Source organism: Comamonas kerstersii, from assembly GCF_002056725.1.
Classification (GTDB): Bacteria; Pseudomonadota; Gammaproteobacteria; order Burkholderiales; family Burkholderiaceae_C; genus Comamonas; species Comamonas kerstersii.
Genome location: NZ_CP020121.1, coordinates 1390001 through 1503297, shown reverse-complemented (window position 1 = coordinate 1503297; position 113297 = coordinate 1390001). Strand labels below are relative to the sequence as shown.

109 protein-coding genes, 3 tRNA genes, 3 rRNA genes and 3 pseudogenes (2 of these 118 running past the window's edge) are annotated in these 113297 nt (G+C 60.7%); 50 read left to right on the top strand and 68 right to left on the bottom strand.

What is annotated here, in order from left to right; translation table 11 throughout:
* Positions 1 to 36: the 5' portion of a molybdopterin-containing oxidoreductase family protein gene (locus B5M06_RS07045; protein WP_240184015.1), read on the bottom strand. 1998 nt of this gene lie to the left of the window's left edge; only the first 36 of its 2034 coding nucleotides appear in the window; its start codon is at positions 34 to 36; its stop codon lies off the left edge, out of view.
* A gap of 196 nt (positions 37 to 232) precedes the next feature.
* Between B5M06_RS07045 and B5M06_RS07040 the strand changes: the two genes are divergently transcribed.
* Complete coding sequence (locus tag B5M06_RS07040) at positions 233 to 487, top strand: acyl-CoA-binding protein (protein ID WP_054065043.1); 255 nt, start codon at positions 233 to 235, stop codon at positions 485 to 487.
* 81 nt (positions 488 to 568) lie between these two features.
* On the opposite strand, the gene B5M06_RS07035 is transcribed toward B5M06_RS07040, so the two are convergent.
* The 19 genes from B5M06_RS07035 to B5M06_RS06945 all read right to left on the bottom strand — a co-directional run bounded on the left by B5M06_RS07035 (position 569) and on the right by B5M06_RS06945 (position 11492).
* Positions 569 to 645, bottom strand: a tRNA-Met gene (locus B5M06_RS07035).
* Positions 646 to 667: 22 nt separating this feature from the next.
* Entirely contained in the window at positions 668 to 1057 is a 390-nt protein-coding gene (gene rplQ, locus B5M06_RS07030) for a 50S ribosomal protein L17 (protein WP_054065042.1), read from the bottom strand.
* A 128-nt stretch (positions 1058 to 1185) separates the two neighbouring features.
* Positions 1186 to 2184 (bottom strand): DNA-directed RNA polymerase subunit alpha, encoded by a 999-nt coding sequence (locus B5M06_RS07025; protein WP_054065041.1) that lies wholly within the window; start codon positions 2182 to 2184, stop codon positions 1186 to 1188.
* A gap of 116 nt (positions 2185 to 2300) precedes the next feature.
* Positions 2301 to 2924 carry a 30S ribosomal protein S4 gene (gene rpsD, locus B5M06_RS07020; protein ID WP_054065040.1) on the bottom strand — a complete coding sequence of 208 codons (624 nt, stop codon included), beginning with the start codon at positions 2922 to 2924 and terminating at the stop codon, positions 2301 to 2303.
* Between the two features lie 90 nt (positions 2925 to 3014).
* Positions 3015 to 3416: a 30S ribosomal protein S11 gene (rpsK, locus tag B5M06_RS07015; RefSeq protein ID WP_042417426.1), complete on the bottom strand. Its 402-nt coding sequence runs from the start codon at positions 3414 to 3416 to the stop codon at positions 3015 to 3017.
* Positions 3417 to 3433: 17 nt separating this feature from the next.
* Complete coding sequence (rpsM, locus tag B5M06_RS07010; protein ID WP_054065039.1) at positions 3434 to 3799, bottom strand: 30S ribosomal protein S13; 366 nt, start codon at positions 3797 to 3799, stop codon at positions 3434 to 3436.
* A gap of 22 nt (positions 3800 to 3821) precedes the next feature.
* Complete coding sequence (rpmJ, locus tag B5M06_RS07005) at positions 3822 to 3935, bottom strand: 50S ribosomal protein L36 (RefSeq protein WP_003050535.1); 114 nt, start codon at positions 3933 to 3935, stop codon at positions 3822 to 3824.
* A gap of 140 nt (positions 3936 to 4075) precedes the next feature.
* Positions 4076 to 5389 carry a preprotein translocase subunit SecY gene (gene secY / locus B5M06_RS07000; RefSeq protein WP_054065038.1) on the bottom strand — a complete coding sequence of 438 codons (1314 nt, stop codon included), beginning with the start codon at positions 5387 to 5389 and terminating at the stop codon, positions 4076 to 4078.
* Positions 5390 to 5409: 20 nt separating this feature from the next.
* Positions 5410 to 5841 carry a 50S ribosomal protein L15 gene (rplO, locus tag B5M06_RS06995; RefSeq protein ID WP_054065053.1) on the bottom strand — a complete coding sequence of 144 codons (432 nt, stop codon included), beginning with the start codon at positions 5839 to 5841 and terminating at the stop codon, positions 5410 to 5412.
* A gap of 11 nt (positions 5842 to 5852) precedes the next feature.
* The gene (rpmD, locus tag B5M06_RS06990) at positions 5853 to 6035 is read right to left on the bottom strand and encodes a 50S ribosomal protein L30 (RefSeq protein WP_054065037.1); all 183 of its coding nucleotides are present in this window, start codon (positions 6033 to 6035) and stop codon (positions 5853 to 5855) included.
* A gap of 14 nt (positions 6036 to 6049) precedes the next feature.
* A complete protein-coding gene (gene rpsE / locus B5M06_RS06985) occupies positions 6050 to 6568 on the bottom strand; it encodes a 30S ribosomal protein S5 (protein WP_054065036.1) in 519 nt (172 codons plus the stop codon).
* 14 nt (positions 6569 to 6582) lie between these two features.
* The gene (gene rplR, locus B5M06_RS06980) at positions 6583 to 6948 is read right to left on the bottom strand and encodes a 50S ribosomal protein L18 (RefSeq protein WP_054065035.1); all 366 of its coding nucleotides are present in this window, start codon (positions 6946 to 6948) and stop codon (positions 6583 to 6585) included.
* An 11-nt stretch (positions 6949 to 6959) separates the two neighbouring features.
* Positions 6960 to 7493 (bottom strand): 50S ribosomal protein L6, encoded by a 534-nt coding sequence (rplF, locus tag B5M06_RS06975; protein WP_054065034.1) that lies wholly within the window; start codon positions 7491 to 7493, stop codon positions 6960 to 6962.
* A 25-nt stretch (positions 7494 to 7518) separates the two neighbouring features.
* On the bottom strand, positions 7519 to 7914 hold the full coding sequence (rpsH, locus tag B5M06_RS06970; RefSeq protein ID WP_054065033.1) for a 30S ribosomal protein S8: 396 nt from the start codon (positions 7912 to 7914) through the stop codon (positions 7519 to 7521).
* Between the two features lie 20 nt (positions 7915 to 7934).
* Positions 7935 to 8240, bottom strand: a complete 306-nt coding sequence (rpsN, locus tag B5M06_RS06965) for a 30S ribosomal protein S14 (protein ID WP_054065032.1) — start codon at positions 8238 to 8240, stop codon at positions 7935 to 7937.
* Positions 8241 to 8248: 8 nt separating this feature from the next.
* Entirely contained in the window at positions 8249 to 8788 is a 540-nt protein-coding gene (gene rplE / locus B5M06_RS06960) for a 50S ribosomal protein L5 (RefSeq protein WP_054065031.1), read from the bottom strand.
* Between the two features lie 10 nt (positions 8789 to 8798).
* The gene (rplX, locus tag B5M06_RS06955; RefSeq protein WP_054065030.1) at positions 8799 to 9119 is read right to left on the bottom strand and encodes a 50S ribosomal protein L24; all 321 of its coding nucleotides are present in this window, start codon (positions 9117 to 9119) and stop codon (positions 8799 to 8801) included.
* Positions 9120 to 9129: 10 nt separating this feature from the next.
* A complete protein-coding gene (rplN, locus tag B5M06_RS06950; RefSeq protein WP_054065029.1) occupies positions 9130 to 9498 on the bottom strand; it encodes a 50S ribosomal protein L14 in 369 nt (122 codons plus the stop codon).
* Positions 9499 to 9890: 392 nt separating this feature from the next.
* Positions 9891 to 11492 carry a glycerol-3-phosphate dehydrogenase/oxidase gene (locus B5M06_RS06945; RefSeq protein WP_054065028.1) on the bottom strand — a complete coding sequence of 534 codons (1602 nt, stop codon included), beginning with the start codon at positions 11490 to 11492 and terminating at the stop codon, positions 9891 to 9893.
* 198 nt (positions 11493 to 11690) lie between these two features.
* On the opposite strand from B5M06_RS06945, the gene B5M06_RS06940 reads away from it, so the two are divergent.
* The 4 genes from B5M06_RS06940 to proC all read left to right on the top strand — a co-directional run bounded on the left by B5M06_RS06940 (position 11691) and on the right by proC (position 15381).
* Positions 11691 to 12461 (top strand): DeoR/GlpR family DNA-binding transcription regulator, encoded by a 771-nt coding sequence (locus tag B5M06_RS06940; protein WP_114070862.1) that lies wholly within the window; start codon positions 11691 to 11693, stop codon positions 12459 to 12461.
* Complete coding sequence (locus B5M06_RS06935) at positions 12458 to 12919, top strand: GNAT family N-acetyltransferase (protein ID WP_054065027.1); 462 nt, start codon at positions 12458 to 12460, stop codon at positions 12917 to 12919. Before B5M06_RS06940 ends, B5M06_RS06935 begins: the two co-directional genes overlap by 4 nt.
* 16 nt (positions 12920 to 12935) lie before the next feature.
* Positions 12936 to 14432 carry a glycerol kinase GlpK gene (glpK, locus tag B5M06_RS06930; protein WP_054065026.1) on the top strand — a complete coding sequence of 499 codons (1497 nt, stop codon included), beginning with the start codon at positions 12936 to 12938 and terminating at the stop codon, positions 14430 to 14432.
* 124 nt (positions 14433 to 14556) lie between these two features.
* Positions 14557 to 15381 (top strand): pyrroline-5-carboxylate reductase, encoded by an 825-nt coding sequence (gene proC / locus B5M06_RS06925; RefSeq protein ID WP_054065025.1) that lies wholly within the window; start codon positions 14557 to 14559, stop codon positions 15379 to 15381.
* Between the two features lie 66 nt (positions 15382 to 15447).
* Here the strand turns inward: proC and B5M06_RS06920 are convergent, their stop codons facing one another.
* The 6 genes from B5M06_RS06920 to recG form a co-directional block, all read right to left on the bottom strand.
* Entirely contained in the window at positions 15448 to 16074 is a 627-nt protein-coding gene (locus tag B5M06_RS06920) for a DUF1269 domain-containing protein (protein WP_054065024.1), read from the bottom strand.
* A 190-nt stretch (positions 16075 to 16264) separates the two neighbouring features.
* Positions 16265 to 17149 (bottom strand): 4-hydroxybenzoate octaprenyltransferase, encoded by an 885-nt coding sequence (ubiA, locus tag B5M06_RS06915; protein ID WP_054065023.1) that lies wholly within the window; start codon positions 17147 to 17149, stop codon positions 16265 to 16267.
* A gap of 35 nt (positions 17150 to 17184) precedes the next feature.
* The gene (locus B5M06_RS06910) at positions 17185 to 18000 is read right to left on the bottom strand and encodes a phosphatase PAP2 family protein (protein ID WP_240184014.1); all 816 of its coding nucleotides are present in this window, start codon (positions 17998 to 18000) and stop codon (positions 17185 to 17187) included.
* 4 nt (positions 18001 to 18004) lie between these two features.
* The gene (locus tag B5M06_RS06905) at positions 18005 to 18547 is read right to left on the bottom strand and encodes a Dps family protein (RefSeq protein ID WP_054065051.1); all 543 of its coding nucleotides are present in this window, start codon (positions 18545 to 18547) and stop codon (positions 18005 to 18007) included.
* 128 nt (positions 18548 to 18675) lie between these two features.
* Entirely contained in the window at positions 18676 to 19638 is a 963-nt protein-coding gene (locus B5M06_RS06900) for a LysR substrate-binding domain-containing protein (RefSeq protein ID WP_054065021.1), read from the bottom strand.
* A gap of 109 nt (positions 19639 to 19747) precedes the next feature.
* A complete protein-coding gene (gene recG, locus B5M06_RS06895; RefSeq protein ID WP_054065020.1) occupies positions 19748 to 21871 on the bottom strand; it encodes an ATP-dependent DNA helicase RecG in 2124 nt (707 codons plus the stop codon).
* Positions 21872 to 22090: 219 nt separating this feature from the next.
* Between recG and queA the strand changes: the two genes are divergently transcribed.
* Both queA and B5M06_RS06885 read left to right on the top strand, forming a co-directional pair.
* Entirely contained in the window at positions 22091 to 23182 is a 1092-nt protein-coding gene (gene queA / locus B5M06_RS06890; protein ID WP_054065019.1) for a tRNA preQ1(34) S-adenosylmethionine ribosyltransferase-isomerase QueA, read from the top strand.
* 90 nt (positions 23183 to 23272) lie between these two features.
* Complete coding sequence (locus B5M06_RS06885; RefSeq protein ID WP_054065018.1) at positions 23273 to 25054, top strand: bifunctional metallophosphatase/5'-nucleotidase; 1782 nt, start codon at positions 23273 to 23275, stop codon at positions 25052 to 25054.
* 81 nt (positions 25055 to 25135) lie between these two features.
* On the opposite strand, the gene B5M06_RS06880 is transcribed toward B5M06_RS06885, so the two are convergent.
* From B5M06_RS06880 to B5M06_RS06860, 5 genes are all read right to left on the bottom strand, one after another.
* The gene (locus B5M06_RS06880) at positions 25136 to 26782 is read right to left on the bottom strand and encodes an enterochelin esterase domain-containing protein (protein WP_080025196.1); all 1647 of its coding nucleotides are present in this window, start codon (positions 26780 to 26782) and stop codon (positions 25136 to 25138) included.
* A 108-nt stretch (positions 26783 to 26890) separates the two neighbouring features.
* Positions 26891 to 27649, bottom strand: coding sequence for an iron ABC transporter ATP-binding protein (locus tag B5M06_RS06875; RefSeq protein ID WP_080025195.1), 759 nt, complete (start codon positions 27647 to 27649; stop codon positions 26891 to 26893).
* A complete protein-coding gene (locus tag B5M06_RS06870; protein WP_054065011.1) occupies positions 27646 to 28638 on the bottom strand; it encodes an iron chelate uptake ABC transporter family permease subunit in 993 nt (330 codons plus the stop codon). The genes B5M06_RS06875 and B5M06_RS06870 overlap by 4 nt, the downstream gene beginning before the upstream one ends.
* A gap of 3 nt (positions 28639 to 28641) precedes the next feature.
* Positions 28642 to 29640 carry an ABC transporter permease gene (locus B5M06_RS06865; RefSeq protein ID WP_054065010.1) on the bottom strand — a complete coding sequence of 333 codons (999 nt, stop codon included), beginning with the start codon at positions 29638 to 29640 and terminating at the stop codon, positions 28642 to 28644.
* Positions 29624 to 30553 carry a siderophore ABC transporter substrate-binding protein gene (locus B5M06_RS06860; protein ID WP_080025345.1) on the bottom strand — a complete coding sequence of 310 codons (930 nt, stop codon included), beginning with the start codon at positions 30551 to 30553 and terminating at the stop codon, positions 29624 to 29626. Before B5M06_RS06860 ends, B5M06_RS06865 begins: the two co-directional genes overlap by 17 nt.
* Positions 30554 to 30775: 222 nt before the next feature.
* On the opposite strand from B5M06_RS06860, the gene B5M06_RS06855 reads away from it, so the two are divergent.
* A complete protein-coding gene (locus B5M06_RS06855) occupies positions 30776 to 31636 on the top strand; it encodes a Wzz/FepE/Etk N-terminal domain-containing protein (protein WP_054065008.1) in 861 nt (286 codons plus the stop codon).
* A gap of 47 nt (positions 31637 to 31683) precedes the next feature.
* Here B5M06_RS06855 and B5M06_RS06850 read toward each other — a convergent pair whose 3' ends face one another.
* The 6 genes from B5M06_RS06850 to trpE form a co-directional block, all read right to left on the bottom strand.
* A complete protein-coding gene (locus B5M06_RS06850) occupies positions 31684 to 32403 on the bottom strand; it encodes a uracil-DNA glycosylase (protein ID WP_054065007.1) in 720 nt (239 codons plus the stop codon).
* A gap of 242 nt (positions 32404 to 32645) precedes the next feature.
* Positions 32646 to 33446, bottom strand: a complete 801-nt coding sequence (gene trpC, locus B5M06_RS06845; protein ID WP_054065006.1) for an indole-3-glycerol phosphate synthase TrpC — start codon at positions 33444 to 33446, stop codon at positions 32646 to 32648.
* Between the two features lie 68 nt (positions 33447 to 33514).
* A complete protein-coding gene (gene trpD / locus B5M06_RS06840) occupies positions 33515 to 34549 on the bottom strand; it encodes an anthranilate phosphoribosyltransferase (protein WP_054065005.1) in 1035 nt (344 codons plus the stop codon).
* A gap of 147 nt (positions 34550 to 34696) precedes the next feature.
* Positions 34697 to 35278 (bottom strand): aminodeoxychorismate/anthranilate synthase component II, encoded by a 582-nt coding sequence (locus B5M06_RS06835; protein WP_054065004.1) that lies wholly within the window; start codon positions 35276 to 35278, stop codon positions 34697 to 34699.
* Complete coding sequence (locus B5M06_RS06830) at positions 35275 to 35625, bottom strand: chorismate mutase (protein ID WP_054065003.1); 351 nt, start codon at positions 35623 to 35625, stop codon at positions 35275 to 35277. The genes B5M06_RS06835 and B5M06_RS06830 overlap by 4 nt, the downstream gene beginning before the upstream one ends.
* Positions 35622 to 37121 (bottom strand): anthranilate synthase component I, encoded by a 1500-nt coding sequence (gene trpE, locus B5M06_RS06825; protein WP_054065002.1) that lies wholly within the window; start codon positions 37119 to 37121, stop codon positions 35622 to 35624. The genes B5M06_RS06830 and trpE overlap by 4 nt, the downstream gene beginning before the upstream one ends.
* A gap of 417 nt (positions 37122 to 37538) precedes the next feature.
* Between trpE and B5M06_RS06815 the strand changes: the two genes are divergently transcribed.
* On the top strand, positions 37539 to 38153 hold the full coding sequence (locus B5M06_RS06815) for a chalcone isomerase family protein (RefSeq protein WP_080025342.1): 615 nt from the start codon (positions 37539 to 37541) through the stop codon (positions 38151 to 38153).
* A 77-nt stretch (positions 38154 to 38230) separates the two neighbouring features.
* Here the strand turns inward: B5M06_RS06815 and speE are convergent, their stop codons facing one another.
* The 3 genes from speE to rpe form a co-directional block, all read right to left on the bottom strand.
* A complete protein-coding gene (speE, locus tag B5M06_RS06810) occupies positions 38231 to 39466 on the bottom strand; it encodes a polyamine aminopropyltransferase (RefSeq protein WP_054065000.1) in 1236 nt (411 codons plus the stop codon).
* Between the two features lie 157 nt (positions 39467 to 39623).
* Complete coding sequence (locus B5M06_RS06805; protein WP_054064999.1) at positions 39624 to 40346, bottom strand: phosphoglycolate phosphatase; 723 nt, start codon at positions 40344 to 40346, stop codon at positions 39624 to 39626.
* Between the two features lie 124 nt (positions 40347 to 40470).
* Positions 40471 to 41154, bottom strand: coding sequence for a ribulose-phosphate 3-epimerase (gene rpe, locus B5M06_RS06800; protein ID WP_054064998.1), 684 nt, complete (start codon positions 41152 to 41154; stop codon positions 40471 to 40473).
* Positions 41155 to 41184: 30 nt separating this feature from the next.
* On the opposite strand from rpe, the gene apaG reads away from it, so the two are divergent.
* The 9 genes from apaG (at position 41185) to B5M06_RS06755 (ending at position 51025) form a co-directional block, all read left to right on the top strand.
* Entirely contained in the window at positions 41185 to 41601 is a 417-nt protein-coding gene (gene apaG, locus B5M06_RS06795) for a Co2+/Mg2+ efflux protein ApaG (RefSeq protein ID WP_054064997.1), read from the top strand.
* The gene (locus B5M06_RS06790) at positions 41602 to 43566 is read left to right on the top strand and encodes a site-specific recombinase (RefSeq protein WP_054064996.1); all 1965 of its coding nucleotides are present in this window, start codon (positions 41602 to 41604) and stop codon (positions 43564 to 43566) included.
* 178 nt (positions 43567 to 43744) lie between these two features.
* Positions 43745 to 44998: a cation:proton antiporter domain-containing protein gene (locus B5M06_RS06785; RefSeq protein WP_054064995.1), complete on the top strand. Its 1254-nt coding sequence runs from the start codon at positions 43745 to 43747 to the stop codon at positions 44996 to 44998.
* A gap of 4 nt (positions 44999 to 45002) precedes the next feature.
* Positions 45003 to 46127 (top strand): YbdK family carboxylate-amine ligase, encoded by a 1125-nt coding sequence (locus tag B5M06_RS06780; protein ID WP_054064994.1) that lies wholly within the window; start codon positions 45003 to 45005, stop codon positions 46125 to 46127.
* Between the two features lie 102 nt (positions 46128 to 46229).
* Positions 46230 to 47198 carry a thiamine-phosphate kinase gene (thiL, locus tag B5M06_RS06775; protein ID WP_054064993.1) on the top strand — a complete coding sequence of 323 codons (969 nt, stop codon included), beginning with the start codon at positions 46230 to 46232 and terminating at the stop codon, positions 47196 to 47198.
* Positions 47199 to 47230: 32 nt separating this feature from the next.
* A complete protein-coding gene (locus B5M06_RS06770; protein WP_054064992.1) occupies positions 47231 to 47785 on the top strand; it encodes a phosphatidylglycerophosphatase A family protein in 555 nt (184 codons plus the stop codon).
* A gap of 3 nt (positions 47786 to 47788) precedes the next feature.
* Positions 47789 to 48286 (top strand): CinA family protein, encoded by a 498-nt coding sequence (locus B5M06_RS06765; protein ID WP_054064991.1) that lies wholly within the window; start codon positions 47789 to 47791, stop codon positions 48284 to 48286.
* Between the two features lie 364 nt (positions 48287 to 48650).
* Positions 48651 to 49772, top strand: coding sequence for a nuclear transport factor 2 family protein (locus tag B5M06_RS06760; protein ID WP_240184013.1), 1122 nt, complete (start codon positions 48651 to 48653; stop codon positions 49770 to 49772).
* A complete protein-coding gene (locus B5M06_RS06755; RefSeq protein WP_054064989.1) occupies positions 49772 to 51025 on the top strand; it encodes a L,D-transpeptidase family protein in 1254 nt (417 codons plus the stop codon). The genes B5M06_RS06760 and B5M06_RS06755 overlap by 1 nt, the downstream gene beginning before the upstream one ends.
* A gap of 70 nt (positions 51026 to 51095) precedes the next feature.
* Here B5M06_RS06755 and B5M06_RS06750 read toward each other — a convergent pair whose 3' ends face one another.
* Positions 51096 to 52574, bottom strand: a complete 1479-nt coding sequence (locus tag B5M06_RS06750) for a SulP family inorganic anion transporter (protein WP_054064988.1) — start codon at positions 52572 to 52574, stop codon at positions 51096 to 51098.
* A 323-nt stretch (positions 52575 to 52897) separates the two neighbouring features.
* Positions 52898 to 53722, bottom strand: coding sequence for a YecA/YgfB family protein (locus tag B5M06_RS06745; protein ID WP_054065014.1), 825 nt, complete (start codon positions 53720 to 53722; stop codon positions 52898 to 52900).
* A gap of 190 nt (positions 53723 to 53912) precedes the next feature.
* On the opposite strand from B5M06_RS06745, the gene B5M06_RS06740 reads away from it, so the two are divergent.
* The 3 genes from B5M06_RS06740 to B5M06_RS06730 all read left to right on the top strand — a co-directional run bounded on the left by B5M06_RS06740 (position 53913) and on the right by B5M06_RS06730 (position 56773).
* Positions 53913 to 55628, top strand: a complete 1716-nt coding sequence (locus B5M06_RS06740) for an FMN-binding glutamate synthase family protein (RefSeq protein ID WP_054064987.1) — start codon at positions 53913 to 53915, stop codon at positions 55626 to 55628.
* A gap of 86 nt (positions 55629 to 55714) precedes the next feature.
* Complete coding sequence (locus B5M06_RS06735) at positions 55715 to 56506, top strand: BUD32 family EKC/KEOPS complex subunit (RefSeq protein ID WP_420809976.1); 792 nt, start codon at positions 55715 to 55717, stop codon at positions 56504 to 56506.
* A gap of 190 nt (positions 56507 to 56696) precedes the next feature.
* Positions 56697 to 56773, top strand: a tRNA-Met gene (locus tag B5M06_RS06730).
* Between the two features lie 56 nt (positions 56774 to 56829).
* Here the strand turns inward: B5M06_RS06730 and B5M06_RS06725 are convergent.
* Complete coding sequence (locus tag B5M06_RS06725) at positions 56830 to 57852, bottom strand: serine/threonine protein kinase (RefSeq protein ID WP_054064986.1); 1023 nt, start codon at positions 57850 to 57852, stop codon at positions 56830 to 56832.
* Between the two features lie 97 nt (positions 57853 to 57949).
* Positions 57950 to 59284: a dicarboxylate/amino acid:cation symporter gene (locus B5M06_RS06720; RefSeq protein WP_054064985.1), complete on the bottom strand. Its 1335-nt coding sequence runs from the start codon at positions 59282 to 59284 to the stop codon at positions 57950 to 57952.
* A gap of 215 nt (positions 59285 to 59499) precedes the next feature.
* Between B5M06_RS06720 and B5M06_RS06715 the strand changes: the two genes are divergently transcribed.
* A complete protein-coding gene (locus B5M06_RS06715; RefSeq protein ID WP_054064984.1) occupies positions 59500 to 62145 on the top strand; it encodes a hybrid sensor histidine kinase/response regulator in 2646 nt (881 codons plus the stop codon).
* Between the two features lie 412 nt (positions 62146 to 62557).
* Positions 62558 to 63676, top strand: coding sequence for an acyltransferase family protein (locus tag B5M06_RS06710; protein WP_054064983.1), 1119 nt, complete (start codon positions 62558 to 62560; stop codon positions 63674 to 63676).
* A 57-nt stretch (positions 63677 to 63733) separates the two neighbouring features.
* Here the strand turns inward: B5M06_RS06710 and B5M06_RS06705 are convergent, their stop codons facing one another.
* The gene (locus B5M06_RS06705; protein ID WP_054065012.1) at positions 63734 to 64396 is read right to left on the bottom strand and encodes a response regulator; all 663 of its coding nucleotides are present in this window, start codon (positions 64394 to 64396) and stop codon (positions 63734 to 63736) included.
* 20 nt (positions 64397 to 64416) lie between these two features.
* Here B5M06_RS06705 and B5M06_RS16975 point away from each other — a divergent pair, with 20 nt between their 5' ends.
* On the top strand, positions 64417 to 64707 hold the full coding sequence (locus B5M06_RS16975) for a hypothetical protein (protein ID WP_130932693.1): 291 nt from the start codon (positions 64417 to 64419) through the stop codon (positions 64705 to 64707).
* A 266-nt stretch (positions 64708 to 64973) separates the two neighbouring features.
* On the opposite strand, the pseudogene B5M06_RS06700 reads toward B5M06_RS16975, so the two are convergent.
* Both B5M06_RS06700 and sugE read right to left on the bottom strand, forming a co-directional pair.
* A pseudogene (locus tag B5M06_RS06700) lies at positions 64974 to 65795 on the bottom strand (IS5 family transposase); the annotation flags it as partial.
* A 139-nt stretch (positions 65796 to 65934) separates the two neighbouring features.
* A complete protein-coding gene (gene sugE, locus B5M06_RS06695) occupies positions 65935 to 66258 on the bottom strand; it encodes a quaternary ammonium compound efflux SMR transporter SugE (protein ID WP_054065364.1) in 324 nt (107 codons plus the stop codon).
* 291 nt (positions 66259 to 66549) lie between these two features.
* On the opposite strand from sugE, the gene B5M06_RS06690 reads away from it, so the two are divergent.
* Positions 66550 to 67182 carry a hemerythrin domain-containing protein gene (locus B5M06_RS06690; RefSeq protein WP_080025339.1) on the top strand — a complete coding sequence of 211 codons (633 nt, stop codon included), beginning with the start codon at positions 66550 to 66552 and terminating at the stop codon, positions 67180 to 67182.
* 75 nt (positions 67183 to 67257) lie between these two features.
* Here B5M06_RS06690 and B5M06_RS06685 read toward each other — a convergent pair whose 3' ends face one another.
* The 16 genes from B5M06_RS06685 to B5M06_RS06610 form a co-directional block, all read right to left on the bottom strand.
* Positions 67258 to 68364 carry a 3-deoxy-7-phosphoheptulonate synthase gene (locus B5M06_RS06685; RefSeq protein ID WP_054065361.1) on the bottom strand — a complete coding sequence of 369 codons (1107 nt, stop codon included), beginning with the start codon at positions 68362 to 68364 and terminating at the stop codon, positions 67258 to 67260.
* A gap of 107 nt (positions 68365 to 68471) precedes the next feature.
* Complete coding sequence (locus B5M06_RS06680; RefSeq protein ID WP_054065360.1) at positions 68472 to 68966, bottom strand: putative toxin-antitoxin system toxin component, PIN family; 495 nt, start codon at positions 68964 to 68966, stop codon at positions 68472 to 68474.
* 3 nt (positions 68967 to 68969) lie between these two features.
* On the bottom strand, positions 68970 to 70253 hold the full coding sequence (locus tag B5M06_RS06675) for a THUMP domain-containing class I SAM-dependent RNA methyltransferase (protein WP_054065359.1): 1284 nt from the start codon (positions 70251 to 70253) through the stop codon (positions 68970 to 68972).
* A gap of 249 nt (positions 70254 to 70502) precedes the next feature.
* Positions 70503 to 70901, bottom strand: a complete 399-nt coding sequence (rbsD, locus tag B5M06_RS06670) for a D-ribose pyranase (protein WP_054065358.1) — start codon at positions 70899 to 70901, stop codon at positions 70503 to 70505.
* A complete protein-coding gene (gene rbsK, locus B5M06_RS06665; protein WP_054065357.1) occupies positions 70898 to 71809 on the bottom strand; it encodes a ribokinase in 912 nt (303 codons plus the stop codon). Before rbsK ends, rbsD begins: the two co-directional genes overlap by 4 nt.
* A gap of 12 nt (positions 71810 to 71821) precedes the next feature.
* Positions 71822 to 72805: an ABC transporter permease gene (locus B5M06_RS06660; RefSeq protein WP_054065356.1), complete on the bottom strand. Its 984-nt coding sequence runs from the start codon at positions 72803 to 72805 to the stop codon at positions 71822 to 71824.
* Positions 72806 to 72822: 17 nt separating this feature from the next.
* Positions 72823 to 74394 (bottom strand): sugar ABC transporter ATP-binding protein, encoded by a 1572-nt coding sequence (locus B5M06_RS06655; RefSeq protein ID WP_054065355.1) that lies wholly within the window; start codon positions 74392 to 74394, stop codon positions 72823 to 72825.
* A gap of 9 nt (positions 74395 to 74403) precedes the next feature.
* A complete protein-coding gene (locus tag B5M06_RS06650) occupies positions 74404 to 75348 on the bottom strand; it encodes a sugar ABC transporter substrate-binding protein (RefSeq protein ID WP_054065354.1) in 945 nt (314 codons plus the stop codon).
* Positions 75349 to 75522: 174 nt separating this feature from the next.
* Positions 75523 to 77112, bottom strand: a complete 1590-nt coding sequence (locus tag B5M06_RS06645) for an RNA polymerase factor sigma-54 (protein WP_054065353.1) — start codon at positions 77110 to 77112, stop codon at positions 75523 to 75525.
* A 60-nt stretch (positions 77113 to 77172) separates the two neighbouring features.
* Entirely contained in the window at positions 77173 to 77943 is a 771-nt protein-coding gene (gene lptB, locus B5M06_RS06640; RefSeq protein WP_054065352.1) for an LPS export ABC transporter ATP-binding protein, read from the bottom strand.
* On the bottom strand, positions 77943 to 78578 hold the full coding sequence (lptA, locus tag B5M06_RS06635) for a lipopolysaccharide transport periplasmic protein LptA (RefSeq protein ID WP_054065362.1): 636 nt from the start codon (positions 78576 to 78578) through the stop codon (positions 77943 to 77945). Before lptA ends, lptB begins: the two co-directional genes overlap by 1 nt.
* Before the next feature lie 101 nt (positions 78579 to 78679).
* Entirely contained in the window at positions 78680 to 79324 is a 645-nt protein-coding gene (locus B5M06_RS06630; RefSeq protein WP_054065351.1) for a thiol:disulfide interchange protein DsbA/DsbL, read from the bottom strand.
* A gap of 55 nt (positions 79325 to 79379) precedes the next feature.
* Positions 79380 to 80018: an SPOR domain-containing protein gene (locus tag B5M06_RS06625; protein WP_054065350.1), complete on the bottom strand. Its 639-nt coding sequence runs from the start codon at positions 80016 to 80018 to the stop codon at positions 79380 to 79382.
* Between the two features lie 42 nt (positions 80019 to 80060).
* A complete protein-coding gene (gene argS, locus B5M06_RS06620; protein WP_054065349.1) occupies positions 80061 to 81767 on the bottom strand; it encodes an arginine--tRNA ligase in 1707 nt (568 codons plus the stop codon).
* 53 nt (positions 81768 to 81820) lie between these two features.
* A complete protein-coding gene (locus B5M06_RS06615; protein WP_054065348.1) occupies positions 81821 to 82267 on the bottom strand; it encodes a DUF2214 family protein in 447 nt (148 codons plus the stop codon).
* Positions 82264 to 83193: a LysR family transcriptional regulator gene (locus B5M06_RS06610; RefSeq protein ID WP_054065347.1), complete on the bottom strand. Its 930-nt coding sequence runs from the start codon at positions 83191 to 83193 to the stop codon at positions 82264 to 82266. The genes B5M06_RS06615 and B5M06_RS06610 overlap by 4 nt, the downstream gene beginning before the upstream one ends.
* A gap of 259 nt (positions 83194 to 83452) precedes the next feature.
* Between B5M06_RS06610 and B5M06_RS06605 the strand changes: the two genes are divergently transcribed.
* The 5 genes from B5M06_RS06605 to B5M06_RS06585 all read left to right on the top strand — a co-directional run bounded on the left by B5M06_RS06605 (position 83453) and on the right by B5M06_RS06585 (position 89275).
* Positions 83453 to 85648 (top strand): malate synthase G, encoded by a 2196-nt coding sequence (locus B5M06_RS06605; RefSeq protein ID WP_054065346.1) that lies wholly within the window; start codon positions 83453 to 83455, stop codon positions 85646 to 85648.
* A gap of 183 nt (positions 85649 to 85831) precedes the next feature.
* Complete coding sequence (locus B5M06_RS06600; RefSeq protein WP_054065345.1) at positions 85832 to 87421, top strand: methyl-accepting chemotaxis protein; 1590 nt, start codon at positions 85832 to 85834, stop codon at positions 87419 to 87421.
* Positions 87422 to 87535: 114 nt separating this feature from the next.
* Positions 87536 to 88225 (top strand): CsgG/HfaB family protein, encoded by a 690-nt coding sequence (locus B5M06_RS06595; RefSeq protein WP_054065365.1) that lies wholly within the window; start codon positions 87536 to 87538, stop codon positions 88223 to 88225.
* Positions 88226 to 88236: 11 nt separating this feature from the next.
* Positions 88237 to 88602 (top strand): DUF4810 domain-containing protein, encoded by a 366-nt coding sequence (locus tag B5M06_RS06590; RefSeq protein WP_054065373.1) that lies wholly within the window; start codon positions 88237 to 88239, stop codon positions 88600 to 88602.
* A gap of 1 nt (position 88603) precedes the next feature.
* The gene (locus tag B5M06_RS06585) at positions 88604 to 89275 is read left to right on the top strand and encodes a DUF799 domain-containing protein (protein ID WP_054065366.1); all 672 of its coding nucleotides are present in this window, start codon (positions 88604 to 88606) and stop codon (positions 89273 to 89275) included.
* Between the two features lie 140 nt (positions 89276 to 89415).
* Here the strand turns inward: B5M06_RS06585 and B5M06_RS06580 are convergent, their stop codons facing one another.
* Positions 89416 to 90312 (bottom strand): LysR family transcriptional regulator, encoded by an 897-nt coding sequence (locus B5M06_RS06580; protein WP_042417616.1) that lies wholly within the window; start codon positions 90310 to 90312, stop codon positions 89416 to 89418.
* Between the two features lie 80 nt (positions 90313 to 90392).
* On the opposite strand from B5M06_RS06580, the gene B5M06_RS06575 reads away from it, so the two are divergent.
* The 20 genes and pseudogenes from B5M06_RS06575 to B5M06_RS06485 all read left to right on the top strand — a co-directional run bounded on the left by B5M06_RS06575 (position 90393) and on the right by B5M06_RS06485 (position 111118).
* Positions 90393 to 91793: an acyclic terpene utilization AtuA family protein gene (locus B5M06_RS06575; RefSeq protein ID WP_054065367.1), complete on the top strand. Its 1401-nt coding sequence runs from the start codon at positions 90393 to 90395 to the stop codon at positions 91791 to 91793.
* Positions 91786 to 92151 carry an AtuA-related protein gene (locus B5M06_RS06570; protein WP_054065368.1) on the top strand — a complete coding sequence of 122 codons (366 nt, stop codon included), beginning with the start codon at positions 91786 to 91788 and terminating at the stop codon, positions 92149 to 92151. Before B5M06_RS06575 ends, B5M06_RS06570 begins: the two co-directional genes overlap by 8 nt.
* Before the next feature lie 29 nt (positions 92152 to 92180).
* Positions 92181 to 93152, top strand: a complete 972-nt coding sequence (locus tag B5M06_RS06565; RefSeq protein WP_054065369.1) for a Bug family tripartite tricarboxylate transporter substrate binding protein — start codon at positions 92181 to 92183, stop codon at positions 93150 to 93152.
* A 697-nt stretch (positions 93153 to 93849) separates the two neighbouring features.
* Positions 93850 to 94686 (top strand): ChaN family lipoprotein, encoded by an 837-nt coding sequence (locus B5M06_RS06560; RefSeq protein WP_054065370.1) that lies wholly within the window; start codon positions 93850 to 93852, stop codon positions 94684 to 94686.
* Between the two features lie 52 nt (positions 94687 to 94738).
* Complete coding sequence (locus tag B5M06_RS06555) at positions 94739 to 95323, top strand: hypothetical protein (protein ID WP_054065371.1); 585 nt, start codon at positions 94739 to 94741, stop codon at positions 95321 to 95323.
* A gap of 104 nt (positions 95324 to 95427) precedes the next feature.
* Positions 95428 to 95691 carry a cysteine-rich CWC family protein gene (locus B5M06_RS06550; RefSeq protein ID WP_077344455.1) on the top strand — a complete coding sequence of 88 codons (264 nt, stop codon included), beginning with the start codon at positions 95428 to 95430 and terminating at the stop codon, positions 95689 to 95691.
* Positions 95692 to 95699: 8 nt separating this feature from the next.
* Positions 95700 to 97160 carry a DHA2 family efflux MFS transporter permease subunit gene (locus tag B5M06_RS06545; RefSeq protein WP_054065372.1) on the top strand — a complete coding sequence of 487 codons (1461 nt, stop codon included), beginning with the start codon at positions 95700 to 95702 and terminating at the stop codon, positions 97158 to 97160.
* Between the two features lie 88 nt (positions 97161 to 97248).
* Positions 97249 to 97428 (top strand): annotated as a pseudogene (locus B5M06_RS17400) (hypothetical protein); the annotation flags it as partial.
* Between the two features lie 184 nt (positions 97429 to 97612).
* Positions 97613 to 97918, top strand: coding sequence for a helicase-related protein (locus tag B5M06_RS17395; protein ID WP_054065733.1), 306 nt, complete (start codon positions 97613 to 97615; stop codon positions 97916 to 97918).
* Positions 97919 to 98281: 363 nt separating this feature from the next.
* Positions 98282 to 101464: a TonB-dependent receptor domain-containing protein gene (locus B5M06_RS06535; protein WP_080025193.1), complete on the top strand. Its 3183-nt coding sequence runs from the start codon at positions 98282 to 98284 to the stop codon at positions 101462 to 101464.
* Positions 101465 to 101538: 74 nt separating this feature from the next.
* Positions 101539 to 102453: a transferrin-binding protein-like solute binding protein gene (locus B5M06_RS06530; protein ID WP_162777384.1), complete on the top strand. Its 915-nt coding sequence runs from the start codon at positions 101539 to 101541 to the stop codon at positions 102451 to 102453.
* 182 nt (positions 102454 to 102635) lie between these two features.
* Complete coding sequence (locus B5M06_RS06525) at positions 102636 to 104099, top strand: surface lipoprotein assembly modifier (protein WP_162781726.1); 1464 nt, start codon at positions 102636 to 102638, stop codon at positions 104097 to 104099.
* A gap of 80 nt (positions 104100 to 104179) precedes the next feature.
* On the top strand, positions 104180 to 104527 hold the full coding sequence (locus tag B5M06_RS06520; RefSeq protein WP_077344441.1) for a TehB family protein: 348 nt from the start codon (positions 104180 to 104182) through the stop codon (positions 104525 to 104527).
* Between the two features lie 69 nt (positions 104528 to 104596).
* On the top strand, positions 104597 to 105613 hold the full coding sequence (locus B5M06_RS06515; protein WP_205245346.1) for an ABC transporter substrate-binding protein: 1017 nt from the start codon (positions 104597 to 104599) through the stop codon (positions 105611 to 105613).
* A 30-nt stretch (positions 105614 to 105643) separates the two neighbouring features.
* Entirely contained in the window at positions 105644 to 106456 is an 813-nt protein-coding gene (locus B5M06_RS06510) for an ABC transporter permease (RefSeq protein ID WP_054065726.1), read from the top strand.
* A gap of 47 nt (positions 106457 to 106503) precedes the next feature.
* Complete coding sequence (locus tag B5M06_RS06505; protein WP_077344439.1) at positions 106504 to 107376, top strand: ABC transporter ATP-binding protein; 873 nt, start codon at positions 106504 to 106506, stop codon at positions 107374 to 107376.
* Positions 107373 to 108662, top strand: a complete 1290-nt coding sequence (locus B5M06_RS06500) for an NnrS family protein (protein ID WP_054065728.1) — start codon at positions 107373 to 107375, stop codon at positions 108660 to 108662. The genes B5M06_RS06505 and B5M06_RS06500 overlap by 4 nt, the downstream gene beginning before the upstream one ends.
* Positions 108663 to 108801: 139 nt before the next feature.
* Positions 108802 to 109572: a Crp/Fnr family transcriptional regulator gene (locus B5M06_RS06495; protein WP_054065729.1), complete on the top strand. Its 771-nt coding sequence runs from the start codon at positions 108802 to 108804 to the stop codon at positions 109570 to 109572.
* Positions 109554 to 110142 (top strand): annotated as a pseudogene (locus tag B5M06_RS06490) (IS5 family transposase); the annotation flags it as partial. The gene B5M06_RS06495 and the pseudogene B5M06_RS06490, both read left to right, overlap by 19 nt.
* A 190-nt stretch (positions 110143 to 110332) precedes the next feature.
* Positions 110333 to 111118: a class II glutamine amidotransferase gene (locus B5M06_RS06485; RefSeq protein WP_054065056.1), complete on the top strand. Its 786-nt coding sequence runs from the start codon at positions 110333 to 110335 to the stop codon at positions 111116 to 111118.
* Positions 111119 to 111280: 162 nt separating this feature from the next.
* Here the strand turns inward: B5M06_RS06485 and B5M06_RS06480 are convergent.
* The 4 genes from B5M06_RS06480 to B5M06_RS06465 all read right to left on the bottom strand — a co-directional run.
* Positions 111281 to 111355, bottom strand: a tRNA-Val gene (locus B5M06_RS06480).
* 9 nt (positions 111356 to 111364) lie between these two features.
* Positions 111365 to 111477 (bottom strand): 5S ribosomal RNA (rrf, locus tag B5M06_RS06475).
* A gap of 109 nt (positions 111478 to 111586) precedes the next feature.
* Positions 111587 to 111699: ribosomal RNA gene (rrf, locus tag B5M06_RS06470) — 5S ribosomal RNA — on the bottom strand.
* Positions 111700 to 111823: 124 nt separating this feature from the next.
* Positions 111824 to 113297: ribosomal RNA gene (locus B5M06_RS06465) — 23S ribosomal RNA — on the bottom strand (it continues 1408 nt past the right edge of the window).

Here is a 113297-nt window from a genome sequence, read left to right as displayed (position 1 = left end):
ATGCGGGCAAGCGCCCAGAACAGTCTTTTCGTGCATTGCAAACCGTCTCATCGCAGGCATTGGAGGCTTGCATTTAAACATGTACGAAATGGGCCTGGTGCGTTCAGCTTGCTCACTCAAGGGCTGTACACCATCGCAACCCGTACACAGGCCGCCGCGTTAGAACGCTCGTGCTTTTCTGGACTTTTTTGGCTACACTGCCAGCGCACTTAACTATAAGGAGACTTGGTCTATGTCCGACCTGAATGCAACGTTCGAAGAAGCCGTCAAGAATTCCACTACGCTGAGCGAGCGCCCCGACAACGCCACACTGCTGAAAATCTACGCCCTGTACAAGCAGGCCACAGAAGGTGACAACGAAGCCAAGAAACCCAGCTTTACCGACATGGTTGGCCGCGCCAAGTGGGATGCCTGGGAAAAGCTCAAGGGCCAGTCGCAGGATGAAGCCAAGCAGCAGTACATCGACCTGATCAATTCCCTGCGCTGAAACCCTGCATCTTTTGCCGCGTGAGACGGGCGGCAAAAACAAAAAACCCTGCTGAATTTGCATTCAGCAGGGTTTTTAATTTGGTTGCGAGGGCTGGATTTGAACCAACGACCTTTGGGTTATGAGCCCAACGAGCTACCAGACTGCTCCACCTCGCGGTATTCCAAAATTATAGCAGACTTATTCTGCAGCAGGAGCTTCAGCAGCAACTTCTGTGCGCTCAACCAGCTCAACGTAAGCCATAGGAGCGTTGTCACCCACGCGGAAACCCATCTTCAGGATACGTGTGTAACCACCGGGGCGCTTTGCAAAGCGGGGGCCCAGCACGTTGAACAGCTTGGTCACGCTGTCGCGGTCACGCAGACGGTCGAATGCCAGGCGGCGGTTAGCCACGGTGTCCACCTTGGCCAGAGTGATCATGGGCTCGACCACGCGGCGCAGTTCCTTCGCCTTGGGCAGAGTGGTCTTGATGGCTTCGTGCTCGATCAGAGCGTTCATCAGGTTCTGCAGCAGAGCCTTGCGGTGTGCAGAAGTACGGTTCAGTTTACGCAGGCCATTTCCGTGACGCATGGTGCTTTCCTTTTCAAATAGTTTGGTCGGGTGGCCGTATCAGGTACCGCCCGGTGCACTGGTGTAAAAACCAACTGGCTCTTTGCCCGTTGTGCAAAGAGCCAGAGATTATAGTCTGAAAGTGCGAATTAACGCTTTTCCAGACCTGCTGGTGGCCAGTTCTCGAGCTTCATGCCCAGAGTCAGACCGCGGGAAGCCAGCACTTCCTTGATTTCGTTGAGCGACTTGCGACCCAGGTTAGGTGTCTTGAGCAGCTCGTTCTCGGTGCGCTGAATCAGATCACCGATGTAGTAGATGTTTTCTGCCTTCAGGCAGTTTGCAGAACGGACGGTCAGTTCCAGCTCGTCCACAGGACGCAGCAGGATAGGATCGAAGGTCTGGGCGCTCGAACGGCTGCCGCCAGCCTGCAGGATGCCACCTTCGGCGAATTCGCCATCCAGTTGTGCGAATACAGCCAGTTGTTCCACCAAGATCTTGGCAGATGCGCGCACTGCATCTTCTGCACCGATAGCACCGTTGGTTTCGATTTCGACAACCAGCTTGTCCAGGTCGGTACGCTGCTCCACACGAGCAGATTCGACGGTATAGCTCACGCGACGAACGGGCGAGAACGATGCGTCCAGAACGATGCGGCCAATCGACTTGGTCGACTCATCGCTGTAGCGACGCAGGTTACCGGGCACATAGCCACGGCCCTTTTCCACCTTGATCTGCATATCCAGCTTGCCGCCTTGCGACAGGTTGGCGATCACGTGGTCAGGATTGATGATCTCAACGTCATGGGGAGTCTGGATGTCACGCGCAGTCACTACACCTTCGCCATCCTTGCGCAGGCTCAGTGTTACTTCGTCACGGTTGTGCAGCTTGAACACCACGCCCTTCAGGTTCAGGAGGATGTTCACCACATCTTCTTGCACGCCATCGATGGACGAGTACTCATGCAGAACGCCAGCAATCGTGACTTCCGTCGCTGCGTAACCCACCATGGACGACAGCAGTACGCGGCGCAATGCATTGCCCAGCGTATGACCATAGCCACGCTCAAAAGGCTCCAGCGTCACCTTGGCACGATTGTGACCAAGCTGCTCGACATTAATCGTCTTGGGTTTCAGCAGATTTGTTTGCATGCAGACTTCCTCTCAATACCCCCGGCTCGTTACACCGGTAAGGCTGGTGAAGCACCTAAACCGCGATGCCTCGCGGTTTAGGAACGAGATGGTTGATTGCTCAACCTTTACTACGATTAACGCGAGTACAACTCAACGATCAGAGATTCGTTGATGTCGGCGCCGAATTGATCGCGGTCAGGCACTTGCTTGAAGGTACCTTCTACCTTGTCGATGCTCACTTCCACCCAAGCAGGGAAGCCAACTTGTTGAGCCAGTTGCAGGGCTTCAACGATACGGGCTTGCTTCTTGGACTTTTCGCGAACAGCGATCACGTCGCCTACCTTCACCATGTAGGAAGGAATGTTCACGCTCTGACCATTCACAGTGATGGCCTTGTGGGACACCAGCTGACGAGCTTCCGCACGTGTAGAGCCGAAGCCCATGCGGTACACCACGTTGTCCAGACGGCTTTCCAGCAGACCCAGCAGGTTCGCACCAGTGTTGCCACGGCGACGGTCTGCTTCTTCGAAGTAACGGCGGAATTGCTTTTCCAGCACGCCGTACATGCGCTTGACCTTCTGCTTTTCACGCAGTTGCAGACCGTAGTCAGAAGTGCGCTGACCGGAAGTGCGGCCGTGCTGACCGGGCTTGGTGTCGAATTTGGCCTTGTCAGCGATCGAGCGACGAGCAGACTTCAGGAACAGGTCGGTGCCTTCACGGCGGGAGAGTTTGGCCTTGGGGCCGATATAACGTGCCACTTGAGTTTCCTTTATTCATCTACCGTGTTGAAACACGGGAGCCACCTGCGGTGTCAATGACACCACAGGTGGCGGTGGGCTTATAACAGATTAGATACGACGACGCTTTTGAGGGCGGCAACCGTTGTGGGGAACCGGAGTCACGTCCGAGATGGAAGTGATACGGATACCCAGGGCGCCCAGAGCGCGAACCGAAGATTCACGGCCGGGACCGGGACCCTTGATTTCCACGTCCAGGTTCTTGATGCCCTGTTCGATAGCAGCACGACCGGCCACTTCCGAAGCAACCTGAGCTGCAAAAGGAGTCGACTTACGCGAACCCTTGAAGCCCTGGCCACCCGACGAAGCCCAAGACAGAGCATTGCCTTGACGGTCGGTGATGGTGATGATCGTGTTGTTGAACGAAGCGTGCACGTGTGCAATACCGTCAGAAATGTTCTTGCGAACCTTCTTACGTACACGTGCTGCAGCGTTGTTTTGTGCCTTAGCCATAGTGATCTCTCAATCCCTTATTTCTTCAGTGCAGCTGCACCTTTACGGGGACCCTTACGGGTACGCGCATTGGTACGTGTACGTTGACCGCGCATGGGCAGACCACGACGGTGACGGAAACCGCGGTAGCAACCGATGTCCATCAAACGCTTGATGTTCATGGTTGTTTCACGACGCAGATCGCCTTCCAGAGTCATAGGATTCAGGAAGTCACGGATCTTATCCAGATCAGCGTCCGTCAGATCCTTGATCTTCTTGGAGTACTCGATGCCGCAAGCTTCGCAAATCTTGCGAGCAGTCGAACGACCAATGCCATAAATGGCGGTCAGGCCGATTTCAGCATGCTTGTGGGGCGGGATGTTAATACCAGCAATACGTGCCATATTAGTCCTCTAATACTTTCAATCAGCCCTGGCGCTGCTTATGGCGCTGGTCTGTGCAGATCACGCGCACCACACCCTTGCGGCGGATGATCTTGCAGTTGCGGCAGATTTTCTTGACCGAAGCCGAAACTCTCATTTCATTCTCCTAAAACTTGCATCCGTAACACTTCTTCGACCTGGGCACTGCCTGTGACCGCGAAAAAGCGTAGAGCACTCATTCTTGCCTGTTGTTAAATTCCTCCTGGGACACCCCAGGAGGAATCCGGTTCATATATCTCAGCGAGCTGATGCCTTGAAGTTGGCCTTCTTCAGCAGAGACTCATACTGCTGCGACATCATGTAGTTCTGTACCTGCGCCATGAAGTCCATGGTCACCACCACAATAATCAGCAGTGATGTACCGCCGAAATAGAACGGAACGTTGTATTTCAGGATCAGGAACTCGGGCAACAGACAGACAAACGTGATGTAGATCGCACCAGCCAGTGTCAAGCGCACCAAAATCTTGTCAATGTAGCGTGCTGTCTGGTCTCCAGGACGAATGCCGGGAATGAAAGCACCGCTCTTCTTCAGATTATCAGCGGTCTCGCGGCTGTTGAACACGAGGGCTGTATAGAAGAAACAGAAGAAAATGATGGCGGCTGCGTAGAGCATTACATAAATCGGCTGACCGGGGGTCAGTGTCGATGCAATGTCCTTCAGCCAGCGCATGGATTCCCCTGCACTGAACCAATTCACCACGGTTGCTGGCAGCAAGATGATCGAGGAAGCAAAGATGGGAGGAATCACACCCGCCATGTTGAGCTTCAGTGGCAAGTGCGAAGACTGACCACCATACACCTTGTTGCCGACTTGGCGGCGTGCGTAATTGACAAGGATCTTTCGCTGGCCTCGTTCAACAAACACGACGAAGTACGTCACGGCTGCTACAACGAGAACGATAAAGATCGCGACCAGAATGCTCATGGCGCCAGTGCGAACCAGCTCCAGCAGTCCACCGATCGAGCTGGGCAAGCCTGCGGCAATACCAGCAAAAATCAGAATGGAAATACCGTTACCCAGACCACGTTCAGTGATCTGTTCGCCCAGCCACATCAGGAACATAGTGCCAGCGGTCAGGCTCACCACCGCAGTCATGCGGAAGCCGAAACCTGGGTCCAGCACCAGACCTGGAGAGCTTTCCAGAGCCACGGCAATACCCAACGACTGGAAGATTGCCAGGCCCAATGTGCCATAGCGGGTGAACTGGGTAATCTTGCGACGACCCGCTTCACCTTCCTTCTTCAGTTGCTCAAATGTTGGGACAACATACGTCATCAGTTGCATGATGATCGATGCCGAGATGTACGGCATGATCCCCAGTGCAAACACCGTGAAGCGCTCCAGCGCTCCACCCGAGAACATGTTGAACAGGTTGAGAATGCCCTGCTGGCCATTGAACAGCTGCTGCAGCTGCGCTGGGTCGATGCCCGGCACCGGGATATGAGCCCCGATGCGGTATACGACCAGCGCAAGCAACAGAAAAACCAGTCGGTGACGCAAGTCACCAAACTTGCCGGTTTTTGCAATTTGAGCTGCGCTAGTAGCCACGGATGTCTTCTTTCAGTTAATCAGGCGATGCTGCCACCAGCGGCTTCGATAGCTGCCTTAGCACCGGCAGTAGCACCGATACCGTTCAGCTTCACAGCCTTGGTGATTTCACCATTCTTGATGACCTTCACCACTTGAGCGTTGGCGGGCACCAGGCCAGCCTGCTTCAGAGCGGCAACATCGACTTCGGCCAGACCCAGCTGTTCCAGAGCCTTCAGAGTCACTTCAGCGTTGAACTTCAGCGACGCAGACTTGAAACCACGCTTGGGCAGACGGCGCTGCAGAGGCATCTGACCGCCTTCGAAGCCTACCTTGTGGTAGCCACCCGAACGCGACTTCTGACCCTTGTGACCACGACCGGCGGTCTTACCCAGACCGGAACCGATACCGCGACCAACGCGACGCTTGGCGTGCTTGGCGCCTTCTGCGGGCTTGATGCTATTGAGTTCCATCATCAATCCTCTCAGAGTACCTTCACCAGGTAGGCGATCTTGTTAATCATGCCGCGCACTGCAGGAGTGTCCTGCAGTTCGCTGACGCTGTTCAGCTTACGCAGACCCAGGCCACGCACAGTCGCGCGGTGCGACTCTTTGGTGCCGATGGGGCTACGAACCAGCTGAACCTTGATGGTTTGTTGTGTAGACATGTGCTGGACTCCGATCAGGCGAACAGGTCTTCAACCGACTTGCCGCGCTTAGCAGCCACTTCTGCAGGAGTAGTGACGTTCTTCAGCGCGTCGAAAGTGGCGCGAACCATGTTGTAGGGATTCGAAGAGCCATGGCTCTTGGCCACGATGTCGGTAATACCAACCACTTCGAACACAGCGCGCATTGGGCCGCCGGCGATGATACCGGTACCCTTGGGGGCGGGGTGCAGTTCCACGCGCGAAGCGCCATGGTGACCCACCACAGAGTGGTGGATGGTGCCGCTCTTGAGCGAAACCTTCATCATGTTGCGGCGAGACTCTTCCATGCCCTTTTGCACAGCTGCAGGCACTTCCTTGGACTTGCCCTTACCCATGCCAACGCGGCCGTCACCGTCGCCAACCACGGTCAGTGCAGCGAAGCCGAGGATACGGCCACCCTTCACAACCTTGGTGACGCGGTTGACCGCGATCATTTTTTCGCGCAGACCGTCGTCACGACCTTCGTCTTGCACCTTGGGGGATACTTTTGCCATTTTGTCCGCTCCGCTTAGAACTGCAGGCCCGCTTCACGAGCGGCTTCTGCCAAAGCCTTCACACGGCCATGGTATGCAAAACCGGCGCGGTCGAAAGCCACTTTCTCAACGCCAGCTGCCTTAGCCTTTTCAGCAATACGCTTGCCGATCAGTGCGGCTGCAGCCACGTTGCCACCCTTGCCAGCGGCGCCCAGTTGTGCGCGCACTTCGGCTTCTGCAGTAGAAGCAGTAGCCAGCACCTTGGTGCCGTCTTCGGAGAAAACGCTGGCGTAGATGTGGAGGTTCGTACGGTTCACGCTCAGACGTGCCACGCCTTGCTGTGCAATGCGGATACGTGTTTGGCGTGCACGACGCAGACGCTGCTCTTTCTTGGTCAACATATTGCAGCTCCTTACTTCTTCTTGGTCTCTTTGATCACGACCTTCTCATCCGAGTAACGGATGCCCTTACCCTTGTAGGGCTCTGGGGGACGAACGGCACGGATCTCAGCGGCCAGCTGACCCACCACTTGGCGGTCAGCACCCTTGATCACGACTTCAGTAGGCGTGGGGGTAGTGATGGTGATGCCCTGAGGAGCTTCAAAGTGCACGGGGTGCGAGAAGCCCACATTCAGGTTCAGCTTGCTGCCCTGCACAGCGGCCTTGTAACCAACGCCGATCAGGCTCAGCTTCTTTTCGAAGCCTTCGGTCACGCCCTTCACCATGTTGTTGACCAGCTGGCGGAAAGTACCGGCCAGAGCGTCAGCTTCACGGGAATCGTTAGCGGGGGCAAACGACAGCTTGCCTTCGTTGTTGCTGATGGTCACCAGGGCGTTCAGAGCTTGGGACAGTTCGCCGCCCTTGCCCTTGACCTTGATGGAGTCAGCAGTGATAGACACATCCACGCCAGCGGGGATGGTCACATTTGCTTTAGCTACGCGAGACATTTCAGTATTTCTCCTTCAATGTCCGTTAGGCCACATAGCACAGCACTTCGCCACCAACACCGGTAGCACGCGCCTTGCGATCGGTCATCACACCCTTAGGTGTAGTAACAATGGCCACACCCAAGCCGTTTTGGACTTGAGGAATTGCGTTACAGCCCTTGTACACGCGCAGGCCAGGACGGCTTACACGCTCGATGCGCTCGATCACGCCGCGACCGGCGTAGTACTTCAGGGTAATAACGAGTTCAGATTTGCCGCCTTCGGTTTTGACTTCAAAACCGTCGATATAGCCCTCGTCCTTCAGCACTTGTGCGATGGCAACCTTCACCTTAGAGGAAGGAGCCGACACGGTGGCCTTGGACACCAGTTGGGCGTTGCGAATACGGGTCAGCAAGTCGGCGATAGGATCACTCATGCTCATCTTGTATCTCTCCTGCTTGCTTACCAGCTAGCCTTGGTCACACCGGGGATGTCACCAGCAAAGGCCAGTTCACGGATCTTGGCGCGGCCCAGACCGAATTGACGGAATGTGCCACGTGGACGACCAGTGATTTCGCAACGGTTACGTTGGCGAGTAGGGTTGGCGTTGCGAGGCAACTTCTGCAGACCCAGACGGGCTGCATCACGTTCTTCGTCGGTGCGCTTTGCGTCGCCGGCGATTGCCTTCAGTTCTGCGTACTTGGCAGCGTACTTAGCTGCCAGCTTTTCGCGCTTCAGTTCGCGCTCGATCAAAGCTTTCTTAGCCATGCGCCACCTCAGTTCTTGAAGGGGAATTTGAACGCTGCGAGCAGTGCCTTGCACTCGTCGTCAGTCTTGGCGGTCGTTGTGATGCTGATATTCAGACCACGCAGAGCATCCACCTTGTCGTATTCGATTTCGGGGAAGATGATCTGTTCTTTTACGCCAACGTTGTAGTTGCCGCGACCGTCGAACGAACGACCAGAGATACCACGGAAGTCACGCACGCGAGGCAGAGCGATCGTCACGAAGCGGTCCAGGAATTCGTACATGCGAACACCGCGCAGGGTCACCATGCAGCCGATAGCCTGGCCTTCGCGGATCTTGAAACCAGCGATAGCCTTCTTGGCCTTGGTCACCACGGGCTTTTGACCAGCAATCTTGGTCAGGTCAGCCACAGCGTTGTCCAACACCTTCTTGTCGGCCACTGCCTCACCCACACCCATGTTCAGGGTGATCTTGGTCAGACGGGGCACTTCCATGACGGATTGGTAGCCGAACTTTTCTTTCAGTTCAGCCGCGATCTTTTCGCGATAGAGTTTTTGCAGTCGTGCCATGTGTTACTCCTTAGGCGGCCTTGATTTCAGCGCCATTGGACTTGAACACGCGAACACGTGTGCCGTCGGCGTTCACCTTGATGCCCACGCGATCGGCCTTGCCTGTCGCTGCGTTGAAGATAGCCACGTTGGATTGGTGGATAGGCATAGCCTTTTCCACGATGCCGCCAGTGGTGCCCTTCATGGGGTTTGGCTTCACGTGCTTCTTCACCAGGTTGATACCTTCGATCACCAGGTGGGAGTCATCCTTACGCGCAGTAACGATGCCACGCTTACCCTTGTCACGGCCAGTCAGCACGATGACTTCGTCGCCCTTGCGAATCTTGTTCATTGCGCTTCCTTTAGATAACTTCAGGTGCCAGGGACACGATCTTCATGAACTTTTCAGTACGCAGTTCACGTGTCACAGGGCCAAAAATACGTGTGCCGATAGGCTCGAGCTTGGCGTTGAGCAGCACAGCGGCGTTGGTGTCGAACTTCACCAGGGAGCCGTCTGCACGACGGATACCCTTGGCAGTGCGAACCACCACAGCACTGTAAACATCGCCCTTCTTGACGCGACCACGGGGGGCCGCCTCTTTGATGCTCACTTTGATGATGTCACCAACGCTCGCGTAGCGACGATGAGAACCGCCCAGTACCTTAATGCACTGAACAGACTTCGCGCCCGTGTTGTCGGCAACCTCTAAACGAGATTCTGTTTGGATCATTTCAATATTCCCAACTTGCTCCAGCAGACCCGGACAGCCCCAGAGAACTTCTCAAGGGCTGACTTAAGACAGCCGGTCAGTCTTGGGCCCGTCGTCCACCTCCCGGACCATTCCGAAAGGCTTCCCGCTGGGCAGAAACTTTCACGCTTTAATACGTGAAGCAGGCAATTGTCGCAAGAAATTCCTTGCATGTCAACCGCTTAGACCATGAAAACCGCAGCATCCACAGGGAATGCCATTCCGTCTTAAGTGCTTACGAAAAGGATAGCTAATAGCGCTTGCTAGATATTGATTTCAAATAAGTTTTTATCTGAAATCCACAAAAATAAAGCGCTGGCAGCTTCTTTTTCAGGAGCTATCCAGCGCTTCATCATGCAACTTCCGTGCCCAAATTACTTCTTGGGCGACAGGGTGTATTGTTGTGCCAGGGCCAAAAAGTCCGCCAGCTTGACATCAGCACCGGGCAGCTCCTGAGCCAGAATGTCGGCCACGCGCGGCGCTACGGCAGCGGCCTGGCGCGCATCGAGGAACAGCAGGCGGCAGCGGCGGGCCAGCACGTCTTCCACGGTGCGGGCGTATTCGTAGCGCGCCGCAAAGCGGACCATGGCCTCTGACAGACCATCGACCAGCCACTGGTCTGCACCCTTGAGTACGCGCACGGCTTCGGCCTCTGTGCCGTAGATGTGCTCACCCTGGGCCGCATTCATGCGGTGCTTGACCTGCGCTGGCTGGGGTGCACCCACCAGCGGCATCTTGACGGTAACGCCACCGGCACGTGCGGGCAGGAGCTTTTGCTCAAAGCATTCCTTGAGCACGTCTTCGGCCATGGCGCGGTAGGTGGTCCACTTGCCGCCGGTCACGGTGACGAGGCCGGACTTGCTGGTCATCACCGTGTGCTCGCGGCTGATCTTCTTGGTGTTCTCGCCATCATCGTCCTGTGGCTTGACCAGCGGACGCATACCCACCCAGATGCTGCGCACATCGGCGCGGGTCGGACGGCGGCACAGGTAGTTACCTGCTTCCTTGAGGATGAATTCGATTTCCTGCTCGAAGGCTTCGGGCTCACGCGCCAGGTCGTGGCGGGGGGTGTCGGTCGTGCCCAGAATGACCTTGCCCAGCCATGGCACGGCAAACAGCACGCGGCCATCGGCGGTCTTGGGCACCAGCAGGGCGTGGTCGGTCGGCAGGAATTCGCGGTCCACCACCACGTGCACGCCCTGGCTGGGCGCGACCATGGGCTTGACGGGCTTGCCCAGCATTTCGGCGTCCTGCTGACGGAACAGGTCCACCCAGGGGCCTGTTGCGTTGACCACACACTTGGCATGCACTTCGTAGCGAGTGCCGGTTTCTGCGTCTTCACAGACCACGCCCGACACCTTGCCATCCGTGTGCAGCAACTCCTTGGCGGGGCAGTAGTTCACCAGCAGAGCGCCCTTGGCGGCGGCCGTACGGGCCAGCGCCAGCGCCAGGCGTGCATCGTCGAACTGACCGTCCCAGTACTTCACGCCACCCTTGAGGTGGTCGGTACGCACGGTGGGCAGCAGGCGCAGGGTCTTGTCCTTGCTCAGAAATTCGGTGCGTCCCAACCCATCCTTGCCTGCCAGCGCGTCATACATCTTCAGACCGGCGCCGTAGAAGGGCGTGTCCAGCAGCCTGTACGAGGGCATAACGAATGGCAGAGGTTGCGCCAGGTGGGGCGCATTGTTCAGCAGCGTGGTGCGCTCGTGCAGCGCTTCGCGCACCAGCGAGATATTGCCCTGTGCCAGATAGCGCACGCCGCCATGCACCAGTTTGGTGGCACGCGAGGATGTACCCTTGGCAAAGTCGTGCGACTCCAGCAGACAGACCTTGAAGCCTCGCGCCACGGCATCTACTGCAGTACCCAGACCGGTGGCACCGCCGCCAATAATCAGCAAATCGTAGGTTTCTGGCTGAGCCAAGCGTGCCAGCAGCTCGGCACGGTCAGTGGTCAGGGGCGTAGAAGCAATCGTCATGGCGCTACAAAACTGGGCAAAGGGGCTGAAGGGTAATCAAAAAAAGGCCGTACCAGCGTCAGCCACACACCGATACTGTGCATTCATGCCATATTGTCATGCTTTCTGTTCGTTTGTGATTGGTTTTTTTCGATTTCCGGCGTTTCATGTTCGGTTTTACGATCGCAACGTCGCTTTTTCGTTCATCTTTGTTCTACCGTGATCAGCAATAACAATCCCCGCCAGCTGCGGCTGCTGGAAGAAGTCCGTAACCAACAATCTGCCACGGTGGAACAACTGGCGGAAACGCTGGGCGTGACGCTGCAGACCGTGCGCCGTGACGTGCAAAAGCTCGCGGCCTCGGGCCTGCTGGTGCGCTTTCACGGTGGTGTGCGCGTGCCCAGTGCCACGGTAGAAAATCTCGCGCACACGCGCCGTGAAACGCTCAATGCCGAAGGCAAGGCACGCATTGCCAAGGCCGTGGCTCAGGCGGTACCCAATGGCTGTTCACTGATTCTGAACATCGGCACCACCACCGAAGCCATTGCCAAAGCCCTGCTGCACCACCGCGGCCTGCGCGTGATTACCAACAACCTGAACGTGGCAGCCATTCTGAGCAGCAATGCCGAGTGTGAAGTCATCGTCGCTGGCGGTGTGGTGCGCACACGTGACCGCGGCATCATCGGCGAGACGGCCGTGGACTTCATGCGCCAGTTCAAGGTGGACATTGCCCTGATTGGCATTTCTGCCATTGAAGCCGACGGCACGCTGCGCGACTACGACCTGCGCGAGGTGAAAGTGGCCCAGACCATCATCGAGCAGTCGCGCGAAGTGTGGCTGGCTGCCGACCACAGCAAATTCCACCGCCAGGCCATGGTGGAACTCGCCAGCCTGAGCCAGATTGACCGGTTGTTTACCGATGCTCCGCCGCCCAAGCCTTTTGACCGGCTGCTGGAAGATGCCGAAGTGCAGTGCGTGGTGGCGCAATGAGCAGCTTTACCATCCGCACAGCCCAGCCTGAGGATGCACCCGCCCTGGCCCGGCTGCTGCAAAGCATTGGCTGGTTTGCCAGTTTTGAGACTGGCTGCCCCGAAGACCATGCCGCAGCCATCGCCCCGCTGCTGAAGCCTTGTGAGCGCCAGCTGCAGCTGCTGGCTGTGGACGCACAAGGCCAGGTGCTCGGCTACTGCGCCACCCACTGGCTGCCTACGGCCATCCTGCAGCGCATGGACGCCTATGTGAGCGAGCTGTTTGTGCATGCATCGGCACGCGGCATGGGGGTGGGCGCCAAGCTGCTGGATCAGGCCGTGGCTGCTGCACGCGAGAAGGGCTGCAGCCGCATCTGGCTGGTGAACAATCGAGACCGAGATTCCTACCTCCGGGGTTTTTATGCCCGGCAGGGCTGGCAGGAGCAGCCGCAAGCGGCGCGCTTTGTGCTGCCCCTGTGACTTGCACCTACTGCTTATGACCACCTATTTGCTCGCCTTGGACCAAGGCACTTCCAGCTCCCGCTCCATTGTGTTTGACGCACAGGGCCGCATCGTGGCCTCGGCACAGCAGGAACTCCCGCAGATCTACCCCCGCCCCGGCTGGGTGGAGCATGATCCGCGCGAGATCTGGCGCACACAGCTGAGCACCGCCCGTGAAGCGCTGACCAAGGCTGGCCTGAAGGCCAGCGATATCCGCTCCGTAGGCATTACCAACCAGCGTGAAACCACCATTGTCTGGAACCGCGCCACCGGCACGCCGATTCACCACGGCATCGTCTGGCAGGACCGTCGCGCCGAGCCCACCTGCCAGCAGCTGCGCGAAGCCGGACACAGCGACGCCATCCTGCAAAAGACCGGCCTGCGCATTGATGCCTACTTCTCCGGCACCAAGCTCAAGTGGCTGCTGGACCACAGCCCCGGCGCCCGCGCTGCGGCCGAGCGCGGCGAGCTGGCCTTTGGCACGGTGGACAGCTGGCTGATCTGGCAGCTCACCGGCGGCAAGCGCCATGTGACCGATGTGTCCAACGCCAGCCGCACCATGCTGTTTAACGTGCACACCAACCAGTGGGATGCCGACCTGCTGGCCCTGCTGGACATCCCCGCCAGCCTGATGCCCGAAGTGCTGCCCTCCGCTGCCGACTACGGCCACACGGCAGAAGACGTGCTGGGTGGCGCCATCCACATTGGTGGCGTAGCGGGCGACCAGCAAAGTGCGCTGTTCGGTCAGGCCTGCTTTGAAGCTGGCATGGCCAAGAACACCTACGGCACGGGCTGCTTCATGCTGATGCACACGGGCCAGCAGTTCCAGACCTCAGCCAACGGCCTGCTGACCACCAGTGCCGCCCAGCCCAGCGGCACGCCCCAGTTTGCGCTGGAAGGCAGCGTGTTTGTGGGCGGTGCCGTCGTGCAGTGGCTGCGCGACGGGCTGCGCGCCATTGAGCACAGCGGCCAGGTGCAGCAGCTGGCGGAAAGCGTGCCCGACTCCGGCGGCGTCATGCTGGTGCCCGCCTTTACCGGCCTGGGCGCGCCCTACTGGGATGCCGATGCACGCGGCTCCATCACGGGCCTGACACGCGGCACTACGCTGGCCCACATTGCCCGCGCTGCGCTGGAATCCATTGCCTACCAGAGCGCTGCCCTGCTGCTGGCCATGAGCCGCGATGCCGTGGCCAACGGCGGCGCAGCCGTGAGTGAGCTGCGTGTGGACGGCGGGGCCTGTGTGAACAACTTGCTGATGCAGTTCCAGGCCGATCTGCTGGGCATTCCCGTGGTGCGCCCCGCCTGCGTGGAAACCACGGCCCTGGGCGCGGCCTATCTGGCGGGTTTATCGTCGGATGTGTACCAGAGCACGGAAGAACTCTCGCAGCTGTGGAAGGCCGAGCGCCGCTTTGTACCCACCATGGACAAGGCCCGCGCCGATGAGCTGATGGCACGCTGGGAGCGCGCCGTGCGCCAGACCACTGCCCAGTAAGCCCTGCAACCACTACACAAAAAAGAGCTGCTAGCGCCGACACAATGGACTTTTCAAAGCAAAAAGTATTTGAAAACCAAGCAATACAAGCGCTGGCAGCTCTTGTTTTTTAGAAAGCACTGATATGAGCCAGACATCTTCTACACGGATTGCCTTTATCGGCGGCGGCAATATGGCCAGCGCCATCATCGGCGGGCTGATTGCACGCGGCCTGCCTGCGGCGCAGATCACCGTGGTCGAACCTTTTGAAGCCGCGCGCACTGCGCTGAAGGCCAAGTTCGGCATTGACGCCCTGCCCGCTGCCAGCGATGCGCTGGCTGGCGTGGATCTGGTGGTCTGGGCCGTCAAGCCCCAGACCTTCAAGGACGCGGCAGCGCCCGTAGCGGCCTACACCGCCAATGCCCTGCACCTGAGCGTGGCCGCTGGCATTACCACCGACAGCATTGCCCTGTGGCTGGGCACGGGCCGCATCGTGCGCGCCATGCCCAACACCCCAGCCCTGGTGGGCAAGGGCATGACGGGCCTGTTTGCACGCGCAGAAGTGAACGCCGAAGGCAAGGCGCTGATCGAGCGCGTCATCGGCACCACCGGTCAGTTTGTGTGGGTGGATGCGGAAGACAAGCTGGATGCCGTCACAGCCCTGTCTGGCTCCGGCCCCGCCTATGTCTTTCTGTTCCTGGAAGCCATGACCCAGGCGGGTGTGGACATGGGCCTGAGCGCCGAGCAGGCCTACCAGCTGGCGGTAGCGACCTTTCAGGGCGCATCGGAACTGGCTGCACGTTCGGAGGAGCCCGCCTCCGTGCTGCGCGAGCGCGTCACCAGCAAGGGCGGCACCACCTATGCTGCCCTCACCCACATGCAGGCGAATCAGGTTCCCGAGCACTTTATCGCTGCCATGCGCAAGGCCGAGACCCGAGCCAAGGAGCTGGCCGCAGAATTTGGCAAATAAGCCGCACTGCACCACCAAAACCAAGGGGCCACGAGGGCCCCTTGTTGCATGTATGGCAGCTGCGTTTTACGACTTGCTGCTAATGCGCGCTTTCAGGCGTGCGGCAGAGGCCTTGACCTCGTTTTTCCAGTCCTCCACCTTGTGCTCCCACTTGTCCAGATGCTGCAGTCGCAGCGCACGCACGGCGGCCTGGGCCGCAATGTCATGGGCTTCTTTTTGTGCACGCACTTCCGCCTGCACAGCCTCCAGCGGACGGCGCAGCAAAGTGGCTTCCAGCTGTTTGGCAATGGCATCCACCGCTGCCACATCGGCTTCATCCACCTGGGCAATCAGGGCTGTGCTGCCCTGAGGAATCACGGTGCCAATCTGATCCACCACGCTGGCGCGGTCTTCCGCACGGTCCAGCGCCACGGCGTCACCAAACACCGCGCCATACACGCCGCCCAGCAAAATACCCAGCGGGCCTGCCAGCATGCCCACCAGAGCACCAATCAGCGTGCCGTTCAGGGCCACACGGGCTACAGCACCATCCGAGGCCTGGTCCCGAATGTTCAGCATGCCCTGCGCATCGCGCTGCACCACCACAGCGTTGTGCAGCTTCAGCTGCGGGCCCACGGCATTCTTCAGGAGTGACAGCGCCTCAAAGGCGCGGCTTTCTTCGGCAAAGCTCAGTACGACAACGTTTTGGTCCATGGCAAGTTCCTTGATTGCAATCCGGCGAAAGGGCTAGCAGCCCCACAACTTGAACAGTGTGCATACAGCATGCCTGCACAACTGCCAGAAAATGCCGCATTCGTGACAAAAAGCGACACGCTTCTGGATCTAAGTCAAGCCGCGCGCAGATGACATGCCCTCCGCACGGCCTCACAAGGTCTGACGAGGCTTAACGCAGCGCAAAACCCAGCGCCACGCCCGAAAAAATGGCCATGCCGATGTAGTGGCTCTTGCTGAACGCCACAAAGCAGCCTTCGCGTGAGCGGTTTCGGATCAACGTGAAATGCCAGATCACCTGCGCCGCGGCCACAGCCATGCCCAGCCAGAACGGCCAGCCCAGACCATAGGGCAGCACCGCCCAGATGGTCAGCCCCAGGCACAGCACAAAAAAGCCCATGACCCCCAGCACATCAAAGCGCCCCAGCGTAATGGCCGAGGTCTTGATGCCGATTTTCAGGTCGTCATCGCGGTCCACCATGGCGTATTCGGTGTCATAGGCCAGCACCAGGCACATATTGGCCAACCACAGCACCCAGGCCGTAGTGCCCACCGTACCCACCACCGCCGCAAAGGCAATCAGTATGCCGAAGTTGAACGCAATGCCTAAAAAGGCCTGCGGCATGGCAAAAAAACGCTTGGTAAACGGGTAAAGAATCGTGAACAGCACCGCTGGCACAGACCATGCCACAGCCTCCCAGCGCGTGGAAAGCACCAGAAAGAAAGACACCAGCGTGAGCACCAGGCCCACCATGGCCGCTTCCTTGACGCTGACCTGCCCGCTGGTAATGGGGCGCTGCGTGGTGCGCTTGACGTGCTTGTCAAAGTCGCGGTCGGCAATGTCATTGATGGTGCAGCCTGCACTGCGCATCAGCACCGTGCCCAGCGCAAACACCAGCAGCAGGTGCCAGCCCGGAAAGCCATCGGCCGCAATCCACAGGGCCGCCAAGGTAGGCCATATCAGCACCAGCCAGCCAGCCGGGCGGTTGAAGCGAATCAAATCCAGATACAGCGACAGCTTGCTGCGCTGCACCTCAGGAGAGCTTGGAGAAGTCATACACCTCGGTTCACAAATTGGGGAGTCGCCATACTCTAACCAGCCTGGCGGCGATGCGCAGCCACATGGCGCGCCATGTCTGCGGCGGCAATCACCAGCGACAGCCATGCCAGCCCCAGCAGCCAGCCTGCCAGCACATCACTCACATAGTGGGCACCCAGCACCACGCGGCTCATGCCGACCGACAGCACCACAGCCACGGTCAGTGGCACCACGCCCCGGGGCGGTGCATGGCGGGACATGCTCAGCCACAGCCAGGCCAGCAGGCCATAGCACACCAGCGTACCGGCGCTGTGCCCGCTGGGGAAACTGTAGCCCTGCTCCAGCACCCAGCGCACTTCGGGGCGCTCGCGGCCCACGCTGTGCTTGATCAGACGCACGCACAGCCCCACACCGGCCACACCAACCACCCATGCGCCCATTTGCAGCCATGCTCTGCGCCACAACAGCCAGAAGCTGGCCATGGCGCCCAGCGCAGCCATCCAGACGATGTGGCCAAGCTGTGTCAGCAGCTTGACGGCACCCAGCCAGGGTGCACCTTCCTGCGCCTGCACCCAGGCGGCCACGCGACCATCGATGGACAGCCAGTCCACACAGCCCGCACAGGAGGCTGTGCCACCTCCCTGCGCCATGTTCCAGACCATCCATGCCAGCGGCAGTGCCGCCAGCAGGCCCAGCGCGCACCAGCCATACGCCGCACGCAGCGTGCGCTGTGCGTGCATGTCCCGCACTGGCAGGAGCCAGCGTTCATGCAAAAAAAAGCCGCCAGCGGCGGCTATCAGCAGCAGCGCCAGTAACGGTGCTGCTGCCTGGTCAATCCACTGCATCATGCGTGGCAGTGTGTCGACCACATGCTTACTCTTCCAGCAGCGAGCGCAGCATCCATGCGTTTTGCTCGTGCACGGTCAGGCGCTGTGTCAGCAGGTCAGCCGTAGGCTCATCATTGGCCTTGTCTGCCAGCGGGAACAGTTCGCGTGCCGTGCGGGCTACAGCTTCGTTGCCTTCGACCAGGGTGCGAATCATCTCGCTGGCCTTGGGTGGTGTGACAGGCACATCAGGCAGGCTGGTCAGCTTGCCAAACTGTGCGTAGGAGCCTGGTGCATAGTGGCCCAGCGAGCGGATGCGCTCGGCGATGGGGTCCACAGCGTTCCACAGCTCGGTGTACTGCTGCATGAACATGGTGTGCAGCGTGTTGAACATGGGCCCCGTCACATTCCAGTGGAAGTTGTGCGTGGTCAGGTACAGGGTGTAGGTATCAGCCAGCAGGCGCGACAGGCCGCCGGCGATTTCTTCACGGTCCTTGGTGCTGATGCCAATCTTGATGGGCATGCCCTTGGCGGCCTTGGCCTCAGGGGCTGCAACAGCCTTGGTGGTTTGCTTCTTGGTTTCTTTTGCCATGATGTACTCCTCAATCATGTAGCCCGGCGCAGCAGCATGCCACTGCGTCAGATGGAAGATGTTTTCTACTGTAGCTCAACCCTGTACATGGGGTGGCATTCACAGTTTGCAATGAGCCGAACCCTTGCTCAGGTCAGCAGCTTGGCGCCTGACAGTTCGCAGGCATAGACGGCATTGCGCAGCGCTGCAATCGCCTCATAGCGCGTAAAGCTGCGTCGCCACACCAGCACCACACGGCGCGATGGAGGTTCGTGCCCGTCTTCGTTATGAATGGGCAGATAGCGGATGTGTGGATCATCGGTGGCACGGCGGCGTGGTGACTCCAGCGCTTCCTTGGGCACAGACAGTCGGGGCACCAGCGTCACGCCCATGCCGGCGGCCACCATGTGCTTGATGGTCTCCAGCGAAGAGCCTTCAAAGGTGCGGCGAATGCCTTCGGCATTGCTGGCGTAGCGTGCGAACTCAGGGCAGACTTCCAGCACATGGTCGCGAAAGCAGTGGCCCGAGCCCAGCAGCAGCATGGTCTCGTTCTTCAGATCGGTGGTGGTGACGGCATCCTGCTGCGCCAGCGGGTGGTTGCTGGGCACGGCAGCCATGAAAGGCTCGTCATACAGCGGCGCCATGGCCAGACCGGTTTCAGGAAAAGGCTCGGCCACGATGGCACAGTCAATTTCACCGGTGCGCAGCATCTCCAGCAGCTTGACGGTGAAGTTCTCCTGCAGCATCAGCGGCATCTGCGGCGTCATCTTGATGGAGTTGCGCACCAGCTCAGGCAGCAGATAGGGGCCGATGGTGTAGATCACGCCCAGCGTCAGCGCGCCAGACAGCGGGTCTTTGCCACGCTTGGCAATTTCCTTGATCTCTGCCGCCTGCTCCAGCACGCTCTGTGCCTGACGCACGATGGCTTCACCCAGCGGGGTCACCGAAACTTCACCGGCGCTGCGCTCAAAAATCTTGACGTCCAGCTCCTCTTCCAGCTTCTTGATCGCCACCGACAGCGTAGGCTGTGACACGTAGCACGCGTCTGCGGCGCGTCCAAAGTGCTTTTCGCGCGCAACTGCCACGATGTATTTGAGTTCTGTAAGCGTCATAAGCTTTTGAGATTGCCTATCGAGGTGAAGAATCAATCACCTATTGTGCATTCATGTCAGCGCATGCATGCGCTTTGTAACCAATATCCAGACGAATTTTGGTCTTGTCCTACGCCTTCAGGAACTCAGATTTGGCGCCCAACCAACGCTGGATATGCGCCTGCGCCAGATGCGGGTACTGACTGAGCATGCGTGGTGCCAGCTCGCGTGCCCACTCCAGCAGCGCCACGTCCTTGTCCAGATCGGCAAAACGCAGCAGCGCATCGCCCGACTGGCGCGCGCCCAGAAATTCACCCGGCCCACGGATTTCCAGATCACGCCGCGCAATCTCGAAGCCATCATTGGTCTCGGCCATGGCACGCAGGCGTTCCTTGCCCGTTTCAGACAGCTTGCCGTTGTCCCCCACGGAGTACAGCAGCACGCAGGCCGACGCTGCCGCGCCACGCCCCACACGGCCGCGCAGCTGGTGCAACTGGGACAGGCCAAAGCGCTCGGCATGCTCAATCACCATCAGCGAGGCATTGGGCACATCCACCCCCACCTCAATCACCGTGGTGGACACCAGCACGCCCATCTTTCCGGACGTGAATAGTTCCATGACCGCTTTCTTCTCAGCCTGCGGCATGCGTGAGTGCAGCAGGCCCACCATGACGCCAGGCAGTGCCTCGCTCAGCTCCACGTGTGTGGCCGTGGCATTGGACAGGTCCAGCGCCTCACTCTCTTCAATCAAGGGGCAGACCCAGTAGACCTGCCGCCCCTGTGCGATCTGCGCGCCAATGCGGGCGATGACTTCGTCCTTGCGGCTGTCGGAAATCACCTTGGTCACGATGGGCGTGCGCCCCGGTGGCAGCTCGTCGATCACGGAGACGTCCAGGTCCGCGTAATAGCTCATGGCCAGTGTGCGTGGAATGGGCGTGGCACTCATCATCAGCATGTGCGGCTCCAGCCCCTGGTGGGCGAGCTTCTGGCGCAAGGCCAGGCGCTGCGCCACGCCAAAGCGGTGCTGCTCGTCAATCACCGCCAAGGCCAGGTTGTGGAACTGCACCTGCTCCTGAATCACGGCATGCGTGCCGACCACCAGCGCAGCCTCGCCACTGGCCACCAGCTCCAGCATGGCCGTGCGTTCTTTTTTCTTCTGCGCGCCCGACAGCCAGGCGACCTTTTTGCCAATCGGCGCCAGCAGCGGCTCCAGCCAGCCCACGAGCTTGGCAAAGTGCTGCTCCGCCAGAATTTCCGTGGGAGCCATCAGCGCACACTGCCAGCCGGCCGCAATACACACCATGGCGGACATGGCCGCCACCACGGTTTTGCCCGAGCCCACATCACCCTGCAGCAGGCGGTGCATGGGAATAGCACGCGCCAGGTCCTGCGCAATCTCGCGGCACACACGCTGCTGCGCACCCGTCAGGCCAAACGGCAGCTGCTGCAGAAACTGCTCCACCAGTGTCAGCGTGCCCGCTGCGGGCTGGGGCACCTGCAGCACGGGGGCCTTGAGCGCGGCACGCTCCTGCCGTGCCTGGTATTGCGACAGCTGCTGGGCCAGCAGCTCTTCCGCCTTCAGGCGCTGCCACGCGGGGTGGGTGTGATCTTCCAGCGTAGCCAGTGCCACATCGGGCGTGGGGTGGTGCAGAAATTGAAGCGCCTCGCGCAGTCCCATCAAGGGCTGGAGGCCATTTTCACCCCAATAGTTTTCAATCGGCGGCTGTGCATCGGGCGGCAGGGTCTCCGGCAGCTGCACGCGCTGCATGGCGCTGGCAATGGCGCGCCGCAGATAGGCCTGCGGCAAGCCTGCCGTAGCGGGGTAGACGGGCGTGAGCGCCTGGGGCAGATCGCCCCCTGCGGTCTTGACCACAGGGTGCATCATCTGTCTGCCCCAGAAGCCCCCTTTGACCTCGCCGCGAATGCGCAGCGTCGTACCCACGGCCATGCTTTTTTGCTGCGAGGGGTAGAAGCTGAAAAAGGTCAGCACGCAAGTGCCTGTGCCATCATCCACCGTGACTTTGAGCATGCGGCGCGGGCGCAGCTGCACTTCGCAGTGGGTGACCGTGGCTTCAATCTGCACCGTGTCGCCATCGCGCGCATTGCGCAGCAGGGTGATCCGGGTTTCATCTTCGTAACGCAGGGGCAGGTGCAGCACGAGGTCGATATCGCGCACCAGCCCCAGTTTTTGCATGGCCTGCTGCGCCGGGCTGGGTGCCGTTTTCTTGGCAGGCGTAGAAGAAGAGGAAGGCATGAATCTGAAAGCGTAGGCAAAGCACAGAAGTAAGCACCAAAGGCTAACACGCCCCATCGTGCTTCCATAGGCCATATGCACAGAACATGGGCCCTGCGTGCAGGCATTGGCTGCGCATGGATATTGCAGACCATGACGCCATCACCACGGCGCAGATTTGCGAGAATGCGCGCTTTGATTTTTCCTTGGGACGGGCTTGTCAGGCCCTCAAGAACTCTCATGTCTTCTAGCCACCGCGCTCCTCATACCCTCAGCGATTTTGACTTTGTGCTCCCCGAGCACCTGATTGCCCAACACCCTGCTGCTGAACGCAGTGCCTCGCGTCTGCTCGACGCGCGCGCCCCGGAACTGGTGGACCGCGTCTTCAAGGATCTGCCCGATCTGCTGCATGAAGGCGACCTGCTCATCTTCAACGACACCAAGGTGGTCAAGGCCCGTATCTTTGGCGAGAAAGCCAGCGGCGGCAAGCTGGAACTGCTGATCGAGCGCGTGCTGCAGGGCAATGAAGTCGTGGCCCACATGAAGGTCAGCAAAAAGCCCTTGCCCGGTGCACGCATTCATCTGTGCGGCGGCGTGAAAAACGGCGGCTTTGACGCTGTACTGCTGGGCCGCTGGCCCGATGAAAGCGGTCCGCTGTTCCGCTTTGCGCTGCAGGGCGCCAACAACGAGTCGCCCTGGGAGCTGATGGACCAGTTTGGCCACCTGCCACTGCCACCCTATATCGAGCGCAACCAGAACGCCGAAGAAGACCCGGACGAGGAAGAAGATTCCGAGCGCTACCAGACCGTGTTCGCCAGCCACCCAGGCGCCGTAGCTGCACCCACTGCAGCGCTGCACTTTGACGAAAAAGTGTTGGCTGCGCTGAAAGAAAAAGGCGTGGAAACGGCGGCCGTGACCCTGCACGTGGGTGCTGGCACCTTCCAGCCCGTGAAGGTAGAGAACATTGCCGAGCACCAGATGCACAGCGAGTGGTACAACATTCCGCTGGAAACGCTGGCAGCCTTGGAGCGCTGCCGCCAGCGCCGTGGCCGCATCATTGCCGTGGGTACGACCAGCGTGCGCACACTGGAATCCTGGGCACGCACAGGGCAGATTTCGGGCGACACCAACATCTTCATCACCCCCGGTTTTGAGTTCCGCGTGGTGGACTGCCTGATCACCAACTTCCACTTGCCCAAGAGCACGCTGATGATGCTGGTGAGCGCCTTTGCGGGCTACAAGCACATCATGGACACCTACCAGCACGCCATCCAGAATGAGTACCGCTTCTTCAGCTATGGCGACTCCATGATTCTGGAGCGCCGCCGCTAAGCGCTGGGCTGCATGGCACACACAGGGAGCACTTGCGTGCTCCCTTTTTTGGTGATTGCGCAAGTGCTCCTGCGTTGATCACAATGCGCCATGCTTTCCTCTTCGCTCTCTGTGGCACGCACCAGCCTGTGCGTAATCTCTGCATGGTTGCTGGCCAGTTGCGGCGGTGGTCACCATCACGCGCCAGACGCTTCCAATGCACAGCTCATCGACATCCACTTGCTGGCATTCAATGACTTGCATGGCCACTTGGATGCGCCCGGCGTACAAGCGGATGTGCCTACGCACGCAGGCAGCACGCAAAAGATCGCGCTGGGTGGCATGCCATGGCTGGCAGGCACGGTGCAGCAGTTGCGCCAGCGCTACCCGCATCATGCCGTGGTAAGCGCGGGGGATATGGTGGGTTCTTCGCCGCTGCTGTCGTCCTTCTTTCTGGACGAACCCACGATTGAAGCTGCCAATGCCATGCAAGTGGACTTTGCAGCCGTTGGCAACCATGAGTTTGACCGCGGTTGGCAAGAGCTGCTGCGCCTGGCACAAGGCGGCTGCGAGACCTATACCCAGCGCACACCTTGCCAAGTCAACCCCAGCTTTGCGGGTGCGCAGTTCCCCATGCTGGCCGCCAATGTGTTCAGCCAGGATGGCCGCAACCTGCTGCCAGCTACCGGCCTGAAAACCTTTGAGCACAACGGCCAGCAAGTGACGGTGGGCTTTATTGGCATGACGCTCAAAGACACGCCCAAGCTGGTGATGGCGCCCGCCATCCAGGGTCTGCGTTTTGACGATGAAGTGCAGACCGCCAATGCTTTGGTGCCCCAGCTGCTGGCGCAGGGTGCTGACATCATCACCGTGCTGCTGCACGAAGGTGGCCAAACCGATGTCTCACCATTTGAGCAAGGCTGCGAGGGCCTGAGTGGCTCCATCGTGCCGATTCTGGAAAAACTGGACCCTCGCATCAGCGTGGTGGTGTCCGGCCACACGCACCAGACCTATGTGTGCGACTACGCCACGGTCAATCCACAGCACCCATTTCTGCTCACCAGTGCAGGCCTGCATGGCACGCAGCTGACGGACATTCAACTGCGCTGGGACCCGCAGCTGCGCCAGCTGCACAGCCGCAGTGCTCGCACCCTGGCCATACCTGCCAACGCACAAGCAGCGACAACACCTTCGCCCTTCGTGGTTGAGCACACGCACGCGCATCCTGAGGTGCAAAGCATTGTGGAGCGCTACCGCAGCGTGATTGCGCACGAAGCGCAAAAAGTGGTGGGTCGCATCATCTCGCCGGGCAATATGCCGCTGTCCAATCTGCCGGTAGAGTCCGGTGAAATTGCATTGGGCAACCTGATATCGGACGCACAGGTCTGGGCCATGCAAGACCCTAAGCTGGGCGGCGCGGATATTTCATTCATGCACAGCGGCGGCATTCGCGCAGCGCTGCAGCCTGATGCCGATGGCCATGTCCGCTTTGACCAGCTCTACGCCATCCAGCCCTTTGGCAATGCCTTGATTGGCATGACGCTGACCGGCGCACAGATCAAGGAACTGCTGGAAGACACCTACGCCGTACCGCTGTCCAGTTCTGGCCGCCGCCGTGTGCTCTCTCCCAATGCAGACTTGCGCTGGCGCCATGACGCCCATGCCCCCGTGAACGAGCAAGTCGAAGACCTCACGCTGCGCGGCCAGCCGCTGGATATGCAGGCCAACTACCGCGTGGTGGTGAGCAGCTTTTTGGCCGATAGTGGAGATCGCTACAGCGTCTTCAGCCAAGGCACTGATCGCACGCAAGGCCCGCTCGATATCGACGCGCTGGAAGCCTATGTACGCGCACACAGCCCGCTACCAGCGCCTGCCACCGATCGCATTCAATAAAAGTAGCTGCCTACGCTGTATTAAAAAGGATTTCAGATACTTTTCTATCTGAAATCTTTTATCTGTCAGCGCAACAAGCTCTTATTTCTGAACCCCATTGCAGACTTGCATGCGTGCATCGGCCATCTTCTGCGGAGCCAATAACGCCACCAATCCACAGCCCAGCGATGCTTGCCACTGCACATAGTCGTGGCCGGATACCCATTCACGCTGCGTCACTTGCAGACCGCGTTCGCGCAGGATGTCGCCCAGCGCGCGCGAGGTTTCCAAAATCCCTTCGCGGCCGCCACGACCTTTTTCGAACGTGCCTGCGTCGATGTAAAAGCGCACATGGGGCATGGGCGACGGCAGTGTCTGCCAGGCACGCTGCATCCAGCCCGCTGGCTCGCCTTGCGGCGCCCACCAGTACGAGCCCGACATGCTCAGCACATTGCCAAATAGCTCTGGGTGCATCAGGCCCAGATAGCTCGAAACCAAGCCGCCATAGCTACTGCCTGCCACCACCGTGTGGCGCGCCATTTGCGCCAAGCCCTGCTCGCGCACCCAAGGCATGAGCTCCTCAGCCATGAACTGCGCAAACTTGGGATTGGGCGGCAACTCTTGCCCACGCGCTTCGGGGCTGGCATTGCCCACGATGACCGCTGCCGTGTTTGGCAATAAACCATCGGCCATCAAATTGTCCAAAATGCGCGGCGTGGGCACATCGTGCACAAAGGCATGCGCGTCAAACAGCACCAGCAGATTCTGTGGCTCGGCGCCTGCAGGCACATAGGTCCAGACATCGCGGTCATTACCCAAAATCTGGCTGTGCACCACATGGCGCGTGAGCGTGCCCTGCGGCACATCGCTGCGCGCTTGGACCCACGGCTGCTTGGGCGCTTGCGGCAATTGCAACACCGAGCGGCCTTGGAACCTATCGACCGCTTGCGTGGCCAACTGCGCTGGGAAGGTATGCGGATTGAGTGGATCACGCTGCAGCGTGGCCAAAATCATGCGGCGCTGCTGGGCGGCATTCGCCACCTTGGGCACATCGGGCGCCAAGGCATAGCTCAACCGCGCGCGTGGATCCATGACCACGCTGGTCCACCACACATCACTGCCACCCAGCTTGCGCAGCGGGTTGTGGTCACCGCTGGGGCTGCCAAACAGCCGCACATTGTGGTTGCCTTGGTCGCGCCACAAGAAGGTAACGAGCAGCTGGCCGCCCTCCCAAGGCTCCACCAGCGGCGTGCCTTGCTGCTGCACCTGCTGCCAGAACGCATCGGTGCTATGGCCTTGGGCTAGCGCCTGTTGCAATTTTTTCAGCCGTGGCCCCATGGGCGTGTCTTCAGGCTTTGGCTGCTCTTCGCCCTGTACCTGCCAAGTGTTCAGCACCTGCAATGAGAACGGCGCGGCTGCAAGATTCTTTTCAGCGGGCACCACCCACAGCTGTTCTTGCTGCGCGCCCAGCGAACGCCACATGGCCGTTTGCACGCCACGCCCGTCTTCGGCCAAGCGGCGAATGTGCTGGCCTTGCGCATCGCGCAAATCCAGATGCAGGCCCGCGCCCGCAAAGCGCAGCTGCACGACAGCGCCTGCAGGCACCTGCAACTGCACTTGCTGCGCCATGCCTTGCAGCTGTGACTGCACCACTTGCTGATCGCTCACCACCAGGGGCTCAGCCTGCGCTGCCCAACTACCCACCATCCAAGCCGCTATGGCGGCACTTAATTTTTTCTTCAAAAACATAGCTACTTACGCTGTTAAGACCAAGGATTCGCGGGGAAAGTTGCTTGAAGTCGAGGTTCTACCAACGCTACAAGCTATGTTTTTATCGATCTTGGTGCGCGCTAAACGCTACGCAAAGTAGTGGCACAGGCGCTGGCCTTTGATCTCATGCACGCTGACGGGAATCTCATACAGCGCACTCAAGACCTCATCCGTCACCACCTGCAACGGTGCGCCTTCGTGCGCCACATGGCCGTTTTTCATGGCGATGATGTGGTCGGCGTAGCAGCTGGCAAAGTTGATGTCGTGCAGCACCACCACCACGGTTTTCCGGCGCTCATTCACGAGGCGGCGCAGCAGCTTCATCATGCTCACGGCATGGGCCATGTCGAGGTTGTTCAGCGGCTCGTCCAGCAGGATGTAGGGCGTGTCCTGGCACAGCACCATGGCGATGTAGGCACGCTGGCGCTGACCGCCTGAGAGTTCATCCAGATAGCGATCCGCCAGCGGCGTGAGCTGCAGGAACTCCAGCGCCTGATTCACGTGCTGAACGTCCTCAGCCGTCATGCGGCCCTTGCTGTGTGGAAAGCGGCCAAAGCCCACCAGATCACGCACCGTCAGGCGCAGGGTGGACTGGTTGTCCTGCCGCAAAATGGCCATCACCTTGGCCAGCGCATCGCTGGCGGTTTTGGTCACATCCAGCCCCGCCACATGGGCCGAGCCAGACGTGATGGCATCCAGGCGGCTGACCATGGACAGCAGCGTGCTCTTGCCCGCTCCGTTGGGGCCGATGATGGCCGTGAACTGCCCCACCGGAATCTGCACACTCACCCCATGCAGTACCGTGGTGCTGCCGTGGGTCTTCGCGACCTTATGTGTCTCAATCATTGTTTGCCCTTGCGCAGCAGCAGCCAGATAAACACCAGACCGCCCACAAATTCCACCACCACCGACAGCGCGGAGTTAAAGCCCAGCACGCGTTCCAGAATCACCTGGCCGCCCAGCAGCAAGATGCAGCCCCAGAGCACCGCCGCTGGCAGCACCCACTGGTGGCGGCGCGTGCCCATCCACTGGTAGGCCATGTTGGCGACCAGCAGGCCAAAGAAAGTCACAGGGCCGACCAGCGCGGTGGAAATCGCCACCATGGCACACATCACCACCAACAGGCGCAAGACCTGCGGCTGGTAGTCCACGCCCAGATTCACCGCCGCGTCACGCCCCAGCGCCAGCACGTCCAGCACATGGCGCTTGTGCCAAAAATACGCCACGCCGAAGGCCAGCAGCACCAGCGAAGGCCACAGCAGCTGCGTGTGGATGGTGTTGAAGTTCGCAAACATACGGTCTTGCAGCGTGGCGAACTCATTGGGGTCGATCATGCGCATGGCAAAGCTGGTCATGCTGCGAAACAGAATGCCCATGACCATGCCCACCAGCAGCATCAGGTGCAGGCTGGACGCATGGCCCGTGAACAGCCAGCGCATCAGCGCCACGCTGAGCACAACCATCAGCACAATCTCCAGCCCAAACTTCGGGATCACGCCCAGACCGACCACGCCGACCGATCCCAGCACCAGTACCAGCACGGCCTGCAGGAACAGATACAGGGCATCGAGCCCCATCACCGCAGGCGTCAGAATGGTGTTGTGCGTCACCGTCTGGAACACCACCGTAGACATGCCCAAAGCGCAGGCCACCACCATCATGGTGATGACCTTGGTGCCACGGTGCTCCAGCACAAAGGCCCAGTCGGCATCCACACCCAGCGTCATAAAGGCAGCGATGGCCACCACGGCCATCAACACCAGCGTCCACAGGCGGTTGTGGGACTGCGACCACCATGCGGGCCTGGTCGCCGGTTCGTACAAATCTTGCGCCATGACTTATCCCTTGATACGACGGCGCAACAAAATCGCCAAGAACAGACCACTGCCCACGACACCCATGACGGTGCCGACAGGAATCTCATAGGGCGCAATAATGAGGCGCCCAAACAGGTCGCAGAGCATGGTCAGCGCTGCACCGGCAATCGCCACCCACCACACGCTGCGGCGCACGTTGTCACCCAGCATCAGACGCACGAGGTTGGGCACGATCAGGCCCACAAACGGGATGGAGCCCACGGTCACCACCACGCAGGCCGTGACCACTGAGACCACGATCAGCCCCTGCAGCACCAGCGCCTTGTAGTTCAGCCCCAGATTGGTGGCAAAGGATTCGCCAAGCCCTGCCACCGTAAAACGGTCGGCCGCCAGCACTGCCAGTCCGGTCACGCCCAGCGACAGCCACAGCATCTCGTAGCGGCCTTCAATCACCACGGAAAAGTCGCCGTTAGAGAAGGCGCGCAGCGACTGGATCATGTCGTACTGGTAGGCCCAGAACGTGGTCGCCGCCTCAATCACCCCCGCCAGAATCAAGCCCACCAGCGGCACAATCCAGGCCGAACGCAGGCGGATGCGCGAGAGGATGGCCATGAACAAGGCCGTACCCGCCATGGCAGTGAGCGCTGAGACGCCCATCTTGGCAAACACCGGCAGATCAGGCGCCACCAGCATGCAAAACAGCATGCCCAGCGTGGCGGACTCCACCGTGCCCATGGTCGATGGCTCCACAAAATGGTTGCGCGCCAGCATCTGCATCAGCAGACCTGCCACCGCCATGGCGCTGCCCGCCAGCATCAGGGCCAGCGTACGCGGCACGCGCGAATACATCAGCACCTGGGCCACCATGTCGTCTTCGTTGTCACTCCACAAGGTGTTCCAGGACACATCGCTCACGCCCACTGACAGGCTCCACAGCGCCAATGCAAAAAGGGCCACAAGGGCCCCTGTCCACGCCAGGGCTTGTCGCCCCGCGGGTGTGTGTTTATCTGGAGAAAGCATCCGACAACTGTTTCAAATTGGCTTTGAGTGCGGAAGGACTCGAATTGGACATGGTGTACCAGTCTGCCGCGTTCAGATACACCACATTCCCATTGCGCCAGGCTTTGGTGGCGTGCACCAGCTTGTTGTCCAGCAGCTTCCTGGCAGCTGCGCCATCGTTGCCGATGGCGGCGTCGCGGTCCAGCACCAGCAGGTAGTCAGGATTGGTCTTGAGCAGGTACTCAAACGACACGGCCTGGCCATGCTTGGACACTTCAATCTTGTCCTTGATGGGCTGCACGCCAAACACCGAATACAGCATGTCAAAGCGCGAACCTGGGCCATAGGCGCTGAGCTTGCCGCCATTGGTCATCAAAAACAGTGCACCACCTTTATTGGCTGCTTTGACCTTCACATCCGCAATGGCCGCATCAATTTCCTTGATTTCTTGCTCACCCTTTTCCGGCACGCCGTAGATGGCCGCAATGGAGCGAATATTGCGGTAGACATGCGCCATCTGGTTCTGGTTATCGATGGTCACATCGAGCACGGGCGCAAACTTCTTGAGTTCTTCCACCTTGGGCAGAGAACGGTTGCCCGCAATGATCAGATCGGGCTTGAGTGCTTTGACTTTTTCATAGTCAGGCTCAAACAGCGTGCCGATGTTGGCGTACTTGCTGCTATCTCCATATTCCTTGAGCGAGGGTGGCAGCGCCTGTGTGGGATTGCCCGCCACCTGACCACCAATGGTCTTGATGATGTCCAGCGCGCCAAAGTCATAGACCAGCACAGTCTTAGGCTTGAGCGGCACAACCACTTCACCCGTGTTGTCCTGCACCTTGATGGTCTCTGCCGCCTGCGCAGCAGCAAAAGGCAGGGCCACGGCCAACATCAAACCCGCCAGTGTCTGGCGACGATTCCACACAGCTTTCATGTTCAACTTTCTAAACCGTCTTGCGCGACGGAGGATCACAACATGAAGCATTTTATGAGAATCATTCTCAATATTTTTAATGTGGACTTGTTGCCTTCAATGAGCCAACTGAATTGCAGCGATGCTTTGACGACCTCCACCGCGCGCCTCTGAGCCTCATGCTGTACGTAAAGCCTGTGCTAGATTCGAGGTTTTCAATCTTTCACTTGTGATGTATTTGTAATGGAATCCTCAGCTGCACAAACAGACGATGAAATCGATTTGCTCGACTTGCTGGTCGTCATTGCAGAAAACCTGAAACTGCTCATCTTGGGACCATTGTTCGTTGGTATTTGCGCTCTGGGCATTGCTTTCACGCTGCCTCAGACCTATGAAAGCCAATCCACTCTCAACCCACAAAAACCTGGTCTGAATGTTTCGGGCGCAATGCTCGCCAGCTACATCAAATCCTTCGACGTACTCAAAAAAGCAGCGGACGATATCGGATTCGAGCCAGACAGCAGCACACAGCAACGCATCGCAAAACTGGAAAAACTCCTAGCCGTTTCCGTGGGAAAGCAAGATCAGCTGGTGACGCTCAAAACCCAAGGTGATTCACCTGAGAGTGCACGTTTACTCAATGAGAGTATCTGGAAAAATGTCTTGCCTTTGACCATTCCGCGCGGCAAGGATATGGAGCGTCTGCAAACCCAAATTCAGGCAGAACGTGAGCGCCTGCAGGCAGGTCAGAAACTGGAGATTGAAACTGCGAAACTGTTGAGCGGTAGCGCCTCTGCCTCAGAGGCAACTTCGCGCCTTTACGGTGAACTGCTCGCAGCCAATAGCACACGACTCCAAGCAATTGCTGCCTTGGAAGCCCAAGCAGAAGGCTTAACCCTCGAAAACTTGACGGAACAGCCCACTGTGCCAGAGCGCGCCATCAAACCCAAGAAAGCTCTGATCGCCATTGCCGCCACCTTAGGGGCTGGCATGCTGCTGCTGTTCTTTGTGTTTGTTCGCCATGCGCTGCGCAGCTCCAGCAAAGATCCTGAGCAAGCAGCCAAGCTGCAGCAGATACGACGCGCTCTGGGCTTTAAGTCGTAATTGCGCTGCAAGCCTCTACACCAAGCGCCTTCGGGCGCTTTTTGCTTTCAATACCCGTGCCGCTCCCGAAACGCCTTGGCCTGCCCGAAGTGGCCATTGCCCATAAACGGCACGGGCGGGCGCAGCGCCGACAGCGGCGAGGGGTGGTTGCTCATCAGCACCAGATGGCCGCGGTCCTGCGGGATCAGCACGCGCTTGGACTGGGCATGGCTGCCCCAGAGCATGAATACGGTGGGGCGACCCTGCTCGGCCACATGCTGGATGATGCTGTCGGTCAGCACTTCCCAGCCTTTTTTGCTGTGGCTGGCGGCCTGGCCTTCTTCCACCGTCAGGCAGGTGTTGAGCAGCAGCACGCCGTTCTGCGCCCATTTCACCAGTGAGCCGCCGGGGTTGGGAAACGGTGGAAAGGGCACGCCCAGATCGCGCTGCATTTCCTTGAAGATGTTCTGCAGCGAAGGCGGCAGGCGCACACCGGGGGCGACAGAAAACGCCAGCCCTTCGGCCTGCCCACGGCCGTGGTACGGGTCTTGCCCCAGAATCACCACACGCACATCGTCAGGCGCTGTCAGCTCCAGCGCACGCAGGGGCTGAGGCGGGAAGATCACCGCCCCGTCATCGAGCCGCTGCTGCAAAAAGTCCAGCACCTTCTGCCCCAGGGGCGAGAAAAAGAAACTGTCGACCAGTTCCTGCCAGCCCGGCGCAACAGGCCAGTCGCTGGGGTTGGCGCTCATCAATTGCGTAGCTGCTTGCGCTGATGAATCGGTCATTTCAGGCCACTTTCTCTCTGAAAACAAATAAAGGCAAGCGCGAGATGCTTCTTTTATGAAAGCATTCCACACTTGCCTTGATCGTAACGCGCTGGCTCAGGGCCTACCTTAAGAGCCGCTCACGCTACCCAGTCAACCGCAGGTTGACGTTGGAGACGAGGCGTGCAGCCGCAGGCAGTACAAGTCGTACGACAAGGCTGCGCAACGACGTATCCAGGGTTGCGCGAGGGGTCTCCAGGCGTTTAGCCAAACAGCTTGGCCAGTGCCTCGCCAGGATCTTTGGCGCGCATGAATGTCTCGCCCACCAGGAAAGCATCAATGCCTGCATCGCGCATGGCCTTCACATCGTCCTTCGTGGCAATGCCTGATTCAGTGACCAGCAGGCGATCGGCTGGCACGTCTTTTTTCAGCGCAATCGACGTCTGGATATCGACTTCAAACGTGCGCAGATTGCGATTGTTGATGCCCACCAGCGGGGTCTTCAATTTCAGCGCACGCTGCAGCTCTTCGCCGTCGTGCACCTCGACCAGCACGGCCATGTCCAGGCTGTGGGCAATCTGCTCCATCTCGGCCATCTGCGCATCGTCCAGACAGGCGGCAATCAGGAGCACGCAGTCCGCGCCCATCACGCGCGATTCGTAGATCTGGTAGGGGTCGACCATGAAGTCCTTGCGCAGCACCGGCAGCAGCGTGCTGGCGCGGGCCTGCTTCAGAAAATCTGGCTCGCCCTGAAAGAACTGGCGGTCCGTGAGCACCGACAGGCAGGCCGCGCTGATCTTGCCGTTGCCCACCATGTAGCTCTGGGCGATGTCCACGGGGTCAAAGTCTGGGCGGATCACGCCCTTGCTGGGGCTGGCTTTTTTCACTTCGGCAATCACGCCGGCCTGGCCCTGGGCGATTTTTGCGCGGATGGCGCCGACAAAGTCACGCGTAGAGACGCGGCTTTCGGCATCGCGGCGCATTTCCTCGAACGCAATGGCGCGCTTGGCGGCGGCGACTTCCTGGACTTTGACGTCGCAGATTTTTTTCAGGATATCGGACATGGTGTGCTTTCTGTTCTGGGGCCGCGCCGGGGGCGTGGCGATGCAGGCTATTGTCGACGCTCTGGCGTTCAGGCGGACAGCTGGCTGCTGTAAGTCACCAACGCGTGCAGCTTCTTCAGCGCTGCGCCACTGTCAATCGCAGCCTGCGCACGCTGCAGGCCCTCTTCAATGCTGGATGCCACGTTGGCCGCATACAGGGCCGCACCAGCGTTCAGGCAGACGATGTCACGCGCGGGGCCTTGCTCACCCTGCAGCACGCCCATGAGCATGGCTTTGGAGTCTTCCGGCGTTTCCACCTTGAGCGCGCGTGTGCCTGCCATGCGCAGGCCAAAGTCTTCGGGGTGAATTTCATATTCACGCACCACGCCGTTCTTGAGTTCACCTACCAGGGTGCCTGCGCCCAGGCTGATTTCGTCCAGCCCATCGCGGCCATAGACCACCAGTGCATGCTCGGCGCCCAGGCGCTGCAGGGCTCGCACCTGGATGCCGACCAGATCTTCGTGGAACACCCCCATGAGGATGTTGGGGGCGCCCGCCGGATTGGTCAGGGGGCCGAGGATGTTGAAGATGGTGCGCACACCCAGCTCCTTGCGCACGGGGGCCACGTTCTTCATGGCAGGGTGGTGGTTGGGCGCGAACATAAAACCGATGCCCACATCACGGATGCAATCCGCTATTCGTGAAGGGCTGAGGTTGATGTTCACACCCAGCGCTTCCATAGCATCCGCGCTGCCGGATTTGCTGCTGACGCTGCGCCCGCCATGCTTGCTGACTTTGCCGCCTGCGGCCGCAATCACAAAGGTGGCGCAAGTCGAGATGTTGAAGGTGTTGGCACCATCACCGCCGGTACCGACGATGTCCACCAGATGCGTTTTGTCATGCACCTGCACCTTGTTGGAAAACTCGCGCATCACCTCTGCTGCTGCGGTGATTTCGCCAATGGTTTCCTTCTTCACGCGCAGGCCGGTGATGATGGAAGCCGTCATCAAGGGCGACAGCTCACCGCGCATGATCATGCGCATCAGCTCCAGCATTTCGTCGTGGAAGATTTCACGGTGTTCAATCGTGCGTTGCAGCGCTTCCTGGGGGGTGATCTTGGTCATGGCACATCCTTTGCTATTTCTTTAGAAGCTGCTTGCGCTTGCAATACCTGGCTTTTAGATATTTATTGCTTTCAAATCCAATAAAAACCAGCTCTGGCAGCTATCAAAAACAAAGGCCGCCTGCATGCAGCAGTGCGGCCTTGGGGCTTACTTCTGGTCGAGGAAGTTTTTGAGCATGGCGTGGCCGTGCTCGGTCAAGATGCTTTCGGGGTGGAACTGCACGCCCTCCACGGCCAGCGTCTTGTGGCGCACGCCCTGGATTTCGCCGTCCTCGCTGGTCGCGGTAATTTCCAGGCAATCCGGCAGCGTGTTTTTATCAATCACCAGCGAGTGGTAGCGGTTCACCGTGAACTGCTTGGGCAAGTCCGCAAACACGCCTTGCTGGTCGGTGGTGATGACACTGGTCTTTCCGTGCATTTGCTGGCCCGCGCGGATGATGTCGCCCCCAAAGGCCGCACCAATGCTCTGGTGGCCCAGGCACACGCCCAGCACCGGCAGCTTGCCCGCAAAGTGCTGGATGGCAGCCACTGAAATCCCGGCCTCTTTGGGGGAGCTGGGGCCGGGCGAGATCACCACGCGCTCCATGCCTTGTTCAGCCACCAGCGCAATCACTTCTTCGAGCGTGATTTCGTCATTGCGCACCACGGTCACGTCAGCCCCCAGCTCACCAAAGTACTGGACGATGTTGTAGGTAAAGCTGTCGTAGTTGTCGATCATCAGGAGCTTCATGCCTGTGCTCCTTCGCTCTTCTTGGACTGCAGACCTGCAGCACGCAAGCGTGCCAGTTCCTGGCGTTCGTAATCGATATAGCACTCCATCATCGCGCGATAGATGCGCTCAATCAGCTCTGGGTTGCCGCCCTGTGCTTCCGCCATGGGGCGTACGCGATCGATGATGGCCTGAATGCGTGTCTCATCACGCACCAGGTTTTCGTCGTTTTTGACCTTGGCGGCCTGTGTCATGTAGCCGCTGCGCTCCACCAGCAGAGGCACCAGAATGTCATCCAGCGCATTCACACCGGCACGCACCTCTTGCATGCTCTGGCAGTCTTTGACTTTGTCGATAGCTCGCATCATTCCAGGCCCTCCTCTACCAGTTCTGCGGCGCGCAGCAAGGCACGCGCCTTGTGCTCGGTTTCGCGCCATTCCATTTCAGGCACGGAATCAGCCACCACACCGGCAGCCGCCTGTACGTACAAATGGCCGTCCTTGATCACGCCGGTGCGAATGGCAATCGCCATGTCCATGTGACCGGCAAAGCTCAGGTAGCCCACTGCACCGCCGTAGATACCGCGCTTGGTGGGTTCGAGCTGGTCAATGATTTCCATGGCATGCACTTTGGGTGCACCCGAGAGCGTGCCTGCGGGAAAGGTGGCCTTGAGCACATCCATGCTGCTCATGCCGTCCTGCAGAATGCCTTCGACGTTGCTCACGATGTGCATCACGTGGCTGTAGCGCTCCACCACAAAGGCTTCGGTCACTTTCACGCTGCCAGTCTTGGCAATGCGGCCAATGTCGTTGCGCGCCAGGTCAATCAGCATCACGTGCTCGGCGCGCTCCTTGGGGTCGGCAATCAGCTCGGCCTCCGTCGCCTTGTCTTTCTCGGGCGTAGAGCCACGTGGGCGTGTACCTGCCAGCGGGCGAATGGTGATCTTCTGCCCTTCTTCCACCTGCTCCTGACGCACCAGAATCTCGGGGCTGGAGCCCACGACCTGGAAGTCACCAAAGTTGTAGAAGTACATATAGGGCGAGGGGTTGAGCGAACGCAGCGCACGGTACAGGCTCAGCGGCGACTCGGTGTAGCGCTTGTGGATGCGCTGGCCGACTTGCACCTGCATGAATTCACCGGCAGCAATCAGCTCCTTGGCGTGCTCGACGGCCTTGAGGTAATCCTGCTTGGCAAAGCTGCGCTCGGCGGGGTGGCTGTCACCGCCCTTGATCTGCGGCACGCTGACCGAATAGCGCAGCTGCTCCTTGAGCTGGCGCATGCGCTTTTTGCCTTTGCTGTAGGCCTCGGGCTCAGCCGGGTTCACATAGACGATGAAGTACAGCTTGCCCGAGAGGTTGTCGATGACAGCCAGCTCTTCGCACAGCAGCAGCAGGATGTCGGGCGTACCCAGCGTGTCGGGCGGGCATGTGGCTTCGAGCTTTTTCTCGACATAGCGCACCGCGTCATAGCCAAAGTAACCGGCCAGACCACCACAAAAACGCGGCAGACCCGGCACCAGCGCCACTTTGAAGCGCTTCTGGTAGTCCGCAATAAAGTCCAGCGGATTGCCGACGTGGGTTTCCACCACGGTGCCGTCGGTCACGACTTCCGTCTTGGCCGCAGCCCCAAAGCCGCTGGCACGCAAGAAGCTGCGCGCGGGCAGACCGATAAAGCTGTAGCGGCCAAAGCGCTCGCCACCCACGACGGATTCCAGCAAAAAGCTGTATTTGCCATCGCCCTGGGCGTGCGCCAGCTTCAGGTACAGCGAGAGCGGGGTTTCCAGATCGGCAAAAGCCTCTGTCACCAGAGGAATGCGGTTGTAGCCTTGGCTGGCCAGGCTTTTGAATTCAAGTTCTGTAATCACAGAGCAGGGTTCCCAGTGGGGGCAACGCACTGCGCAGGTTGTCTTTGGTAAGGCAGGCGCTGCGATTCATTCAAACCATCCGCGGCGGTGGCGGACATGGGCGCGCCCTATGCTTTGCGGGCGCAATCAGACGGTCATAGCTGCAGGCTTACGCCAGGGCCAGGCTCCCCGGTCCGCGCAACCTGTGATGAACGTGTAGTGAATGAACATAGCGAACGAGTGTAGCGCATGCAGGAGCGAATGCCCATATGTCGGCACCTGCACGTGGATGATGCCGCTCGTCGCCAATTCAGTGTTAGCCCTAAAGTGGTTTTCCCGTGGAATCCATGCTTTGCCGTTGTCCGCATCAGGCCTGCACATCACAATGAGATACACAAAAAGCACGATCGTGCGTTTTCTCATTACATGGAGGACACCATGCGCACTGCCTGGGACTTGCTTCGCTGGAGTTTTGTGAGCGTGTTTGCAGCCCTGTCATGCTGGGTACTGCCCAGCTGGGCGCAGACGGATGATTCGCCTGCCCTGGCCACCCACCCCAAGACCGTAGAAGTGGCAGGCCAGAGCCTGCAGCGCAACGGTGCGGGCATTCGTACCAAGGCCATCTTCAAGGTCTACTCTGCCGCGCTGTATCTGGAGCAGCCTGTCACTTCACTGGACGAAATTGCCCCGCTGCAAGGCCCCAAGCGCATGGCCGTGCGCATGCTGCACACCATCAATGCCTCGGAGCTGGGCAAGCTGTTTGCCCACGGCATGCAGGACAACATGGACAAGCAGCAGTTCTCCAAGCTGGTGCCCGGTGTGCTGCGCATGAGCGAGGTCTTCAGCCGCCACAAGGAGCTCAAGCCCGGCGACCAGTTCACCCTGGACTGGATACCCGGCAAAGGCATGGTGCTCAGCGTCAACGGCCAGCCCGAGCCTGCGGAATTCCCCGAGCCTGAGTTCTACCAGGCCATGCTCGGCATCTGGCTGGGCCCCAAGCCTGCTGACGCCCGCCTGAAACGGGCTTTGCTGGGCGAGCAGCGCATCGAATAAGCCCCGCGTTGTCACACGCTTCCATGCAAACAGCCCCGCCATGCGGGGCTGTTTTTTGCGCTGTGCATGTCCTGTGCTCAGGCCACCAGATCGCGGTAGTAGTTGGGCAGCGCAAACAGGGCGCCGTGCACTTCAGGGTTGTAGTACTGCAGCTCCTTCACACCACGTGCCTGCAGGCGCTGTTGCACGGTGGCGGCATCGAGCGCCTTTACATCCAGCGCATTCGAGCACACGGCCATGCCCCAGTACGCACCGTACAGCGGCACGTACACGCCATAGCAGCACACATGCTTGAACAGGCCGCGCAGCGTCTGGCTGAGCTGGCGTACCTGCTCGGGGTGGAAGATGGGGCTGCCCAGGTGCAGCACCAGGGCACCATCGGGCGTCAGCACGCGTTGCATGCGCTGCAGCGCTGGCGTCTGATAGAGCGGGCTGGCAGGCGTGTCGGGGTCGGTCAGGTCCATGACCAGCAGGTCAAAGCGCTCCTCGGTCTGGTCGATCAAGGCCATGCCATCGCCAATGCGGATCTGCAGGCGCGGATCGTTCCAGACATTGCGGTGCACTTTTTCCAGCTCCGCCTTGCTGGCTGCAATCACCGCCTCATCCAGCTCGGCCAGCACCACGCGCTGCATGGTGCTGTGCTTGAGCAGCTCTTCAGCCATGCCACCATCACCGCCGCCAATGATCAGTGCCTGCTTCGGCGCTGGATGGGCAATGGCTGCGGGGTGCGCCATGCACTCGTGGTAGAAAAATTCATCGCGCTCACTGGTCATGAAGTGGCCATCCAGGCGCATGACACGGCCAAAGCTGGCGGTTTCCATCATCTCCAGCGTCTGGAAGGCGGTCTGGCGGCGCTGCACATGGCTGGCTCGAAAGCCAAAGGCTGCGTCAGGCGTGAGCTGCTCCATCACCCAGGGGTACTGACCCACGCCATCGGTGGCGATATCACCGCGCCACAGCTGCTGACGCACGGCATGCTTGGGCTGCAAGGCTTGCACTACGCCTTCCATCAATGCCTGCGCCTTGGGAGAGTTGTCTGCCGAGAAGTTGCAGACATAGACATCAATCGTCACATTGCCAGTTTCTGGCCAGGTGTGAATGGCCAGGTGAGACTCTGCCAGCAAGATGGTGCCTGTCACGCCGCCTGGCTGCCCTTGCCAGTCCGGAAACTTCACCCAGCGTTCATCGACCAGGGTCAGGCCCGAAAGCTCCGTCTGATTGCGGCACAGTGCGGCTATCGCATCTGCATCCAGCATCAACTGTGAATCACAAGCGCATTGGTACAAATCTGCCGTCAGATGCAAACCTTGCATGGCGTCTAATCCTCCCAGTGACTGTGCCGCGGGTGAAGAGCTTCTCCCCCGGACATTTAGACAAATTTTGAATAAGCAAAAGCCTGCAATGGTAATAAAAAAACGCGCCTTCTACAGAAGGACGCGTTTTCAGAGTTTTTGCACCAATTTGGCACCATCACTGCGCAAGAAGCTGCGTGATGCTGGAAATATGCCCATCTGCAGCGACCTGCTCCACAGGCTGACCATGGTTGTAGCCATAGGTCACCAGCACCACGGGACACCCCGCAGCGCGGGCTGCCTGCGCATCATTGCTGGAATCTCCAATCATCAGCGTGCGCGCAGGTGCTGTGCCCAGCACTTCACAGGTTTTGAGCAGCGGCAGCGGGTCTGGTTTTTTCCTGGCAAACGAATCACCACCAAACACCTGCTCAAACAGGCCATCCAGCCCCTTGGCCGCCAGCAGCGGGCGCGTGAAAGACAGGGGCTTGTTGGTCACACAGGCCAGACGCAGCCCAGCGCGTTTCAGCCCCTGCAGTCCTTCCAGCACCCCGGGATAGACGCGGGAATACTGCCCGTTGATCGACAGGTAATGGAACTCATAGCGCTGCAGCGCCTGCGCAAAACGCTGCTGCACGGCTTCGGCCAGTGCATCCTGCGACTGCCCGGCCTGCTGCAGCACATGGGCCAGCACGCTGCGCAGCAAGTGCTCCGTGCCCTTGCCCACCATATGCTCAATGGCCTGTGCAGGCAGTGACGGCAAACCCAGGTCAGCCAGCATGCGCGAGATAGCCTCGGCAAAGTCGCCAATGGTGTCCACCATGGTGCCATCCAGGTCCACGATCGCCGCATCCAGTTCCACCGCTTGCGTCGCAGCGCCAATTTTCAGCAACACCGACATATATTCCCTCAAAATCTATAGCATCCAGCGCTTATCTGACGGGCGCTAGAGCCAAAAACACTATAAAAAAGGCCTGCAGATGCAGGCCTTGGAGAGCAAAACAGCGATCACCGCGCCGCGGCAATCAGGCTGCCAGATTGGCACGCATCTGGTCAATCACGGCCTTGTAGTCTGGCTTGCCAAAGATGGCACTGCCCGCCACAAAGGTGTCCGCACCGGCATTGGCCACAGCGCGGATGTTGCCTTCCTTGATGCCGCCGTCCACTTCCAGTCGAATGTCCTTGCCGCAGGCATCGATGCGCTTGCGCACGGCTTCGATCTTGCGCAGGGTGCTGTCGATGAAGCTCTGGCCGCCAAAGCCGGGGTTCACGCTCATGAGCAGAATCAGGTCCAGATCTTCAATCACCCAGTCCAGCACATCCAGTGGCATGGCGGGGTTGAACACCAGACCGGCCTTGACGCCGTGCGACTTGATGTTCTGGATGCTGCGGTGCACGTGGGGCGATGCATCAGGGTGGAAGCTGATGTAGTCTGCGCCTGCCTTGGCAAAGGCGGTCGCCAGCTCGTCCACGGGCTGGATCATCAGGTGCACATCGATGGGCACAGGCTGGCCTTCAGGCGTGACGGCATGAGGCTTGAGCGCCTGGCAGACCATGGGGCCAAAGGTGAGATTGGGAACATAATGGTTGTCCATCACGTCAAAGTGAATCCAGTCAGCGCCAGCTGCGACAACAGTGCGTACTTCCTCACCCAGACGGGCGAAGTCGGCAGACAGGATGGAAGGAGCGATACGGTACGTGGGGTTCATGCCGTCAATTGTCGCAGTTACCATAGCCACATGCCCAAATACGAGTTTCAGGTAGAAGCACAGGCCCAATACGAGGCCGAACAGTCCGCGCCTCAGCAAGGCCTGTTTCGCTTTTCGTACACCATCACCGTGACCAATACGGGAGATGCTGCCGCCCAGCTGATTGCACGCCACTGGTACATCACCGATGCCAGCGAGACACAGCAGGAAGTCCATGGATTGGGCGTTGTGGGCCGCCAGCCCTTGCTGCAGCCCGGAGAAAGCTTTACCTACAGCAGTGGCTGTGAGCTGCGCACCAGCTCCGGCAGCATGCATGGGCACTACCTGTGCGTGAGCGAAACCGGCGAAACTTTTGAAGCGCCCATTGCTCCTTTTGTGCTGGATGCCTCGCTGACCGAGATGCACCTGCACCGCATGACTTCTCCCTCTTCCCGCACCCTGCATTAAATGCCGCGTAAAGCCCATGATCTCCCCCGCCTGCTGGCGGAACTTGACCCCAACGCAGAACTGGCACAGCGCCACCTGTGGCTTATTCATGTGCTGCAGTGGATTCGCGCAGCCCAGCCATCGGTGGAAGTGGCCGTAGGGCGTGTCGAGCAGCTGGTCAATGCCTTTGAAAACGATGCCGAGGCACACCAGCGACTGATGGCCTGGTGGCTGACCTTTATCGACCACGTAGACATCACCACGTTGCTGGCCGACTTTGGTTTTGCACCACGCACCGCCATGATCACCGAGCTGGCAGAGCGCCTGCGCAGCAAGATCATGCCGGGCACGCCAGAGACCATTGACGCCTCCGAGCTGTTTTCGATTGCCCTGCCTGATGAGTTTGATGCCCGCTGGCTCAACGCGCTGCCCGAGCCGCTGCTGCAGCGCATGGCACAGCTGCTGGCCCCGGCAGACAGCCAGGGTGCCAGCTACTGGCAGCACGCCCTGCTCAATGCCATCACCTACTGCGCAGGCCAGATGCTGGCCACCGGCTTTGCGCCCGAGCTGCGCCTGCGCATGAGCGAAGAAGCACGTGAAGCGCGGCCTTTCCACGACCTGATTCGCGACGTAGAAAGCCTGCGTGTGGAAGTGCTGCACGGCCTGCGCACCACCGACCGTCTGGAAGCTGCCGAGCGCCGCCTGCGTGAGCGGCTGGATGCCTGCCGCGCCGCCATTGGCACGGTCTACAACCACTTCGGTGATGAAGGCATCTCCGTGGGGCTGGTGTTCCGCCTGCGCCAGCTGCGCACCCGCATTGTGCGCATTCGCCAGCTGCTCGACTGCCTGACCAGCGAGCGCCCGGAGTACGAAGCCGTACACCTGCTGGCAGGCTTTGTCAGCGTGGGGCGTGACCGGCGCAGTATCCGTTCGCTGATTTCCAGCAACACTTCTTTGCTGGCCGCCAAGGTCACAGAGCGCAGCGCGGAAACGGGGGAACACTACATCACCCGCAACAGCGCGGAATACCTGCAGATGGTGCGCCGCGCAGCAGGTGGCGGCATGGTCATGTCGGTCACCACCATGCTCAAGTTCGGCATTACGGCGCTGGCGTTTTCAGCCTTCTGGGGCGGTTTCTGGGCAGGCATCAACTACGCGGCCAGCTTTGTGCTGATTCAGTTGCTGCACTACACGGTGGCTACCAAGCAGCCTGCCATGACGGCCCCTGCCATGGCTTCCAAACTCAAGAACATCAACGAGCCCGGTGCCGTTGACAGTTTTGTGGATGAGGTGGCCAACCTCACCCGCACCCAGATGGCAGCCATTCTGGGGAATGTGCTCATCGTCTTTCCTGCCGCACTGGTGCTGGCCTTGGTGTACCAGTGGATCTTCCAGCACCCGCCACTGGACACCGAACACGCTACCCATGTCATTGAGTCGCTGGACCTGCTGGGCCCCTCTCTGCTGTTTGCCGCCTTCACGGGCGTGCTGCTGTTTGTCAGCAGCCTGATTGCCGGCTGGGTGGAAAACTGGTTTGTGCTCAACCGCCTGGACTCGGCCATGCGCTACAACCCGGCCATCACCCGCATGCTGGGCCAGGAGCGTGCACGGCGCTGGAGCCTGTTCTGGCGCAACAATATTTCCGGCTTTGCCGCGAATATCTCGCTGGGCCTGATGCTGGGGCTTGCGCCCTCGATTGCAGGGTTTTTCGGCTTGGGGCTGGAAGTGCGACATGTCACACTGTCTTCAGGACAGCTCGGGGTAGCCAGTGCTACCTTCGGTCTGGAAATCCTGCACGATGACGCATTCTGGTGGGCAGTTGCCATGCTGCCATTCAATGGTGCCATCAACGTTCTGGTGAGCTTCTGGCTGGCCTACAACATGGCGCTGCGCTCCCAGAACATCACCGGCGTGGAACGGTCGCGGCTGTATGCCGCCATTTTCCAGCGCCTGCGCAAGCGCCCGCTGAGTTTCCTCGCTCCCTGAGGAGCGGCTCACACCCTGCAAATCACTGATTTGCCAGCACGTTGCCGTGCGAAGCCACAGGGCCATGCCCCAGGCTTCGCCAGTGCGTACCGGGTCTGGGTGAACGGTTTTTGATTCAGGCGCTCAGTGTGCTTCTCCTTGCTTGCGCATCATGAGGAGATACAACGAGGATGAAGGCATGAACCAAGATCCCAACTTCTGGACACAGTGGCTCCCCGCTTCGCTGGAGCTGCATACCCTGCAATGGGCCACCTTGCTGGCTGCCGCCGCACTGCTGGGCTATGTGCTGCAGCGCCACTGGCACATTCCCAAAGTGGTGGGCTATGCCCTCGTAGGTTCTGGCGCAGGGCTGCTGGGGCTGGGCCACACCCTGTGGCCCGTGCAGGGCGGCATTCTGCTGCTGTTGCAGCTGACCATGTCTGTGGTGCTGTTTGAGTGCGGCGGCCGCATCACGCTGCGCTGGTTCCGCCACAACCCCATGGTGCTGGTGCAAAGCCTGCTGGAAGCGGGGCTGACCTATGGCGCCGTGTTCTGGTCGCTGCGTGCCCTGGGCCTGGAGCCCACTAACGCCTGCGCGCTGGGCCTGATTGCCATGGCGGCCTCGCCCGTGGTGCTGGCCCGCGTGGTGCAGGACATACGCGCCAGCGGCCACGTGACGGACCGCGCACTGGTGCTGGCGACGCTGTCCACCTTCTACGCCCTGATGCTTGGCTGTGTACAGGTGCAGTGGCTGGCACAGGATGCTGCAGCCCCCTGGTGGCAAGGTATCTGGCCCGCTGCACAGGTGCTGCTCAGTTCTGCTGCCGTCGCGCTGGTGCTGTGTGCCGTCATGCGGCTGGCCCTGAGCTGGATGAGCCCGCTGAGCGAAAGCACATCGCTGCTGCTGCTGTGCCTGATTGCGGCAGGAACAGCCATTGCCGAGCTGATCGGTGGCTGGGCACCGCTGACAGCCCTGCTGGCCGGCATGCTGCTCAAGCAGTGGCAGCTGCGCCCCTGGACCTGGCCACGCCAGCTGGGCACGGCCTCATCGCTGCTATCCCTGCTGATGTTTGTGCTGGTTTCGGCCATTGCCGCGCAGGTGGCGTGGACAGCCTCCATGGCCGCGGCTGTGGTGGTGCTCATCGTAGTGCGCCTGCTGGCCAAGGCAGTGGGCGTGGGGCTGGGCAATATGGGCAGCGGTGCCAGCTGGCATCAGGCCGTGTGGGTGGCAGGGGCCATGATGCCCATGTCGGCCGTCGCCCTGCTGCTGACCCTCAAATTCATCGCCGCTGCGCCAGATGCGGCGCAGGCACTGATCGCAACGGCCATGCCCGCCATCTGGGTGCTGGAACTGGCCGGAGCCATCGCCGTAGCCCTGTCGCTGCGTCGTGCAGGGGAAACCGAGGCCCCGGCGCGCGTGCCAGTGGCCCAATCACCTCGCAGCGGAGACTGACAACATGCCTCTGGAACACTTCTCCCCTTCCTTGCCCCTGACTCTGGGGGTAGAACTGGAACTGCAGCTGGTCAACACCCACGACTACAACCTGGCGCCTTACGCCATGGACATGCTGCGCCTGATGGAAAAGCAGCAGCTGCCGGGCAGCGTCGTGCCCGAGATGACGCGCAGCATGATTGAGGTCTCCACCGGCATCTGCCACAGCGCGTCCGAAGTGCTGAGCCAGCTCACCCCCATTCGCAATGCGCTGGTGCAGTGCGCGGACAAGCTCAACATCGCTGTCGTCGGTGGTGGCACCCACCCGTTTCAGGAATGGCACCAGCAGCGCATCTACGACAAGCCACGCTTTCATGAGCTGTCGGCGCTGTATGGCTATCTGACCAAGCAGTTCACCATCTTCGGCCAGCACATCCACATTGGCTGCCCCGATGCAGACGCCGCCCTGCTCATGCTGCACCGCATGAGCCGCTACATCCCGCACTTTATTGCGCTGTCAGCCTCCAGTCCCTTTGTACAGGGGCATGACACAGCGTTTGACTCAGCGCGGCTGAATTCGGTGTTTGCCTTTCCGCTGTCAGGCCGTGCGCCCTGCGTGCTGACGTGGCAGGCCTTCGAAGCCTATTTCGACAAGATGACGGCCACCGGCGTGGTCAAGAGCATGAAGGACTTTTACTGGGACATCCGGCCCAAGCCAGAGTTCGGCACCATCGAGATCCGTGTGTTCGACACCCCGCTGACCATTGAGCGCGCCGCAGCACTGGCGGGCTATGTGCAGTCGCTGGCGGCGTGGATGCTCGATACCCAGCCCTTTGTGCCCACGGAAGATGACTATCTGGTCTACACCTACAACCGCTTTCAGGCCTGCCGCTTCGGGCTGGAAGCCGTGTATGTGGAGCCCGGCAGCGGCCAGCACATTCCGCTGGCCGAGCACATCTGCCAGACCATGGAACGCATTGCGCCCTACGCTGTGCAATATGGCGCAACGCCTGCGCTGCAGATGCTGCACAACGACGTGTCAACCAGTCACAATGACGCACGTTGGTTGCGGGAACGCCAGGCCCGGGAGCAGTTGCTGGGCGAAGTCACGCGTCAGGCCTCCCGGCGTTTTCGCGGCGAAGCCCTTTGAAAAGCAAAAACAGTAGCTGCTACGGCTTGAAAAACAACCACTTCAGCATACTTTCATGCTGAAAGCATTTAAAAATCAGCGCTAGGCGCTCCTATTTTCATCATGGGTGAATTTGAACTGATCCGCAGCTTTTTCCAGCGCCCGGTGCGCCGCTCCCCACTCGGCGTGGGTGACGACTGCGCACTGCTGGCCCCTGCACCAGGCATGCAGCTGGCGGTCTCTACCGACATGCTGGTGGAGGGTCGCCACTTTCTGGCGGATGTGAACCCCCAGCTGCTCGGCCACAAGGCGCTGGCCGTCAACCTCAGCGATCTGGCTGCCAGCGGCGCCAAGCCACTGGCCTTCACGCTGGCGCTGTCCATGCCGCGTGCCGATGCCAACTGGTGCCAGGCCTTTGCCGAAGGCCTGTTTGCCCTGGCCGATCAGCACGAGTGCGAACTCATAGGCGGCGACACCACACAGGGGCCGCTGAACATCTGCATCACCGTGTTTGGTGAAGTGCCTGCGGGCCAAGCCCTGCTGCGCCGGGGTGCACAGCCCGGAGATGACATCTGGGTCAGCGGCTCGCTCGGCGATGCACGGCTCGCGCTGGACGCCCTGCTGCGCCAGCACGCCCTGCCCCCTGCCGTGCTGAGCCAGGCTCGCCAGCGGCTGGAGCAACCCACGCCGCGCGTGGAGCTGGGCATGGCACTGCGCGGCATTGCCAGCAGCTGTCTGGACATCAGCGATGGTCTGCTGGGCGATCTGGGCCACATTCTGGAAGCCAGCGGCGTAGGCGCACGCATTGATGCCAACATCACCCGCAACCTGCTGCAGGCCCGCCGCCACCCCATGATGGCGGCGCTGGCCATCAGCCGCATTGATGCCTGTACCCTGGCCGGTGGCGATGACTATGAGCTGTGCTTTACCGCACCCTCCAGCGCACAGGCTGCCGTGCGGGATGCCGCCGCACAGGCTGGTGTGCCCGTGACCTGCATTGGCCGCATCGAGGCCGAGCGCGGCGTTCGCGTCATGGCACCCGGTGGCCAGCAGCTGCCACTGCGCTTTTCCAGCTTTGACCACTTCGCCTGAAGCACCGCAGGCGCGACTTCTACAATCCGCCCATGGAACCTATTACCGATGTGGAGCCCAAGCACTCCACCGCAGCTGAAGGCGCGCCCATCCGGCCCACCGTGCGTTTTTTGCTGCAGCACCCTGCCCACCTGATCGCCATCGGCTTTGGCTCAGGCCTGAGCCGTGTCGCACCCGGCACCGTAGGCACGATGTGGGCATGGCTGGCCTATCTGGTGCTGCAGCAATGGCTGAGCACGGCACAGCTGGGCTGGCTGATCGCCATCAGCATTCCCGTGGGCTGGTGGGCCTGCACCGTCACCGCACGCCATATGCGCGTGCCAGACCCCGGCTCCATCGTCTGGGACGAAGTCGTCGCCATGTGGATCGTGCTGTGGCTGACCATGCCCATGGGCTTCTGGGGACAGCTGACCGCTTTTGCACTGTTTCGCTTTTTTGATGCCGTCAAGCCGCAGCCCGTCAAATGGGCAGACCGCCTGTTCAAAGGCTTTGGCCCCAAGGGGGGCTGGGGCATCATGTTTGACGATCTGGTCGCCGCGTTCTGCACCTTGCTGGTCATGGCGCTGTGGCGACACTTTGTGGGATAAGCCATGTCTTGCGACCCCAACCTGCTCCCCATCCTGCAGCAACTGGCCGATGCCCTCCAGCAGCGCGGCTGGATGCTGGCCACGGCAGAAAGCTGCACCGGCGGCATGATTGCCGCAGCCTGCACAGAATTGCCGGGCTCCAGCAACTGGTTTGATCGCGGCTTTGTCACCTACTCCAACGACGCCAAAACCGAGATGCTGAGCGTGCCTGCTGCCTTGATTGCAGAACACGGAGCGGTGAGCGAAGCCGTGGTGCGAGCCATGGCAAAAGGAGCCATTACACATTCCAAGGCACAAGTGAGTGTGGCCGTCAGTGGTGTGGCTGGGCCTGGTGGTGGAACGCCGGAGAAACCTGTGGGGACGGTGTGGGTGGCGTGGCAAATAGCCGATCAGACTTATAGCCAATGCGTGCAGTGGGAGGGTGATCGATTGGCAGTACGCCAACAAACTACACACCATGCACTGCAGCAACTGCTGCTGTACTTGCTGCAGGCTCAATAAACCAGCTCTGCAGCACCGCCACAATTGAGCTGTGCACCATATTCAGCTCCCGCCAGCACTTGGGTCTTGAATCCGCCCAATCTTAAAAGTGCTCGGCACATTTCTGCACTGGTGGCTCAGCCAGCATCCTGGCAGCATCGCTGCCTAGTGCCCCATCTGCCAGCCGCGACGCCATGGAGCCGTGTCAGCAATTACTCATAAAATCCGCGTCTTTGTAAGCATCTGTCTTACAAGAGACAATGCCAACCTTCTATCCACACCGTCCTTCGAAAGTGCATCCATGTTCCTAGCCTTTGTGCGTCCCTTGCTTGGCAAGCCTCTCGTGCGCTGTGCATGGCTACGCCCAATGTCCGTGGCAGCGGTCATGTGTGCTTCGCTACTCAGCCATGGGGGGGCACATGCAAGCCCTGCTGCCGTTGATGAAGTGCAGCAATTGATGGAAAAAGGGCAGCTCAGCGCTGCCGCCCAGCGTGTACAAGCCCAGCTCAAAAAAGACAGCAGTGATGTGCAGTTGCGGTTTCTGCAGGCAGTGATTGCGGCTGAGCAAAAAAAATACGATCAGGCCATCCGGCTGTTTACCGCGCTGACCCAGGACCATCCCACGCTGCCCGAGCCCTATAACAATCTGGCGGTCATTTATGCCTTCCGGGGAGAGGACCGCAAGGCAGCCCAGGTGCTGGAACAGGCCATACGCACCAATCCCAGCTATGCCACGGCCCATCAGAACCTGGGTGATGTCTATGCACGCATTGCCAATGAAGCCTATGCCAAGGCCTTGCAGCTGGACAATGCCCAGAAGGCGGAAAAGCCCAAGCTGACGCTGATCTCACGCATTGCCACACCTGCTGCCACGGCCAGCACTCTGCCTGCCCCCACAGCAGCGGCTGTCACCATCGCTGCAGCCACAGCACCAGTGCCAACACCAGTGCCTGCTCCGGCTCCGGCTCCGGCACCTGAACCCGCACCGACTCCTGCACCGGCTGCTCCTATCACGACCACGCCAGCACCTGCAGAACCAGCAGCAACGGCTGCCCCCCCTGCAGCGCCTGCTCCTGAACCCAAGCCTGCTGCAACACCTGCCAAGGCTGCTGCAGACAGCGCCCCCGAGCACAATGCCCGCAAGGCACAGGCTGCCGAGCAGGAGCGCCAGGCCATGAAAGCGGTGGAAAAAGCCGTGACTGCCTGGGCTTCGGCCTGGGAGCAGCAGAACATGACAGCCTACTACGCCGCCTACAGCAACCACTTTGACCCGCAAGGCATGAGCCTGTCTGCATGGAAAGCAGAGCGCAAAAACCGCATCGTCGGCAAGTCCGCCATCTCTGTGAAAATCAGCGACCTCAAGATCACTGTCAACGGAGACCGCGCCTCCGCCAGCTTTCGGCAGCAATATTCTTCTGGCGGCTACAGAGCCTCCACCAACAAGACACTGCGTATGCAAAACGAAGGAGGCAAGTGGCGCATTACTCGAGAAGAAACTGGCCGTTAATGTTGCGTAATTTGAATCTTTCACGCCTGCAGCGCAGCTTGCGCATGCTCTTCTCGGCACTGGTGATTGCTGGTACATGCACCGGGCTTCAGGCCGCGGACGACAGCAGCACATCGCCCGAACAACTCGTACAGGCTGAAAAGCGCCTGGTGGAAATCCTGGCGAAGATCGAGCGCCACGAAATCAATGAAGCCTTCCGCGCCGTCAAGGCATTGACGGAGGAAGTCCCGAACTTCCGCGCTGCACAGCTGCTGTATGCCGACATGCTGCGCCTGCGCACGGGCAGTGCCCCTATCGGCGAGCAGCTCGCACGCTCGCAGGCCACGCCCAGCAAACAGAACATTGGCGTTGCCGACAAGAACATTGCACCTGCCGAGTTCTACCAGGGCCTGCAAAGCGAGCTGCAGCGCAGACGCCAGGCCCTGCTGGATGCACCTCCGGAAGGCAAGATCCCCAGCAGCTTCATGCGCCTGAGCCCCAGCGTACGCCATGCAATTGCGGTGGATGCCAGCAAGTCACGCCTGTACGTGTTTGCCAATCGCCCAGAAGGCGTGCAGCTCATCAGCGACTTCTACGTCACCATTGGCCGCAACGGCGTGCACAAGCGTGTCGAGGGCGATCAGCGCACGCCGCTGGGCGTCTACTTTGTGGGCCGCCAGATCCCCGGCGAGAAGCTGCCTGACCTGTACGGCAAGGGCGCGCTGACCGTGAACTACCCCAATGACTGGGACCACATGCTGGGCCGCACCGGCAGCGGCATCTGGCTGCATGGCGTGCCCTCGGACCAGTTTGCACGCGTGCCCCAGGCCAGTGATGGTTGCGTGGTGCTCTCCAACCCTGACATCGCCTTTCTGATGGCGTCCATCGACCGGCGCACGCCCGTGCTCATCACGGAGAAGCTGGACTGGGTCGCGCCCTCATGGACGGAACACCCTGACAGCTTCACGCAGGAGCTGGAGCGCTGGCAAACCGCCTGGCAGCAGGGTGACACCAGCAGCCTCAAGGCGCTGTACAGCCCGGAGCTGACGGAAGATGGCGCGGCTTTCACCCAGCGCAAACGCCGTCTGCAGAGCATGGGTGCACTGTCTGACAAGGCCACCAAAGACGCATCGATCTACCAGTGGCAGGAAGATGCAGGAGAGATTCGCATCGTCAACCTGCATGTAGCCCAGGGCAGCACCGCCACCGTGCGCCAGTACTGGCGCAAGCAGGATGGCCGCTGGCAGATTTTTTCGGAAGACATGCTCAGCTGAAGCTGCGCCCGCTCCATAAACAAAGCCCGCGTCTGCGGGCTTTGTTTATGGGCAATCTGCAAGCCGTGCCTCAGGTCTTCATGCGCTGAATCAGGCGCTGGCTGTTGGCATTCATGCCCAGCAGCTCGACCGTGCAGCCATGCTGCTGCAGACGCTCCACCACCTTGTCCAGCGCGCCGATGGCGGTGATGTCCCAGAAGTGTGCGCCGCTCACATCAATGCGCACAGGGCGCCCCGCCACGGCCAGCACATCAAACTGCTCGACCAGCGCATCGGCCGATGCAAAAAACACCTGCCCGCTCACATACCAGGTGCGCGTGCCCGTGGCTGCATCGTCTTCGTGGCGTACCTGCAGCATGCCTGCGACCTTGAAGGTAAAGAACACACCAGACAGCAGTACCCCGGCGATCACGCCTGCCGCCAGATTGTGGGTAAAGACGGTGATGACCACGGTGGCCAGCATCACGGCACTGGACAGGCGTGGATAGCGCACCAGATTGCCGACGGACTTCCAGTCAAAAGTCGAGGCCGACACCATCACCATGATGGCCACCAGCGCCATCACCGGCACCTGCGACACCCAGGGCTTGAGCAGCACCATCAGCACCAGCAGAAACACGCCAGCGAACAGCGTAGACAGGCGGCCACGGCCCCCGTATTTCACATTGCCCACGGCCTGGCCGATCATGCCGCAGCCCGCAATGCCGCCAAACACGCTGGAGGCCATATTGGCCAGCCCCAGCCCCGTGCACTCGCGGTTCTTGTTGCTAGGGGTGCCCGTCATTTCATCGACCACGGCCGCCGTCAGCACCGACTCCAGCAGGCCGACCATGGCAATGGCCAGCGCAGGCAGCATGATGATGCGCAGCGTATCCAGCGTGGCGGGCACCTCAGGCAGGCCAAACAAGGGCAGCGCATCGGGCAGCTTGCCCAGATCAGCCACGGTGGCTACAGGCAGACCCAGCATGGAAGCCACCACGGTGAGCAGCACCACGCAGATCAGCGGCGATGGAATCAGCAGCAGCGCCTTGAGCTGCAGGCGCTGCCCCAGCCATGGCAGACCGTAGATGATGAGCAACCCGGCAGCCAGCATGGCCCAGGTGGCCGTATTGGCGCCCTGCAGATGCGGCAGCTGCGCCGCAAAAATCATGATGGCCAGCGCGTTCACAAAGCCGGTGCGCACCGAGCTGGAGACAAAGCGCATCAGCATGCCCATCCTGCACAGGCCAAAAACGATTTGCATGGCACCGGCCAGCAAACCGGCCGCAAACAGATACTGAATGCCGTGCGAAGCCACCAGGGGCGCAGCCACCAGCGCCACAGAACCCGCAGCTGCTGACACCATGGCCGGACGCCCGCCAAACACGGCAATCACGATGCTGATCACAAACGAGGCAAACAGGCCCACCGATGGGTCCACCCCCGCCACAAACGAGAAGGCGATCACCTCAGGAATCAGCGCAAACGTTGCCACAGCACCGGCCAGCAATTCACGCGGAATGCTGGGTGCCCACTCCATGCGCAGCCGGTTCAGCAAAGACAAAGACATACAGAGAGCCAATCAAGCAATGAGGAGCGTGATGGTAGAGCTTTGCCGGGCATCACGCCGACTTACAAAAACAAGAGCTGCCAGCGCTTGAAATACAAGGGATTCGGATAGAAAACTATCTAAAACCTTTGCAAATCAAGCGCTGGCAGCTCTATTTTCTGGAGTGCCAGAGTATTCAGAAGGGCTAACTCAGGCCATCCAGCGTTGCGGAAACCACGCAGCAAATCGAAGATTTGCGTTGGAGACGAGGCGCGAAACCACAGACAGTACAAGGCGTACGGCAAGGCTTCGCAACGACGTATCCAGCGTGGGGGTCGCAGCGCTTAGGCGCCGCAGCACTTCTTGAACTTCTTACCGCTGCCGCAGCTGCAGGGATCATTGCGGCCAGGCAGATCGCCCTTGACGATGGTCTCCACGCGGGGGCCCATGCTGCGCCACAGCTGGCGCAGGTCGTACACGGCCCAGATGGCTTCGCCAAAGGCGTCCAGACGGTCCTGGCTGGTCGATGCGGGGCCTGCTTCGTCATACAGGTTCAGCTCGGGCTCGCCATCGTCGTCTTCGGTCAGGTTGACGATGAACTCCATGGCTGCGTCCAGCATCTGCGCCGCTTCCTTGTCGCGGGGAGCTGCCCATTCTTCGGCCCAGTTTTCCACCACAAACATAAAGCCCAATGCCCAGACCTGTGCCAGCGAAGGCACTTCCTCGTCCGCCAGCTCGGCACGCTCGGCCTCGGGCAGCAGCAGCAGGGCACCACGGGTGTCCATGATTTCAGGCTGGAAGGCGGCTTCGTCCTGCAGCGACTTGATGGGTGCATCCAGCTGCTCGCGGATTTCTGCCAGACGCAGCTGGGCCAGTTCCAGGAAACGTGCCTGCTGGGCTTCGTCCTTGAAGACGTCCAGCTTGGGCAGGGGCTGGCCTTCGGCCACTTCCAGGGTCTCGCCATCGCCCAGCAGCATGGGCAGCCATTCAGCGACGGGAATCTCACGGCGTGTGCAAACCACAGCCGCCAGGAAACCATCGCAGAACTCCCACTGTGGAATCTCATCTTCGCGGGTGCGCAGGTCTTCGAGCATGTTGTCCAGCTCTTCGAGCATGTCCGTGCTCAGCGCGGTGTGGGCTTCCACAGCTTGGTTTTCGGTGTTTTCCATGGTGTACTCAAAATAGTTAGCGGGCACAGGGCCCATGCACGAATTCGGCGGTCTCCTGCATGACGCAAACGCCGACATTCGCACAATCAGTGCAAAAGGGCGGGACATGCATGCCTGTGGCATGCGCGGCCGATGTCGGGCAGTGTAGTCCGTGCGCCAAGTCCGTGCCCGTTACACAGGAGTTGTCTGCATGTCCACTGGTTCTTCCTCTCGCGTAAGACTTTTCCCCATCCGCTACACCGTCTGGGCGCTGTGCATGCTGGCCAGCGTGCTGGGGCTGGCGGCGGCGCTGGCCTGGGGCGGCTGGTGGTGGCTGCTGCCTGCGGTAGCCATCGCCCTCAGCGCGCTGGGCTGGGTCGATGTGCAGCAGACGCGCCATGCCATCTTGCGCAACTATCCGGTCATTGGTCACATGCGTTTCTGGCTCGAATACATACGCCCCGAGATGCGCCAGTACTTCATCGAAGGCGACCATGAAGCCCTGCCCTTTTCCCGCGCCCAGCGCTCGCTGGTCTACCAGCGCGCCAAGGGCGAGCCAGACAGCCGCCCTTTTGGCACGCTGCTGGATGTGTCTGCCAATGGCTATGAATGGGTGAACCACTCGCTCACGCCCACCAAGCTGAGCACCCAGGACTTTCGCGTCTGGATTGGTGGCGAGCCCGGCCAGCCCCTGCCCGGCAAGGAGGTCTGTACCCAGCCCTACCACGCCAGCATCTTCAACATCTCGGCCATGAGCTTTGGCGCACTCTCGGCGAATGCCATCCTGGCGCTGAATCTGGGCGCACGCACCAGCGGTTTTGCACACGACACGGGGGAAGGTTCGATCAGCAAATACCACCGCGAGCATGGCGGTGACCTGATCTGGCAGATTGCCTCCGGCTACTTTGGCTGCCGCAACCCCGACGGCACGTTCAGCGAAGAACGCTTCATCGAAAACGCACGTGACCCGCAGGTCAAGATGATTGAGCTCAAGCTCAGCCAAGGCGCCAAGCCCGGCCACGGTGGCATGCTGCTGGGCGCCAAGGTCACGCCGGAAATTGCTGCTGCACGCGGCATTCCCGTGGGGCAGGACTGCATCAGCCCCAGCACCCACAGCGCGTTTCATACGCCACTGGAGCTGATGCAGTTTCTGGGCAGGCTGCACCGCCTGTCCGGTGGCAAGCCTGTGGGCATCAAGCTCTGCGTAGGCCACCCCTGGGAATGGTTTGCCATGGTCAAGGCCATGATGGAAACCGACATCACGCCCGACTTCATCGTGGTGGACGGTGCCGAAGGCGGCACGGGTGCAGCCCCTGTCGAATTCACCGACCACGTAGGCGTGCCGCTGCAGGAAGGCCTGCTGCTGGTGCACAATACGCTGATCGGCGTGAACCTGCGCCACCGCATCAAGCTCGGAGCCGCAGCCAAGGTGATTACGGCGTTTGACATTGCCCGCATGATGGCGCTGGGCGCCGACTGGTGCAATGCAGGGCGCGGTTTCATGCTGGCGCTGGGCTGCATCCAGGCCCAGACCTGCCATACCGGTCACTGCCCCACGGGCGTCACCACACAGGACCCACTGCGCCAGAAAGCGCTGGTGGTGCCCGACAAGGCCACACGCGTGGCCAACTTTCACCGCAACACCATGCATGCGCTCAAGGAGCTGGTACAGGCTGCCGGGCTGCACCACCCCAACGAAATCACGGCCCACCACATCGTGCGCCGCACCAGCGACTCGCAAGTCCACCAGCTGGCCAACACCATCTTGCGCGTACAGCCCGGTGCCCTGCTGGGCCCGCTGGACGAACAGCACAATGTGTTCAAAAACTACTGGCCCCGTGCCAGCGCGCAAAGCTTCCAGATTGCGCCCCCACCGCTGCAGCCCTCGGCTGCCGCCCCCAAAGAACAAGGCACAATCACCGGCTAGACCTTGGAGCGCACGCCTGCCTGGCGCTCGCGCTCATGCCCTGTTTGCTCTGCCCGACCGTGCCTGTGCCAGCTACCCACTCTTCCATGGATTACCTCGCTTTTCTTCAAGCCCATGTGCGCAGCCAGCCGCACAGCGTCATGCGCTATGACGAGGGAGAAGAAAGCCTGTGGGTCAAACGCGCAGGCGCACTCAACCCGCAGTGGCGCTACCGCGTGCTCGGGGCCTTGGCCCGCGTCTTCAAGATGCCAGTGCTCAGCCCCGTGCCCAACCCCGGCGGCAAAGTCGCCGTCGCCACCGAGGTGCGCCGCCTGCAGGACTTTGCCGCACGCGGCCTGCGTGCGCCACAGGTGCTGGCATCTACAGAGGATGGCTTTGTCATGCGCCACCTGGGCCAGCCCGGCGAAGACACTCCCAGCCTTGGCAATGCCATGGAAGATGCCATCGCGCGGGGCCCCAATGCCGTGCTGGCGCTGTGGAAGCAGGGTCTGCAGGCCATCAGCAAAGTCCACCGGGCAGGCTCCACACTCAGTCAGGCCTTTGCGCGCAACCTGGTGCGCTGCCCCGATGGGGTGATTGGCTATATCGACTTTGAGGACGACCCGGCCGCCCACCTGCCCCTGCCCATCTGCCAGGCACGGGATGCGCTGTGCTATGCCCACTCCACGGCCTGGATTCTGGCCAAGGCCGACGCGCTGGCTGAAGGCCACAAACACTGGAAGGCCTGGGTGCAGACGCTGTCACCTGAAACCCGTGACGTGCTGCAGCACTCGATTGCCCGCCTGGCATGGGCCGGTCGCCTGCCCATGGACCGCAAGCTGGGCCGCGACGGCCAGCGCATTCGCATGGCTTTTGAGCTGATCCGCGCTGACCGATAACGCAGCTAAAAAAAGATAGCTGCCAGCGCTTGCTGCATCAGCGCTAGAGCCAAAAAAACCTCTTCAAGCTGATATACCCCGCAAGTTTTTATGTCTTTCTCACCAAACTAGCGCAGGCACGTGAACACCGCAGTATGATTGCGCCCATCGGTTCAGTTGTTGCAGTGCAGCAGCCGACCACCAGAATTACCGCGAGGTGGAGCAGTCTGGTAGCTCGTTGGGCTCATAACCCAAAGGTCGTTGGTTCAAATCCAGCCCTCGCAACCAATACAAAAGGCCCTGTGCAATGCGCAGGGCCTTTTTGTTTGCGCTGCCAGCCCCCCTCAGATCTGCAGCGGCGCTTCCTGCATAGCCTCGAGTTGCGCTTGCAGCACCGCCGTCTGCTCCAGCCAGTAGGCCTCTGTGCCAAACCATGGGAAGGCGCGCTGAAAGGCAGGGTCGCTCTGGCGCTGCGCCAGCCAGGCGCTGTAGTGGATGAGACGCAGCGTGCGCAGCGGCTCGATCAAGGCCAGCTCACGGCGGTCAAAGTCCCGGATCTGCTCATAGCCCTCCACCAGCGTAGACAGCTGCTGGCTGCGCTGCATGCGGTCGCCAGAGATGCACATCCACAGGTCTTGTATGGCTGGCCCCATGCGGGCGTCATCCAGGTCCACAAAATGCGGGCCGCCGCGCCCTTCTTCGTCCACCGGTGTCCAGAGGATGTTGCCGGGATGGCAGTCCCCATGCAGGCGGATGGCGTGGTACGGCGTGGCCTCCAGCACCTGCGCCGCCTGCGTCAGCGCCTGTTCGCACACGGGCTGCCAGCGTGCACGCACATAGGCCGGCATGTCTGCATGCGTCAGCAGCCACTGCATAGGCTCGTAGCCCATGCTCTGGGCATTGAGCACACTGCGGTACACAAAACGGCCCTGCGCCCCCACTACATGCAGACGTGCCAGAAACCGGCCCAGCCATTCCAGCGTGTCCCAGTCGTCCAGCTCCGGCATGCGCCCACCGCGCCAGGGGCTGACGCTGAAGGCAAAACCTGCATGCTGATGCAGCGTGCGCCCCTGCAGTACCCAGGGGGCCACCACCGGCACTTCAGCTTGCAGCAGCTCCTGCGCAAATGCATGCTCTTCCAGCACCTGCGCTTCGCTCCAGCGACCGGGCCGGTAGAACTTGGCCACCACCTTGTCACTGCCTTGCTCCGGCGCATCCAGACAGGCCTGATACACACGGTTTTCATACGAGCCCAGCGGCTGAAGACGCCCATCGGGCCACAGATCTACGCTGCTGAGCGCATCCAGCACGCAATCCGGGGTCAGTGCGTCATAGGGGTGAGGGGCAGAAGAAGAGGCAGTATCCATAAGCAGGCATTGTGCGCGTGGCGGCACTGCGCTGCCCACCCTCCCATAAAAAAAGGGTGCCGTAGCACCCTTGGTTACGCTGGTAAAGCGTCTCTGCTTAAGCCGCCTTGGCAGCCACTGCAGGGGCCTCTTCCAGTGGAGGCACGTTCTGGCCATCCAGCACTGCATTCAGGCGCTGCATGTCCACGCCCTTTTCCCAGCGCGAAACCACCACGGTCGCCACGGCATTGCCGATGAAGTTGGTGATCGAGCGGCACTCGGACATGAAGCGGTCCACGCCCAGGATCAGCGCCATGCCAGCCACAGGCACTTCAGGCACCACAGCCAGCGTCGCTGCCAGGGTGATAAAACCTGCACCAGTCACGCCCGCTGCGCCTTTGGAGGACAGCATGGCAACCAGCAGCAGCGCAATCTGGTGACCCAGCGTCAGCTCGGTATTGGTCGCCTGCGCAATGAACAGCGCAGCCAGTGTCATGTAGATGTTGGTGCCGTCCAGGTTGAAGGAGTAACCGGTAGGAACCACCAGGCCCACGACCGACTTCTTGCAGCCTGCATGCTCCATCTTGTGCATCAGGCTGGGCAGTGCCGATTCAGACGAGGAAGTGCCCAGCACCAGCAGCAGCTCTTCCTTCAGGTAGCGGATCAGCTTGATCACGGAGAAGCCGCAGGCACGCGCCACAGCACCCAGCACCAGCAGCACGAAGATGGCAGAGGTGATGTAGAAGGTCATCACCAGCTCGACCAGGTTCAGCAGCGAGCCCAGACCGAACTTGCCGATGGTGAAAGCCATGGCACCGAAAGCACCGATGGGAGCTGCCTTCATCACGATGTTCACCAGCTTGAAAATGGGCTTTTGCAGCGCTTCCAGGAAGTCCAGGATGGGCTTGCCAGCCTCACCTGTCATGGCCAGGGACACGCCAAACAGCACGGCCACCATCAGCACCTGCAGGATGTTGTCACCAATGAAAGGGCTGACCAGCGTCTTGGGGATGATGTCCATCACAAAGCCAGTCATGCTCATGTCGTGCGACTTGGCCACATAGCCCTGCACGGCCTTCTGGTCCAGATCGGCCACATTGATGTTCATGCCTGCACCAGGCTGGAACACATTGGCCACGATCAGGCCTACCACCAGCGCCAGGGTCGAGAAGGTCAGGAAGTACGCCATGGCCTTGCCGAACACACGGCCCACGGTGCTCAGGTGCGTCATGCCAGCGATGCCGGTGACGATGGTCAGGAAAATCACCGGCGCGATGATCATCTTGATCAGCTTGATGAAGGCATCACCAAACGGCTTCATGGCGGCGCCATATGCGGGCTCAAAGTAGCCCAGCAAGACACCGACCACAATGGCGAACACCACCTGGAAATACAGTTGGCGATAGAACGGCAGCTTGGGGGCTGCAGCTGCTTCAGCGGGGATAGCGTGCATGCTATGTCTTCCAGAAGTCCAAATAAAAATGCACCGTGCGGCGCAACTGTCGAGGTTGTACTGCTGGAGCGCCACGCTGCCGATAACCCATTGGTATTAGATGACCGGTTTTAGGCCCCAAATTGGCCAAAAATACGTAGAAATACGAACAGAATCAGGCGGTGGTATTGCAATGCCATGGGGCATCACGCCGCCAATCCGGGCACACTGCACCCATGTTTTCCCAACTCCGCCGCACCCGCTGGACCATCAGCATCCTGATCACAGGCACGCTGCTGAGCATGCTGATCGTGGGCTGGCTCACCTGGCGGCAGTCCCTGCGCCACGAGAGCGAATCGTTCCAGCGCCAGCTGGAAGTCCGTGCCCAGGCCCTCACCCAGCGTGTGGACCGCTTTCGCACCCTGCCCGAAGTGCTGTCGCTGGACCCCGAGCTGCGTGATGCCCTCTCCTGCCCTCTGAACGCAGCCGATGTAGACCGGCTCAACCGCAAGCTCGAACGCGCCAACGGGGCCAGCCAGTCTTCCACGCTGACGCTGATTGACCGTAACGGCCAGGCGCTGGCTGCCAGCAACTGGCACGAGCCGCAAAGCAATGTGGGCGAGAACTACAGCTACCGCCCCTACGTGCAGGACGCCCTGCGTACCGGCAGCGGACGCTTCTACGGCATTGGCACCACCACGGGCAAGCCCGGCTACTTTCTGTCCCGCGCCATCTATGACGATGAAGGCCAGGTGCTGGGGCTGATCGCCATCAAGATTGCCCTGCAGGAGCTGGAGCGCCAGTGGCCGCGCACCTCCGACATCGTGGTGGTTTCTGATGCCCATGGCGTGACTTTTCTGACCAGCCGCGAAGACTGGCGCTACCGCCTGCTGCGCCGCCTGACCGAAGCAGACATTGCCGAGCTGCAAAGCACCCGCCAGTACCAGGACGAAATACTCACGCCGCTGGATTACAAGGTCTACAAGCACCTGCCCAATGGCAGCCGCCTGGTGCACATCCAGGACCCGCAGGTGCCCAATCAGATGCTGCTGCAAAGCGTGAGACTGCCCAACAGCAACTGGCAGATGCATCTGCTGCACAACACGGGCTCCAGCGTCACCACCAGTCTGTGGGCGGCCATCGCTGCCGGCGGGCTGTGGCTCACAGGCAGCCTGCTGCTGCTCTATGTCCGCCAGCGCCAGCGCATTGCACGCATACGTCTGCGCAGCCGCCAGGAACTGGAGACCGTGCTCAAGCAGCATGCCCAGGAGCTACGCACCGCGCAGGACGGCATCGTGCAGGCCGCGCAGAAGGCCGACATGGGCCTGTCCCGCAGTCTGGAGCACCTGCCGCAGGGCGTAGTCATCATTGATGCCAATCTGAATCTGGTGGCCTGGAACTCGCGCTATGTCGAGCTGTTTCGCTATCCGTCAGAGTTGATGCAGGTGGGTACCCCCATTGAGGCGCTGCTGCGCTTTAACGCCCGGCGCGGCCTGCTCGGCCCGGCTCCGATGGAAGAAGCAATTCAGCGACGCCTGAACCATTTGCGCAGCGGCAAATCCCACCTGCACGAAAGTGAAAAAGGCGATGGCATGGTGCTGGAAATTCGCGGCAACCCCTTGCCCGATGGCGGCTTTGTGACCAGCTATGCCGACATCACCAGCTACAAGAACGCCGCGCGCGAACTGCGCTCACTGGCCGATGCGCTGGAGCAGCGCATCGAAGAGCGCACGCGCGACCTGGCCACGGCCAAGCGTGAGGCCGAAGAAGCCAACCGCTACAAGACCCGCTTTGTGAACGCAGCCGTGCATGACCTGCTGCAGCCGCTGAACGCCGCGCGCATGTTCACCAGCCTGCTGCCCACCCATGTGCATGACGAGGCCGGCCGCCGCGTGGTGGAAAACATTGATGCTGCGCTGACCTCGCAGGACGCCATCCTCACCAGCATGCTCGACATTGCGCGCATGGAGTCCGGCCAGCTGGAAACCCATGTGCGCGACTTCGCGCTCGACTCGCTGCTGCACGTGGTGCACAACAACTTTGCCATGCTGGCCGAAAGCGAAGGCCTGCAGCTGCGCACCCGCGCTGGCAGCTATGTGGTGCGCAGTGACGAGGCGCTGCTGCGCCGCATCATCCAGAACTTTGTCTCCAACGCCATCCGCTACGCCCGCAAGGGGCGCATTGTGGTGGGCTGCCGCCGCCAGGGGCGCTATGTACGCATCGAAGTCCACGACCAGGGGCCAGGCATTCCGCAGGCCCTGCAAAAGGAAATCTTCGAGGAATTCCGCCGCCTGGACGAAGGCCATGCCGATGACCGCGGCACCGGGCTGGGCCTGGCGATTGTGGAACGTCTGGGCAAGCTGCTGGGCCACGAAATCGGCCTGCACTCCACGCTCGGCAAGGGCAGCGTGTTCTGGGTAAAAGTGCCGCTGGGCAATGTGCAGGCCTTGCAGCCTACGGTGCAGCCCAGCGCCCCGACCCGCCAGGACGATGCACCCTTGCAAGGCGGCGTGGCCTGGTATGTGGATGACGACCCACAGACCTGTGCCGCCACGCGCGCCCTGCTGGAGCGCTGGGGCTGCGCCGTGCCCTATGCCGGCGGCCCGCACGATGCGCTGGCACGCGCCAATCCGGACAACGTGCCACAGCTGCTGCTGCTGGACGTGCACCTGGGCAATGACTTGTACGGCCCGGACCTGTACCCGCAGCTGTGCGAGAAATGGGGCCAGACCCCGCCCGTGATTCTGGTCACGGCCGAGCGCGATGCCTCGCTGCGCCGCCAGGCAGGTGAACGCGGCTGGGGCTTTCTGGCCAAGCCCGTGCGCCCGCCTGCCCTGCGTGCGCTGATGAGCCAGACTCTGCTGCGCATTCGTGAAGGTTAGGGCGTGTTCACATGAACATTGGGTTCGCTGCCCCTGATTATGGAGATCACAAATGGGGTTAAAGGCTTGGGGCGGTCTGCGTTGTTGCGGCGGCTTGCAAGGCGCTCGGCATTGCTGCGCCACCGCGCCTAGCATCCCATCCCCAAGCCTTCAACGCGAATCTCAAGCTTTATGTGAACACGCCCTAACGGCCTGATTCTTATAGAAAAAGTAGCAGCCACCGCTTGATTGCAAAGGATTTCAGATAGTTTTCTATTTGAAACCTTTGTTTTACAAGCGCTGGCAGCTATATTTTTTTATGCAGCATCGCTACAGACGCTGTTACACAAAGACTTACAACCAGAACACTTTGCGCTTGCCCACCCGGTGCTGCACTTCTACAGTGTCTGGCGTCTTCCCTGTCTGAGCTTTCATGCCTGCTGCCCGTAACCACACGCTGGACCACATCAAGGCCATCGCCTGCCTGACCATTGTCTGCCACCACCTGGCGTTTTACGGCCCGATGACCGATGTGCTGCGCCCCGTGCTGCCCGCCCTGCTGCAATGGCTGGATGTGTATGGCCGCATGGCCGTGCAGGTGTTTCTGGTGCTGGGCGGCTATCTGGCCGCGGCTGCGCTCGCTCCGCAGGGCCAAGGCAGCGATACACCACCGCACACGCTCTGGAGCAAGCGCTTTGTGCGTCTGTGTCTGCCGTACTGCGCAGCGCTGATCGTGGCTCTCCTCGTCAATGAAAGCGTGCGCTATGCCGGTTTTGACCATGCATCGGTGTCTGCCAACCCAAGCTGGAGCAGCGTGCTGGCACACCTGCTACTGGTGCAAAGCATTGGGGGCTGGGAAGCACTGTCGGCAGGCGTCTGGTACGTGGCCATCGACTTTCAGCTCTATGCCCTGTGCGTCCTGTGGTTCTGGCTCAGCAGCCGCGCCACAGCATGGCCCTGGCTGGGCAAGGCCGGCGTGCTGGTGCTGGCCGCCCTGTCCCTGTGGCACTGGAATCTGGACAGCAGCTGGGACAACTGGGCCCTGTACTTTGTGGGGGCCTACGCCCTGGGCATGATGGCCTGGTGGGCCGCACACAGCCCGCAGCGCAACCAGCGCTGGCTGTGGGTGCTGGCCATTGCAGCGCTGGGCGCTGTGGCCTTGCAGATGGCGTGGCGCGATCGTATTGCCCTGGCTACAGTCTCCGCACTGGTACTGGCCATGGGCGGGCAAGTGCGCTGGCCCACCGCACTGCGCGATATGCAGCTTGCGCCGCTGGCCTGGATCGGACAGCGCTCGTACTCCATTTTTCTGATTCACTTTCCCGTCAGCCTGCTGGTCAACGCCTGCGTGCACCTGCTATGGCCGGACAGCGTGGCCATGAACACGCTCGGTGTGCTGCTGGCCATTGGCCTGTCCATCGCAGCAGGGGCCGTGCTCTACGCCTGGACGGAACACCCTCGGGCCAGCTGGAAGCGCCTGCACCTGTGGCAGCTGACCGCGCTCTCCGCAGGCATGGCAGCGCTGGCAGCCAGCACCTATGCAAGCTCATAAATTCCTAGCTGCTTTGGCTTGCTGAATAAGGCCTAGAGGCCAGTCTGGCTAAAATTTTTACAAGGCATCTGCGCTGATACTGGCCGCGTCACTGTCGTTTTCCAGGCTCTTGACCAGCACGGCCGCCTGCGTGCGTGAATAGCATTCGAGCTTTTTCAAAATCGCGGTGACATGCACTTTCACCGTGTTCTCTGCCAGCCCCAGCTCATGCGCAATCTGCTTGTTGAGCAGGCCGTCGGCCAGGCACAGCAGCACGCGGAACTGCTGCGGCGTGAGCTGCGCCAGCCGTGCGGCCAGCTCGGCGTCCGCTTCCGAGCGCTCTGCCGCCATGGGCGGAAACCAGCTATCCCCGGCCAGCACAGCCTCAATGGCCTGGGCGATTTCTTCGGCAGAAGCCGACTTCGGAATAAAGCCTGCCGCGCCAAACTGCTGGGCACGACGAATCACGCGCGGATGGTCATTGGACGAAATGATGACCACCGGAACTTCCGAATACTCGCCGCGCACATGCAGCAGCGTGGAAAAGCCCCGGGCACCGGGCATGGTCAGGTCCAGCAGCAGCAGCTCCACCTCCGGGTGCGCCTGCAGCATGCTGCTCACGGTGGCAGCACTGGCAGCTTCCAACGTCTGGTACTGCGCAAAACGCGCATGCAAAACGTGAAGCACCGCAGCACGGAACAAGGGGTGATCGTCAGCGACGAGCAATGAGGGCGAGGACATGGGAGCGAAGTCTGCCACGCATGCCTGCGCTGCGCTTTGCTTGCAACAAAAAGCTTGCAACAAAAATGCCCTGCAGCCAGTTGCTGAAGGGCACTTTTCTCAGTGAATGTTTTGGCAGCCCACAGCGGCTGCATGCATCTGCGAATTACTGCTTGGCGACGGCAAAGTCAGCAGCACGTACTTCTTGGATGAACTTGATCAAGGCATTTACAGCATTCAGCATGACAGTCTTTCATTTGCGAGATGCCTGCACATTGGCTGGTGAGGATGCATCTCAACGGCCTCACAGCTACGGGATAACCTCTAAGTGATAACCCGTAGATGTAAGTATAAACCACATGCCATTTTTATGTGCAGGGCGCCCGTTGCTCCCGCGCGACGGATGCCCTGCGCCATGGCTCTCATGCCAGCACTGCGCCTGCGCTTTGCATCGCACTGACGGTGTCTGACCGCCTAGCCGGAGCACCTACCGCAAGGCTTTTACCCTCCTCAACCGCAGCGATCAGCACTGTCTCTGCTGGGCGTTGTTGCATAAATCTATTTCAGGCCAAGCTCCCCCAAACCCCAGCCGTGGCATAGCCACGGCTGCCGTCTGAGGACGGCCCAGTTCTGTAAATCGATGCAAGATGGCTGCTCGAATGTGCAGCTCGCCCACTTGTCGCTCAAAGGTACGAGATATCAGCCGCTCACCCAATCGTTTGATGCAGTTCATCTTGGTTTCCACCAAGCTGCGCCGGTGATACCCGATCCAACGTTTCCAGATACTTCGCCCCAGCCTTCGACATGCAGCGATCGCCGCATTTCGATGCACAAAGGCTTTGCCTTTGCGTATTCGAGCATTCTTGCGAGGAGGAATAATGGGAATACCTCCTCGCTTGATGACTTCTTCATGGACTGCTTGCGTGTCGTAAGCGCCGTCGCCCGTTAGGCTCTCCAGCACCTCATCGTCGGGCAATTGCTGCAGCAAATCCGGTATCACTGCTGCATCACTGACGTTGTTGGATGTCACGCAGATAGCCCTGACCTGTAGCGTCTGGGCATCAATGCCAATGTGCAACTTGCGCCATTGCCGACGACGCTCAGGGCCATGCTTTTTGCATTTCCACTCGCCTTCACCCAAGAACTTGATTCCCGTTGAATCAACCAGCAAATGCAGTCCCGCTTGGCTGCGCGTGTACGGCACTTGTACATTCAAATCGAGCTGGCGCCTGCACAGCGTGCTGAAGTCAGGCACCGGCCAAGCAAGCCCACACAAATGCAGCACCGACTCGGCAAGACCCGTGGTCTGCCGCAGTGCCAAGCCAAACAGGTTCTTGAGCGTCCAACAAAATTGGATGGCTGCATCAGAGAACTTCCGACTGCGTCCGCGTTTGCCACTTGCCGTGGCAAACCAGCACATACAGCGCAGATTCAAGCGTCAGCACGATGTCCTCCTGCGAGGTTTCAGGCACATGGGCGCAGTGTGTCGTCTTTGCCCCGGCGCTTGGCTGGCATGTGCAATGTTTTGCGGGGCAGTCCCACAGATGCCGCTGCGGCAGTCAGGCCTGCGGGGAAGACAGCTTCATCAGCACCAGTCCGCTGACGATCAGCACCGCGGCCAGCACACGCATGGCACTCACCTGCTCGCCGAGCACGGCAATGCCCACGATGAAGGCGCCAACCGCGCCAATGCCTGTCCAGATCGTATAGGCCGTTCCCAGCGGCAGACTGCGCATGGCCAGAGACAGCAGGCCGAAGCTGGCGACCATGGTCACGAAGGTAATCACACTGGGAACCAGGCGGCTGAAGCCATGCGACTGCTTCATGGTGTAGGCCCACACCACTTCCAGCACCCCTGCGACCACCAGATAAAGCCATGCCATACGAGACTCCTTGCATTGCGAAGATGCGGGCCGTCCCGTGATGGAGATCACCAGCGCAGGTCGTCCTGTGCCGGGCAGTGTTGCACTGCAGATGGAGTAGCCATTGTAGGCAGCCACCACTTTGCACCCTCAGCCCTGCCACATGCCCCGCAAGCCTCTGGGTGGTTGTCACGCCACAGTGCTGACTGCAGTTCCTACAGCCTCCATCCCCTGATGGCTGACCTGCTGCATGCCCATGCTTTGCTACAACCCATGACATGGCAATCCGCCATGTTCTGCAAAGTGAGCCCCATGCCAACGACTGCATCACGTCCCCCTGCCAAGTCCGCTGCATCCAAGGCAGCCCAACCAGCAGACGCCAAGCGCGCAGCGATTGCCAAAGCCAAGGCCACCGCCCCTCATGTGGCTGCCCGCATTGGCAGCACGCCCAAAACCAAGTTTCGCGGCAACCCCGATCTGTTTGGCCGTCTGGTCGAAGACCATGACCGCCACCGCGCGTTGCTGGCCATGATTGGCGAGACCTCGGGTAAGTCGCCAGACCGCAAAAAACTTTTCAGAGAATTGACACTGGAGCTCAAAAGCCACGCCGCTGCCGAAGAGCAGGCACTGTGGTCCAGCGTGATGCGCAACCCCGCCAACACCGACGACGCACGCCACGCTGTGGCCGAGCACAAGGCGATTGACGACATGCTGGCCGATCTGGCCGCACGTGACATGGCATCACCTGGCTGGCTGCGGCGCTTTGCGGCCCTGCGCGAGGAGTATCTGCACCATATTGCAGAAGAAGAGCAGGAGCAGTTTGTGGCGGCTGAAAAGCATCTTTCAGCCGGTGACCTGCGCTACATGCAGCAGGTCTTCAACCGCCGCAAAAAAGAAGAAAAAGCCAGCACCCAGGTGAAGAAGCAAATCAAACTCAAAGATTGATAGCGTTTAGCGCTTGATAAAAGCCACTTTCAGACACAAAACATCGTGAAAGTGGCTTTTTATCAGCGCAAGCCGCTATGCATTTTTGCTTCTGCGAGCACGCACAGCTGCCGCCAGCTGCTCCAGCACAGGAATGGTCTGCTCCATGCTGATGCAGGCATCGGTCAGCGACACGCCGTATTGCAGCGCCTGGCCCTCCACGATGTCCTGGCGGCCTTCGTGCAGATGGCTTTCAATCATCACACCGCTGATGCGTGTTTCGCCTGCGGCAATCTGCTGCGCCACATCAGCTGCCACGTCCACCTGGCGGCGGTGCTGCTTGCTGCTGTTGGCGTGTGACAGGTCAATCATCACCTGGGGGCGCAGACCGTTTTTCTCCAGCATGTCGCAGGCAGACTGCACATCCGCCGCGCTGTAGTTGGGCTGCTTGCCACCGCGCAGAATCACGTGGCAGTCCTGGTTGCCACGGGTTTCAAAAATCGCGGCCTGGCCCATCTTGGTCATGCCCATGAAGGCATGGGGTGCCTGTGCGGCCAGAATCGCGTCGCAAGCCACCTTGACGCCGCCGTCCGTGCCGTTCTTGAAGCCCACAGGGCAGGACAAACCGCTGGTCAGCTGGCGGTGGCTCTGGCTTTCCGTGGTGCGAGCGCCAATCGCGCCCCAGGTGACCAGATCGCTGATGTACTGGGGCGAGAGCAGGTCCAGAAATTCCGTGCCCACGGGCAGGCCCAGCCCCACCACATCCAGCAGCAGCTTGCGCGCCAGCTCCAGCCCTTCGTTGATGGCAAAGCTGCCGTCGCGGCGCGGGTCATTGATATAGCCCTTCCAGCCCACGGTGGTGCGCGGCTTTTCGAAGTACACCCGCATGATGATCAGCAGGTCCTGCGACAGCGCATCGGCCTGCACTTTCAGCTGGCGCGCGTAGTCCATGGCCTGCTCGTGGTCGTGGATGGAGCAAGGGCCAACCACCACCACCAGCCGGTCGTCCTGCCCATGCAGCACGCGCGATACCGCATCGCGGCTGCTTTCCACCAGTGCATGTGCCTGCTCGGTCGCTGGCAGCCACTCCTGCAGGATGGCGGGGGTAATCAGGGGACGCACCGCCTTGATGCGGGTGTCGTCAATGCGGGTCATGTCCAGCGTAGAAAGCTGCGCCGGTTTGGTGTAGGTAGGCGAAATCATGGACGATATTGTCCCCCCTCTGCGGCCAACCCGGCGTCAGCCGGGCACGACAGCATTTTTCGTAGCTGCCAGCGCTTGCACCATGGGCGCTGGCAGCCCGTTGGGCTTTACACCGCTGCTGCCTCGTCGGCAGTTTCCAGCAGCAAGATATTGCCCACGGTCGCGCCATAGTTCTGGGCCACGCGCTTGCGCTGCTTGAGCACGGCCTTGTCCTTGCTCACCAGCAGGGCCTGGTGCTGGCTGGCCAGGTCCAGAAAGTGCTGGTCATCCGGATCGGTGCAGGTAAAGCGGATCTTGGGCGCTTCGGCCACGTATTCCACGGCGGCGTCAAAAGCCGCCATCACGCCTTCAGGCGTCTTGCCGTAGAACGACACACGCGGCGCAATCTGGCTGTAGTGCAGCACACGCTCCAACTCAATGCGCTGGGCCTGGTCGGCAATCCAGCGCACTTCGCCCCGGGCGACCAGTTCGCGGATGGGCGGGATGTGCGGGTCATCAAAGATCAGCATGTCCAGCACCACGTTGGTGTCCAGCACCATGGGGCGTGGCAAAGGGCCGGTGTAGCCTGCATTGCAGGCAGGCCACTTCAAGACAATTTTCATGGCTCAGGCCTCGTCAGCTGGGCGCTGTGCGCTCTCATCTTTACGGGGCTTGACGGCACCCTTGATCATGTCAAAGCGAAACAGTCGGCACTCGATGGGGCCGTTCCACATCGGTGTGCGGCGCGATTCCTTCAGGCGCATCTTGCCGGGCAGCTTCAGGTCTGGCGTGAGCATCCAGGCACTCCAGCCGCTGTAGTTTTTCTTCCAGTGGCTGGCCAGCTGGCTGAAGAACTCCACGCCGTCTTCGGTCTGTGCGGTCTCGCGGCCTGCACGCTCCACCACGTTCATGCGCTCACGTGCATTGCGGCCAGCACTACCGGCTGCGGCAATACGTTCGCCATACGGGGGGTTGAGCAGCATCATGCCGGGCTGCTCGCAAGGGGGCATGCGCTGCAGCGCATCGCCGCCGCGCAGCTGCACGGTCTCGGCCACACCGGCACGCTCGGCATTGCGCTGGGCAAAGTCCACCATGCGATGCGACACGTCCGAGCCAAAAATCGGCACCGGGCTTTCGTCCAGGATCTTGGATTCGGCTTCGTCCAGAATCGCTTCCCACACGTGGCGCTGGAAAGGCACCAGCTTTTCAAACGCAAAGCGGCGCAGGATGCCTGCGGGAATCTTGCGGGCAATCTGTGCGGCTTCGATCACCACCGTGCCAGAGCCACAGCAGGGGTCGTACAGCGGCTCAGGGTTGGGGCCATGTGGGTCCCAGCCGGTAGCGGCAAGCATGGCCGCAGCCAGCGTTTCCTTCAAAGGTGCATCGCCCTTGTCTTCACGCCAGCCGCGCTTGAACAGCGCTTCGCCCGAGGTGTCGATGTACAGCGTACAGGTGTCCGTGGTCAGGTGCATGTGCACGCGCACGTCGGGGCGGCTGGTTTCCACGCTGGGGCGCACGCCATGGCGCTTGGCGCGGAAACGGTCGGCAATCGCGTCCTTGACGCGCAGGGCAGCAAAGTTCAGGCTGGTCAGCGGGCTGTGCTGGGCCGTCACTTCAATCTTGAAGGTTTCCTTGGGCGTAAACCAGATTTCCCACGCCACTTCGCTGGCGGCACGGTACAGGTCGTTTTCGCTGCGGTATTCGGTGTACGACAGCTCCACCAGCACGCGCTGCGCCAGGCGGCTGTAGAGGTTGAGCAGCATGGCATCGCGCCACATGCCACGCACCATGACGCCGCCTCGGCCGGTGAGCACATCGTCATTGCCCACGCCGGTGATGGCACGCACTTCGTCGGCCAGATAGCCCTCAACGCCAGCGGCGCAGGGTAAAAACAGATGCAGTTGATTCATAAGATGCGTTCAAGCATACGCGCACTTGGTGGTTTCAAGCGCTACCCCGCAGAAATGTCGAGGCTGCACGCGCCTATTGCACGGCCAAACCCTGTCCGGCACAAGTGCTGCGGGCTACAGAATGTGGCACCGCTTTGGAAATAAAAATAGCTGCTTGCGCTTGTCAGTACTGCATTTCGACAACAAAAGATATCGAAAACCAATCTACACAAGCGCAAGCAGCTATATTTTTACAACTGTTGCGAGGGCCTAGAAAGCCACGCCCGCCACCAGCATCACATTCGCATAAGGCGTGCATTCGCCGGTACGAATGACGGCACGCGCCCGTGCGTTGCGCTGCTTGAAGTCTTCGTGCGATACGGCTTCCACCGGCAGATCGCGCCAGGCGGCAGGCAGCCAGGCAGGCATTTGACCATCGGTGGCAGCCAGTGTTTCGGTGGCCAGCACCATGCGCTCGACCTGCATCTCGCTCTCCAGCGCTTCCAGCACCAGGTCGATACGGGGCAGACCACGCATGACGGCCAGGTCAATGCAGGGCACACCGGGGGGCACGGGCAGACCTGCGTCGCCCACCACAATCATGTCGTTATGGCCCAGCTGCGCCACCAGGTGCGACAGGGCTGCGTTCAGGAGTTTGGTTTTTTTCATGGGGCTTTGACCTCGCTACGCTGGGGAATGGAGGGCTGTGCACCGGCACGGCCAATGCACAGGGCAGCGGCCTGGATGGCCCATTCCACGGCTTGCGCCAGCGTGCAGCCTTCACCCAGACGGGTGGTCATGGTGCCCAGGAAAGTGTCGCCCGCCGAGGTGGTATCCACCACCTGTACCTTGGGCGCAGGATGCACGCTATGGCCTGATGCATCCAGTGCCAGTGCGCCCTGGCTGCCCAAAGTGACCACCACACGACGCACACCCTGGCTCAGGAAATGCTGCGCCGCAGCCAGTGCGCTGTGCGCATCGGTCACGGCCATGCCAGACAGTTCTGCCGCTTCATGCTCGTTCGCCACCAGGGTGTCGATCATGGGCCACCATGCGCTGGGCACAGCCTTCACGGGCGAGGGGTTGAGCACCACCTTGCAGCCCACTGCATGCGCCACAGCCATCGCGCGATCCAGCACGTCCAGCGGCGTTTCAAACTGCACCACCAGAAAGTCGCTGGCTTTCAAAGTTTCTGCAAAGCTGGCGGGCAGATCGGCCAGCGCATTCGCACCGGGAATCACGGCAATGCGGTTGCTGCCATCCTGCTCCACCATCACCACGGCAGAACCTGTCGCCACGCCGTCATGCACGGCCACATGCGAGACATCGATGCCATCCAGCACCAGCGCGTTGCGCAGCTCATCACCATGGGCATCGCGGCCCACAGCGCCGACCAGTGCCACCTGTGCTCCGTGGCGGGCACAGGCCACGGCCTGGTTACCACCCTTGCCGCCGGGGATGTAGCTCAGGCTCTGGGCATGCACGGTTTCACCGCGCACGGGCATGGTGTCGCAGCGCAGCACCACGTCCATGTTCAGGCTGCCCAGCACCACGATACGGGTCTTGTTGGAAGACATGGCACCCCCTGCTTAGTGCTTGCGCGCTACGCGGCGCTGGCGGATGGTATCCACCACCACGGCGACCACGATCACCACGCCGGTGATGATGCGCTTGCTGGGCTCGCTGGCACCAATCTGGGCCAGACCGGCTTCCAGCACGGCAATGATGAGCACACCAAAGAAGGTGTTGATCACCGAGCCACGGCCACCCATCAGGCTGGTGCCGCCAATCACCACGGCTGCGATCACCTGCAGCTCCATGCCAGCGCCTGCATTGGGATCTGCCGCTTCCAGACGGGCCGACTGCATCAGACCTGCCAACGCTGCCAGAAAGCCCATGGCCGCAAACACGATGACGCGGATAGGACGAGGGTCCACACCGGCCAGACGCATGGCTTCTTCGTTCGTGCCAATGCCCACCACATAGCGGCCAAACACGGTGCGCGAGAGGATGAGCTGGCCAACAATGACCACCACGATGGCAATGAAGAACGAGGCCGACAGCCCGCCCAGCCAGGGGGTCGCCAGACCGCCCATGGCATCACCCACATACTGGGTGCGCGAATCCGTCACCAGATAGGCCCCGCCACGCACGGCTTCGAGCATGCCCAGCGAAACAATAAAGCTGGGCAGCTGCCAGGCCACGGAAATACCGCCGGTAATCGTGCCGCAGACCACGCCCACGAGCAGACCCAGCACGGCTGCGCCCCAGGGGCCCCACTCCCACTGCAGCATGGCTGCAGCGGCGGCGGCAGCGCTCAGTGCCAGCACCGAGCCTACCGACAGGTCAATGCCTGCAATGATCAGAATGAAGGTCATGCCCACGGCCATCACGGCCAGGGCAGGAATTTCATTGGCGATCGACAGCAGCGTGTCCTTGGTAAAGAAGTAGTCCGACAGCGAGCTGAACAGCGCCACCATGGCGATCAGCACCACGATCAGGCCGATGTACGTGCCCATTTCCTGGCGCCATGGACTGTGTACTTTTTCTGGATGAGAAGCAGGGGAAGACATGCGTATTGAATCGTTGTTTAGGCCGCAGTGGCTGCAGCAGTTTCTTCAGTAACGTCACCAAATGCGGCGGCCAGCAAGGCTTGCTGCGACCACTGGCCACGCTCGAAGGTCGCCACCAGGCGGCCCTGGTGCATCACGGCAATGCGGTCACACAGCTCCATGAGCTCGCGCAGATCGCTGGACACCACCATCACGGCCTTGCCCTGGTGGGTCATGGTGTTGATCTCGGCGTACAGATCAGAGCGCGCACCCACGTCCACGCCACGGGTCGGCTCGTCCAGCAGCACCACGGGGCAGTCACGGTGCAGCCAGCGCGCAAAAATCACTTTCTGCTGGTTGCCGCCACTGAGCGTGCCCACGGACTGCTCAGCGTTAAAGGAGCGCACACGCAGGCGCTGCACCATTTGCTTGGCCAGCTGTGCTTCACGGCTGCGGTTGAGCCAGCCACCTGCGGACACGGAGCGCATATGGCTCAGCGAGGTATTGACGCGAATGGACTGGGGCAGCAGCAAGCCCTGCGCCTTGCGGTCTTCCGTAATCAGGGCAATACCGGCGCGCACGGCCTGCATGGGGCTGCGCCAGTTCGGTGCCACGGCCTGTGCCTGCTGGTCAGGGTGCTGGCCGGTCAGCTCGATAGAGCCGCTGTCTGCCTTGTCTGCGCCGTACAGCAGGCGCAGCAGTTCGGTGCGACCAGCGCCCACCAGACCCGCCACACCCAGCACTTCGCCAGCGTGCAGCTCCAGGCTGACGTTCTTGACCACATCGCCACGGCACATGTTTTCTGCACGCAGCAGCACGGGGCCGGCCTTGCGGCGGGGCTTTTCATCCAGCGTTTCCACGTGGCGGCCGACCATGCGCTCCACCAGCGTGGCTTCTGACAGGCCCTGCATGGGCAGCACATCCACCAGACGGCCGTCGCGCAGCACAGCCACACGCTCGGCCACGCGCTGCAGTTCTTCCAGACGGTGTGAGACGTAGACCAGCGCCACGCCCTGCGCCTTCATCAGGTCAATCTGTGCAAACAGGTGTTCAATTTCCTTGGCCGTGAGCATGGCCGTGGGCTCATCGAGCACCAGCACGCGGTTGCCATCGCGCAGGTTGCGCGCAATTTCCACCATCTGCTGCATGCCAATGCCCAGCTCGGACACCTTGGTGCGTGGGTCGATATGGTCCAGCCCCATCTTGGCCAGCTGTTCGCGCGCCATTTCGTGCAGGCGCTTGCGATCCACCAGGCCAAAGCGGTGGGGCAGGCGGTCGAGCAGCAGGTTCTCGGCCACCGTCAATGTGTTTACCAGCCCCAGCTCCTGCAGCACCATGCGCACGCCCTGACGCTCTGCGTCCGTACGTGACACGGGTGCAAAAGGCTTGCCCATCAGCGTCATCTGGCCGCGCGATGCCTGCACCAGGCCGCACATGATCTTGGAACATGTGCTCTTGCCTGCGCCGTTCTCGCCGGTCAGCGCCAGCACCTCGCCAGCGCGCAGGTCCAGACTCACGCCATCGAGCACCGTGCTATCGCCATAGTCCTTGCCGATGCCTTCAAGCCGCATGACCACCTGACCGTGGTCTGCAGGAGTGGGGTGTGCCATGTCTGCCTCTTACTTCGTCACCAAAACCACGTCGGTTTTGACTTCAGCAGGCAGCTGGGCCTGGGGTGTCTTGTCCTGGATGGCCTTCAGGGCCACATCAATACCGAAAGCCGCCTGCTTGGCAGCAAACTGGTCTGCCGTGGCCAGCACGCGGCCGTCCTTGAGCAAAGGCTTGATGGCCTGGATGTTGTCGTAGCCCACCACCAGCACCTTGCCTGTCTTGCCCGCAGCCTTGACGGCGGCCACAGCACCCAGAGCCATGGAGTCGTTACCAGCCAGCAGTGCCTTCAGATCGGGGTTCTCACGCATCATGCCGGCGGCCACGGTGTTGCCATTGGCAATTTCCCAGTTGCCGGACTGCACGCCCACGATGTTCATCTTGGCAGCGTCCATGGCGTCCTTGAAGCCTGCGGTGCGCTGCTGTGCATTGGTGGTGGTAGACACGCCTTCGATGATGCCGACCTTGTCGCCGGCCTGCAGTTGCTGGGCCAGATAGTCGCCCACCAGCTTGGCGCCGTAGCGGTTGTCAGGCCCCACAAAAGGAATGTTCAGGTTCTTTTCCTTCAGGGCTTCGGGGTCCAGACGGTTGTCGATGTTCACCACGATCACGCCCTTGTCCACGGCGTTCTTGAGCACGGGCACCAGCGCCTTGGAGTCAGCAGGTGCGATCACGATGGCATCGGCCTTCTGCGCCACCATCTGTTCGACCATCTTGATCTGGGCTGCGGTGTCGGTCTCGTTCTTGATGCCGTTGCTCAGCAGCACGTAGTTGCCGTGCTCCTTGTTGTGTGCCTTGGCACCGTCTTCCATGGTGCGGAAGAACTCATTGGCCAGCGACTTCATGACCAGCGCCACCTTGGGCTTGTCCTGCGCATGCACGGCGGGTGCAAAAGCACCAAAAGCGGCCAGTGCGGCTGCACCGATAGCCAAGAGGGTATGACGACGTTGTTGCATATTGGTTCTCCGAGCGCAGGGCACTCAACTGGGTTACGAGCAAAAAACAAAACGCTGCCCGCAGGCAGCGCATAAGTAATAACCGTAATATCCGCGCGATTCTAGCGAGCGCTCACCAGCTTAGCCAATCGCCCCGAGCAAACCAATACAGCGTTAACGGGTTGCTCCGTTCGCTTACAACGCTTTTCTCAAATTTGCTGGCGCAATTTTCAGCGCCTCCCGGTATTTCGCCACCGTGCGGCGGGCACATTCGATGCCCTGCTCCTTGAGCATCTCGGCAATCTGGCTGTCCGACAGCGGTTTTTTGGGGTTCTCTGCACTCACAAACTGGCGGATCAGCGCACGCACTGCCGTACTCGACGCATTGCCGCCCGTCTCTGTACCCAGGCCGGAACCGAAGAAGAACTTCAGCTCATAGGTGCCGTGGGGCGTGGCCATGTACTTGGCCGTCGTCACACGGCTGATGGTGGATTCGTGCAGCCCCAGCTCGTCCGCAATATCGCGCAGCACCAGCGGACGCATGGCCAGCTCACCGTGGATAAAGAAGTTTTTCTGCCGCTCCACAATGGCTTTGGACACACGCAAGATGGTGTCAAAGCGCTGCTGCACGTTCTTGATGAACCAGCGCGCCTCCTGCAGGCGCTGCTGCAGCATGGCGTGGCCCTCGCTGCCCTTGTGGCTGCGCAGCGCACCGGCATAGACCTCGTGCACACGCAGACGCGGCATCACATCGTGGTTGAGCTGCACGCTGAACTGCATCAGGCCATCGCCCCCCTTGCGGTTCGTTTTCTGCACGATCACATCGGGCACGATCACATGCCGCTCCACATCCACAAAGCGCCGCCCGGGCTTGGGCTCCAGCCGTGCAATCAGCGCCAGCGCTGCGCGCACGCGGCTTTCAGGCAGACCACAGGCCTGCATGAGCTTGCGCACATCACGGCGCGCCAGCATGTCCAGCGGCTGGGCACACAGCTGCAAGGCGGCTTCCAGCAGCGCAGGGTCGTCACCGCCTTGCTCCTGCAGATAGCGCAGCTGCAGGCGCAGGCATTCGGCCAGATCACGCGCCCCCACACCCACGGGTTCCAGCGACTGCAGCAGACGCAGCGCCACCGTGAAGTGGTGCATCAGCTCCTCAAGCTGTTCTTCATCTTCACTGCCTGCCAGGCCAATAGCCAGCTCTTGCAGCGAGTCTTCCAGATAGCCGTCGTCGTTGAGGTTTTCAATCAGAAAGCGCAGGGCGCAGCGCTGCACTTCCGACAGGCGCAGCGACAGTGCCTGCTGGTGCAGATGGTCCGTCAGAGATTCGTGGCAGCGGGCCAGTTCCAGTGCAGAAGGGGCATCCTCGTCCTCATTGCGCTTGCCGCGTGCCGGTGCTTCACCACCCCACTCTGCGTCATCCAACGCCCCCATGTCTACACTGCCATCGCCCTCCCAGTCCTGGGGCAGATCGGCAGCTTCTGCCACGGGAATTTCTGAATCTTTTTGCCCTTCAGCGCCCGTGGATACGGCGCTGTCAGCTACAGAAAAATAAGTTTCGTCGCTGGCATGCACATCCGCCTCTGGCGCGGAATTTGCATGCTCCACGCCAAAGGCCTCGCGTTCGACCTCTTCGGCAGACCATTCAAGAAATGGGTTTTCGTCGAGCATCTGCTCGACTTCCTGAGAAAGCTCCAGGGTCGACAGCTGCAGCAGTCGAATAGATTGTTGAAGTTGCGGCGTCAACGCCAGATGTTGTGAGACCCGCAGTGACAAACTTGGCTTCAACGCTGTACCCCTCTTTGCTCTCTCGACCTTTGTTGTTATTGATGACGCTGCAGGGGAGGTCTACATCCGGAAATGTTCGCCGAGGTATACCCGGCGCACATCCGGATTCTCGACAATCTCCTGCGGCGTTCCCTGTGCCAGCACTGTGCCATCGCTGATGATGAACGCGTGGTCACAGATGCCCAGTGTTTCGCGCACATTGTGATCAGTAATCAAGACGCCAATGCCGCGCTCCTTGAGGAAGCTGATGATGCGCTGAATCTCGATCACGGCGATGGGGTCAATACCGGCAAACGGCTCATCCAGCAGGATGAAGCGCGGATTCGTGGCCAGTGCGCGGGCAATCTCCACGCGGCGGCGCTCACCACCGGACAGCGCCAGCGAAGGCGACTTGCGCAGGTGGTCCACGCGCAGCTCCTGCAGCAGCGTGGTCAGTTGCTGCTCAATGGCTTCGCGCGACAGCGATTTGCCACTGGCATCTTTTTGCAGCTCCAGCACGGCACGCACGTTGTCTTCCACATTGAGTTTGCGAAAGATCGATGCTTCCTGCGGCAGGTAGGACAGACCCAGGCGCGAGCGCTGGTGAATCGGCATATTGCCCACGGAGTGGCCGTCAATCAGCACATCACCCCCGTCGCTGCGTACCAGCCCCACGATCATGTAGAACGACGTGGTCTTGCCCGCGCCGTTGGGGCCGAGCAGCCCGACGACCTCACCCTTTTGCACGGTGATGGACACGTCTTTGACCACCTTGCGGCTGCCATAGGACTTGGCCAGATGCCGTGCCTCGAGCTTGCTCACCGCGGCAGTGTCTTGGGTCTTCTCGGCCATTAGTTTCCTTGCAGTTTCAGTGCATCCGAAGGCTGCAGCGTCTGTGCAGGTGCGCTGGACGGTGCTGGCGTAGTGTTCTTGGGCGCCAGGATGGCTCGGACACGGCCGCCGGAGCCAGCAGGGGCTGACGAAGGCTCATTGCTGCGCTTTACGCCATCCACGGTGAACACGTCCGTGAGGTTGTTGTAGGTGATGACGCTGCCCATGATGTCGTCACTGAGCTGGCCACCCGTGTAGCGGCGCAGCTGGCCGCGGCGGATGAACTTCACGTCATCCGTCTTGCCGTTGTATTCAATGATCTCGCCCTCGCCCTCGATCACCTCTTCAGGTGCTCCCGGTGCGGTATCGCGCTTCTGACGGAAATAGGCACGCTGGCCCGGGGCAGCCTTGACCACGCCATGCTGGTAGCCCTCGGCATCCTGCCGTACATCCAGCTGTTCGCCGCGCAGCACGATGGTGCCCTTGGTCATCACCACATTGCCCGTAAACACGCTGGTCTGCGTCAAGTCGTCATGGCGCAGCGCGTCCGACTCGATATTCATGGGTTTGTCGCGGTCAGCACGCTCGGCATGTGCAAGGCCTGTGGCCCCGGCGAGGGCTGTCAGCAAAAGACAGGTGATGAGTTTGGAGTTCATGGGCAAGGCACGTTTCTTGCGACACATTGTAGTCATGCCGCTTGTGGTCCATAAAAAAGTCCGCATGGCGCGGACTTTTCATTCAGCTACAGATGCAGAGCTTACTTGGTGCTCTGGGCAATCAGGTAATCCACCACCAGCAGCACATTGGGCATGCTGCCAGCCATGGGGCCATCGGTGTAGTAGCGGCCTGCCACACCAATGGAGGGCACGCCTTCTACGTCGTAAGCCTGTTGCAAGGCAGTGGCCTTGCGCACCTGGCTGGCTACGTTGAAGGAGTTGTAGATCTCCTTGAACTTGGCCACGTCCACACCCTGCTTGCCTACCCATGCAAAGATGGCGTCGTCAGTGGCCAGACGGTTGCGCTCCACGTGGATGGCATGGAAAGCCTGGGCGTGCATGGCATCGAAGTTGTCCATGGCCTGCAGCGTGTAGAAAAGCTTTTGCTGGGGCACAAAGCTCGAGTTGAACGCCACAGGTACGCGGCGCACCACGACGTTCTCAGGCGCCTTGGCCTTCCAGGCTGCAAACACAGGCTCAAACGCATGGCAGTGCGGGCAGCTGTACCAGAAGAACTCCACCACTTCGACCTTGCCAGCGGGCACATCGGTAGGCGCAGGCTTGGACAGGCGGCGGTACTGCTTGCCTTCCTGAGGCACGGCAGGCTGGGCGATCGCAGGGCTCAGGCCCCAGGCCAGAGAGGTGGCAGCCGTGGCTGCAGCCAGAGAGAAATGGCGGCGTTGCATCAAAAGGACTCCTTCTCGAAATATGGCATGTCAGAGCCTGTCAGGCCCCATAAGTTCACTGCTGCACGCGCACCATGCTGGAATCGATGCCTGCATCGTCCAGCCTTTGCTTGAGCTGCGCAGCATCCCCGCGCTTGTCAAACGGACCAATGCGCACGCGGAAGACCACACGGCCATTTTGCTCACGCTCGCTGATGCGAGCTTCCCAGCCCATCATGGCCAGCTTGGCGCGCTGGGCGTCTGCATCGGCCTTGCTGCGGAAAGCGCCAGCCTGCACAAAGTAGTGAAAGCCGTCATTGGTGGCAGCTGCTTCTGCCGCAGCCTTCGCTTCTGCAGCGGCCTTGGCCTCAGCAGCCTTGAGCTGTGCATGCGCCAGATCACCCAGCGGGTCGGCAGACACGGCAGGCGGCTGCGCCACAGGGTTCTGTGCAGAGGTCGCAGGGGCAGGCGGCTGCACCTCAGGCGCAGCAGGTGCCGCACCACGCTCAGGCTGAGCGCCTGTCAGCGGTGCATTGGGGTTCCAGTTGCGATAGCGCTCACTATCGCCCTGGCGGTCATCTGCAGACCGAGGATCACCCTTGAAGGGCACGGGCATCTTGGTGACGTAAACCGCCACCCCCAGTCCGATACCCAGACCCAGAATCACACCGATGATGAGACCAAGGAGGGTGCCTCCCCGTTGCTGATTACCCATAAGACTGCCTGTCACCTTGCTTGATAGTTCACTGAGAGTGGCTTACATGCGCTCGGGCGCGCTCACGCCCAGCACTGCCAGGCCATTGTGCAGCACCTGTGCGGTCGCGGCGACCAGTGCCAGACGTGCCAGCTTGACCTGTTCATCATCCACCAGAATGCGCTCGGCATCGTAGTAGCTGTGATAGCAGGAAGCCAGGTCACGCAGGTAGAAGGTCACATCGTGCGGTGCATTGCCGTTGGCAGCCGCCGTCAGCATCTCGGGGTACTTGGCCAGCATCAGCATCAGCGCCTGGGCCTGTGGGCCTTCCAGTGCCGACAGATCCACGTCCTTGAGCTGCTCCAGCTTGCCGCCCTGCTCCTGCCAGGTGCGCAGCACCGAGCAGATGCGTGCATGGGCGTACTGCACGTAGTACACAGGGTTGTCGTTGTTCTGCGCCACGGCCAGGTCCACGTCGAAGGTGTACTCGGTATCGGGCTTGCGGCTCAGCAGGAAGAAGCGCACGGCGTCCTTGCTGGTCCACTCGATCAGGTCACGCAGCGTCACGTAGGAGCCTGCACGCTTGCTGATCTTGACCTCTTCGCCATTGCGCACCACGCGCACCATGGTGTGCAGCACGTAGTCAGGGTAGCCAGCGGGAATGCCCACATCGGCCGCCTGCAGGCCAGCGCGCACACGGGCGATGGTGCCGTGGTGGTCGGTGCCCTGAATGTTCACGACCTTGGTAAAGCCACGCTTGAACTTCTGGATGTGATAGGCCACATCAGGCACAAAGTAGGTGTAGTGCCCGTCGGTCTTGCGCATCACGCGGTCCTTGTCGTCACCGTATTCGGTGGACTTGAGCCACAGTGCGCCGTCCTGTTCATAGGTCTTGCCATTGGCAATCAGGCGCTGCACGGTCTCGTCGACATAGCCGTTGGTGTAGAGGCTGGACTCCAGGTAGTACTGGTCAAACTTCAGGTTGAATGCCTGCAGATCCTTGTCCTGCTCATTGCGCAGATAGGCCACGGCAAACTGGCGGATGTTGTCGTAGTCCTCCACATCGCCATTGGCGGTGAACTCACGGTCGTCCGCATGCACGGTTTCCTTGTTCAGGAAAGCCTTGGCAATGTCGGCAATGTAGTCACCGTTGTAGAAATTCTTGGCCAGGGGGTTGTCGCTGTCGGTGGGCCAGCACTCGTCACCGGGCTTGAAGCCCTTGGCACGCAGCTGCGTAGACTTGGTCAGCGTGTCGATCTGCACGCCCGCGTCGTTGTAATAGAACTCGCGGTGCACATTCCAGCCCTGGGTGGCGTACAGGTTGCTGATGGCGTCGCCAATCGCTGCCTGGCGGCCGTGGCCCACGTGCAGCGGGCCCGTAGGGTTGGCAGACACAAACTCCACCAGAATCTTTTCACCGCGGTCAGGCTGGTAGCCGAACTTCTCGGCCTGGCCCAGCACTTCGCGAATGATTTCCTGCTTGGCTGCAGGCTTGAGGCGAATGTTCAGAAAGCCGGGGCCAGCGATCTCGATGGCATCCACCCACTGCTGGAAAGCAGGCGTGGCTTCCAGCGCGGCCTTGAGCTGCTCACCCAGTGCGCGTGGATTGGCCTTCAGAGGCTTGGCCAGCTGCATGGCTGCCGTACAAGCGAAATCGCCATGGGCTGCCACTTTAGGGGTTTCAAATGCCGCGCGTGCGCCAGCGCCTGGCGAAAGTGTTTCGAGCTGCGCAGCCAGCGCTGCGAGCAATTCTTGTTTGACAGAAAGCATCCGGCGATTTTACGTGCCAAGGCCGCAGCGTGCCGAAGCCCTGCCCGCCATGCCTACATGCCCCGCACCCAGAAGACAGCGATCACGGCAATCACCGGCATGATGTGTGCCTGCACCATGATCCAGCGGCGCACGGCGCGCACCGCATCTTCTGCAGGCAAAGCCCCCGTGGCTTCCAAGGCCTGATGCCATTTGCGCAGCTGTATGGAGGGCCACACGGCCAGCGCCGCCATCACCACGAACAGCAGCATCTTCCAGTGAAACAGCGGCTGCGAGACATACCAGTCCCAGCCCTTGATGCCCCAGACCAGACGCACCACGCCGGTCAGCAGCAGCACGAGCAGCGCGCCCACATAAATCACATCCAGCCGCGCCAGACGGCGCACCACGGCAGCATTCATCCATTCCGTGCGGCACAGGGCCGCCTGGCTGGACATGAACACCACCGCCGTCAGAATGGCCAGCATGTGCAGGCTGGCAAAAATCGCTTCCAGGGTCATGCTTGTATGCCTTTGCTCCAGAACTCGGGACGTGCATAGTGTGCCCGCAGATAGTCCATCCACAGGCGCAGGCGCAGCGTCATGTGCTTGCGCTGTGGAAACACGAGGTAAATCCCGTTAGGTGGTGCTGCAAAGTCTGCCAGCACTTCCACCAGGCGGCCTGCGGCAATCTCGCCTTCCACTTCCCAGGTGCTGCGCCAGGCAATGCCCCAGCCGCCCAGGCACCAGTCGTGCAAGACCTGCCCGTCCGAGCAATCGAGCGGCCCCGAAGGCTTGATGTGCACCACCTCCTCGCCCACATCGCCCGGCAGGCGAAAGGCCCAGCCGCGCGTTTGCGAAGCATCGCTCGACAGCGTCAGGCACTTGTGCTGCGCCAGCTCCGAGGGATGCTGCGGCGTGCCGTAGCTGCGCAGGTACTCGGGCGTTGCCACACACAGACGGCGGTTGTCTGCCAGCCGCACGCTCACCAAAGAGGAATCGGCCAGATCACCCACACGCACGGCGCAGTCATAGCCTTCCCCGGCCAGATCCACCACGCGGTCGCTCAGGTTCAGGGAAATCGTCACATCCGGGTGCAGATCATGAAAGCGCGGCACCAGCGGTGCCACATGGCGGCGGCCAAAACCGGCAGGGGCGGTGATGCGCAAATGCCCCGTGGCCTTCACTCCGCCTGCGGACACGCTGGCCTCGGCATTGGCCACATCGGCCAGCAGGCGCTGGCAGTCTTCCAGAAAGGCACTGCCTTCGTGTGTGAGCGTAATGCGCCGCGTGGTGCGCACCAGCAGCTTCACGCCCAGATGTTCCTCCAGCGCATCCAGCCTGCGCCCCATGATGGCAGGGGCCACCCCTTCTGCCTTGGCAGCTGCCGTCAGGCTGCCCTTGGTAGCGACAGAGACGAAAGACTCGAAAGCTTTGAGTTTGTCCATGGCTGCTTGCGCCAAAAATTTGCATCAAATTAGCCTCTAGCGCTTATCCAGCAAGCGTTAGTAGCTATCAATAGTGCATAAGACACTATGAGCTAGTGTCGTTCACTTTTGCATAAAAGTCATTAGTTCTGCGCGTTTTGTCCAATTTATTAACGCATTCATTTGCAATACAGTGGTACGCAATGCCTGCAAAAGGAAGCGCGCTTCCTCCCTGCGGCCCCGGTTCCCCTGCATTCCCATCATTCAAGGAGGTTGCTCCATGACAGCACGTACCACCGTCCACGGCCTGCAAGTGGCCACCGAACTGCACAACTTCATCAACGAACAGGTGCTGCCCGGCACCGGGGTCGATGCCGCCGCCTTCTGGCAAGGCTTTGATGCCCTGGTCAACGACCTGGCCCCCAAGAACGCCGCCCTGCTGGCCGAGCGTGACCGCCTGCAAAAAGAGCTGGACACCTGGCACAAGGCCCACCCCGGCCCCATCACCAATATGGCGGGTTACCAGCAGTTTCTGAAGCAGATCGGCTACCTGGTCGAGCAGCCCAAGGACGCCAAGGCCACCACCGAAAACGTGGACGCCGAACTGGCCCAGATCGCTGGCCCCCAGCTGGTCGTGCCCATTCTGAACGCCCGCTACGCCCTGAACGCTGCCAACGCCCGCTGGGGCTCGCTGTATGACGCGCTGTACGGCACAGACGCCATCAGCGAAGAAGGCGGCGCAGAAAAAGGCAAGGGCTACAACCCCGTGCGCGGTGCCAAGGTCATTGAATTTGCCCGCAACTTCCTCGACCAGTCCGTGCCACTGGCCACTGGCTCGCACAAGGACGCAACGGCTTACAAGGTCGAAGGCGGCAAGCTGGTCGTCAGCCTGAAGGACGGCTCCACCACTGGCCTGAAAGATGCCGACAAGTTCGTGGGCTACCAGGGTGACGCAGCCGCGCCATCTTCCGTACTGCTGAAGAACAACGGCCTGCACATCGACATCATCATCAACAAGTCCACCCCCATCGGCCAGTCTGACGCTGCTGGCGTGGCCGACGTGGTGGTAGAAGCGGCCATCTCCACCATCCTGGACCTGGAAGACTCCGTCGCCGCCGTCGATGCCGAAGACAAAGTGCTGGGCTACAGCAACTGGCTGGGCATCCTCAAGGGCACGCTGACCGAGTCGTTTGAAAAGGGCGGCAAGACCGTCACCCGTGGCCTGAACCCGGACCGCGAATACACCGGTGCCAACGGCCAGCCTGTCAAGCTGCATGGCCGCTCGCTGATGTTTGTGCGCAATGTGGGCCATCTGATGACCAACCCCGCCATCCTGTGGGGCACAGAAGGCAAGGAAATTCCCGAAGGCATCATGGACGCCGTCATCACCACGACCATCGCCATCCATGACCTCAAGGGCCTCGGTGCCAACGGCATTCGCAACAGCCGCACCGGCAGCGTCTACATCGTCAAGCCCAAGATGCACGGCCCTGCGGAAGTGGCCTTTGCCAACGAGCTGTTCGGCCGCGTGGAAAAGCTGCTGGGCCTGCCAGAGAACACCGTCAAGCTCGGCATCATGGACGAAGAGCGCCGCACCTCGGTCAACCTCAAGGCTGCCATTGCCGCGGCTCCTGCGCGCGTGGCATTCATCAACACCGGCTTCCTGGACCGCACAGGCGACGAAATGCACACCGCCATGCAGGCAGGCCCCATGGTGCGCAAGGGCGACATGAAGACTTCCGCCTGGCTGCAGGCCTATGAGCGCAACAACGTGCTGGTTGGTCTGACCATGGGCCTGCGCGGCCGCGCCCAGATCGGCAAGGGCATGTGGGCCATGCCTGACCTGATGAAGGCCATGCTGGAGCAAAAGATTGGCCACCCCAAGGCCGGAGCCAACACCGCCTGGGTGCCTTCGCCCACCGGCGCCACCCTGCACGCCCTGCACTACCACCAGATCAATGTGGCCGAAGTACAGAAGGAACTGGAAAAAACCAGTGCCGACGCCGAGCGCGAAAACATCCTGGCCGATCTGCTGCAGATCCCTGTGGCCAAGGACCCCAAGTGGAGCGACGCCGAAAAGCAGCAGGAGCTGGACAACAACGTGCAAGGCATCCTGGGCTACGTGGTGCGCTGGGTCGACCAGGGCGTGGGCTGCTCCAAGGTGCCAGACATCCATAACGTGGGCCTGATGGAAGACCGCGCCACGCTGCGCATCTCCAGCCAGCACATTGCCAACTGGCTGCTGCACGGCATCGTCACCGAAGCCCAGGTACGCGAAACCTTTGCCCGCATGGCCAAGGTGGTGGACCAGCAAAACGCAGGCGACCCTGCCTACAAGAGCCTGGACGCCAACCCCAACGGTGCCGCCATGCAGGCCGCGCTGGACCTGGTCTTCAAGGGCGTGGAACAGCCTTCGGGCTACACCGAGCCCCTGCTGCATGCATGGCGCCTGAAGGTCAAGGCCGGCGCCCGCTGAAGCCGCGGGGCCCCAGGCCCCGACAGGCCCGACCAAGCGCCCTGCGGGGCGCTTTTTGCATGCGGCCACCACCCCCGCAGATATTGCTACGGGATGTAAGGTTGTCATCAGCGTGTAGACGGAGGGGACGAGGATTGCTTGGACAATCGCCCGCCAATCAGGGTTTTTACTTACTCCATCTCCATGCCACTTCAACACATCTCCATCGGCAAGCGCCTGGGCCTGGCCTTTGCCGTGCTGACGCTGTTCATCGCCACCATGCTGGCAGTCGGCATCTGGCGCCTGCAGGCCGTGGCCCAGTCCACGGCCGACATGATGGCGCGCCCGCTCTCCAAGGAGCGCGTCATCTCCGACTGGTACCGCACCGTCTACAGCAACGTGAACCGCCACGCCCTGGTGGCCCGCAGCAGCGACGCCGAACTGGCGCGCCAGTTCGTGGCCGACAACGTCGAAGCCTCCAAGGCCTCGTCGCGCCAGCAAGCGCAACTGCAAAAGCTGATCAGCACGCCCGAAGAGCAGGCGCTGTTCGACCAGGTCAGCGTGCTGCGCACCCGCTTCGTGCAGGCCCGTGACACCATCTACCAGGCCAAGGCCGAAGGCCGGGCCGACGAGGCCGAGCGCCTGCTACGCAGCGACTTCCAGCCGGCGGCCGACGCCTACCTGCAGACCCTGCAGGCCCTGCTGGACCACCAGCGCCAGCGCATCAGCGAAGCCGCCGCCGGCGTGCAGGCCGAGTTTGAGCGCGGCCGTATGCAGTTGGCCGGCCTGGGGGGCCTGGCCGTGCTGATCGCCGTGGCCCTGGCCGTGGCCATCACGCGCAGCATCACCAGCCCGCTGGCGCGCGCCGTGCACGCCGTGGAAACCGTGGCCGCCGGCGACCTGACGCACCGCGTGCACAGCGATGCCCAGGACGAAACCGGCCAGTTGCTGCGCGCCCTGGACGGCATGGGTGACCAGCTGCGCAACGTGGTCGGCCAGGTGCGCCAGGGCGCGGACGGCGTGGCCTCGGCCTCCAGCCAGATCGCCAGCGGCAACCTGGACCTGTCCAGCCGCACGGAAGAACAGGCCAGCGCCCTGCAGCAGACCGCCGCGTCGATGGAGCAAATGACCTCCACCGTGCGCCAGAACGCCGACAACGCCCGCACCGCCAACCAGCTCGCGGTCTCAGCCTCGGAGCTGGCCAGCCGCGGCGGCCAGGTGGTCGACCAGGTGGTGGGCACCATGGGCGACATCCATGAGGCCTCGCGCAAGATCGTGGACATCATCGGCGTCATCGACGCGATTGCCTTCCAGACCAACATCCTGGCGCTGAACGCCGCCGTGGAAGCCGCGCGTGCCGGCGAGCAGGGCCGCGGCTTCGCCGTCGTGGCCAGCGAGGTGCGCACCCTGGCGCAGCGCAGTGCCGATGCAGCCAAGCAGATCAAGGACCTGATCACCGCCAGCGTGGAGCGTGTCGACGCCGGCCACACCCTGGTCGAGGAAGCGGGCGTGGTGATGCGCGACGTGGTGGCCGGTGTGCGCCGCGTGACCGACATCGTCGGCGAGATCAGCGCGGCCAGCCAGGAGCAGACCCAGGGCCTGGAACAGGTGCAGCACGCCATCACGCAGATGGATGCCGTGACCCAGCAGAACGCCGCCCTGGTCGAGGAAGCCGCCGCCGCCACGCGCGCACTGGAGGCCCAGTCCGTGCAACTGGTCCAGGCCATGGCGCACTTCCAGGTCGGCCAGGAACGCGCCGTCACCGCCACCCCGGCCCTGCTGACCCGGGCATGACCCGCAGCCCCGGCCCCGATCGGGGTCCGGGCAACGCACCGGCGTCTGACATGGCGCAAGCATCGCGCGGTCCGATATGGAGACAATTCGCTTTTCTCTTCACTGCACTGCACCATGCGCTCTTTCCGACTGCTCCCCCTGGCCGCTGTCGTAGCCGTTCCTCTCTGGCTGACCGGCTGCGCGACGGAAACGTCCCAGGCCCTGAACGCCACCCAGACCCAGAGCGCCAGCCGCAGCTACCACGGGCCACGCAGCCCGATCGCCGTGGGCAAGTTCGACAACCGCTCCAGCTACCTGCGCGGTGCGTTCTCGGATGGCGTCGACCGTCTGGGCAGCCAGGCCAAGACCATCCTGATGTCCCACCTGCAGCAAACCAACCGCTTCAACGTGCTGGACCGTGACAACATGGCCGAAATCAAGCAGGAAGCGGCCATCCAGGGCACCACACAGCAGCTCAAGGGCGCGGACTACGTGGTGACCGGCGACATCTCCGAGTTCGGCCGCAAGGAAGTCGGCGACAAGCAGCTGTTCGGCGTGCTGGGCCGCGGCAAGACGCAAACCGCCTATGCCAAGGTCACGCTGAACGTGGTCAACATCCGCACCTCGGAAGTGGTGCGCTCCGTGCAGGGCGTGGGCGAGTACCAGCTATCCAACCGCGAGATCATCGGCTTCGGCGGCACCGCCAGCTACGACTCCACCCTCAACGGCAAGGTGCTGGACCTGGCCATCCGCGAGGCCGTGGACCGCCTGTGCGAAGCCGTCGATGCCGGCGCACTGCCCGCCCTGGCCGCGACCGCACGTTGAAAGGCCGCACCATGCACCTCCACACCGCCATTCGCGCGGGCGCCAGCCTGGCGCTGGCCACCCTGCTGGTGGGCTGCGCCGCGCCCAAGCCCCTGTACAGCTGGAACGGCTACCAGAACCAGGTCTACCAGTACCTCAAGAGCGACGGCCCGGCCACCGAAGAGCAGATCCTGGCACTGGAAAAAGGCGTGCAGGTCAGCGCCAGCCAGGGCGCGCAGCTGCCGCCCGGCTACCAGGCCCACCTGGGCCTGCTGTACCTGAACACCGGCCGCACCAACCAGGCGCTGGCCGCCTGGGAGCAGGAGAAAAAGCAGTTCCCCGAATCGGCCCCGTACATCGACTACCTGGTCGGCAACCTGAAGAAGAACGGCATCTGACATGCGCATTCCCCTGATCCCCCGCATCCTGAAGTGGTTGCCCCTGCTGGCCACCTGCGCCTGGCTGGCGGGCTGCGCCACGGCCCCCGGCAAGGACTACAGCGCCTACCGCGCGGCCAAGCCGGCCTCCATCCTGGTGCTGCCGCCCATCAATGACGCACCCGAAGTGCAGGCCAGTGCCAGCGTGCTGTCCCAGGCGACCCTGCCCCTGGCCGAGGCGGGCTACTACGTCCTGCCCGTGACCCTGGTGAGCGAAACCTTCCGCCAGAACGGCCTGGAAATCGCCAGCGACATCCACGAGGTGGCCCCCGCCAAGCTCCAGGAGATCTTTGGCGCCGACGCCGCGCTGTACCTGCGCGTCACCCGCTATGGCACCACCTACCAGGTGATCCAGAGCGCCACCGTGGTCAGCGTGGAAGCACGCCTGGTGGACCTGCGCACCGGCACCCAGCTCTGGGATGGCCGCGCCTCGGCCTCCAACCAGGAAGGCGGTAACAACTCGGGCGGCGGCCTGGTCGGCATGCTGGTGACGGCCCTGGTCAACCAGGTCGTCAACTCGGCCACCGATGCCGCCCACCCCATGGCCGGCGTGGCGATCAACCGCCTGCTGGCAGCCGGCACGCCCAACGGCTTGCTGTACGGACCGCGCTCGCCGCTGTACGGCAAGAACTGACGCGCTCCCCGGCCCGCAGGCCCGGTGTGGCTGGCAGGCCGGCGCCTGCACGCTTCCACATCCAGAGCATGCAGCGCGCTTGCAGCATGGGCTGAAGGCGGTTTTGACTTGATGGTTCGCGACCCCGGCGGCGCGGCCGCTCAGGCGGTCACGCACGCCGGCCGCATGTCCTGCATCAGCCGGTACAAGGCCTGGGCCGCCACGGACAGGCTGCGCCCCCGGCGGCGCACCAGGTAGATCTGGCGCTCCATCGCCGGCAGCTGCAAGGCCCGGGTGCACAGGCCGGGCTTGTCGAAATGGAACAGCGACAGCGCCGGCACCACGCTGATGCCCAGCCCCGCCTGCACCAGCCCCATCACCGTGGCCAGTTGCTCCACCTCGACCAGGGTGCGCAGGGTCTGGGGAAACAGCGCCGCATCCAGGTACTGGCGCACGCTGCTGTGCCGAGCCAGGTGCACAAACGGCCAGGGCTGCAGATCCGGCACGCCGATCTCGGCCTGCTGCGCCAGCGGGTGGTCGTCGCGGCACACCAGGTGGAAGCCATCGCGGCAAAACGGCTCCGCCTGCAGCTCGGGCGTGTCGGCGCGGATCGCCGCCAGGGCAAAGTCCGCCTCCCCCTGGGCCACGGCGGTGATGCAGGGCTCGGACAACACGTCCTGCACCGCCACCTCCACCCCGGGATGGCGCGCCAGAAACTGCGCCAGCACGCCGGGCAGCCAGCCCGCCGCCAAGGAGGGCAGCAGGGCCACGGCCACATGCCCGCGCGCCAACTGGGCGGTGTCGCGCATGGCCTTGGCGCAGTCCTCCAGTTCCTCGGCAATCCGCTGGGCCGACAGCCAGAAGCGCTCGCCCTCCTGCGTCAGCAGCACGTGGCGCGTGCTGCGGTCGAACAGCTTCAGGCCCACGTGGTCCTCCAGCGCCTTGATCAGCGCGCTGAACGCCGGCTGTGACAGGTGGCAGCGCGCGGCCGCACGGGTGAAGTTCTTCACCTCGGCAAGGGCCAGGAAGGCCTGGATGTCGCGGGCCGAAATATTCATCTGACTTCCAAATCAATTCATCTCAATTATCGATTTCACAGCTTAGCCAGCCCTTCCTATAGTGGCCAGCAGGAGATTCCATGACTTCACCCCACGCCACCACCCCGCCCCTACTGATCGGCTGCGCCGCGGGCTTCTCCGGGGACCGCATCGATGCCGCCGGCCCCGTCGTGCAGGAGCTGATCCGCCAGCGCCAGCCTGCGGTGCTGATCTTCGAGACCCTGGCGGAACGCACCCTGGCCCTGGCCCAGCTGGCCCGGCGCAGCAACCCCGAGGCCGGGTTCGAACCGCTGATGCCCGAGTTTCTGCGCCCGGTGCTGGCCGACTGCCTGCAGCACGGCATCCGCATCGTCAGCAACTTCGGCGCCGCCAACCCGCAGGCCGCGGCCCGCACCATCCACCGCCTGGCCCAGGCCCTGGGCACGCGCACGCCGCGGATTGCCGTGGTGCACGGCGATGACCTGAGCAGCCCCGCGCACCGCCCGCTGCTGGCCGAAGCCCTGACCGAGCGCATGCCCGCACAGGAACTGGTCAGTGCTAACGCCTACATCGGCGCCCAGCCGATTGCGGCGGCCCTGCAGTCCGGGGCCGACATCGTGGTCTGCGGCCGGGTGTCCGACCCTTCCTTGGTCGTCGGTCCGGTCATGGCCCACTACGGCTGGGCCTGGGACGACTGGGACCGCCTGGGCCGCGCCACCATGGTCGGCCACCTGCTGGAATGCGGCACGCAAGTGACCGGCGGCTACTTTGCCGATCCCGGCTACAAGGACGTGCCGGGCCTGGACCAGTTGGGCTATCCCATCGCCGAGATCGACGCCGACGGCCACTGCACCCTCTTCAAGCCCCAGGGCACGGGCGGCTGCATCACCCCGGCCACAGTCAAGGAACAGCTGCTGTACGAGATCCACGATCCGGCGCAGTACCTCACCCCCGACGTGGTGGCCGACATCACCCAGGCCCAGGTCAGCGCCGTGGGGCCCGACCGCGTGCGCCTGGAAGGGGTGCGCGGCCACCCCCGGCCCGACACGCTGAAGGTCAACGTCTGCTACGCCACGGGCTGGTTTGCGGAGGCCGAAATTTCCTACGCCGGCCCACGTGCGGCCGAGCGCGCGCGTCTGGCGGGTCAGACCATCCAGCAACGCCTGGGCCATCTCGCGCCGCTGCGCACCGACCTGATCGGCGTGACCAGCGTCTGGGGCAACGATGCCAGCAGCTGGCTGGACGGCGCCGACCTGCGGCACGCCCCCCACGATGTGCGCCTGCGCATGGCCTGGCAGCATGCCGACCACGCCACCGCCCAGCGCCTGCCGCGCGAGGTCAACGCCCTGTACTGCTGCGGTCCGGCGGGCGGCGGCGGGGTGCGCACACACATGCGCCAGCGCCTGGGGCTGACCTCCTGCCTGATCCCCCACACCCACATCCCCACCGGGTTCACCTGGGCCACCGCCCCTGGCCCGGCACCGGAGCACGCCCATGGCTGAACCCACCACCCTGACCGTCCCCCTGTACCAGCTGGCCCACGGCCGCACGGGCGACAAAGGCAACCGCTCCAACATCAGCGTGATCGCCTTCCACCCGCAGCTGTGGGAGCCGATCTGCGCCCAGGTCACCGAGGCCGCCGTGGCCCAGCTGTTTGCCGATCGCCAGCCGCGCCAGGTGCGCCGCTACCTGCTGCCGCAGCTGCAGGCCATGAACCTGGTGCTGGACGAGGTGCTGGACGGGGGCGTGAACGATGCCCTGAACCTCGACAGCCACGGCAAGACGCTGTGCTTCCGGGTGCTGCAGATGCCGATTTCCGTTCCCGGGGCACTCGCCCCCTGGATTGCCCGTCCCGCTTGACCATTCCCATAACCACACAGGAGACAACCATGACAAGCACGACCCGCCGCCACCTGCTGACCGCCAGCCTCGCGCTGGCCCTGGCGCCCGCCGCCTTCGCCCAGGGCAGCTTTCCCAGCAAGCCCATCACCCTGCTGGTGCCGTTCGCGGCCGGCAGCGCGACCGACCAGCTGGCGCGCGCCCTGGGCCTGTCGATCACCGAGCAGACCCAGCAGCCCGTGATCGTCGAGAACAAGGGCGGCGCCAGCGGCATGATTGCCGCCCAGGAGGCGGCCAAGGCCCCGGCCGATGGCTACACCGTGCTGATCACCACCAACACCACGCACGCAGCCAACGAGCACCTGTACAAAAAACTCGCCTACGACCCGGTCAAGGACTTTGCCCCGCTGACCGGCCTGGGCAAGGGCGGCCAGGTGCTGGTGGTGCCCATGAACGCCCCCTACAAGACCGTGGGTGAGCTGCTGGCCTTTGCCAAGGCCCACCCCGGCAAGCTGAGCTTTGGCAGCGGCAGCTCCTCCAGCCGCATGGCCGGCGAAATGCTCAAGCAGCTGGCCGGCGTGGACATCCTGCACGTGCCCTACAAAAGCAACCCGCAGGCCATCACCGACCTGATGGGCGGGCAGATCAACCTGATGGTCACCGACATGTCCACCGGCGTGCCGCAGATCAAGGCCGGCAAGCTGCGCGCGCTGGGCTACTCCACCTCCAAGCGCAGCCCCCAGCTGCCCGACGTACCCACCATCGCCGAAGCGGGCGTCAAAGGCTATGACATGGGCTACTGGTTCGCGGCCTATGCCCCCGCCCACACGCCCGCCCCCGTGGTGGCCAAACTCAATCAACTGCTGCGCACCGCCGTCGGCAGCCCGGCAGCGGCCTCGTTCTTCGACATGTCCGGCTCCGAGGCCTGGACCACCACCCCCCAGGAGTTGGCACAGTTCCAGACGGCGGAAACCACCAAGTGGGGGCAGGTGATCAAGGCTGCCGGCATCACGCCCGAATAAGCACCCTGCCCATCCACAACCAGGCCCTGCGGGGCCTGGGGGATCCCACGCGTGCAGACATTGGTCGCAATCCCCTGCGATCGCAGCGAAGCGAATACTAAATTCATCGCTGCTAGCGCTTTCTGCATAAGCCTTAGAGCGTGTTCACATCAACATTGGGTTCGCTGCCCCTGATGATGGAGATCACAAATGGGGTTGAAGGCTTTATGTGAACACGCCCTAGAGGCCAATTGGTCTTAAAACGCCAAACTAGCATCTACAAAACAATGCACTGGTTCACCCCCGCACGCCAGCTGCAGGACTGGCGTGCTTTCACATAAAAATTCTGATTGCCGACAGCATGTTTGAGCGGAACGACGAAGGAGTGCAGCGAGTTCTGTCGGACAGCGGCGCAGACGCGCTTTTTGGTCTCCACTCACATTGCTTCGCAATATGAGTTTCACCCCACGCAAGCGTGAAGGTTCCTTTTTGTCGCGCACAAAAAGGAACTCGGCTGTCGGGCCGAGACCCGACTCCCTCGCTCAATCCAAGCAAATCGCTGTAACAAAGCACGTGTAGCCCCCCCATCCCCGCCTTCCCCCAGCGGGGGAAGAAGTGAAATGCAACCCTCACCCCAGCCCTCTCCCGCAAGCGGGAGAGGCAGTGCCCCTGTTCACTTCAAGCAGACAAAACACCCACTTCCCATTACCATCCATCCATGAAGATGAGAACAATTCTTATTAGAAAAGCATGGATGGCCATGGTCATGGCGGGAGCACTGTCCGCCTGCAGCACCTGGCAGCCTGCCCCGCTCAGCACCGAAGCATGGCTGCAGCAGATAGCGCAACAGCCCATGCCTGCCGTACTGCTGCTGGGCGAGCAGCACGATGCCACAGCGCACCACCAGTGGGAGCAGCGCACGGTGCAGACCTTGGCGCAGCGCGGCCAGCTGGCTGCTGTGGTGCTGGAAATGGCGGACGATGGGCACAGCACACAAGCCTTGCCCGCCACAGCCACAGAGGCCGAAGTGCAGCAGGCGCTGCAATGGAATGACAAAGGCTGGCCGTGGAAGCACTACGGCCCCACGGTAATGACCGCAGTACGCGCCGGGGTGCCAGTCTTCGGTGGCAATCTGCCACGTGCGCAAATGCAAGCCGTCATGCAGCAGGCCAAGTGGGACAGCCATTTACCCCCGGCAGCCTGGCAGCGCCAGCGCGAAGCGATTCGCAGCGGCCATTGCGACCTGCTGCCCGAGGCCCAGACCACGCCCATGGCCCGTATCCAGCTGGCCAAAGATGCACGCATGGCACACACCCTGGAGCAACAGCTGCAGCCGGGCAAAACGGTGCTGCTGATTGCTGGCCGTGGTCATGTGCTGCGCAGCGTGGGCGTTCCTGCTTGGTTGCCTGCCGAAACATCCCGCACCATTGCCATTGCGCAGGCCGGAGACCAGCCCGTGGCCGATGCTGCAGACAGCGACCATGTGGTGCGCACCCCTGCCATGCCCCACAAAGACCACTGCGCAGCCTTGCGCAAGCAATGGAACAAGCCATAGCACCGGCACTTGCTAAGCTTGCAGCCCTTTGCATCTCTGTAAGCTTCCTCCCGTGCACCCCGCCACCATTCGCGGCGATGCCATTCCCGCCGGCTGCCAGACCATTGAAGTCCACCTCCAGGACCTGAACAAGCTGTTCGATGCCATGGACCCATCCCCCCTGCGCAGCAAGGACCTGCACTCCAGCGTGGTGGAGCACATTGTGGACAGCGCGCGGGCGCAGCCTTCGCGCTGGAAGCCGCTGGCGCTGATCCTGCACGTAGACCATCCAGCCGTGCAGACGCAGGCCGAGCAGGCCATCTGCAATGCCACGCGCGACTACTTCAGTCGACAGGCGGTGCATGCGCGACACCGCCTGCGCTTGCATCTGCGCCGGGGCGTCATCAGCCTGTGCATTGGCCTGTCTGTCCTGGCGGCAGCGCTGATTGGCTCGCAATGGCTGGGTGAAGGCACTGTCGCCTCCACCCTGCGCGAGACGCTGGACATTGGTGGCTGGGTCGCGCTGTGGCGGCCCATGGAGATATTTCTCTATGACTGGTGGCCCATCGTGGGCGACCGCATGCTGTTTCGCCGCCTGGGGCAGATGCCGATTCAGATTCAGTATTGCGCATCTGACATAGCTTCACAAAATATATAGCTGCCAGCGCTTGCGACATGAGCGCTGGAGGCACTTTTTATGCGCAAGTGAGGCATCCCCCCCTCATGTATCCAGCCAGCGCCTGCGGCCCTACACTGCAGGCCATGTCTGCTTCACTGAATCCTTCACACTGCCCGCTGTGCGGCCAGCCTAACCAATGTGCCGTAGCAGCCGGGCTGCCTGCCGAAAGCTGCTGGTGCATGCAAACCCAGATCGCGCCACAGGCACTGGAGCGCCTGCCTGCCGAGCAGCGTGGTCAGGCCTGCATCTGCCCCACTTGCGGTCAGGTCACTGTCGCCAACGGGCAGCCAGATGAAGTCCACAGGCGTAGGCTGCGCAGCCTGCGTTACTTGCTCTCTATGGGCTGATCTCTTTCATGCATCTGTTTGCACCCGCGCCTTCCGAAGTTCTGAAAGCCCGCTACGGCGATCGCTACCGCTGGCTGCTGCTGATGGCGCTGATGGTGGGCGTGATTGCCTCCATCATTCCCGCCACCAGCGTGAACGTAGCCATTCCGGCCATGAGCGCCTATTTCCAGGTGGGGCAGGAACGCGCGCAGTGGATCACCTCGTCCTTCATGATGGCCTCCACCATTGGCATGCTGGTCACGCCGTGGATGCTCTCGCGCTTTGGCTACCGCGCCACCTATGCCTACTCCATAGGGCTGCTGATACTGGGTGGCATCGTGGGCGGCCTGTCGCAGCACTTTGAGCTGATGCTGCTGTCCCGCGTGGCCGAAGGGCTGGCCGCAGGCATCATCCAGCCGATTCCTGCTGTCATCATCCTGCGCGCCTTTCAGCCGCATGAGCAGGGGCGCTCAGGCGGCATCTTTGGCATGGGCGTGGTGCTGGCACCTGCCATTGCACCTGCCCTGGGCGGTCTGCTGGTGGACTGGATGGGCTGGCGCTCTACCTTCTTCATGGTGATTCCTCCCTGCCTGCTGTCGCTGTGGCTGGCCTGGAAATTTGTGCCCACCTCCGCGCCCGAGGGGCAGCAGTCGCAGTCCAATGGCAACAAGCTGGATGTGCTGGGTCTGGGCCTGGTCACCGCTGGCACACTGGGCATCATGAATGCGCTGGTCGCCTTTCACCGCAGCCATACGGAAGCGGCCATCCTGCTGGCCGTGGCCGTGCTCTGCCTCGTGGCCTTTGTGCTCTGGCAGCAACGCCTGCTGCGCACCCAGAGGCAGCCCCTCATGGACTTGCGCCTGTTTGGCTACCGCCCCTTTGTCATGGGCAGCATCGTCTGCTTTATCTATGGCACCGCCATGTTTGGCTCTACCTATCTGATTCCGGTGTTCATCCAGATGGGGCTGGGCATGTCCGCTGCCTACGCAGGCAACCTGCTGCTGCCCGCTGGCCTTGTGCTGGCCATCACCATTCCGCTGGCAGGCCGCCTGGCCGATACCCAGCCTACGCACTGGCTGGTCAGCACGGGCATGCTGCTGCTGGCCATGTCCTTCCTGCTGATGCTCTGGGTCAACCCCGGTATTGATCTGTGGCTGCTGGCTGGCTTCATCATCGTGGGCCGCATCGGTCTGGGCTTTATCCTGCCCAGCCTGAACCTGGGGGCCATGCGCCCGCTGGATAAATCCCTGATCGCCCAGGGCGCAGGCACCATCAGCTTTATTCGCATGCTGGGCGGTGCCATTGGCGTGGGCCTGTGCGGCATCGTGCTGGAGTGGCGGCTGGATGTGCAGATGGCCAACCCCGCGCTCTCTGCCGCAGATGCCCGCATGGCCGCCTTCCATGAAAGCTTTGTCATGCTCACCGCGCTGTGCCTGCTGGCCTTTCTTGCCGCCACACAGTTGCGCTCGCCGAAGAAAACGCTCACCTAAGGAGGATCTGCAGTACGACCAGGTCGCGCTTGCTGCTTTGCAGGCCTGAGGCGTGTTGCGGGACTACCAGGCGCAAGGTGTTGCCTTCATGTTGGGCCAATCGGGTGCCTGCATGGGTGCCTGCATGGGTGCCTGCATGGGTGCCTGCATGGGTGCCTGCATGGGTGCCTGCATGGGTGCCTGCATGGGTGACGACATGGGCCTGGGCAAGAGCCGCCAGACCGTGGTGGCCTGCCGCCTTGCTGCAGGCAAGCAGCGTGTCCTCATCGTTTGTCCAGCCTCGTTGCGGCTGAACTGGGAGCGCGAGATCAAGAGGGTCTACCCCGATGCGGTCGTCGGCATGCTGGGCGATGACCGCATGGCCACGCTGCATGGCTGTGACTGGGTGATCGGTAACTATGAGCGCATGGGGGGCTGGTGCGTGAGGTCGACCTGCAGTTCCAGGTATCAAGGTGTTCATCGGCACCACGATGGCCGCTGGAGTGGGTATCACGCTGACCGCGGCGAACATCGTTGCCTTCGCGTCCATGCCTTGGACGCCAGCGCGGATGCGCCAAGCGGAGGATCGTGCCTGCCGCCTGGGCCAAAAGCGTGATGTCCTGGTGCTGGTCCCTGTCATACCAGGCACGATCGACGAAGGCGTGCTTGCGCTGCAGGAGAACAAACGGACGACAGAGGAGGAGGTGATTGAGGCCGCCAAGATGGGATTGCCTGCTGAGCAGAGGGCACTTGGTGAGCGTGCCGAAGGAGGTGATTGAAGAAATGGACCCCAAGCCTCATACCCGGATGTACTCAAGCGCCTCAATCCTGGCTGGCCGATTCTGATCCGAACAGCGTGAACAGAAGAGGCGACTGCTTCAGGGCACATGGTGATGTTTTTTCCCTCTTGATAATTATCAAGAGCATCTTGTGCGACGGGTCGAGAGAATTCCGTCATTCCGATTGGTGACGGCCGAGCGGCCTTTTCGTCGAAGCCTTAGGAACCACTGCTGCAGCGTCTCACTGATTAGACCTTGAGAGGGGGGGGCAAGCAAGCGGGTCGACAAGCTTTCAGCAAAGCCGGGCGGCACTTCTGTGCCGCAATAGGCTTCACCACAGTTCTCATCTCAACCAAGCGTGCCATGACTGTTTTTACCAAGATGCGGGAAAATGTTGAAATTAATCGAAATCATTATTATTTCGATGCTTGTTCTGGTGTTTTAAGAAAGCCATACCTGTCCACAGCTGTTGCTCTGGCCTGTTGGAGCATGGGGGCGGCCTATGCTCAAGAGCAGGGCGCCGTCAAGGAGTGGCGGGCACCGGCGGTCAGCGCCAGAGAGCATGACCAGTCCACGCAAGAACCTGCAGCAACCGCTAAAACAATGCAGGAAGTCACGGTAAGTGGTGAGCGGACGCGGGACGAAAAAGGCCGTGACGACGTATATGACAAAAACGTCACCACCGTGTACCAGGGCCGGGAGGAGTTACAACGCTTTCAGACCACCAACCCCGGCGACGTGTTCAAGGGCATGAACGGCGTCTACAGCATGGACACGCGCGGCAGCCAGTCGATTACGCCCAACATCCGTGGCCTGACGGGCGAAGGGCGCGTGCCGCTGACCATCGACGGCACCGAGCAGTCCACCAACGTTTGGCTGCATATGTTTGGCGCAGGCAACCGCAGCTATGCCGACCCGGCCATGTTCCGCAGCGTGGAGGTGGAAAAAGGCCCGTCGCTCTCGCGCGGCATCAAAAGCGGCATTGGCGGCGCGGTGAACATCCGCACCATTGAACCCAGCGACATTATTCCCGAAGGCAAGAACTTCGGCATCGAATTGAAGGCGGATACCAGCAGCAACAGCAGCAAGCCCAGAATGGATATCAATTCGGTGTATGGCAAGGATTACCGGAATATTCCTGGTGCCATCCGCCATGAGGTGAATAATATTAGCCCTTTTTCTGAAAATCCACGCAATAAAGGGGGGGATGAAAATTTTAATTTCGACAGCCACTCCGGCATGCTGACCATTGCTGGGCGCAATGAGATGACGGATTTTTTAGCTTCTTATAGCAAGCGTACCCAAGGAAACTATTACGCCGGCAAGAAAAATGCAAGCAGATATGCCGGGAATGATGTATGGGATAAAAGCAGCACCAAAGTTTTCATTCCAAACATGACCAAACTGTATTACGCTGGGGATGAGGTTTATAACACTGCCAACGAAACCAAGACTACGCTGCTGAAAAATAACTGGTATTTGCCGAATGCGCAAAAAATTGGCCTTTCCTTTATGCGCAATGATATGGATTTTGGTGAAACCACTCCGGGTGATTCTGTGCTGATGATGGCCTATCGTGAAGGTGTGGAGCAGGCTAAACCAGATGCGGATTTTTCCAAAACATATCGCTATGTCATGGAGAAGCCGCATTCTCAGATGAAGCTGGACCGTTATAAGCTGGATTATGAAATAAAACCTGAAGATTCAAAATGGTTGAATCTGGAGGCCAGCCTGTGGCATACCAAAACCCGTGGAACACGTTACCAGACAGGCATATCGCCTTATATGATTGATTTGAATGCTAAACAATACAATGAGTTGTGGTTGCTGGATCGAATGAGCGGTTTCCCCGGGTTTGACCCAAGCATGTTGCCGAAAGGTTTTGGCGACCATGACGGAACCATTGTTGCGCGTGGGCGGCAGTGGACCAAGCATGACCGCACAGGTTTTGATTTAAGCAATCAAATCAAACTGGCAAGCAATCTGCAATTGACGGTGGGTGTGAATTACCAACGTGAAAAACTGGATGATAGGGTAGAAAGCACCAAAATTTCCAATAACCTGGGCCTTGGTGCCACGCCGGGCATGGTGCATGCCATGACGGATTTTTTTGGCCCACGCGCTGGTGAACGCAAGGAATATTCTGCCACCATGAATTTAAGCTATCAGCCCACCCCCTGGCTGACGCTGACGGCGGGCACCCGTTATATGCGGTATACCGGTAAAGATACGGCTGTGAATAGAAATACCAAAGCAAGAAAAAAAACAGGGGTACGATTGGAGTATTATGAACGTCTCACTAATGAAGATGCGGATACTCTAAGAAAAATTGAAAAAGCCGGGGTTGATGCACTCCTAAATAACGACCAAGTTGCTTATCGAGAAGCTTATGACGCACGAAAAAAATTTCTCAATGGAAGATATGTGACAACAAAAGTAAGTGGGTTGTATTGGAGCTATGATGATTTCTCAAGGCAAGCAGTTTTTGTTCCCAATCATAATGGAAAAATGGATTCTTCAAAAAATCCATTTGCCAATGGGGAAATAGATATTTCTGAAACCATGAAGGATCCGCAAGGCAATGACGTGCCGAAATATTTGGGGGAAGGGGTGAAGGATGCTTATGAAACTGTCAGCCAAGGGCAGGCGTGGGAAAATGCTGCCGACCAATCCGGCCATGCCTGGAGTCCTGTTTTAAGCGCCACCGCCCGAATCGGTAAATTTGGCACCGGCTTTGTGCGCTATGCACAGACCACGCGCTTTCCCAGTATTTATGAATTGACCAGCAGCGCCGTGACCGATGGCGCCGGCACCTTGGGTACCTTGGCCGTGAATGGGGCCAGCAAACCAGAGCGCAGCACCAATTTTGAAATTGGCTATGCGCATAATCTGGCGCAGTTCTTCCCCAGCCTGGTGTTGGCGGACGCCCGCCTCAGTTATTACAACACCGAAATCAAGGATTTCATTGATCGCACAGATTATGGCGACACCATTCAGTTTGACAAAAAGAAAACCCAAGGTATTGAATTGCAGTCACGCTTTGACAGTGGGCGCTTCTTTGGTGGCCTGGGCGGTACTTACCGCTTGAAGCAAGAAGTGTGTGACAAGGATTTTGCCAGCGGCATGGACCCTTTTTACAACCGCATTCCTTCGTGTATGACGGGTGGGTTTGCCGGAACGTATACTGGCAGCTTGCAGCCCAAATATTCTTTGAATATGGAGCTGGGTACACGTTTGTTGAATGAACGCCTGCAAATTGGCTGGCGCGGTACTTACCATTCCCGTGCGGAAAACAAGCAATTGGATAGATTGCTGAAAAACCCAGCGTTGCAAGATGGTGTCTGGTTCCGTGGCACGCAAGATGCGATTTACTGGAAATCTGTCATGCTGCATGATTTGTATGCAAAATTCCAGGTCAATAAAAAAGTTGATTTGAATGTCAATATTGTCAACTTGACCGATCAGTATTATTTGGACCCTATGTCCAAAAACATCATACCTGGGCCTGGGCGTACCATTACGGCAGGCATGACCATCAAGTTTTAAGTTTTTTTGCTTGTTTTTCGTAAAAAACAAGTTTTTCTCAAGCAACCTTTATAGGAATTGTTATGAAAAAATCCATGATTACATTGTCCGTAATGGCATTGCTGGGCAGTAGCGCTGCCATGGCGGCATCGCCCAATGTGCAGGGCGACAGCTCCAACACATCGAAGGTGGCAGTAGGCCAATCGAACCACGCATATTTCAATGGCGAAAATTCGGGCTTGAAATTCAATAACAGCCCTCTGGGTTTTATTGATGTTCGTAAAGGCCCGGTCAATGGCTCCAACACCGCGATTGCCAGCAAGGGTCAAGGCGCGGTCATGACTGGGACGGATGCTGGCTTGCCTTTTGCTGTGGACATTGCCCAGGTTTGGAACGCACCGGCTACCGAAGGCGCATCCAAATTCATGATTAACAGCATTCGCCAGATTACCCAATTGCCTATTGCTCCGCAATTTGGTGGTCTGGTGATCGGGCAGGTGGCCGATGCCAGCGGCACGCCTCTGGCCATCGGCAGCGGGGTGTATTTTGGCGAGTGGGCGCCCCGCGCAGCCGGTACGCCCCCCACCAACAGCACCAACCTGAACATGGCCAGCAGCGACCGCACCGTGTGGTATGTGGGTGACAACGCTGTGACTGCAACGCCCAATTTGGCCAGTGTGAATTACAACGTGATTGGTATCAATCAGACGGGTACGGACGCATCGGGCAATGTGCTGGCCGGTGGTTTGCCCACCAGCCCCAATCTGTATCGCGGCACGCTGACGGCCAACTACAACAATGGGTCTGTGACTAATGCGCTGACTGGCAGCCTGACTCGCACGGGTAGCGCCACCATCAATATCAGTGCGACCATCGACAGCACGGGCCAGTTCTCTGGCAATGGCGCTAAAGGCCGCTTCTACAACAATGCCAATGCGCTGGCTGGTATTTACACCGGGGGCGGAACCGCTGCCTCCCACGTTGCTTTCGGTGGCAGCCGCAGCAACTAATGCCTGAACTCAGCAAATAAGTCCTGAATGAAATGGAGGCCGGTTCCGCCGCCCTCCATTTTTGTTGCCCTGTACTGCGCGTGCTGACGTGGCCGCCGATGCTGGGGCTGTTTTGTCGGGAATGGGGGCGCAAGAGAAACGTGATGCCGTACCAGAGATTGAACCGTTTTCACCTGTGGGCCATGCTGTTGGCGTTGATGCTGTTCATGCCAGCGGCACGGGCGGATGAGGAGGACACCCGGTTTTTGCTGCACCAGCAGTCGCGCCAGGCGGCCGAGCGCATGGCCGGCCCGGAAGATGGCCTGGTATTGCATGCCCCGCCGGGGGCGTTGCTGTATGAGGGCAAGGTACACACGGTGCCTTCCACCCGGCAGGCGCTGGAGCCGGCGATCTACATCGCCATCAACACCGGCCAGTGGGAACGGCTGGCCGAATTCGTCAGCCGCTACCGCCTGCTGCAAGGCCACCGGCCTGCCCTGGCGCAGATGGCCCTGGCCTTGCTGGCCCGCCAAGAGGGCGACGTGGCGCAGGCGCTGCGCCTGATGCAGTCCGCCCAGGCGGCCGAGCCGCAGGATGCCCGCATTGCCCTGGAGCTGGCGCGGCTGCTGTTTGAGGACAACCGCGATACCGAGGCCCGCGCCGCCTTCACCCGGGCGCAGCAGGCCGGGCTGCCGGATACGGTGCAGGCGCTGGTGGGCCAGTACCAGCAGGCGCTCAAGGAGCGCAGCGGCTGGCACGGCAGCATGGCCGTGGGGCTGGGGCATAACAGCAATATCAATCAGGCCAGCGGTGATGTGACCTGCTTCCTGGAGTTGGGCGGGGTGTGCGTTTTCGAGCGGCGAATGCCCCAGGCCATCCGTTCAGGCTTGCTCAATTACGAGCTGGCCTTGCAGCGGCGCTGGCATTTGGGCGGCAACCACAACCTGCAATTGCGCCCGGTGAGTTATGGCAGCTATTACCAGCGCCAGGGCGAAAGTGGCAGCGCGTCCATCAGCGACTATGGCAATGCCACCAGCGTGCTGTATCTCGGCTACCAGTGGCTGGATGCCAGACGCACCTTGAACGTGACACCGTATGTGGAGCATTTCTACCGCAACCGCCACACCGAATATGTGGCGCACGGTCTGCAAGTGGAAGGGCAGTTCGTGGTGGGCAGCCGCTGGCGGCTGGGTGCCAGTGCAGACACCAAGCGTTATGTCCATACCGACCAGGGACGGCGCGTGAGCGGCAGCGATTACACGCAGCACCAGGCGGGGCTGTCGGCCAGCTATGCGCTGTCGCCCCGTTTCACGGTTTACGGCGGGGCGGATATGGTGCGAAAGAAATACGCAGTGGACCAGGCCAGCACCAGAGACAAGGTGCTGCGGGCTGGCGTTTATTACGGACTCGAGGGGGCTGCCGGGTTGTTCGTGAACGCTACAGGTATCTGGCGTAACAGCCGTAGCGATGCCTTCGATGGTTTTCTGGGTGCGCGCCGCCATGACAAGCAGCAGGTGTTCATTGCCAGCATAGGCGCGAACAACTGGAAACTGGCGGGTCTGGCTCCTGAGTTGCGTGTGCGCTATAGCCGTAACCGGAGTAACGTCGACTGGGCTTTTGGGTTTGAACAGAGCGAGGTGAGCGTGATGTTGCGCCGCCATTTTTAAGAGACGTGCTGTGCATGCGGCCCTGCCGGGCCGGTCTTGTGCTTGCGACAGCCGTGGTGTGTACGTTAAGGAGGTGAATCATGAACCAGAAGGACTGCCTGGCTTTGCCCCCAGGCGCGCAGGCGTATAAGCGTACGCCGGTGTTCACGCAAGACACGGTGCCTGCCGGCCTGCTGCGCGATCATGTGACGAGAGAAGGCACCTGGGCGCTGATTCATGTGCTGGAAGGGGTGGTGCGGTATCGCGTGCCAGGACTGGATGTGGAGCAGGATTTGCACCCCGCCGCTGCACCGGGGGTCGTGTTGCCGCAGATGCCACACAGTGTGCAGCCTGTGGGTGCTGTCCGTTTCTTTGTGGAGTTTTATGCGCTGCAGCCGCAGGAACAAGCGGGCCGGCCAGGACTGCCCAGCACGGGTTTGGTGGAATGAGGTGCAAGCATGGTTCCAGTTTCGTCGTCCAGGAAAGCAGCACGAAGCCGTGCAGCATGGAGTTTTGAATTGAAGATTGCGTACGTTCCGTCTTCGCGCCGTGGTTGGCTCACCGGTGTCTGTTCCTCCGCGTTGGTGCTGGCCTTGCCACTGCATGCGGCGCAGATGGCCAAGCGGCCCCGTCTGCGACTGGCAGGCCCCATGGCGACTGTATCGTTTCCGCTCATGCGGCTGGTGGACAGTGGGGCATTGGCGGGTCTTGCCGAGCAAGTGGAGTTTGTGGCCTGGACCAATCCCGACCAGTTGCGTGCCCTGGTGCTGGGGGGGGAGGTGGATTTTGTGGCCGCGCCCAGCAACGTGGCGGCCAATCTGTACAACCGCGGGGCTCCGCTGCGGTTGCTGGATGTGTCGGTCTGGGGCATGTTGTGGCTGGTGTCACGCAACGCACAGTGGAAGACACTGGATCAGTTCAAGGGGCAGGAAATTGCCATGCCATTTCGCGCCGACATGCCGGACATCCTGTTTCAGCTGCTGGCACGCCAACAGGGCCTGGATCCTGGGCGTGATTTCAAGCTGCGCTACGTTGCATCGCCGCTGGAGGCCATGCAGTTGCTCATCACGCGCCGTGTGGACCATGCGCTGCTGGCCGAACCTGCGATTTCGATGGCGCTGCGCAAAACGCAGTCGTTTCCGGTGTCGGTCGTGGCTCCGCAGCTGTATCGCAGCGTGAACCTGCAGCAGGAATGGGCGCGGGTGTTTCAGCGTGCACCGGAGATTGCACAAGCAGGCGTGGCGGCCGTGGGCGCGCTGCGGCAGGATGCCGCGCTCTTGCGGCAGGTACGCGCCGCGCTGGCCGAGGCGCATGCCTGGTGCTGGGCCAACCCGAAGGCCTGTGGCGAGATGGCAAGCCGCTATGCGCCCATGCTGCAAGCCGATGCGGTCGCAGATTCTCTGTTGGCTACACCTGCGGTCTGGCGCTCGGCCCGTGATGCCCGCCCGGAGTTGGAGTTCTTCTTCGGGCACCTGATGCAGCACCAGCCTGCGGTGATTGGCGGTAAGTTGCCTGATGCCGGGTTTTATTTCTGAGACGCTTTCCATGCTGACAAAGGAGAGTCGATGACAAGTACCACGATAGGCATTCGCCTGGCGCATCGATCGCAGCGTGTGCTGGCCGCGGTGTTGAGCTATCTGTGGAGTGGCTGGGGCGCGATAGCGAGCTTGCTGCTTTTTTGCGCGTTGTGGGAGTGGGGGGCTCAGCACTATGGGGAGCTGCTGCTGCCAGGCCCGCAAGCCACCATGCTGCAGCTGCTCCAGATGCTGCGCGACGGTGTTGCGCTGGAGCCGCTGCAAATTTCGGCGCGGCGTGCGCTGTATGGGCTGGGAGCTGCGGTGCTGGCCGCAAGCCTGCTGGGCATGCTGGCGGGACGCTCCATGACAGCCGCCATGGCGGCACGCCCGTTGGTGACACTGCTGTTGGGCATGCCCCCCATTGCCTGGCTGGTGCTTGCCATGCTGTGGTTTGGCATGGGCGATGCCACACCGGTTTTCACCGTGTTCGTTGCCTGTTTCCCCTTGGTCTTTGCGGCGGCCATGCAGGGGGCCCGTACGCTGGACCACCAGCTGCGCGATGTGGCGCATGTGCTGCGGCTGCCTTGGTGGATGAGCCTGACGGACATTTACCTGCCGCACATGCTGTCTTATCTGTTTCCAGCCTGGATCACCGCGCTGGGCAGTTCCTGGAAGGTGGTGGTGATGGCCGAGCTGCTGGCGACGGCAGACGGGGTGGGGGCTGCGCTGGCCGTCTCGCGCGCGCAATTGGACAGCGCGGCATCACTGGCGTGGATCCTGGCCGTGCTGGCACTGCTGCTGGCGGCCGAGTATCTGGCCCTGGAGCCCATCAAGCGTCTGGCTGAACGCTGGCGGCAGTGACGGCCAGAAGTTACAAAAAAACCTATGAAAAACGATGAGAACCTTCCATGCAATTGCACATAAGGCATTTGACGCACCGCTACGCCCTCACGGATGTATTGCAGAACGTGAGCTTGGATTTGCATGCGGGTGAGACGCTGGCGCTGGTAGGGCCTTCAGGCTGCGGCAAAAGCACCTTGCTGCACATTGTGGCGGGCTTGCTCACGCCCGCGGAAGGTGAGGTCCAGTCTGGCTTTCGCGGGCTGGGCTGCATGTTCCAACAACCACGGCTGATGCCCTGGAAGAACACGCTGGACAACATCGCACTGGGGCTGAAGGCGTTGGGCGTGCCCGGGGTCAGCCGGCGTGTGCAGGCGGCGCAACTGGCGCTGCGTCTGGGACTGGCGGAGCAGGACTGGCACAAGTATCCGCATGAGTTATCGGGCGGTATGCAAAGCCGCGTGGCGCTGGCACGGGCGCTGGTCACACAGCCCGATCTGCTGCTGATGGACGAGCCATTTGCCGCATTGGATGTGGGGCTCAAGCACGAGCTGTATGGCTTGCTCAGGGAACAGGTCGCGCAGCGCGGTACAGCGGTGCTGATGATCACCCACGATTTGATGGAGGCGGTGCGCTTGGCGGACCGCATTGTCGTGATGACTGCGCAGCCTGGCCGCGTGCTGCGGGCGTTTAGGGTGGCCTTGCCACAAGCACAGCGCAGCGAAGCATGGATTTACGATCGCACGGCCCACCTGATGCAGATGCCGGACGTGCGTGCAAGCTTTGGCATGCCGCCTTTGCCTCCGGCCGATGAGGCCGCAACAGTCTCTTCTGCTGCCATCCGTTGCGGCAAGAAAGGCGGGGATGAGGGGTTGGTGATCATTACAGGAAGCTGCAGTGCCTCTGACGCATTGCCACGACAAGGAGGCTGTACCGTATGAAAAGGCTTGCTGCATGGCCGCTGTTCATGTGCGGTTTTCGTCCTTTTTTTCTGGCGGGCAGTTTGTTGGCGTGTGTGCTGATGGCCGCCTGGTTGCTGATGCTGGGCGGAGGGTGGCCGGCGTTGTCGCGTTGGTCGCCGCCCGGAGGAATTACAATCTGGCACGCCTATGAGCTGGTCCTGGGCTTTGGTAGCGCTGCAGTGGCGGGTTTTTTGCTCACCGCGGTTCCGGAGTTCACGCAAACGGTCCCGGCGGCTCCGAGACGCCTGGCATCACTCGCCGTGCTGTGGCTGTTGGGGCGGCTGGCCTGGCTGATCGCCGCATGGCTGCCTGCGCCTTTGGACGTGCTCACCATAGCGCTGCCGCATCTGGTTTTTACCACCAGTTTGCTTTTGCTGCTGCTGCCTTCTTTGGGGCGTGATGCCCGTGCCCGCCGCCACTTCAGCTTTGCGCTGGCCTTGATGGCCCTGCTGCTGGTGCAATTGGGATTCTTTGCGGATCTGCTCTGGCGGTGGAACGATCCCCTGGCCTGGGTGCGGCTGGCCGTAGGTTTGATGATGGTGCTGATCATCCTGGCGGGGAGCCGCATTTCCATGAATGTGGTGAACCGCTTGGTCGAGCTGGGCAAGCCTGGTGTGGCCGAGCACGATACCGTCGGCTACCTGGCCCGACCACCCCGACGAAATCTGGCAATTTTTTGCATCTGTTTGTGCAGTGCGGTCGAGTTCTGGAGAGGATACGACCTAGTGACGGCCTGGCTGGCGCTCGCTGCGGCTGCGGCCATGCTGAACCTGCTCAACGACTGGCATGTGGGCAGGGCATTGTTTTACCGCTGGGCGCTGATCTTGTATGCCAGCTATTGGCTGCTGGCATTGGGTTATGCGGCGATGGGCATGTCCATTCTGGGAGCGCCTTGGTTGCCGTCGGCAGGGCGCCATTTGCTGACAGTCGGAGCCATGGGCTTGTCCATCTTTGCCGTGATGAATGTGGCTGGCCGCATTCATGCAGGCCAGTGGCTGGATGGGAGCCGCTGGGTTCCGCTGGCCATGGCGGCCCTGGTCGGGGCTGCGCTGTTGCGCTTCATGGCCGGAAGTTTCGGCTTTGCACACTGGTCGCAGCAGCTGACCGTGGCTGCCGGCCTGTTGTGGATCGCAGGCTTTGCTGTGTATCTGGGGCGTAACGCGCGCATGCTGGTGATGCGGCGAGACGATGGCCAGGCAGGCTGCTCGGAGCCTCGGGGACAGGAGGAGGGGGCGGGCCAGCAGTCGGCAGGGCACCAGCATTGATCTCGACGACCAGACTGCGCATGGTCAACCGTATCAGGATTGTGTGTTTGTTGATACGCTACATTGAGAATGATTCCTATTAAAATTGCAAGTAGGCTACTTTTATGGAATCCCAAGGCTTTGTGATGAGAGCGTTCATATGACGGCAAGCAAAGAGTCTCTGGAGCTTACCCTTTCAAGGTCACAGATCTTTGCCAAGGCGGACACTTCCTTGTTGGCAGAACTGGTGCAGCATGCGCGACCGGTCAGATTGCAGCCGCAGCAGCATCTCTTTTTGGCGGGCGATGAGGCCAGGCATTTTTATTGGATAGAGACCGGGACCATCACCCTGTACAGCCCCAGTCTGACTGGCGAGGAAAAGATCTTCAGGGTCTTGGGATCTGGCACTTTGCTGGCAGAAACCGTGATGTATGCCCAGCCTTCCTTGTACCCGCTTTCGGCCCAGGCGACGGAAGACAGTGTGGTCTATCGCATGCCGAGAGAGGAGCTGCTTGCGCTGACCCGGCAGTCGGCGGAATTCGCTTTTTCGCTGGTCGAAATTTTGGCTTCCAGAATTACCCAGGCGGTCAACCGGATCGACCTGCTGACAATGAGCAATTCGCTGCAGCGTCTGGTCAGCTATCTGCTGGACATGCATGTCCAGCAAGGCACTGCCTGGCTGCGCCTGCCCGCCAGCCACCAGGTTATAGCCAGGCAGCTCAACATCACTCCGGAAACCTTCTCTCGACACCTCACTCAACTGAAGCGCCGTGGCCTCATAGGGCATTGTCGCAATCGTGAGCTTGTGCTGCTTGATACAAAAGGTCTCTGCCATGAGGCAGGTTTGCCTGTACCCAGCTTCGAATTCCTGCAACGCCGCCCGCTCGCCAATCTCAACGGCAGCATGTTTGAGTGCTGCAATCTGCTGTAAGAACGTGTTCAAAGTCTCTGCGAAGATGTGAGAAGTCTCGTGATCCTGAGATGCACCAGACCAAGAAGGGCAACCAGTGGTACTTCGGCATGAAGGCCCATATTGGCGTGGATGCGGACTCTGGCTTGGTGCATACCGTGCGGGGCACATCAGCCAACGTCAATGATGTTGTTGAAGCCAACAGCCTGCTGCATGGAAAAGAGGTTGATGGCTATGGAGATGCTTGGCTACCAAGGCGCGGACCAACGTCCCGACATGCCAACGCCAGAACCTGAGCGCAAATTCCAATGGCATATCGCCATGAAGCGCAGCCAGCGCAAGGCGCTAGATCATCAGCACCCGATATCAGCCCGGCAAGAGCAGCTTGAGCAGGTGAAGTCCAGGATCCGGGCCAAGGTCGAACACCCATTCAGAGTCATCAAGCGTCAGTTTGGCCACGTCAAAGTTCGCTACCGAGGCTTGAGAAAGAACGCGCAGCAATTGCATACCCTGTTTGCCTTGGCGAACTTGTGGATGGCCCGTGGCCGTTTGCTGAAAAACAGCCAATCCAAGCCTGGTGTGGGTGCATAAAAAGCAAGATGCCCGCGAAACGTGGGCATCTTGAGTGCCAGGGGCAAGGGAACATCACACTCGTTCAAGCACTATCACGCTTGAAATCGAGTTATGCAGAGGTTCCCTAAGCAGTTCTACAGCAGACAAGCTGCAGCAGCTACGTTAGGCTATGCGCCTTTGTTTGCTTAGAAAAAACGGATTCGCGCCCATGTGCCAGCTTTTAGGAATGAACTGCAATACGCCAACCGATGTGCGCTTTAGCTTCAGCGGCTTTGCGCAACGTGCAGGCAACACAGGGGATCACACCGACGGCTGGGGCATTGCATTCTTTGAAGACAAGGGACTGCGCCATTTTGTGGACCATGACCGGGCGATTGACTCCCCCATTGCCGAGCTGATCCGCCACTACCCCATCAAGAGCCAGAACGTCATCGCCCACATCCGCAAGGCCACACAAGGTCTGGTCAGCCTGCAGAACTGCCACCCCTTTGTGCGTGAGCTGTGGGGCCGCCACTGGGTGTTTGCCCACAATGGCGACCTCAAAGGCTTTGCCCCCAAGCTGCACGCGCACTTTCGCCCCGTAGGCACCACAGACAGCGAACTGGCCTTTTGCTGGATCATGCAGGAGCTGTGGAAGTCCCATGCCGGTGTGCCCAGCATTGAAGAGCTCACCATCACCTTGCAGGAGCTGGCAAGCCGCATCTCGCCACACGGCACCTTCAACTTCCTGCTCTCCAACGGCGAGGCCCTGTGGAGCCACGCCACCACCAACCTGTTCTACACCGAGCGCTGCCACCCCTTCGCCGCAGCCCAGCTGGCCGACGAAGACCTGACCGTGGACTTCTCCACCGAAACCACGCCCCAGGACAAGGTCGCCGTCATCGTCACCGCCCCACTGACCAAGAACGAAACCTGGACCCAGTTTGAAAAAGGCGTGGTCAATGTGTTTGTGGATGGCCGTCTGTACCTCGGCCAGAGCCACAGCAAGTCATAAAGCAAATCATAAAAAAAGAGCGCCTTGCGCTCTTTTCATAAGGGTTTCAGATAGTTTTGATTTGCAAACCCAGCGAATACAAGCGCTAGGCGCTTCAGTTTTTACAGCAACCCAGCCAGCAACAAAAAAGGCCTAGCACGCGAGTGCTAGGCCTTTTGCTTTTGGTGCGTGATACATGGATCGAACATGTGACCCCTGCCGTGTGAAGGCAGTGCTCTACCGCTGAGCTAATCACGCCATATACGAGCCTGACGATGACCTACTTTCACACGGGAACCCGCACTATCATCGGCGCAAAGTTGTTTCACGTTCCTGTTCGGAATGGGAAGGAGTGGGACCAACTTGCTATGGTCATCAGGCATAACCTGGTGTCAAACAGCATCTGTGCTGCTCAACGAAATTTTTGACTTTCTCACTTAAAACAAAACCCCTGCCTCTTTCGGAGGTCAGGGGTTTGTCATTGTAAGAGCCTGGCGATGACCTACTTTCACACGGGAATCCGCACTATCATCGGCGCAAAGTCGTTTCACGGTCCTGTTCGGGATGGGAAGGAGTGGGGCCAACTTGCTATGGTCACCAGGCATAAACTGTGGATGAGCTGCGCTAGCAGCTCATCAAATTCATAGAGTCTTTGTTCTCAGCTTTTATTCGATTGCGCACATTGGCATAAGTCTTTTGAACTGCACCAGGCAGTATCAAAGTTATAGGGTCAAGCCGCACGGGCAATTAGTACTGGTTAGCTTAACGCATTACTGCGCTTCCACACCCAGCCTATCAACGTCGTGGTCTACAACGACCCTTCAGGGGGCTCGAAGGCCCCGGCAGATCTCATCTTGAAACGAGTTTCCCGCTTAGATGCTTTCAGCGGTTATCTCTTCCACACGTAGCTACCCTGCGATGCCACTGGCGTGACAACAGGTACACCAGAGGTGTGTCCACTCCGGTCCTCTCGTACTAGGAGCAGGCTTCCTCAAATCTGCAGCGCCCACGGAAGATAGGGACAAAACTGTCTCACGACGTTTTAAACCCAGCTCACGTACCTCTTTAAATGGCGAACAGCCATACCCTTGGGACCGACTACAGCCCCAGGATGAGATGAGCCGACATCGAGGTGCCAAACACCGCCGTCGATATGAACTCTTGGGCGGTATCAGCCTGTTATCCCCAGAGTACCTTTTATCCGTTGAGCGATGGCCCTTCCATACAGAACCACCGGATCACTATGTCCTGCTTTCGCATCTGCTCGACTTGTCAGTCTCGCAGTTAAGCACGCTTATGCCATTGCACTATTAGCACGATGTCCGACCGTACCTAGCGTACCTTCGAACTCCTCCGTTACGCTTTGGGAGGAGACCGCCCCAGTCAAACTGCCTACCATGCACTGTCCCCGATCCCGATTAGGGACCTAGGTTAGAACCTCAAACGCACCAGGGTGGTATTTCAACGTCGGCTCCACCAGAACTAGCGTCCTGGCTTCAAAGCCTCCCACCTATCCTACACAGATCCGTTCAAAGTCCAATACAAAGCTACAGTAAAGGTTCATGGGGTCTTTCCGTCTTTCCGCGGGGAGATTGCATCATCACAAACATTTCAACTTCGCTGAGTCTCTGGAGGAGACAGTGTGGCCATCATTACGCCATTCGTGCAGGTCGGAACTTACCCGACAAGGAATTTCGCTACCTTAGGACCGTTATAGTTACGGCCGCCGTTTACTGGGACTTCAATCAAGAGCTTGCACCCCATCATTTAATCTTCCAGCACCGGGCAGGCGTCACACCCTATACGTCCACTTTCGTGTTTGCAGAGTGCTGTGTTTTTATTAAACAGTTGCAGCCACCGATTTTTTGCAACCCTTTTCTGCTCCGTTTGTTCAACTTCACATACCGAGGGCATACCTTCTCCCGAAGTTACGGTATCAATTTGCCGAGTTCCTTCTCCAGAGTTCTCTCAAGCGCCTTAGAATACTCATCTCGCGCACCAGTGTCGGTTTGCGGTACGGTCAATCAATAGCTGAAGCTTAGTGGCTTTTCCTGGAAGCAGGGTATCACTCACTTCGTGTGCAAGCACACTCGTTATCACGCCTCATCTAAGCCCGGCGGATTTGCCTACCAGGCACGACTACACGCTTGAACCACCTATTCCAACAGGTGGCTGAGCTAACCTTCTCCGTCCCCACATC

Bases quoted from the DNA above. Each gene is read 5' to 3' on its own strand.
- B5M06_RS06720 (WP_054064985.1), bottom strand. From the start codon at position 59,284: ATGCACGCTATCCCCGCTGAAGCAGCTGCAGCCCCCAAGCTGCCGTTC.
- B5M06_RS06595 (WP_054065365.1), top strand. From the start codon at position 87,536: ATGCGCTCTTTCCGACTGCTCCCCCTGGCCGCTGTCGTAGCCGTTCCT.
- B5M06_RS06675 (WP_054065359.1), bottom strand. From the start codon at position 70,253: ATGAATCAACTGCATCTGTTTTTACCCTGCGCCGCTGGCGTTGAGGGC.
- B5M06_RS06560 (WP_054065370.1), top strand. From the start codon at position 93,850: ATGAAGATGAGAACAATTCTTATTAGAAAAGCATGGATGGCCATGGTC.
- B5M06_RS06615 (WP_054065348.1), bottom strand. From the start codon at position 82,267: ATGACCCTGGAAGCGATTTTTGCCAGCCTGCACATGCTGGCCATTCTG.
- B5M06_RS06830 (WP_054065003.1), bottom strand. From the start codon at position 35,625: ATGATGCGAGCTATCGACAAAGTCAAAGACTGCCAGAGCATGCAAGAG.
- B5M06_RS06715 (WP_054064984.1), top strand. From the start codon at position 59,500: ATGTTTTCCCAACTCCGCCGCACCCGCTGGACCATCAGCATCCTGATC.
- B5M06_RS06875 (WP_080025195.1), bottom strand. From the start codon at position 27,649: ATGATTGAGACACATAAGGTCGCGAAGACCCACGGCAGCACCACGGTA.
- B5M06_RS06710 (WP_054064983.1), top strand. From the start codon at position 62,558: ATGCCTGCTGCCCGTAACCACACGCTGGACCACATCAAGGCCATCGCC.
- B5M06_RS06780 (WP_054064994.1), top strand. From the start codon at position 45,003: ATGCCTCTGGAACACTTCTCCCCTTCCTTGCCCCTGACTCTGGGGGTA.
- B5M06_RS06600 (WP_054065345.1), top strand. From the start codon at position 85,832: ATGCCACTTCAACACATCTCCATCGGCAAGCGCCTGGGCCTGGCCTTT.
- rpsM (WP_054065039.1), bottom strand. From the start codon at position 3,799: ATGGCACGTATTGCTGGTATTAACATCCCGCCCCACAAGCATGCTGAA.
- B5M06_RS06495 (WP_054065729.1), top strand. From the start codon at position 108,802: ATGACGGCAAGCAAAGAGTCTCTGGAGCTTACCCTTTCAAGGTCACAG.
- B5M06_RS06760 (WP_240184013.1), top strand. From the start codon at position 48,651: ATGTGTGCTTCGCTACTCAGCCATGGGGGGGCACATGCAAGCCCTGCT.
- B5M06_RS06585 (WP_054065366.1), top strand. From the start codon at position 88,604: ATGCGCATTCCCCTGATCCCCCGCATCCTGAAGTGGTTGCCCCTGCTG.
- B5M06_RS06655 (WP_054065355.1), bottom strand. From the start codon at position 74,394: ATGGCACACCCCACTCCTGCAGACCACGGTCAGGTGGTCATGCGGCTT.
- B5M06_RS06580 (WP_042417616.1), bottom strand. From the start codon at position 90,312: ATGAATATTTCGGCCCGCGACATCCAGGCCTTCCTGGCCCTTGCCGAG.
- rplE (WP_054065031.1), bottom strand. From the start codon at position 8,788: ATGGCACGACTGCAAAAACTCTATCGCGAAAAGATCGCGGCTGAACTG.
- rpe (WP_054064998.1), bottom strand. From the start codon at position 41,154: ATGAACCCCACGTACCGTATCGCTCCTTCCATCCTGTCTGCCGACTTC.
- B5M06_RS06885 (WP_054065018.1), top strand. From the start codon at position 23,273: ATGCTTTCCTCTTCGCTCTCTGTGGCACGCACCAGCCTGTGCGTAATC.
- B5M06_RS06485 (WP_054065056.1), top strand. From the start codon at position 110,333: ATGTGCCAGCTTTTAGGAATGAACTGCAATACGCCAACCGATGTGCGC.
- rpsK (WP_042417426.1), bottom strand. From the start codon at position 3,416: ATGGCTAAGGCACAAAACAACGCTGCAGCACGTGTACGTAAGAAGGTT.
- B5M06_RS06870 (WP_054065011.1), bottom strand. From the start codon at position 28,638: ATGGCGCAAGATTTGTACGAACCGGCGACCAGGCCCGCATGGTGGTCG.
- B5M06_RS06535 (WP_080025193.1), top strand. From the start codon at position 98,282: ATGACTGTTTTTACCAAGATGCGGGAAAATGTTGAAATTAATCGAAAT.
- B5M06_RS06680 (WP_054065360.1), bottom strand. From the start codon at position 68,966: ATGAAAATTGTCTTGAAGTGGCCTGCCTGCAATGCAGGCTACACCGGC.
- B5M06_RS06850 (WP_054065007.1), bottom strand. From the start codon at position 32,403: ATGACCGATTCATCAGCGCAAGCAGCTACGCAATTGATGAGCGCCAAC.
- B5M06_RS06740 (WP_054064987.1), top strand. From the start codon at position 53,913: ATGTCCACTGGTTCTTCCTCTCGCGTAAGACTTTTCCCCATCCGCTAC.
- trpD (WP_054065005.1), bottom strand. From the start codon at position 34,549: ATGACCAAGATCACCCCCCAGGAAGCGCTGCAACGCACGATTGAACAC.
- sugE (WP_054065364.1), bottom strand. From the start codon at position 66,258: ATGGCATGGCTTTATCTGGTGGTCGCAGGGGTGCTGGAAGTGGTGTGG.
- apaG (WP_054064997.1), top strand. From the start codon at position 41,185: ATGCCCAAATACGAGTTTCAGGTAGAAGCACAGGCCCAATACGAGGCC.
- rplX (WP_054065030.1), bottom strand. From the start codon at position 9,119: ATGAACAAGATTCGCAAGGGCGACGAAGTCATCGTGCTGACTGGCCGT.
- B5M06_RS06705 (WP_054065012.1), bottom strand. From the start codon at position 64,396: ATGTCCTCGCCCTCATTGCTCGTCGCTGACGATCACCCCTTGTTCCGT.
- B5M06_RS06745 (WP_054065014.1), bottom strand. From the start codon at position 53,722: ATGGAAAACACCGAAAACCAAGCTGTGGAAGCCCACACCGCGCTGAGC.
- B5M06_RS16975 (WP_130932693.1), top strand. From the start codon at position 64,417: ATGCCTGCGCTGCGCTTTGCTTGCAACAAAAAGCTTGCAACAAAAATG.
- thiL (WP_054064993.1), top strand. From the start codon at position 46,230: ATGGGTGAATTTGAACTGATCCGCAGCTTTTTCCAGCGCCCGGTGCGC.
- B5M06_RS06935 (WP_054065027.1), top strand. From the start codon at position 12,458: ATGAGCAGCTTTACCATCCGCACAGCCCAGCCTGAGGATGCACCCGCC.
- B5M06_RS06770 (WP_054064992.1), top strand. From the start codon at position 47,231: ATGGAACCTATTACCGATGTGGAGCCCAAGCACTCCACCGCAGCTGAA.
- B5M06_RS06855 (WP_054065008.1), top strand. From the start codon at position 30,776: ATGGAATCCTCAGCTGCACAAACAGACGATGAAATCGATTTGCTCGAC.
- B5M06_RS06920 (WP_054065024.1), bottom strand. From the start codon at position 16,074: ATGGACCAAAACGTTGTCGTACTGAGCTTTGCCGAAGAAAGCCGCGCC.
- B5M06_RS06570 (WP_054065368.1), top strand. From the start codon at position 91,786: ATGGCTGAACCCACCACCCTGACCGTCCCCCTGTACCAGCTGGCCCAC.
- argS (WP_054065349.1), bottom strand. From the start codon at position 81,767: ATGCTTTCTGTCAAACAAGAATTGCTCGCAGCGCTGGCTGCGCAGCTC.
- trpC (WP_054065006.1), bottom strand. From the start codon at position 33,446: ATGTCCGATATCCTGAAAAAAATCTGCGACGTCAAAGTCCAGGAAGTC.
- B5M06_RS06510 (WP_054065726.1), top strand. From the start codon at position 105,644: ATGACAAGTACCACGATAGGCATTCGCCTGGCGCATCGATCGCAGCGT.
- B5M06_RS06625 (WP_054065350.1), bottom strand. From the start codon at position 80,018: ATGGGTAATCAGCAACGGGGAGGCACCCTCCTTGGTCTCATCATCGGT.
- B5M06_RS06750 (WP_054064988.1), bottom strand. From the start codon at position 52,574: ATGTCTTTGTCTTTGCTGAACCGGCTGCGCATGGAGTGGGCACCCAGC.
- B5M06_RS06660 (WP_054065356.1), bottom strand. From the start codon at position 72,805: ATGTCTTCCCCTGCTTCTCATCCAGAAAAAGTACACAGTCCATGGCGC.
- B5M06_RS06815 (WP_080025342.1), top strand. From the start codon at position 37,539: ATGCGCACTGCCTGGGACTTGCTTCGCTGGAGTTTTGTGAGCGTGTTT.
- B5M06_RS06565 (WP_054065369.1), top strand. From the start codon at position 92,181: ATGACAAGCACGACCCGCCGCCACCTGCTGACCGCCAGCCTCGCGCTG.
- B5M06_RS06735 (WP_420809976.1), top strand. From the start codon at position 55,715: ATGGATTACCTCGCTTTTCTTCAAGCCCATGTGCGCAGCCAGCCGCAC.
- speE (WP_054065000.1), bottom strand. From the start codon at position 39,466: ATGCAAGGTTTGCATCTGACGGCAGATTTGTACCAATGCGCTTGTGAT.
- B5M06_RS06630 (WP_054065351.1), bottom strand. From the start codon at position 79,324: ATGCAACGCCGCCATTTCTCTCTGGCTGCAGCCACGGCTGCCACCTCT.
- lptB (WP_054065352.1), bottom strand. From the start codon at position 77,943: ATGGCCGAGAAGACCCAAGACACTGCCGCGGTGAGCAAGCTCGAGGCA.
- B5M06_RS06690 (WP_080025339.1), top strand. From the start codon at position 66,550: ATGCCAACGACTGCATCACGTCCCCCTGCCAAGTCCGCTGCATCCAAG.
- rplR (WP_054065035.1), bottom strand. From the start codon at position 6,948: ATGTTGACCAAGAAAGAGCAGCGTCTGCGTCGTGCACGCCAAACACGT.
- glpK (WP_054065026.1), top strand. From the start codon at position 12,936: ATGACCACCTATTTGCTCGCCTTGGACCAAGGCACTTCCAGCTCCCGC.
- B5M06_RS06525 (WP_162781726.1), top strand. From the start codon at position 102,636: ATGCTGTTGGCGTTGATGCTGTTCATGCCAGCGGCACGGGCGGATGAG.
- B5M06_RS06685 (WP_054065361.1), bottom strand. From the start codon at position 68,364: ATGATTTCGCCTACCTACACCAAACCGGCGCAGCTTTCTACGCTGGAC.
- B5M06_RS06765 (WP_054064991.1), top strand. From the start codon at position 47,789: ATGTCTTGCGACCCCAACCTGCTCCCCATCCTGCAGCAACTGGCCGAT.
- rbsD (WP_054065358.1), bottom strand. From the start codon at position 70,901: ATGAAAAAAACCAAACTCCTGAACGCAGCCCTGTCGCACCTGGTGGCG.
- rpsH (WP_054065033.1), bottom strand. From the start codon at position 7,914: ATGAGCATGAGTGATCCTATCGCCGACTTGCTGACCCGTATTCGCAAC.
- lptA (WP_054065362.1), bottom strand. From the start codon at position 78,578: ATGAACTCCAAACTCATCACCTGTCTTTTGCTGACAGCCCTCGCCGGG.
- rpmJ (WP_003050535.1), bottom strand. From the start codon at position 3,935: ATGAGAGTTTCGGCTTCGGTCAAGAAAATCTGCCGCAACTGCAAGATC.
- B5M06_RS06610 (WP_054065347.1), bottom strand. From the start codon at position 83,193: ATGGACAAACTCAAAGCTTTCGAGTCTTTCGTCTCTGTCGCTACCAAG.
- rplO (WP_054065053.1), bottom strand. From the start codon at position 5,841: ATGGAACTCAATAGCATCAAGCCCGCAGAAGGCGCCAAGCACGCCAAG.
- ubiA (WP_054065023.1), bottom strand. From the start codon at position 17,149: ATGACTTCTCCAAGCTCTCCTGAGGTGCAGCGCAGCAAGCTGTCGCTG.
- rplF (WP_054065034.1), bottom strand. From the start codon at position 7,493: ATGTCTCGCGTAGCTAAAGCAAATGTGACCATCCCCGCTGGCGTGGAT.
- B5M06_RS06545 (WP_054065372.1), top strand. From the start codon at position 95,700: ATGCATCTGTTTGCACCCGCGCCTTCCGAAGTTCTGAAAGCCCGCTAC.
- rbsK (WP_054065357.1), bottom strand. From the start codon at position 71,809: ATGTCTTCCAACAAGACCCGTATCGTGGTGCTGGGCAGCCTGAACATG.
- B5M06_RS06505 (WP_077344439.1), top strand. From the start codon at position 106,504: ATGCAATTGCACATAAGGCATTTGACGCACCGCTACGCCCTCACGGAT.
- B5M06_RS06605 (WP_054065346.1), top strand. From the start codon at position 83,453: ATGACAGCACGTACCACCGTCCACGGCCTGCAAGTGGCCACCGAACTG.
- B5M06_RS06650 (WP_054065354.1), bottom strand. From the start codon at position 75,348: ATGCAACAACGTCGTCATACCCTCTTGGCTATCGGTGCAGCCGCACTG.
- B5M06_RS06880 (WP_080025196.1), bottom strand. From the start codon at position 26,782: ATGTTTTTGAAGAAAAAATTAAGTGCCGCCATAGCGGCTTGGATGGTG.
- B5M06_RS06520 (WP_077344441.1), top strand. From the start codon at position 104,180: ATGAACCAGAAGGACTGCCTGGCTTTGCCCCCAGGCGCGCAGGCGTAT.
- B5M06_RS06530 (WP_162777384.1), top strand. From the start codon at position 101,539: ATGATTACATTGTCCGTAATGGCATTGCTGGGCAGTAGCGCTGCCATG.
- B5M06_RS06590 (WP_054065373.1), top strand. From the start codon at position 88,237: ATGCACCTCCACACCGCCATTCGCGCGGGCGCCAGCCTGGCGCTGGCC.
- B5M06_RS06725 (WP_054064986.1), bottom strand. From the start codon at position 57,852: ATGGATACTGCCTCTTCTTCTGCCCCTCACCCCTATGACGCACTGACC.
- B5M06_RS06500 (WP_054065728.1), top strand. From the start codon at position 107,373: ATGAAAAGGCTTGCTGCATGGCCGCTGTTCATGTGCGGTTTTCGTCCT.
- B5M06_RS06755 (WP_054064989.1), top strand. From the start codon at position 49,772: ATGTTGCGTAATTTGAATCTTTCACGCCTGCAGCGCAGCTTGCGCATG.
- recG (WP_054065020.1), bottom strand. From the start codon at position 21,871: ATGCCTTCCTCTTCTTCTACGCCTGCCAAGAAAACGGCACCCAGCCCG.
- B5M06_RS06900 (WP_054065021.1), bottom strand. From the start codon at position 19,638: ATGACGCTTACAGAACTCAAATACATCGTGGCAGTTGCGCGCGAAAAG.
- B5M06_RS06785 (WP_054064995.1), top strand. From the start codon at position 43,745: ATGAACCAAGATCCCAACTTCTGGACACAGTGGCTCCCCGCTTCGCTG.
- B5M06_RS06865 (WP_054065010.1), bottom strand. From the start codon at position 29,640: ATGCTTTCTCCAGATAAACACACACCCGCGGGGCGACAAGCCCTGGCG.
- B5M06_RS06805 (WP_054064999.1), bottom strand. From the start codon at position 40,346: ATGTCGGTGTTGCTGAAAATTGGCGCTGCGACGCAAGCGGTGGAACTG.
- B5M06_RS07025 (WP_054065041.1), bottom strand. From the start codon at position 2,184: ATGCAAACAAATCTGCTGAAACCCAAGACGATTAATGTCGAGCAGCTT.
- B5M06_RS06575 (WP_054065367.1), top strand. From the start codon at position 90,393: ATGACTTCACCCCACGCCACCACCCCGCCCCTACTGATCGGCTGCGCC.
- B5M06_RS07040 (WP_054065043.1), top strand. From the start codon at position 233: ATGTCCGACCTGAATGCAACGTTCGAAGAAGCCGTCAAGAATTCCACT.
- B5M06_RS06550 (WP_077344455.1), top strand. From the start codon at position 95,428: ATGTCTGCTTCACTGAATCCTTCACACTGCCCGCTGTGCGGCCAGCCT.
- rplN (WP_054065029.1), bottom strand. From the start codon at position 9,498: ATGATCCAAACAGAATCTCGTTTAGAGGTTGCCGACAACACGGGCGCG.
- rpsN (WP_054065032.1), bottom strand. From the start codon at position 8,240: ATGGCTAAGAAAGCTTTGATCGAGCGCGAACTGAAGCGCGAAAAGCTG.
- queA (WP_054065019.1), top strand. From the start codon at position 22,091: ATGTCTTCTAGCCACCGCGCTCCTCATACCCTCAGCGATTTTGACTTT.
- B5M06_RS06905 (WP_054065051.1), bottom strand. From the start codon at position 18,547: ATGGCAAAAGAAACCAAGAAGCAAACCACCAAGGCTGTTGCAGCCCCT.
- B5M06_RS06790 (WP_054064996.1), top strand. From the start codon at position 41,602: ATGCCGCGTAAAGCCCATGATCTCCCCCGCCTGCTGGCGGAACTTGAC.
- rpmD (WP_054065037.1), bottom strand. From the start codon at position 6,035: ATGTCTACACAACAAACCATCAAGGTTCAGCTGGTTCGTAGCCCCATC.
- rpsE (WP_054065036.1), bottom strand. From the start codon at position 6,568: ATGGCAAAAGTATCCCCCAAGGTGCAAGACGAAGGTCGTGACGACGGT.
- B5M06_RS06835 (WP_054065004.1), bottom strand. From the start codon at position 35,278: ATGAAGCTCCTGATGATCGACAACTACGACAGCTTTACCTACAACATC.
- B5M06_RS06945 (WP_054065028.1), bottom strand. From the start codon at position 11,492: ATGACGATTGCTTCTACGCCCCTGACCACTGACCGTGCCGAGCTGCTG.
- rplQ (WP_054065042.1), bottom strand. From the start codon at position 1,057: ATGCGTCACGGAAATGGCCTGCGTAAACTGAACCGTACTTCTGCACAC.
- B5M06_RS06860 (WP_080025345.1), bottom strand. From the start codon at position 30,553: ATGAAAGCTGTGTGGAATCGTCGCCAGACACTGGCGGGTTTGATGTTG.
- proC (WP_054065025.1), top strand. From the start codon at position 14,557: ATGAGCCAGACATCTTCTACACGGATTGCCTTTATCGGCGGCGGCAAT.